Source organism: Planococcus sp. 1R117A (assembly GCF_051417975.1).
GTDB classification, from domain to species: domain Bacteria; phylum Bacillota; class Bacilli; order Bacillales_A; family Planococcaceae; genus Planococcus; species Planococcus shenhongbingii.
The window spans coordinates 223,852-339,194 of sequence record NZ_JBPRLO010000004.1 but is presented as its reverse complement, the minus strand read 5'-3'; the positions used below and the strand labels follow the sequence as shown (position 1 = coordinate 339,194).

The following is a 115,343-nucleotide window of genomic DNA, read 5'->3' as shown; positions in this document are numbered from 1 at the left end:
ATTCGTTATACTTTAAATAGACTTTCAACTGGATACGAGGTAAATACTCATGAACAATCAAAAATGGCTGTCCCTTAATTTTTTCGCCTTCTTTTTCACATGGGGGGTCTTTCTGCCGTATTGGACCGCTTGGTTGACCAATGAAAAAGAATTGAGCGTTTCATCTGCAAGCCTTATTCTCGGAGCTGGCATGGTTGCCCGTGCCTTGTCGACGTTACTGTTCTTCCCTTTATTGACACGCATCATGTCATTAAGGCAGCTGATGCAACTGCTTGCCATTTCCTCTGTTGCCATTCTTGCTTTATACATACCCGCAAATTCCTACTTTACGCTTTTCGCCATAACATTCGCCTTTAATATGGTTTATCCTAATATATTGCCGGGAATGGAAAGTGGAGCAACCGTCCTGATGCAAACGGAAGGAATCCATTATGGAAAAAGCCGGTCATACGGTTCGCTTGGATACACGATTGCTTTATTGATTGTAGGTGGTGCTACGGCGCTTTGGCAGGAAAGCGCCATATTGTGGGTCATGCTCGCAGGGCTGGCTTTTATGGCTGTGTCTTTATCAGCCACTTCCCCGCCTCCTTTGCGAATCAAACCCAAATCCAGAAATCCTGACGGCGAGGCCGCAACTGCACAATTACTGAAATCCAAATCTTTTCTGACGCTGCTTACCGTTGCCACTCTACTCCAAGGAGCGCATGCAGCTTATTATAGTTACGGATTTCTTTATTTACAAGATGTAGGCGTCAACAGTTTCTATATTGGCATTATCCTGAATATCGCGATTTTATTTGAAATTCTTTTTTTCGCGAAAGCCGATACTTTGTTCAAGAGCTGGCCTGTATCTTCGATGCTTTTGCTGGCAGGCGCTGGTTCCACTGTACGCTGGATTTTGATTTTTCTATTCCCTTCGGTTTGGGTATTCATTTTTTCACAAGCGCTTCATGCTTTGTCATTTGGAGCAGCCCATTTTGCATTTATCCAGTATATATTCCAAAAACTTGCGCCATCCCAGATTCCAGCGGCCCAAGGAATGTATGCGGCGATTGCAATGAGTTTAAGTGTTGCCTTCTTGACTGTAGCCGGTGGCTTCCTATATGAAATTTCTCCCGGTCTTTCTTTTCTAGGCATGGCCAGTTTTTCAGTGCCTGCCATCATTGCGGTTTTATTGACCCGAAAGAAATTTCATTATTAATATCCTGACCCCCAAAAGACCTACAAGATATACGAACAACTATTTACAAACTGCAACAAGGAGTTGGGTATTTTGAAGCGAATTTCGGAGAAAGACATCCTCAATCTTATGCGCCAGCTGGATGTACTGCTAGAACGCCGACAAAAAGAAAAATACGAATATAAAAAATAACCCTCTTTAGGGTAAACAGTTTCCGATAAAAAACAGCACCAGCCAAAAGGCGGATGCTGTTTTTTATTGTAGTTTTATATCAGAATCATAACCAGCACCACTACAAATAATACCGCAAAAATAGTAGCCATTCCGAGCATCCATTTTGCTTCCCGTTCCATTCCCTGCTCTTTCATTTGGCGATAACGGAAACTGTTCGTTAAAACAAACAGCAACGTCATAAACAAAACAGCCGCATCCAGATTCCCCATAATCAGAAAGACAAGCGAGGTAATGCTAAGTACGGCTATTGCCAATCCTTGTACTATTTTTTTGTTCAATTTTTTCAACTCCAAAAAAGAAAGCCGGCAAGTTTGCCGGCTAGTCTTTGTTATTTTTTCTCTTCCACAGATTCTAATGCAACTTCCGGATGATTCGAGTAGAATTTGCGTCCGATGAATGTCTGGATGATCAACAGGATACCGCCGACTGCCCAATAAACAGGCAATGCCGCCATCGAGGTAAATGATACAAACATGATCATGATCGGCGAGATGTAAATGAACATCTTCATTTGTTTTTGCTGTTGTTCCGGCATTGTCCACAACGATACGCGTGCCTGGAAGAAATAAACCGCTCCCGCAATCAGTGTCATCAAAATATCAGGAGACCCTAAATTAAACCAAAGGAATTCATGGGATTTCACATCAGGAGAATACAAAATCGCAAAATAAAGTCCCATGACAATCGGCATTTGAATAATTACCGGCAAACAGCCCATATTCAACGGATTGACATCATGCTTTTTGTAGAGTCCCATCATTTCCTGTTGAATTTTCATTTGTTCTTCTTTGTCTTTTGTCTCTTTTAAACGTTTTTGGATATCTTCCATCTCAGGACGCAAGCGATCCATTTTCACTTTCATTCCTTGCTGGCGCTTGTATGTGCGCAGCATAAACGGCATTAACACAAGGCGGATAATCACCGTAATGGCCACAATCGCCAAACCATAGCTTCCATTAAACAAAGCCCCTAAATAATCGAGGGAAAAATCAAATGGTGCAACAAAAATTGTATAGAAAAATCCTTCTTTGTTCTCGACTGCGGAACAGCCGCTCAAAATCAGTATGGATACCGCTAATAACGACAGCAATGCAATTTTCTTTTTCACTTTAGTCACCTTCACCTTTTTCAACTATAAAGAAGTATACCTATATGCCGGGAAAAATTCAATCGATGGGCCAAAAAGCAGCCACTTTCTTGTGCTCTGTGACAATATTAAGACTGTGGAAGTTAGCGCAACAGCGATTGGCGGCAAGAAAAAAGAGAAGGGATTCCCCTTGCAGCTTGTAGACAAAGGACAGATTTTCAAGCTTTCTTACAGACGCCAAAGAAAAGCATGACAAGCCTTGGGCACGCTATTGAAGATTGAAAAAACTGTCCCTGCAAGCGATGTTTGCATTCGTCGACATAAACCAGAAAAAACTTTAAGACATGACAAATCTCCAACCCAGCATAAATAATTCTTTATAAAATCTATGGATGAAGAACAACAATTATTGAAGCAAAGCTTATCTATGGACTGAATGGCCCTAGGTGGCCTTTTCAATTTTATGTATTTATTTAACTTTAAACTATCGACTAATAGTTCTATTTAAGAATTCTTCTTCGCTATCTTTAGGGGTTTTCTTAATCGCTACAGAAGGAATTGTTAAAATAATATGCCCAAATGGCAGCTTTTGAATCATTAAAATAATACCGATCGTGATAAACATTACTGCTGCAAACCAAAATGGAAATAAGGAAAGAGTCCATACATCTGCAGGCAAGTGCCGCTGCAACATATTTATAACAAATGGATGTATAAGATATATCCCCATCGACATAGCTCCAAGTCTCGATATTAAGTTATACAGTAAAGGGTTTCGTGCAATTTTTTCAGAAATCGCCATCACAAACATAACGATGACAGGCAGATTGACGATATTTGATATGCGATTAGACCCTATATAGCCGCCCCACTCATATTCAACTGCCGCAAAGTAGAAAATCAGTAATACTGCCACAAATAATGGAACTCTCATTTTATAAGTCCATAATTTTGCCGCTTCCCAATGATAGGCAAGAAATCCGCCGAATATGAAAAAGTATAGCCACTTTGGCAAGAACGAGCGCTGTTCAGCTATTAAGCCAAATAAACCTTCAAACTGCCCGGCTGCCATATATTTCATTGCATAAATATGGATCAAAGCTGATACGACTAATAACACAATCCATGCACTTCTGCTTTTGATAAACTGCAGTAACGGAAAAACCAAATAAAATTGCAAAACAATTGAAATGAAATAAAGATGGGAATAAGTTTCTCCAAATGCCACTTCCAGGATAAAATGCTTGATCCCACCATCGAAGGGGTTACTGCCAAAAACTATCCAGAGATAAAATAAATAAAATGCTGTCCAGAATAGAAAAGGAATGACAATTTTATTTATTCGTGAACTGAAAAATTTTTTAAAGAAAAACCCTCTTTTTTTAACCTGTAAAAATAATAAAAATCCGCTCACTATAGCAAAAATGGGAGTACCGAATCGACTTGATTGATTTATAAACAAGATTACATCTTCCCAGCTTCCACTTTGAATATAATATAGCGCTGAAACATGAACGAGCACCACCATTAAACAACCAATTGCCCGCAGGACATTTACATCAAAAATCCGACCTTGTTGATTCATATATTTACACCCTTAATTAATAATTAAACCCTATTCATTATAAATGTTCTTACAAGGAAATACACTAAGTTCACCAAATCGTACTATACCTATACATAAAATTCAGCTTGCAGAGTCGGAGTAAAATTCTGTTCCAAATCTACAAGCTGAAAGGGTTTTCTTTATTTTGCATTTGGCAAATTATAGCGGAAGTACGGAATATGCTGGCTGTCACGGAACTGCTTTGGTGTGACCGTCGTGTATTTCTTAAAGATTCTCGTGAAATAACTTTGGTTGCAGAAATGAAACTGCTTGGAAATATCAGAAATTCCTTTGTCCGAATGACGCAGATAATACTGCGACTCTTCAACACGCCGCACATTTAAATATTCCACTAAGGTTATACCTGCATGTTCTCTGAAAATCCGGGACAAATGGCTTGTGGAAATATTGAAATGCTTCGCAATATCTTCCACTGACAAGTCACGCTCTACTTCATCATTTATAAACATCACGACTTTGTTTACAGTTTGATGGCCGAAAGAAGGCTGTTTGCGCTCAGAGATTATCGAAGTAAAGAATTCGATCAATTCATCTGCTACGTAAAGGAACTCCGAGTCATTCATATGGTTTTCCACTAGCTCTACACAAGCCACATTAAAAGCGAACGCTTTCTTTGGCGGAACTCGCATTTCATACAATTTGCGAGCCATTACTGAAGACAGCACAATATAGTAATTGCGGACTTGGCGAATGGTATCTTTTCCAGAACGTACTGCGATTAAATCGATCAACACTCTCAATGTTTGCTTAGCGCGTTCTTTTTCTAAGTGATGAATTTCATAGATCAGTTGAGTTTCAATTTCGTAAAACTTTTCTACCCCTTCATATTGGCTTAAAGTTTCGTTTTCATTCATGAAAATCTTAGAAATAGTTTCTTGAATAGTTGGCACTGCGATAATATTCATCTTTTCCCCGTCTTTCTTTGTACAAGTTTTTGCAGCCATTATTTCCACTATATACTGAAACTGCAAAGAATAACATAGATATTACCATATTTCTTTAAAAAATATGTAATAAACAGTAATATTTTTTTACCTATATTACCTTATTAAAGGAAATATATTCCCTAAAAGTATACTATATATAACGGATAAATGCTAAATAAGTTTCACGAAATGACTATGTATTTACCATTTTTTAAAAATAAAATTTAAAACCAGCCACTCTGTGGAGAATGGCTGGCCACTTCGCTTTTACTTGCTTAGTTCTTCTTTGTCCGGCGGCACTAAAGCTCGAATATGCCGTGGAAGCACTTCAATCAAGAATGGGGTAGCGCAGCCTTCATCGCCGTCAATATTGCAGGACATCGGTTCGCGCGTATCAATCGATACTTTAGTGGTATGAATGACTTCAACAGCCGGATCTTTTTCAAGCTTGCCTATCATCATTGCGCCGGCAATTCGGACAAATGCCGGCAAAGCCGCATTTTTAACAATGTAAACATGCAGCAACCCATCATCTGTCAATGCTTCCGGGGCAAGCTTTTCAAACCCTCCAACGGAGTTAGTGAGCGCTACTAATACCAGTTTAGCTTCACCTTCCCAGAATCCATGGTCATGCTCAATTGTAAAGTACTCTTCAGCCTCTGAAGTAATGGCTTTAATCCCTTCAACAAAATAAGCAAACGCACCGAGCCTTGTTTTCTGCTCCGGTGATACTTCATAAGTCGACTCCGCAATTTGCCCTAATGCCAATATATTCATAAAATATTGGCTGCCTACCTTGGCAATATCTACCCACTTCTCCGAACCGCTCTTTAATGCTTCGATTGCTTCTGGTGGATCCAGTGATATCCCAAGGGCACGGGCAAAGTCGTTCACTGTCCCAAGAGGTATCAAGGAAAACAAGGGCTGATGGGGCTGTTCAGCAAGTCCTGACACTGCCTCGTTTATAGTGCCATCCCCTCCCATCGCCACAACAAAATCATATTTCTGCTCCGCTGCTTCCCTTGAAAACAATGTGGCATCCCCTTGCTTTTCGGTCTCTCGTGTATCTACTTGATACCCCATTGTTTCTAATGTAAAGACGACATCTTCGCGATACTCGGACGCCTTCTCTTTGCCAGAAGACGGGTTTAGTATAAACATGGCTTTTTTCATGTAGTTACCTCCGGTGCTATAATGTGAATATAACTATCTTTACCCTTACATGGGGTAAGGTTAATCCATAACGATTATATTTTTGAGAGTGAGGGACTTCAGTGCGTTTTTTTATCTTGATCATCATCTTCTTCACTTTCTTTGATCTTTTTGCTCAATTGCCCATTATTAGTCCATTCGCAGTTTCCTTAGGTGCGACGCCTTTTTTAACTGGCATTGCCGTAGGCATGTACTCTTTATCCAATATTATTGGAAACATCCTGTCGGGTGTAATTTCTGACAAAAAAGGTCCTTACGTTATTTTGGTAACCGGTTTAACATCGACTGGTATTGTGCTGTTTTCTTATGGCTTAGCAACCGATCCTTACAGCTTGCTCGCCATCCGCTTTTTTCATGGCTTGGCCGCAGGGTTGACAGTGCCAGCCGCTTTTACTTACTTAGCCAATAATACCGTCCAGCACAAACGGGGCAAAAGCGTTGCCATATCGGGAGCTTTTGTAGGGCTTGCCGCCATCATCGGCCCAGCCTTCGGCGCTGTTTATGCGAGCCGCACGAGCACTCCGGATATGATGGCTATCACCGGTATGCTGCTTTTGTCTTTAGGCTTAGCGGCTTTCTTCCTTTTAAAGAAACAAAGTACTTCACAAAAAGCAGAGCCGGCAAAGTCCGAGCACAACTCTAACATAGCTTGGAACCGAGGATTGCTGTTGGCCTTTTCAGGGGCCTTTTTCCTGATGTTTTCACAAGGGGTCCTGGCTTATATGCTGCCATTGAAAGTGGACGGCCTAAATTTCAAAACTGAAATGAGCGGCCTACTATTGAGCACTTTCGGCATTTCAGCCATCTTAGTATTCCTTCTTCCCATCAACCGGATTTTTGATCGAATTCATCCGCTTCGCACCTTGATCGTCGGTTTTCTATTAATGGGAAGTTCGCTGTTTCTTCTGAGTGCTGTTTTCAACGCCTCCTGGATGTATGCCACCATGTGCATCTACGGAATCGGATTCGCTTTTTTATTTCCTTCGATCAATTCACTGCTGATCGACTCAACTCATCCTCATTCTCGTGGAAAAGCTTACGGTTATTTTTATGCGTTTTTCTCATTGGGAGTAGTGGGTGGATCCAGTTTTACAGGGGCTCTGGAATTGAGCCCAAATGAAGGTTTTGTGGTAAGTGGCGGATTATTGCTTACAGTGGCAGCAGCAGCTACTGTATTCAGAAGAAATAATCGGCATTAAAAAGGATGGTCCGAAAACCATCCTTTTTTCATCCCGCTTTATAGATTATCTGTACTGATCCGTTGTTCTGGAGCAATTGAATCCGTATTCTCCGACTTTTCACGGCTAGTATCGTTTGAAGACAACTTGGTATTTACGTCATCTTCTTGAGCGTCTTCATTGTAATATTGGACGCTTGGCTTTGATACTTCTGTCACCTTTTCATCTTCACGTGAATCTGTGGTATTCAGTACTGCCTCTGATTTATTAAGCTTGTCCAAATTTTGAGACTCCATAAAAGAATTCACTTTCGTTTTCGCATTATTAAAAGCCACAGTTGCTTTTTCGCGATTTTCCGGCTTTTTGAAGTATCTGTACGCTCCAGCTGCCAGTCCTGCAAGCAATAACCCTCTGCCTCTTGCCATCCGCTCCACTCCTTTGTGATTTCTAGTCTTTGTTCTATATACCCTTATTCTATTAAAGTATGCATAAAAAACATAACATGAGGATTACATTTTATTTTTCGTGAATTTCATGTCTACATGCGGGATTCCATCTTCATCATATGCTTCTGAAATTGGCATAAACCCAAAAGACTCGTAAAAACTTTGCAAATATACTTGGCCTTGCAATTGAATTTCGTTCACTTGCCATTCGGTCAGAACATAATCTACCGCTTTTGTGATAAGCTCTTTTGCTAATCCGCGGCCCCTTGCTGAAGGATGGACAATTACCCGCCCGATTGAAGGCAAATCGTATTTCACTCCAGCCGGAACGAGCCGTGCATAAGCCAGTGTTTGTCCATTTTCCATATATGCCATATGAACGGATTCTTGATCCAAATCATCCAACTCCGGATAAGGGCAGTTCTGTTCCACAATAAACACATCGACACGCAACTTTAAGAATTCGTATAGTTTTCCAGCTGTCAATTCATCAAAATGATAGGTATTCCAGTTCAAAACTTATCTCCTCCCTTTCTTTCCATTATTCCACATCAGTGGCTATTCAGGTGATTTTTTGTTATGATAGCGGAAAGAATTTTAGAGGTGATCACATTGATTCGTGCAGGCACGATTGAAGATATAGCATCAGTCCAGGAAATAGCTTATATTAGCTGGAATGATACTTATGAAGGCATTATCCCCCCTACCGTCCAAAAAAGTTTTTTAGATAAATCCTACTCAACCCCAATGATGGAGATGCGTTTAAAAAAGACGATTGTCCTTTTGGCCATGCATGAAAATGAGCCCATCGGCTTTGCCAACTTTACTAAAGTTGACCAAGATGGCGACTCAGAGTTAATCGCCCTTTACCTGAAACCTGAACATCAGCGGAATGGATACGGCAGACAACTATTGAACAGCGGCCTTTCTTACTTGCTTGATGGTTCCCAGTTGTCAGTTTATGTAGAAAGCGAAAACACAAAAGGCCGAAAGTTTTACGAAGCCACCGGATTCAAACTTGTCGAGGAATTTGAAGAGTTTTTTGAAGGCCATCTGCTGCAGACGGCTAAATATGTCTACGATTTGAAAACACCCACTTTATAAAAGTGGGTGTTTTCAGGCTGGCAAGAAACTCTCGACGGCCTTTTTCATTTCGCTCCAGGGCGGACGCTTTTCGCGGGGTGCGGCCTGAGCCTCCTCGCTTGCTGGCGAAAACCGTGTGCTCCTGCATCGCTGCGCTAGCTTCGTCGCAAATGAACGGGGCAAACTGCTTTTGCCCCATTCATTCCCTGCGGGGTCTCAGGACTCGCCCTATTCCCGCAGAAGTCGCCGCCTTCCGCTGCATTCAGCTCTCTGTTGTCACTTTTAGAGACGCTCGAAAAGTGTGACGGTTCAAGAAGACCCTCTCTTGTTTGTTCCGATTCTCCAGATATGGAGCCAAACAGCGGAGGAAAACATACTGCTCCTGCGCAAGCTCGTCGCAAAGACTTAGCCTCGCAGGCTTCGGCTAATATCTTCGCAGCTGGTTGGCGGAATATCGGTTAAGGGATGCTAGCTAATACAAATTTTAACTTTCTCAACAAACTGAAAAACACCTACTTTGTAAAAGTAGGTGTTTTTCTTTATAAAGGTCGGCGCGGTGTATCATCGCTATCCTTTCGAAGACGCTCGTCCGCACGGCGCTTTAAATCTTCGCGCTGTACCATATCTTCTTCAGACAGGCGATGTTCTGTCTGGCGTACTTGCCGTTCCCGTTGAAGTTGTTCTTCTTTTTCACGAAGCTGATCCTCTTTTTCACGAAGCCTTTGTTCATCCCGATGAAGGTTTTGGTTATCGTCCCGAAGCCGCTCATTTTCACGGCGCAGCGTTTCCTCATCCTGAACTCCTCTGCCATTATCGCGCGGTTTGCGCACAAAGCACATAATCGCTGCAATATAGAAAAGAATCGATGTGAGAGACAGCAACCCAGCAAACAAACCGGCGATAATAAAGAAAATCCCGGCTAATTTAGGATTTCGGTTTCTTCCAAGTTTCGCAATCGCTAATAAGGCAAGAACAGTACTGATTGCCAAAAGCCCTACGATGATCCATCCCACTACTCCAAAGCTTGCCAATAATCCATCAATCAACACTTGAGCTTCTGCAGGATTCGTTGATAATGCCGGGTCATTCAGCATTTGATCTTCCAAATACTGACGGAACTCCGGATTGTTCTGGACATCGCCAAAGCTCAAAATTGAAAAAACGATAAGTGCAATAGCCAAGATGTTAAAAACAATGCCAATGATGCCGAGCGCTTTTTCCCCGCCTCTACTTACATCTCTTTGTCCGTTCATCCAATTCACCTCTTTCCAAAATTCTCCTTTGCCAATTGTGGCTAGTAAGATTTTTGTTATCACCTATTCCATTCCCCTAATAAAATTAATAAAACCTGTTTATATTTAGGTAATGCGGGTAAATTAATAATATCAAAGATTTGAAAGGGGTTCTATAAAATGGAAAATAAGTTAATATTTAACCAAGCGGATTTCATGTACGGCATTGGTGGAGCATCCCTCTTAACAGCCATCGTTTTCTTCATGACAGCTCTATAATGCGGAGGCCTAAGATGAACAATTACATAACACCAATATAGAAAAGCAATCCCCTATTAAGAATTAGAGGATTGCTTTTTGCATTGTTTACCCCGCTGTTAGAAGCTGTTTTTAAACTTTAACATCGTCGTATTCTTTGTAGCGTTCAAAAGCAACTGCCGCATATGAACAGACAGGCTCCATTTTATACTGGTTGTCACGCGCATAATCTGCTGCTTTATCCAACAGCTTTTTCGCAAGTCCTTGGTTCCGCATGGATTCGTCCACAAAGGTGTGTTCAATGACCATTACATCAGCCATTTGTGTCCAGGTAATTTCTGCTTTCACTGCACCGTTCTCTTCCAAGCGATAAGCAAATTCATCATGTCCTAGTTCCGTTAGTTCAAAATCCACTTTACTTCCTCCTTACGTTTGTTTATTGATCGCCAGCGGTCGCAATGACGCTTCGATTTGTGCGCGTTTTGGCTCTAGAAAAGGCGGCAAAGCCAAGTTTTCGCCCAAACTTTCCAGCGGCTCATCTGTGGCAAATCCCGGTTCGTCTGTTGACAGTTCAAATAAAATGCCATTCGGTTCGCGGAAATAAATCGCTTTAAAGTAATAGCGGTCCACTTCACCGGACGTCATAAAGCCGTTTGAACGCAAATACTCGTTCCATTTACTGTACTCTTCAAACGTCTTAACGCGAAAGGCAACATGGTGGACGCTGCCTCTGCCTGGGCGTTCTGGAGGCAAGTCTGTGCGCTCCTCTAAATGTACTTCGCCAGCAGGGCCGCCTTTTCCTGTTGAAAACACTAAAATATCCTTCATGCCTTCAACTTTTGACGGATAGGAGCCGATTTGTTCAAACCCTAAAACGTCTGTCAGCACCTTTGAAGTTTTGTCGTTTCTGCGAACCGTCAACCGCATGTGCCCCAGTCCGACAATAGCGAATTGTTCCGGCACGTCTGCTTTGGTCCAAGGAATGCCGTATTCAATTCCTGAGCCATCGTCCACTACCAGCATCAAGCGGGATCCTTCAAAGTCTTGGAAAGTCAGAGTAAGGCGGCCAAACAGTTCTTCAACCTCTCCGTGAGGAACTCCGAATTCTTTAAAGCGTTCGATCCAGTACTGTAAAGCTTCCTCGCTTTTCACCCGGAAAGCCGTGTTGCTGATGCTTGAAACCCCTGGATAAGTTCTTCCTGCCATCGGAATATCAAAGTATGTCATGTCAGTTCCAGGAGTGCCAACTGCATCAGCATAAAATAAATGGTACGACGAAGTGGAATCCTGGTTGACGCTTTTCTTTACAAGCCGCATACCTAAGATGCGTGTAAAAAAATCATGGTTTTTATCCGCATTGGCGGTAATTGCGGACACGTGGTGAATGCCTTCTAATTTCAATTTTATACCCTCCTTTTAAATTATCTTGAATTCGAGATATTAAAGTCATAATAGCATGTTCTTTTTGTTCTTGCAAGAAACTGAAATCGGCTTATCTCAGGCAAAAAGGCATCTTCTATTGAAGTTGCTCCGGATGCACTTTCCACTAGTATGTTTACCCATATAAAAACAGGTGAACCGTGTTTCCACTGGTTCACCTGTTTTGGTTATTAACTTACTAAACCACGGACTCCATCGATTAGTTTATTGAAAAAGTCTTTAACACTTTGCCAAAAGCCTTCATCATTAACGACCGTGCCAATTTTATCTTCAATTGTTTTGCTCAAGTCTTCCAGTTGAGTTGACCATTTAGAGAAATCAATATCCAATTGGCGAATGCGGTCCATTAAATCCACCAATAGTTGGCGGTCTTCAGGGCTAAGTTCGATTTGGAGTTTGGTCAATTGCTCTTCTACAATCGTTTGCACTTCTTCTTTGGTAGCCGGATCTTGTTCAGCAATTTGCTTTTTGATTTCAGTCAAAAGTTCGCTTACTTTCGCATCGTCCACGCCGCTGTCTGCGATTTCAGTTGCTACGGTCAATTCATCGTTGGCGACATCTGTGCGTTCAGGATCCAGCTGTTCGCCGTTCACTTCATACGCTTTATAGATGCCGACAAGCGCCGAATGGCCAGTTACCGGTTTCGGTGCAGCCACTTCTACCGTTGCATCCTCAATCCCAGCAGTCAGCATAGCATTGGCATACATTTCGTTGGTTACTTGTGTGATATTATCAGGAGTCACAATTTCAATGACCAGCCCTTCACCTGCGTCTTTGCGGGTGATTTTTGCAGAAGAATACATACGGGCTCTGGAATCGCCGTCTTTTATGTAAGTGATCAAGTCTTGCCCTGTCACTTCGATTTCTTCCACTTCAGTTTCTCCCGCTACATCCAAATCTTTAGCGACACTTTCTTTTTCAGTATCGGACAAGTTGCCGCCATAGACGACAATCGGCACCCCGAATTTTTCATTTATTCCTACATTTGCTGAACCGGCCTGCGGCAGCATAAATGCCAAAGCGAAAGTTAATGTAATCCCAGTAATTATTTTTTTCATAGTTATTTGCTCCCTTCATCAAATTAATACGCTTTTAACTTGAAAAGGTTGCATCAAAGAGTTAATTTTGTCCAGCCTTCTTCTTGGACAATTTTGCGGTCTTTATACAATCGGCCTAGGGCACGCTTGAATGCCGCTTTGCTCAAGCCGAATATTTCCTGGATTTCCTCTGGCGATGATTTGTCTGTAAAAGGCATTTGTCCGCCTGATTCATTCAAATAGCTCAGAATCATTTCTGCATCATCCGACAGACGTTCTTGTTTGCGCGGCAGTAAGGAACCGTTCAACGTCCGATCTTCTTTCACGCCAATTATTCGGACGCTTTTTTCTTCTCCAAGACGCGGCTCTTCTGTCCGTTCTGATTCATGCACGAAAATCCGGTACATGTCCGGAACCGACAGCATGAAAGTGCCAACCGGAAGCAAACGGTAAGCCCGTGCTTTCAAATCTTTGTTAAACACTTCTTCAGGTGCTGGAACACTCAGTTCCTGCACCTTTTCTTCTGTTGCCAAGCGGCCATACAAATCGCCGTAGCGGTCCGTCCGGAGTGTCATGAAAATATGGTCGCCTTGCTGGGGCCAAAGTTCTTCAATTTGTGGAAGATCAGCTGGAAGTACGTATACTTCTCTCGAAGTTCCGATATCCACTACCAGCCCTTCACGGTTTGATGCTTTCAGCACTTTTGCCCAGCCGTAAACACTCGGCAGAATATGCGGAATCATTGGTGTAGCAGATATTCCGCCTTGGCGGTTGCGATATAGAAATACTTCGATTTCTTCCCCGACTTCCTGTCCTTCTTCCAATTCAGACGCATTCATCAAAACCTCGTCACCTGAACTGTTTGTCAAAATCCACTGTGAGCTTGACCGGTCAATTATGCTTAATGTTGTTTTTTCTCCTGGATGCAATGCCATTGTGAAGCCTCCTTCAATTAACTCTCTTTTTGTTCGTTCTTTAACTTTTCCAGTTTCATTAGTAAATCCGGGTTTTCTTCCAGCACTTGAACCAAATCAGCGATCCGGTTAATTGAATTCCAGCTTAGATGATGCTCAATTCCTTCAACATCTTCGTAAATGCGTTCTTCATCAACCCCGATCAAGCGAAGAAATTGTTCAAGCAGATCATGCCGCTTTAACAGACGTTTCCCCAGCTTTTGCCCTCGTGGCGTCAAAACAAGCCCGCGATAGCGCTCATAAATCAAATAGCCATCTTTATCAAGCTTTTGAACCATCTTCGTGACTGAAGATGGCAAAACCGATAAAGCTTCCGCAATATCAGACACGCGCGCATATCCTTTTTGTTCGATTAATGAATAAATGATTTCGATATGGTCTTCCATACTTGGAGTAGGCAAAGTCGGTTCCTCCCTAACGTAACTCCTTTAAGTTTACTATACCCCAACAGCGGAAACAACTTGCCTCCGGATGGCTTGGAATTATTTCAACTTTCTGGATGTTTGACATGAAATTGTTAGGGGTACTTATTACTATCTGAACGGAAAGGATAGGTGAGGAACATGGGACGCATACTTTGGATTATTTTAGCAGTTATTATTGTTATTTGGTTAATTGGATTTTTAATGGACGTCGCCGGCGGTATGATTCACATTTTATTAATCATCGCGGCAATCATCTTAGTTATTAACTTAATTTCTGGAAGAAAAGGCGTTTAGCTAAGAAAAGCGGAAACAGCCGTTCAGCTCCGACAGGCGTAAGACGATTTGCCGAAGCGGCGTTTTTTGCCGCATAGGCAAAGTGGCTTACGACCCGAGGAGTTGGCTGTTGCAGCTAGACATGAAAAGCGGAAACAGCCGTTATCACTAGACACTAATAAAAAAGCCGGGGGCAAATTGCCCCCGGCCTTTTTATTGTTCTTTTATTTTCGCGTAAACACATGTATCCCGCAGTTTATGGTCCATTTTTGAAATGGTGTCCTTGCGCAGGATGCCTTCCAGTTCGAATTTCAAGCGTTCAGCAACTGCACGGCTTCTCACATTTTCCGGGTCACATCGGATTTCAACACGGTTTGCTTCAAGCTCTTCAAATGCGAAACGGGTAATGCGCTCCACCGCTTCTGAAACATAACCTTTCCCCTCAAATTGGTGATCCACCCAATAACCGATTTCAAATTTCCGTACTTCCCAATCAATGCGATGCAAACCAGAAGATCCAATAAATTCCCCGGTCTCTTTTGAGAAGAAATGCAATCTTAAATCTTTGCGCAGTTTAAAATCCGCTTCTGCCTCTATTAAATTGGATTCTATTTCCGAAAGGACCGGTTTTTTTTGAGCAAACGGCATCCAGGGACGCAGCGACTCCATCGAACGGAGGACAGCTTCGTAAATATGCACAGCATCTTCTCTTCTTGGCGCACGGATCAATAGGCGCTCCGATTCAAATTCACTGGAAAAATCGAATAGCAATGGATTGAAATGAGATTTTTTCTCTGCCAGTATTTCGTCATCCCAATGAACCGGTGTGATGATGCCCGCTTCCCAGTCTTCCCGAGTCATGCCGTAAGTCACTGCATCGTAATAACGGTTTTCCCGCGGTGAAAACCAGGCCTGGCGAATATGGGCTTCTTTAACGAATCCCGTGCGCTCAAAAGCTTTGCGCATGGCAAAGTTGTCATGGCGTGTATTGCCTTCGAGGCGAATTTTCTTTTCAGGCAGAGAAAACACGAAATCCGCAATCATTTTAAGCGCTTTTGGACCGTATCCTTTACCGCGGTATGGATCAGCAATCCGCAAGTCAAAAAGCGGAATGTCATCCTGCAAATCAAAAATCTTTACTACTCCAACCTGTTCACCTTCATCAGTTTCAATCCAAAACGTTCTTACTTGATCCGACTTATAGCCGCCTTCTACAATCGTCTTCTCGATTAATGCGCGGACCGGATGTTCCTGGCCATGAAAAGGCCAGGAGTTGTTTGTCATAAATTCAATGAGCTGTTCCTGCTCTTCCATCGACCATTCTGTCAACTTCAATACAATATCCCCCAAGCTATTTGCTTACTTCTGAATTTTTACGAGCCGCAAGGCATTCATGATGACCAACAGCGTAGCACCCATATCCGCGAATATGGCAATCCACAGAGTTAACCAGCCCGGAATGATTAGAAGCAATGCGATAATTTTTAAGCCTAATGCGAAAACAATATTTTCTTTTATTATACGCAATGTTTTCCGGCTGAGTCGAATTGTATAAGGAAGTTTTTCCAAATCATCAGCCATTAAAGCGATATCTGCTGTTTCAAGCGCGGCATCGGTACCCGCTCCTCCCATGGCAATGCCAATTGTGGAAGCGGCAAGGGCCGGCGCATCGTTGACCCCATCTCCTACCATCGCGACGCGGCCATAGGTTTGCTGAAGTTTCTTGATGGCTGACAACTTATCTTCGGGCATCAATCCGGCACGCACGTCCTTAACGCCAATTTGAGAAGCGATGGCCCGGGCCGTCACCGGATGGTCTCCCGTCAACATGATGGTTTCTTCAATACCCATCTCTTTTAATTTACGGATAATTTCCGGACTATCCTCCCGGATGGCATCGGCTACTGCGACCGCTCCGATCAGTTCCATTTCTGAAAAGACTGCCATCACGGATTTGCCGCTTTCCTGCAATTGTCGGTATTTGTCTGGAACCGTAAAGCCGAATTCCTCTGCCCAGTTAAAGCTGCCGACATAGACGAGCAAACCATTGACGACAGCATGCGCACCTTTTCCAGTTACTGATCCGAAATCGGCATACGGATAAACTTCTTCCGCTTTCAGCGTAATGGCACGAGCCAAAGGATGCTGAGACATCACTTCGACAGAAGCCGCAATTTTCAAAACTTCTTCCTTGGTATAACCAGATTCTGCAAAGACATCCGTCACTTCCGGATAGCCTTTTGTCAGCGTTCCTGTTTTATCGAACGCAATTGCATTGATGCGTCCCGTCTCTTCCAAATGGATGCCGCCTTTAATCAGCACGCCTTGCCGTGCAGCATTCCCAATGGCTGTGACTATTGCCACTGGAGTCGATACGACCAACGCACATGGGCAACCAACTACAAGAACCGCAAGCCCCTGGTAAACCCATAGTTCCCAGTTGCCTGTAATCAAACCGGGCACTATCGCTACTAAAAATGCGATAATGATGATTGCCGGTGTGTAATACTTAGCAAAACGGTCGACAAACTTTTGGGACGGTGCTTTTTCTGCTTGCGCTTCTTCTACTAAATGAATGATTTTAGCAATGGTTGTATCTTCCACCCGTTTGGTGACGGTGACTTCCAATGCGCCTTCTTCATTAAGCGTGCCCGCAAATACTTCATCGCCGGCTTGTTTGGCTGCCGGAATCGATTCTCCGGTAATGGCCGCCTGGTTCACAGAACTTATTCCTCTTAATACCGATCCGTCCATGGCGATCTTTTGGCCCGGCTTCACGATCAAGATATCACCAATGCGAATGTCTTCTGTATCCAGCTCCAGCAATTCGCCTTGTCGCTGGATAAGAGCGCGCGCCGGCGCTAAGTCCATTAATCCACGGATCGACTGGCGTGCTTTGTTCATCGAAAACGATTCCAGCGCTTCACTGACCGCGAACAAGAAGACTACAACGGCCCCTTCCCGCCACTCTCCGATGATGACTGCTCCAATGATGGCAATCGTCATCAACGTTTTCATATCAAATTGGAGCTTTGATAAGTTTCGAAGGCCAGTCCAGAACATCTGGTAGCCGCCGACCAATATTGATCCCGCGAATAAACCTATAGCAACAGGATCTGTTTCCGAGGTTTGAAAAGAAACAATAACCCCTGCTATCAATAATATAAGTGAAATTATGGTCTCAATAGATTGGCGCCGCTTGTAGAACGGAGTGTATTCCACTCTTTCTTTTTCAGGAAAAACCCGGATATGGTCAAACGCCCCCGCTTTTTCCAGATCTTCGATGGATACATTGCCATCGACCATCAGTTTAGAAGCGCCAAAATTCAAGTTGACCTCATTGATTTCCGGCAAGGCCCGGACATTTTTTTCGAATTTAGCTGCACAGCTGGTACACGATAAATTTTCAAGACGATATGTCTTTTGCATCCTCTACACCCTCTTTCGCATGTTCGTGGGCAACGGTAACCAGCTGATATACATGGCTGTCGGATAATGAATAATATACTTGTTTCCCTTTGCGAACCGATTTTGCCAGTCCGCGGTCTTTTAAATAACGCAAATGATGAGAAGCGGTAGCTGTTGAAGATCCGATCACTGCCGCAATATCGCACACACACATTTCTTCTTCAATGGTCAAAGCATAAGCGATGTTCAATCTTGTTTCGTCAGCAAGTGCTTTGAACAGATTTGCGACTTCCACTAAATCCGTCATATGATTTTGAACGTTCTCCACCACTTCAGGATGGACTTTTGTCACTTCGCACAGTTCTCTCATGCCTATTCCTACTTTCATTCAAATGTCTATTTGATTGTTACTTACAGTATAAATCTTCCGACAATTATAGTCAAACATGCGTTTGAATGTTGTCATATTTACACCTTCCCCAAAAAATGCTAAAGTTTTAGCTATTGCCAATGCCCTGGGACTTCTCTGAGAGTGGGAAGTCATTAAGAAAAGCGGAACCGCCTGTTTCAGCTCCGACAGGCATAAGACGGATCGGCGAAGCGGCATATTTTCAGCCGCACAGCCGGTCTGGCTTATGACCCCGAGGAGCTAGGCGGTGAAGCTGGACAGCAAGAAAAGTGGAGGTGCCTTGAAAGGCCCGACAAGGCCGAAGCGACCTCGGGGGTCTAGGCACCGAAGCTGGACATTAAGAAAAGCGGAACCGCCTGTTCAACTCCAACAAGCGTTGAAGCTTAGATACAAAACTATATAAAGGAAGTGAAATTTTTGAATACCTTGTCTTACAAAGAGCAATGGTTCGGCAATATCCGCGGGGACATCCTCTCCGGCATTGTGGTAGCCCTTGCTCTCATACCAGAAGCCATCGCTTTCTCCATCATTGCTGGAGTTGACCCAATGGTCGGCCTTTACGCTTCATTTTCCATCGCCGTCATTATCGCTTTTGTCGGCGGCCGACCGGCTATGATTTCAGCGGCAACTGGTGCCATGGCGCTGGCTATGGTGTCGCTCGTCCGTGATCACGGTCTGGATTATCTGCTGGCAGCAACCATCCTGACAGGCATTCTGCAAGTGATTTTCGGCTTTTTGAAAATCGCGCGTTTCATGAAATTCATCCCCAATGCCGTTATGATCGGTTTCGTCAATTCACTGGCCATTCTGATTTTCCTGGCGCAAGTGCCGTTTATTTTCGGCTTGAATACGGTGACTTATATTTTTGTTGCAGCAACGCTTGCCATCGTCTATATATTGCCGCGGTTCTTTACGGCTATTCCGGCGCCGCTTATCGCCATTTTGGTTTTATCCGGAATTGTCATGTATACCGGAATCGATATGCAGAATGTTGGAAGCCTCGGCACGATATCACAAACTTTGCCGACGTTCTTCATTCCGGATGTTCCATTCAATTTTGAAACATTGCAGATTATTTTCCCGACAGCTTTGGCGTTGTCCATCATCGGCTTGCTGGAATCGCTTTTGACGGCTTCCATTATTGATGATGCTACGGAAACGGATTCAGACAAAAACCAGGAAGCCCGCGGCCAGGGCATCGCCAACTTTGTCACTGGCTTTTTCGGCGGCATGGCCGGCTGTGCAATGATTGGCCAATCCGGCATTAACGTCCGTTCCGGCGGACGCGGGCGTTTATCGACTTTCGTTTCGGGCGTTGTACTGATGTTTTTGATCATTGTGCTTGGCGAATGGGTCGTCCAGATCCCGATGCCTGTCCTTGCGGGAATTATGGTAATGGTCTGCATCGGAACATTCGATTGGGGCTCGTTCAAGTATTTGGTAACCGCCCCTAAATCAGATGCCATTGTTATGCTGGTGACCGTAGTCGTGGTCGTATACACGCATGATTTATCAAAAGGCGTTTTCGCCGGAGTTATTTTAAGTGCGCTGCTGTTCGCAGCTAAAATTTCAAAAGTGGAAGTCCGTAAAAAAGGAATGGACACCGATGCGTCGAATATTTATACCATACATGGCCAATTGTTCTTTGCTTCCACGCAGGATTTCGTTGCAGCACTTGACCACGCAGAACCGGCTGATCACATTGTCCTGGATTTCTCGGATGCTAATGTCTGGGATGAATCAGGTGTAGGTGCCATCGACCGGGTCCTAGGGCGATTACAAGCGAAAGCGAAAACTGTTGAAATTATCGGGCTCAACGCATCAAGCCAAAAACTCGTCAACACATTGGCCACCTATGGCAATACTGGAGAGAATTCAAATCAACATTAAGGAGGGACTCGGATGTACCAGAAAATTCTTGTTGCAGCAGACGGCTCCGACCATTCAAAACGGGCCGCACAAGAAGCGGTCAAGATGGCGAAGTCAAATCCGGATGCTGTCGTGACGATTCTTTACGTAATTGATTACGAAAAAGCCCGGACTGAAATTCTTCACGGACAAAGCAGTGATGAAGTCCACTTTGAACGCCGCAAGCATTTATTGCCGCTTGAAGAAATTTTCCGTTCAGCCGGAGTCGCCTTTGAAACAAAGACCTTGCACGGTACGCCAGGGCCCACGATTGTGAAGCATGCCAATGAAGTGGGCTACGATGTTGTTTTCATCGGCAGCAGAGGCTTGAATTCTTTGCAGGAGATGGTCCTTGGAAGCGTCAGCCATAAAGTGGCGAAACGCGTACAGGCACCGGTTATCATCGTGAAGTAAGAAAAGAGCTGGAGACTAAACAGAAAAAAGAGCTGTTCCGAAAATAATTTCGGAGCAGCTCTTTTTGATATAATCAAACAAAAAGGAAATGGTGATGTCAGTGGAACATGGGAAATTGAATTCAATTGCGGATGTGGAAGGCGTAACTGTCGGCCATGTTACACTGGAAGATGATTTGTCGGAAACGGAAGCGATCCGTACGGGAGTCACGGCCATTTTGCCGCATGCCGGCAATTGGTTTGAAGAGAAAGTACCTGCCGCCAGTTTTGTGTTGAATGGATTTGGAAAGACGGTCGGCCTTGTCCAAGTGGATGAACTCGGTCTTCTGGAGTCACCGATCATGCTGACCAATACATTCAGCGTGGCGGCTGTGCTGCAAGGAACGATGAACTGGATGCTGCGTGAAAATCCGGCAATCGGAGACTCGACCAGTTCGCTCAATTTAGTCGTCGGCGAATGCAACGACAGCTATTTGAATTCGATGCGCCGGATGGCTGTCACGCCTCTCCATGCCGAACAAGCGATTAATAATGCCCAGAAACAATTTGAACAAGGTGCAGTAGGAGCAGGCAAAGGCATGATCTGCTACGGCGTCAAAGGCGGCATCGGCTCTTCTTCCCGCATTGCCCGAATTGAAGATCAAGCTTTTACAGTTGGCGTGCTGGCCTTGACGAATTTCGGCCGCAAAGAAGACCTGGCTATCACCAATTGGAAAACCGATGCTCCTCCCCCTGACAAGCCGGATGGTTCTGTCATTATTGTAGTCGCCACTGATGCACCAGTCGACAGCCGCCAGTTGAAGCGTTTGGCCAAACGGGCAGCCATCGGCCTTGGGCGCACCGGCACTTCCATCAGCAATGGCAGCGGAGATATCATCATCGCTTTTTCAAATGCCCACCGTATTTTCCATCAGACAGATGACGCCTTTTACCGTCCGGAAATTTTAAGAGATGATCACCCCTTAATGAATGAGCTATTCCAGGCGACCGTTGAAGCTACAGAAGAAGCGATTTACCAATCGCTGTTTCATGCAGAAACAACCACTGGCCGGTTAGGCCGAGTGGTTGAAAAAGGCCTATTCAATTAAAAAAGGAGTTGGCGCCAATTTTCATTGGGCCAACTCCTTTTTCAGAACAACACAAAAGCTGCGCTGAACAACACAATTCCACTGGCCAAAGTAGCTGTAAGGTATCCAAGCCCTCGCAGCCACTTGCCGTCTTCAAAGTCTTTCACCGCATCAAGCGCCATTGTCGAGAAAGTTGTAAACGCCCCTAGAAATCCCGTCAGCCAAAATGCCGATTGATTGCCTGCCCCTATTAAAGCACCTATAGCAAATGAACCGCTGCTGTTGACGAACCAAGTTGCCAATTTCGGGTGCTTGGAACGGCTTTCGGCCACCCAGTAAAAACCGTACCGGGCAATTGCCCCAAAAAACCCGCCGATCGCAATCGCAATCATTGAGCATCCTGCTTTCGGCCAATCATTAATCCAATAGCTGCTGCAGCAACTGAAAATAGTGTCATAGAAACAGCAAATACGATTCCTAAAAGAAATTCCCTATCCAGCAGACGAAACCATTCAGCTGAAAAAGCGGAGAATGTGGTAAAAGAACCAATCAATCCAGTCGACGCAAACAGCCTGAATTCAGCGGATTTATGAGAATAGCGGGCCGCGATAAAACCAATCAGCAAACTGCCGAATAAGTTCACTGTCCATAACCCTATTGTGGAAGGAATTGTTCCGTAAATGCCGGCTCGAAGCAATGAACCGATCATCCCCCCGAAGCCGACCGCTAAGAGTCCTTTCAAAAAAACCGCCCCATATCGTTTTCTTTCAGTATAACTTAATCAGCCGACAAAATTAATGTTGTCCCTTCCGCGCCTTCTTCAATTTCCGTTTCATGGTAATCGCCTTCGACCCAGTCATCCACTTGGTTATGGAAATAATCCGATTTCATATGGCCACTGAGCCCTGGGCCGACAATATGATAGGCACTCGATAAATCGCTTAAATCGGCAACGAACCGCCACGATGCTCCGTGGTCCACATTACCTTCCCCATCAAAAGCAGCGGCTTGCACGGTAATATTGGAACCGCCAATCGGAACTGGATCGGGATTCAGGAATTGGGCGAAAACCGGAGATGCGCCGGCTAAAGGATGCGGGAATGTCAATTGATGGCCGTCTCCCCATTTCCAGTCTTCCATGTCGCTGCCAAATTCCTTTTCGACTTCTTCCAGACTTGCTTCCAATGCATCGGTCAGCCATTTTCCCGTACCGCCGTATTCAGTGACCCACGCACCTTCTTTTCCGCTGAAAGCCTCCCGCATCAGCTGGTCAGTAATGTGGTTTTTCCCAGGAAGCAACTCGTAGACGTCTTCAGGAAAATCATTTGCCAGTAAAGTCTTCGGTAATTGCTTCATCCATTTATGGAAAACGAGCGGTGCTGCCTGGTCTTCACTATCCACTTGATTCCAGGCTTTCATCATTCTAAAAACTTCATCATAGTCGTCCGTTTCACTCTGAACTGCTGCTATCATATCAGCCAGAAATTCAGCGGCGTATAAATTCTTCTGATCCATCTGAAGTGCCATCATGTCTTCTGCCGTCAAATCGTCTGATGCCTCAAGCACTTCCGCAATCCGTTCATAGCGGTATGGCTGTGCCCAAAAATGAGTGATATGGTAAGGATAGGAATCTTCGACCACTCTATTGTTCGCCATAGCAATAAATCCATTTTCCGGATTCACGACGGTCGGCAGTTCATCAAACGGCACATAGCCGTCCCAGCCGTATTCTGCAGAATCTCCCGGAACCGGCAGCTGGCCATCTCCTGATTTGCGCAAAGGAATGCGGCCATTTGCTTTATAGGCAATCGTACCGTCTGTCGATGCGAATACAAAGTTCTGGGCAGGCGCCTGGAAATCTTCCAGGGCGGTTTCGAACTCCTGCCAATTGGAAGCTTTATTGAAGTCCAGTACTGCCTGCAATTCAAGCGTCGGCTCGAGAGCTGTCCATTGCATGGAGAACAAAGCACCCGGATCCTCCTCTTCGTAGAGTACATTTGAAATGATCGGACCATGGCGAGTTACCATAACTTCAAATTCTTCCGTTTCTCCATCTTTCACTTTGATTGGCTCGTCCCGCACTTCCGCTTGCTCCCATTTGCCTTCATACAAGAACTGAGTCGGATTGTCGGGATTTGGTGTTTCAATGTAAAGGTCCTGCACATCCGGTCCCACATTTGTCACGCCCCAAGCAATTTCTTCGTTATGCCCGAGAATAATCCCTGGAACTCCTGCAAAGATGACGCCGCTGACATTTTGTTCTGGAGACTCCAAATGCATCTGATACCAGATCGATGGCGTGCTGAGCCCGAGATGCGGATCATCAGCGAGCAACGGCTTTCCGCTTTCGGTTTTATCGCCTGACACTACCCAGTTATTGCTGCCATTGAATTCTGGCGGAATGACTGACGCCTCAAACTCACCAGCCACTTTCACCGGCTGCTTTAAATTCGCCTCGATGATGGACGCTGCATTTTCCGGGTACTTGATGAACAACTCACGTGCTTTATCTTCCGGAAATTCGTTTAGCGCCCAGTGACGAATGGCCAGCGTCGACCAGTTGCCACCCAGGTCATATGCCATGAATTTGCCGATGGTCAATGAATCGACCGGTGTCCATTGTTCCGGCTCATAGCCAAGCAGGGCAAACTCATAGCTTAAGATCCCTTCTGCTTCTTCCAGATAAGCATTAACTCCTTCGGCATACCACTCGAGCACTTGTTTCGCTTCATCATCGTAGCCTTCCCATGATTTTTCAGCTGCATCGCGCAAGCTGAATGTCCGGAAAAATTTGTCTGTATCGATGGCCGCTGCACCTACCACTTCCGCCAATCGCCCACTTGCCTGCCGGCGTGATAAATCCATCTGGAACATCCGGTCCTGTGCCTGCACATAGCCTTGCGCCCGGTATAAATCCGCATCGGACTGCGCGGTTATATGCGGAACGCCAATACGGTCCCGTATAACTTTGACATTATTGCTAAGAATACCGACAGACGTTTCACCTTCAATCTGCGGGTTAGACCGCTCTATGTAAACGTTTACAAAAACAATTGCTGCAATCCCCATCACCAATAAAACACCTAATATCCCCAAGACCCATTTCAGCCATTTCCTGCTCTTCATTTTTCCCCCCACATGCCGCTCCCCTTCAACTTCTGCGTTTTTCTTAAAGTATCTTTTCGACCGGCAAGCGGAAAATTCCTTTATCAGGAAAAAATAGCCCACTGCAGTGGGCTATTTGACAATATATTCTTCTCCAAGCACCATCTTCACTTTGGTAACCTGCTTTTTTTCAGTTAATACATAAAGCACGTCTCCGGCTTTCAGTTTCGTTGTTCCGGTAGGCATGACTAATTTTCCAGAACGGATAATGGCACTAATCAAAGTATGCTTCGGCAAGCCGATTGTCTGCACGAGCTGGCCGGCAAACGGCGATTTATCCGTCAGTTCCACTTCCAGCATTTCCGCATTCGCCCGGTCCATCGAGATAAGCTCCAGCGAATGAATCCGTTTTTGCGATGGTCTTCCGTTCAATGACAGCTTTCTCGCAAAAAATGGAATTGTTGAGCCCTGCAGCAAAGCGGAAGTAATCACGATGAAAAAGACGATGTTAAAGAATAAATAGCTGTTTTCAATCCCCGCCAGCATCGGAAAAGTGGCCAGCACAATCGGGACTGCCCCTCTTAACCCGGCCCATGACAAAAATATTTTTTCTTTTAAAGTGTAATCAAAGAACAAGGTCGAAACAAAAACTGCAACCGGACGTGCAATCAATAACAGCACGAACGCCAGCACTAACCCTCTCCAGATTAAATCCCATTCCGCCAATTGACTTGGGAAAACCAGTAGGCCAAGCAAAACAAACATAATGATCTGCATCAGCCAAGCCATAGCACCATGAAAACTGACGATCGAGTAACTTTGCGTCAATTGCCGTGTTCCAATCACTAAAGCCGCCAGATAAACGGCCAGTAAGCCGCTGCCGTGGAGCATGGCAGCCGAGCTGTAGATGAAAATTGCGAATCCTGCTGATAAAACCGCATACAAACCGGATGTGTTCAATTTGATGCGATTAAGCGTCCAAGACGCCAAAAATCCTAAAGCCAAGCCTATGATCGCCCCTAGCCCCATTTCCAGCACAAAAGTGCCGACCATCGAACCTACTGATACCTCAGGCGATTGGATCAAATGAATAAAAGCGATTGTAAGGAACATCGCCATCGGATCATTGGTGCCCGACTCCGCTTCTAAAGTAGAAGATATCTTTGATTTGATGTTTTGGCCTGCAAGCACTGAAAACACTGCCGCTGCGTCAGTTGACCCTACAATAGAGCCTAATAGAAAGGCTTCCAGCCATGTAATGTCCAAAATGTAATTTGCTGTGACGGCCACGATTACAGTCGTAATCATAACTCCAACAGTGGCGAGTGCAATGGAACCGCCAATAACAGGACGGATATGTTTCCAATTCGCCTGCAATCCCCCTTCAAACAAGATGAAGATGAGCGCGACGATTCCGACCAATTGAGCTATTTTTGCATTAGTAAAATCGATTAAACCTGATATATCACTGCCGAGAGCCATCCCGATGATCATGAATAATACCAGAGAAGGGACGCCTACGCGCGAGGATACTTTGGTCATAAGGACGCCGGCTAAAAGAAATATTCCGCCCATAAGAATTAAACCGTTTGTCGAAAATTCTATCATACTGTGCCCCTTCTCTTTTTTGATAATTCAGTATACCATATTTTGTTCGCATAAAAAAAAGCGTGGGCTCTGTAGTAGAGCCCACGCTTAAGATTACACCAAGTCTTCTCCGACAATTTTCACTTCCAGTTCCAGGTCAATGCCAAACTTTTCATAAACGGCTGATTTCACCATTTCAATTGTCTGAATATAGTCGTTCGCGGTAGCATTGTTTTTGTTGACGATAAAACCGGCATGCTTGGTGGAAACTTCCGCTCCCCCGAAACCTTTGCCTTGCAGCCCGCTTTCCTGAATCAGCTTGCCCGCGAAATTCCCTGGCGGACGCTTAAAGACACTGCCCGCTGAAGGAAACTCAAGCGGTTGCTTGGATTCACGCTGATATGTCAAATCACTCATTTTAGCGTCAATGGCAGCTTGCTTGCCGTGTTCCAAGTTAAACTCAGCTGATAAAACATAATACCCTTTTTTTACAATGATGCTTTTACGGTAGCCAAGTTCTAATTCTTCTTTCGACAGCACCAATTTTTCACCTTCACGCGTCAATACGGTGGCTTGGCGGATAACGTCTTTGATCTCTCCGCCATATGCTCCGGCATTCATCGCCATTGCGCCTCCGATTGAACCCGGGATGCCGCAAGCGAATTCCAGCCCTGTCAGCCGGTTGGCCGCAGCTATTTTGGATACTTCTTTAATATTGGCGCCGCCTTGTGCATAAACGGTTATCCCATCTATGCGGACCGTGCGCAAACTTTTCAAATTCAACACAATCCCGCGTACGCCTCCGTCACGGACAACCATATTTGACCCGTTGCCCAGCAATAATAATGGAATTTTATTTTCGTATGCATATTTAACTGTATAAGCAGTTTCATCTTCAGTAGTCGGTGTTACAAATATATCAGCAGGCCCACCCATTCGAGTCAATGTATGCAGGTGTAGCGGCTCATTTATTTTCACGTGATCGTCAGCCAGAAAACGGCGCAAATCACTTAACCATTGTTCTTTCGTCATCCAAAGCAAATCCCTTCTAACTTTTCGCTTCTATTAGTATCTAATTTTATTGAAGGTTTGACAAGCGAAAGCAGTATCTTCCGTTCTAAAGACCGATAAAATAATATCTCGAATTCGAGAATTATTAATTAAAGCCTATTGACATTGAGACTTATTAAAGCTATAGTTAAAATAGATAGAATATTTAGGAGGAATTATACATGAAAAAATGGACAATCGACGCAGCTCACTCAGAAATCGGCTTCTCAGTAAAACATATGATGATCTCTAAAGTAAAAGGCTCCTTCACTTCATTCGACGCAACAGTTGAAGCGAACGAAGAAGACTTGAATGGCGCTTTGATCGACTTCAAAATCGACGTAGCAAGCATTAACACAAACAACACAGACCGCGACAACCACTTGCGTTCTGCTGATTTCTTTGATGCTGAAACATACCCTGAAATCACATTCAATGCTAACGAAATCACGAAAAAAGGCGACGAATACGAATTGACTGGCGACCTTACAATCAAAGGAATCACTCGCCCTGCTACTTTTGAAGTAGAATACGGCGGCAAAGGCACTAACCCATGGGGCGTAGAAGTTGTTGCTTTCAGTGCAGAAGGCAAAGTAAACCGCAAAGATTTCGGCCTTACTTGGAACCAAGCTCTTGAAACTGGCGGCGTTATGGTCGGCGAAGACATCAAGATTTCACTTGAATTAGAAGCTAACCCGGCTTAATAGTTGAAAAGCGGAAAGAGCCGTTTAGCTTCGACAGGCGTAAGACAGACCGGCATTGTGGCGTGTCTGTGCCACAGGGCCGGGTTGGCTTATGACCCGAGAAGCTGGCTCTTGCAGCTGGACACGAAAAGCGGAAGCGCCCTTGTAGATTCGACGGGCATAAGACGAACCATCGAAACGGCGTGTTTATGCCGTGCAGATGGGTTGGCTTATGACCCGAGAAACTGGCTCTTGCAGCTGGACATGAAAAGCGAAAGCGAAAAGCAGAAAGCAGTACGGAGAAACTCTCCGTACTGCTTTTTTAATATTCCTGTTCAATTTTCTTAAGCGGCTTTACCGCTGGGCCTTCCAATACATCTCCCGTGTAAGAAAAACGGGAACCGTGGCAAGGGCAATCCCATGAACGTTCGGCATCATTCCAATGAGTTGCACAGCCCATATGGGTGCAAGTAGTGTCGACCAAATGCACTTGGCCGTATTGGTCTTTGTAGCCCCCCGCTTTCCCTTTGCCGTATTTGACCAGTCCGCCTTCGCCTTTCGCAAGCGTCTCGACGGTTTTTGACGGCATCTTCAATTTTCCTTTGACCAGTTCTTTTGCTACTCCACCATTGTCTTTAATAAAACTCAATGCATCGACCGCCTTCATCTTCGTACGGGTCGGGTTGAAAAGTTCGGCATACGGATTTGGACTTCCAAGAATTTGATCAGCTAATATCATTCCTGAAACTGCGCCGTTTGCCATGCCCCATTTATGGAATCCTGTAGCGACGAGAATATTATCGTATCCTGCAGTAATCGTTCCGACGTATGGCACTTTATCAAGTGTGGTCAAATCCTGGGCCGACCAGCGGTGTGGGATTTCCCGAATCCCAAAATACTTGTCTCCGAATTTCTCTAGGTTTTCATAATGCTCCATCGTCGGAGTTTTGCTTTTCCCAGTCGCATGCCCGTCACCACCAATCAACAGCAGCTTTTCACCATTTTCATCTGTCGCATAACGCAATGAACGTGAAGGCATATCCGCGCTGACATACATATCTTTTGGAATTTCCCCAGTTGTCCGGGCTGCGATTACATAAGAGCGGCTAATGTTAAGCCTCGTGAAGTAAAAGCCATCCGAACTATTGAACGGGTAATGCGTTGCCACAATTACTTTATTGCAGGAAAGATGGGACATGTTTTCTGTTTGGATGACCGGATCATTTTTGCTCAAAATTTTAACTGCGCGTGTTTGTTCATAAATTTTGCCGCCCAGCCGCTCAATTTCACTGACCAGCTTCGCAAGGAATTTCACTGGATGGAACTGGGCCTGGTTTCGCATAATGATGGCTTCTTCCACTTCAAACGGCAATTCTACTTGATCTTTCGCCAGTCCTCCGTCTATTCCCAATTGCCCGTATGCTTCCGCTTCTTTTTCAATCAGCTTTGCCCCAATTGCTGTATTGGCATAGACAAAGGCATTTTGATGAGCAAAATCACAGTCAATTCCAAGTTCAGAAGCTGTATCTTTGATAAAGTTCAAACCAGCCATATTGGCATCATAATACAGTCGGGCTTTTTCTTGTCCCATAATTTTAATGAGCGGGAAATAAAAGACCCCGTGCTGCGCGGTAATTTTTGCAGTTGTGTGGCCTGTAACGCCATCTACCAATTTTCCTGCGTCAATCAATGTGACTTTCCGTCCCGCTTTTGCCAGCAAATAAGCGCTGATTATGCCGACAATCCCGCCTCCGATTATTCCAATATCAGTGGACTCATTTCCTTGAAGCGCCGGAAAACTCGGAACATCTTTAAACTCTCTCCAATACGATTTAAGCTGCTCCGGAACACGACTGAAATTCTCTTCTTGAATCATGCCATCCCTCCTACAATCTTTTTATAAGATATCTACCCTGTCCCCCTTACTTTTAACCAAAAAGAAAAAGCCCAAAAGCGGAATTCCGCTTTTGGGCTTTCGGATAGTTATTAAGCTTTAATGCCTTGAAGTGAATGGGCAGCTTGTTTTACGCGCTCCAAGCCTTCTTCAATGATTGCCGGTGCTGCATTTGGATCTAGTGCATGGCCTTCAATGATTACTTCATTGATATCCTGGATACCAAAGAAGTTCATGATATTGCGGACATACGTAACGCTCATTTCAGCAGGAGCCATTTCCGGAGTGGAATAGACGCCGCCGCGTGCGTTTAGGATAATAACTTTCTTCTCTGGAACAAGTCCTACCGGGCCTTCTTCAGTGTATTTGAATGTTACACCCGCACGGTAAATATAATCAATGAACGTTTGAAGAGCTGCAGGGATTGTCATGTTCCATAATGGGAAAGCAAATACGACTACGTCTGCTTCCATGAATGCGTCCATTGCTTTAGCAGAAGCTGTTAAGATGCGTTGCTCTGTTTCAGACATCGGTTCAGCTTGAGCCGATTTCTGCATGGCATCAAAAAAGTCCTGCCCGAAATAAGGCATATCTTCTTTGAACACGTCAAATGTTTTTATGTCTAGATCAGTTCCGATTTCATTCATGAATACCTCATGCATTTTGCTTGAAACCCCTTCGGAAGCTGGTCGGTTATTGGCTTTTACGACTAATACATTCATTCTTCAAAAACTCCTTTTATGCTATTTTTATACCTCTCTAATTCGAGATGTTTTCAGTTTAACAAAAAGCAGAGTGAAAGTCTATCACTCTGCTCATCCATCACAAGAATCTCCCGTACAATAAGTGGTTTGCTTTCTTCCCTTCGGTTTAAGAGCCGGCCGGATGCCTTCTTCTTCACCAATTTGAATAAGCGAATCGACAAACGCCTCCAACGGCTGGGCACCGGAAATTGCATATTTTCGATTAATGACAAAAAAAGGAACACCTTGGACGCCAATTTGATGCGCTTCAGCAATATCTGACTGCACTTCAGCTGTAAAGCGATCAGAAGCAAGCATTTCTTGCGCTTCTTCCCGCGGCAGGCCTACTTTTTCAGCAGTGGTCAATAAAACTTCATGATTCCCGACGTTTTTTGCTTCGATAAAATATGCGTGCAGCAACTGTTCTGTCAGCTCTGCATCTTTCCCTAAACCTTCCGCCCATTTCACCAGACGATGAGCTGCAAATGTATTGGCTTCCACCATTTCATCAAAATCATATTCAAGACCTACTGTACGCGCATGCTCTGCAACGCCATTGGTCATTTCTTTTGCCTGGTCTATTGTTCGCCCCATCTTTTTTGCTAGATGCTCATGTGTTGAAACCGTCGAGTTAAGCGGTGTATTCGGATCCAACTGATAGGCTTTGAATGAAATTTCCGCTTGGCTTTCATATCCTGATTTTTTTAACGCCTGTTCCAGTGTTCGTTTGCCTATGTAACAAAATGGGCACACATAATCTGACCAAATCTCTATTTTCATTTTATCCACCTCTTGGCATTACTATAACAACGAAATAAACATGCCTCAATTTTTTTGCTTGAACAAAACAAAAACTGACTCCAAAAAGGAGTCAGCTAAGTGCTTCAGTAATGACCGGAACAATTTGTTTTTTGCGTGATACCACGCCTGGCAGAAGAACACGGTTGTCGACGACGCTTGATCGGAAAGCACCTTCAATAATATCTGCTCTTTTCCCAAGAACAATCGCCACCGAATTATTGTTCAAAATATCTGTCACAACAAATGCAAATAAGTCCAGACCTTTTTTGCCGATTACTTGCTGCATCAAAACTTCCAATTCCTTTTGGCGCGTGATCACTTCATTGACATCAATGGCGTTTACTTGTGCCACTTCAAAACGATGATCGCCGGCTTCAAATTCCTTAGAATCCAATGACATCAAGTCTTCAAGGGTTTTATTGCTTAAATCTGCTCCTGCTTTCAGCATGGCCAGTCCGTACTCCGGTGCATCAACTCCTGCGATTTCAGCAAGTTCACTTGCTGCAGCAACATCTTGCGGCGTGCAGGTCGGCGATTTGAATAATAGAGAATCTGAAATGATAGCTGACAGCATAAGGCCGGCAATATTGGCAGGAACTTCAACACCGTTTTCTTTGAACAATTTCAACAGGATCGTCGCAGTGCAGCCCACTGGCTCAGCACGGAAATAAAGCGGATCCGTTGTTTCAAAATTGGCAATCCGGTGATGGTCAATTACTTCGATGACTTGAACTTCACTAATATCTTCAGCACTTTGCTGGCGTTCGTTATGGTCGACCAGAATAACTTGCGACACTTCTTCAGATACACGTTCTACCAGTCTTGGTTGTTCAAAAGCGAATTTCTCCAAGGCGTAAATCGTTTCATTGTTCAATTCACCTAAGCGGATCGGTTCTGCAGTCATTCCGATCTGATTTTTTAAATATGCATATGAAATGGCGGAACAAATTGAATCCGTGTCGGGATTTTTATGCCCCAGTACAAAAACGTTTGACATAGTATAGCCTCCTGAATGAAGTTAGTTTCCGTGATAATTTTAACATAATTTTGTGGAAATGAGTTTTTCCAGTTTATTTAATTCCTCACTTTTCCAAAAGCATTATAATGGAAATTCAGAAAACTGAATCATTGTTCAAATATTCAATTTTCTCTTCTTCATTTAACCCGACAAGTACTAAAGTACTTACTAATTTGAATATATAGTTAGTAATTACCTGTGTTTTTCTATTATTAAAAAAAGTTTTTAGAAAATAGAAATAATTATATACATTTTAATAGGACAAATGGTATAATTCCCATAATCAATTTATTGCTTTTCAAAAAAGGAGCGAATTTAATGACCATAATTTTGGAAAAAAAATACATCCCGCTTGCCGACTATTTCGCCTCTGCTTCCTCAACTAAGATCACTTTGTCGTTCAACGAAATCGAACAAATCATGGGCCAGCAATTGCCGAATGCCGCTTACTTGAATAAAAGCTGGTGGAAAAAAACAAAACCGCCTGCCAAACATTTTCATGCCTGGATGGACGCGGGTTACCATGTCAGTGAAATTATCACTAACCGGTACGTCACTTTTGAACGGACAGATGCTTCAGGAGCCCATAATGCCAATGCAGGCAATGAAGACATTTTGCTGATCCGTGCTGCGGAACACGGCGATGCGCGTTCGCTGGTCACTTTGCAGCGCCAGGTTGAGTCGGAATCCGATTTTATGCTTTACGGAAAAGACGAACGCATCCAATCGACCCAAAGCATGAGAAAACAAATTATCGATTGGAAACAGAAAGGCCATTCCACCATTTTTATCGCCATTTTGAACGGTGAACATGTTGGATATTTGATGATTATCGGAAATGCCGCTAAACGGGCAGCACACCGGGCTGAGCTTGTATTAGGCGTCCAAAAAAGCGCTCAAAACAAAGGCATCGCTACTTCTCTTCTTCAAAGAGCAGAGGAATGGTCTGCCACAAAAGGAGTTACTCGCCTGGAACTGACCGTTGTCGAAGAAAATACAGCCGCCCGCAAGCTTTATGATAAATCCGGCTACGAAAAAGAAGGCATCCGCAAAAAATCATTGATTATTGACGACAAGCCTTACGACGAAATTTATATGGCTAAATTTTTGGATTAAAAAAGCTCGCCGCTGCGAGCTTTTTTAATTTGGATTTATTTAGTTTAAAATAATCAGCCACAAGTATAAACCGGTCAATGTGATAAACAAAGTCGGAAGTGTTAAAATAATGCCGATTTTGAAATAATAGCCCCAGCTGATGGTGACTCCTTTTGCTTTTAAGACATGAAGCCACAACAACGTAGCCAGTGAACCGATTGGCGTGATTTTCGGTCCGAGGTCCGAACCGATTACGTTGGCATAAATCAGCGCATCCCTCATGACTCCGGTCGTATTCGTTTCTGCAATAGCGAGTGCATCAATCATGACCGTTGGCATATTATTCATGACTGACGACAAAATTGCCGCAATAAAGCCCATACCGATTGTAGCGGCATAAAGGCCATGGCTTGATGTCCATTCGATAACCGATGCCAAGACAGACGTTAATCCAGCGTTCCGAAGGCCGTAAACGACCACATACATACCAATGGAGAAAAAGACAATGTTCCAAGGCGCTCCTTTTAATACCGCTTTCGTATGGACCGATTCACTGCTGCGTGAAATGGCCAGGAACAAAATTGCTACCGTACCCGCGATAAACGATACCGGAATGCCAAAGGGGCTGCTGATGAAGTAGCCTGCCAGCAATATGGCAAGAACCGCCCAGGACAGTCGGAACAGTTTCAGGTCTTTGATTGCCGAAGCCGGCGTTTTTAACGCACTGGCATCAAATTGCTTCGGTATATCTTTGCGAAAATACAGATACAGTACGAGCATGCTCGCCAGGATACTGAATAAGTTTGGGACTACCATATGCAATGCGTATTCAGTGAAACCAATGTTGAAAAAGTCGGCGGAAACGATATTGACAAGATTACTCACAACAAATGGCAGCGAAGCCGTATCTGCGATAAACCCAGACGCCATGATAAACGGCAAAATCATCGTTTCTTTGAATTTCAACGCACGGACCATGGCGAGAACAATCGGCGTCAAAATCAGTGCGGCTCCGTCATTGGCAAATAATGCCGCCACAATAGCCCCGAGCACAATGACCAGGAAAAACATGCGCAATCCGCTGCCTTTGGCAAAACGCGCCATATGTAATGCTGCCCATTCGAAAAAGCCGATTTCATCGAGAATCAATGAAATAATGATGAGCGCAACAAACGTCAAGGTGGCATTCCAGACAATTCCAGTAACATCCCAGACATCGCCTAAATCCACAACTCCCACGAGCAGTGCAATAGCTGCCCCCGCCATTGCCGACCACCCGATCGACAAATTTCGCGGCTGAACAATAACAAAAAACAACGTCACAATAAAAATAAAACCTGCTAACCAAACTTCCACCATTACCTCTCCTTATTCACAAACAACTTTTTTTCCTTCTGCAACCAAGGTTTCAACCGTGCGTTCCGGTTCAGGAAGCAGGCTTAATAAATGAATCAGTATTGGATACTGCGGATGCCGGATATTCAGTCCCCAAATAGTCCAGCGCCCCCGCTTTTCCTCGGTAACCAGTTCTGCCTGCTTTAATTTGCGCATATGCTGGCTGATTGCAGGCTGCGTCATATCGAGTAGCTCTGTGAATTCACAAATGCATAGCGGATCTTTCATCAAGTATTTCAAAATAAGCATCCGGTTATGATCACTGATCGCCTTCAAATACGCTTCCATCTGCAAATAGTCCATTGTTTCACCTTCTTTGGCTTAGTCTTGCTAATTATATAAGTGTTTGCTTATTGATTCAAGAGGATAATTTGGATTCACTTGCAGGAATCATTGATTTACTTGTGGGAAATTCGAGTTTACTTGCGATAAATGGAATATTACTTGCGGAAAGTTCGAGTTTACTTGCGGTAAATGGAATATTCTCTGAGAATATGGTGGTTTACATGCTAAAAGCTTTTCCGCACAAAAAATCCCCGGCAGCTAAAACTGCCGGAGACTTCGTTTTAATGATTAAGCTAATTGCTCCAGAACTTTCAATGCTTCACGGTTGAATGCCGGAATGTCGTCCGGCTGGCGGCTTGTTACCAATTGATTCTGGCAGACCACCACTTCTTTGTCGACCACTTTTGCACCAGCATAGTCCATATCAACTTGAATCGATTTATAGCCGGTTGCGTCGCGGCCTTCAAGCGCTTTCGCCGTAATCAGCAGCTGGGGACCATGGCAAATCGCGAAGACTGGTTTTTTCGCATCCATAAAGGCTTTCGTAAATGCCACAAAACGATCATCCGCACGCAACTGGTCAGGCGAGAATCCACCTGGCAGGAACAGTGCATCGTATTCATCTGGATTCGCGTCGTCAATTCCTTTGTCAATTGTCACGACGGCTTCACCTTGTTTGCCCGTCACTTCTTTGCCAGCTTCTTTCTCAATCGTAAAGACTTCATGGCCAGCATCATTGAACGCTTTTGATGGATCCGTATATTCTACATCTTCAAACATATCTGTGATCAGTGTTGCAATTTTTGCCACTATCTTTCACTCCTTCTGTATAAGTACTCTCTTTTAGTATTCCACACCTAAAAAAGATTAAACACGGAGCTTACCGAAACTTCGAGACGAATGGATTGTCACTTTCCCAAAAACGGTATGGATAGTGGACTGCTTCCTGTGAATTGCCAATGCCGACGCGCGGGCCAACTGCCACCGCGTGGACCGGATCGCCTTCAGCGATATAGAGCGGGCGTTCAGTAAAATGGTGACCGTAATAGTCCATTGTGATGCCCATCGCTTTTGTCAATTTCCCAGGGCCGCTCGTCCATTGCTTGATCGGCATATGTTTGCCGCGAAGCTTTGCCATCAAATCGATTCCTTCGACCGGCTCCACTGCGCGGATCAGAATCGCCCGCGGCGTATCAACCGGACCGCTGACTACATTGATCAATGTGTGGGTGTGCATTTGATACGTATAAACAAGTCCGGGTTTGCCAAACATCACTTCCGTACGTTTGGTGCGCCGATTTCCAAAGCTGTGTGCGGCGCGGTCATCCGCTCCCATATACGCTTCTGTTTCCACAATGCGTCCCGCGACGATTCCTTCCGGCAATTCGTGCACCAGAATCTGGCCGAGGAGACTTCTGGACAACTCAAGTGTCGGAGCTTCAAAAAATTTTGCCGAGACTGGCGTAAACATAGATACATCCCTCCTAATCCGTATTATACCGGATTAAGAGCGGTTACTGCCTGTATGAGCGGTTCGATTTCCCGGATTGTACCGTCCTGGAAAGCCTGTACAATGGCACTTCCGACAATAAACCCATCGACATCTTCACGCAGTGCATCAACATGCTGCGTCTTCGATATACCAAAACCGGCATAGACCGGCACCGGACTTTTCTCGCGGACTCGCCGCATGAAAGCCTGGACTTCTTCCGGCATCTCATCGCGCGCTCCTGTGATTCCTTTTACCGTAACCGCGTAAACAAATCCCTCCGCTTCACTCAAAATGGCGTCAAGCCGATTTTCTGTCGTCGTTAACGTCACGAGCTGGACGAGTGCAATCGCTTCTTTCTTGACATACGGTTCCACCAGCAGCCGGTGTTCATAAGGCAGATCCGGAATAATCAAACCGGAAACACCCGCTTTTTTGGCTTCTTTCACAAATCTCTCAACACCGAACCGCAGGACCGGATTCAAATAAGTCATAATGAGCAGCGGCACTTTCACTTCAAATGTCCAGCTGCTCATCTCATCTACTACCTTTTGCAGCGTCACGCCTGCTTTCAATGCCCGGTTGCCCGCAGCTTCGATTGTCGGCCCATCTGCAACGGGATCCGAAAATGGAATACCGATTTCAATGGCTGTAACGCCCGCTTCCTGCAAATACTGCACTTGTTCGCTCAAGCGCTCCAGTCCGCCGTCGCCTGCCATGATATATGCCACAAATGCTTTGCCGCCAGATTCTTTCAAATCTATAAATCTCTTCATGACAAGCCCTCCAATCTTTCCGCATATGTCGCCATGTCTTTATCGCCGCGTCCGGAAACACAGATAACCAGCAGTTCATCCGCTTTCATTTCTTTAGCGGTTTTCTCAGCTTGGGCGATGGCGTGTGCCGACTCAAGAGCCGGGATGATGCCTTCGAGACGGGAAAACGCGACAACCGCTTCCAGCGCTTCCGCATCCGTAATGGATACATATTCCACTCGGCCGATGTCTGCCAAATGAGCATGTTCAGGCCCTACCCCCGGATAATCCAATCCTGCTGAAATCGAATGGGCTTCCAGTACTTGCCCTGCTTCATCCTGCAGCAATTTCATAAAGGCTCCGTGCAGCACACCTTCTTTTCCTTTTGCCATCGTGGCTGCGTGTTTTTCCGTGTGCAGGCCTTCACCTGACGCTTCCACACCAATCAGGCGGACCGCTTCATCTTTTATAAACGGATAGAACATGCCAATGGCATTGCTGCCGCCGCCGATGCAGGCAAGAATAGTATCTGGCAAACGCCCTTCATGCGCCAAAATCTGCCGCTTCGTTTCTTCACCGATGACGCTTTGGAAATCACGTACCATCGTCGGGAAAGGGTGAGGACCGAGCGCCGAACCGATCAGGTAATGCGTGTCTTCGACATTGGTCACCCAGTAGCGAAGCGCTTCATTGACCGCATCTTTTAAAGTCGAACTGCCTTTTGTGACACTTTCTACCCGGGCACCGAGCAGTTTCATGCGGAACACATTCAATTGTTGGCGTTTGATGTCTTCTTCTCCCATGAAAATGACGCATTCCAAATCGAATAATGCACAGACAGTAGCCGTTGCTACGCCGTGTTGGCCCGCTCCGGTTTCTGCGACAATTTTCCGTTTGCCCATGCGCATGGCTAGCAATGCCTGCCCGATTGCATTGTTGATTTTATGGGCTCCAGTGTGGTTCAAGTCTTCACGTTTCAAATACACTTTCGGACCGCCCCACGCTTCTGTTAAGCGTTTCGCAAATGTCAGCGGCTGTTCCCGGCCGACATATTCAGACAAATAGTGCTGGTATTCTTTTATGAATTCCGGATCTTGCTTGGCTTTTGCATACGCCTCTTCCAATTCCTTGACCGCTTTCATCAAAGTTTCCGGAACAAATTGTCCGCCGTACTTGCCGAAAAACCCGATATTTTCTACTGTCTGCTGCATCAAATCACCCTTTGCCCGCTGAATAAATCGCTGTATTTTAACCGCATCTTTTCTGCCTTCTGTTTCCACACCGCTTGACACGTCCACCATATAAGGGGTGGTTTGACCAATAGCTGCCTGGACATTTTCTGGGTTCAAGCCTCCTGCCACAATGAGCCGAGACGAATCAATCTGTGCTCCTTGCAATAAGGTCCAGTCAAACACATGGCCGCTGCCGCCCCGATAATCCGTACCAGGCGCATCCACTAAAATAAAATCTGCTTTTGAACCCTTCAGCTTTTCCACATCTTCTTTGCTGCGGATTGAGAATGCCTGAATGACCGGCACTCCGATTGCCCGGACTAATTCATCCGGCTCATCGCCGTGCAATTGAACCATCGTCAGCGGCACTTTTTGGACTGTTTCCTGTATGGTTTCAAGCGGAGCGTTAACGAAAACCCCTATTTTCTCAGTGCTTGCCGGCACATGTTTTGCCAATTCTGCAGCCTGTTCAATGCTCACTTGCCGCTTGCTCGGTGCAAAAACGAATCCAATCGCGTCGGCTTGTTTTGCCGCCTCGACATGTTGTTTTTCCATGAGTCCACAGATTTTCACTTTCGTCATTTGATTGCCTCCCTAACTGTCGCTTCCTGTATCCAAACGCCCGGATCTTCAGAACGCATCAATGCTTCTCCGACCAATATTCCGGAAGCGCCGCAGCCAAAAACAAATGCTGCATCTTCTTTAGAGTGCATCCCGCTTTCGCTGATCAGCACCCGCTTGCCATCAAACGGAAAGCTTTTAGCCAGTTCCGCCGTACGTTCTAATGACACCTCGAATGTCTTTAAATCACGGTTATTGATGCCGATCAATTCTGCATCGAGCTCCAATGCACGTTCAAGCTCCTGTTCGTCGTGCACTTCCACCAGCACTTCAAGTCCGAGGCCCGCAGCATAATCAAACAACCGGCGCAATTCTTCTTTTTCAAGCGCTGCAACAATCAGCAAAATGATGGTAGCGCCGGCATTTTTAGCTCGGTCAATCTGGATTTCACTGATCATGAAATCTTTGCACAAAACAGGAATCGCTACATTTTTCGCCACTTCCTGCAAATCGGTGATTGATCCTTTAAAGTAAGTTTCATCGGTCAAAACGGAAATGGCTGCTGCTCCGGACACTTCATATTTCCGGGCTTGCGCGACAATATCCACTTCTGTCTGGATATCGCCTTTTGACGGCGAAGCCCGTTTGATTTCAGAAATGACGCCGTTTTTCTTTCGTAAGCGCTCGGCTAACTTTTCTTTTTTCGGAAAATTTTCGCCGCTCGGTTCCACTTGCGCGTAACTTTTAATTTCTATTCGTTTGGTTTCAATGATTTTATCCAGAATCGTCACACCAGCACCCCCGATGCCAAACGGTGAAGTTCAAATACTTTCGCCGTTTCTCCTGACACGATTGATTTGCGTGCCTGTTGCACGCCTTCAGCGATGGACTCTGCCCGGCCGCTGACATAAAGCACTGTTCCTGCATTAAGTGCCACTGTATCCAAATATGGGCTTTCTTTCCCAGCAAGCACTTCCAGGAAAATTTCTGCATTGCGTTTCGGTTCTCCTCCGCGAATAGCTTCAATCGGCGCCATTTCAAGCCCAGCTTCATTTGGATGAATTGTCATATTCCGTTTTCCATGTTCATCAAAGACAATCAATTCGTTCATACCAGCCAAGGATAATTCGTCCAACCCGCCAGCTCCATGGACGATGGCCCCGCGCGTTCTGCCAAGGCGCATCAACGCTTCGGCCATCGGCGCCATCATGTCGAGACGGTAAACGCCGGTCATTTGGACGGTTATTGGAAGAGGATTTGCTAAAGGGCCAACCAAATTAAAAATCGTCGGTGTACCGATGCTTTTGCGCACTTCACGCAGAGCGCCAAGCGCCGGATGAATGGCTGGCGCAAACAAAAATGCAATTCCTGTACCTTCAAGCATTTCCGGGATCCGTTCCACTTCTGCTTTGGTGGAAATGCCGAGCTCTTCCAGTACATCGGAACTTCCGGTTTTGCTTGAAACACTGCGATTACCATGTTTAGCTACCGTCATTCCACATCCCGCCAAGACAAACGCTGTTAAGGTGCTAATGTTGAAGCTGTACGAACGGTCGCCGCCAGTTCCACACACATCAACCAGCTCGCCGTTTACTTTGGGAAGAGCCACCGCTTTTTCCCGCATCGCTTTGACCATGCCTACCAACTCATCAGCTGTTTCACCTTTTTCATGAAGTTCAATCAGAAATTGCTTGATGCTCTCCTGCTCTACTGTTCCACTCAATATGTCCAATGATTTTTCCAACATGCTCTGCTCTGTTAAATTCTCTGCTTTTCTCATACTCTTCTCTCCTCAGCTCGTATTTAAATGCAAAAATCCCCGCAACCGGATTGATATCCGGTTGCGGGGACGGGGTTAAACCGCGGTACCACCACGCATTAATGCAATTTTGCACTCACTTAAAACAGGCTCTTCGCCTTTCCCTTTAACGCAGGGCCTACGTCTCCCTTACTCGCTTCCGCTTTCAGGCCAGCTCTCCTAAGTCCATTCGCGCAAGTAATCCAATCAGCTTCCACCAGCCGCTGACTCTCTAAAATGGATTTTCCTGCCTACTCGTCTCAATCCTCGATTTAAACACTCTTCTATTCTGATCTCTTCTGGGCTCTTCTCTCAAATAGACTTGTCGCTCGTTCAACAAGTTGACACTCATATTAAATTGTTTTGTATATTCTGTCAAGTCGTATTAATTAAAACAATTCGCAAAACTATTTTTATCTGCTGATATTTTGCAAAACAATTCCACTTGCATTGGGCATCTCTACTGTTTCGCCCTATATCAAGTTTCCATTTTGCCATTCAATCAAAACTTCTCTGCTGCTGGTAATGGTGATCCAGTTCTTTACGCAACGCGGCTTTCAGGAATTTTCCGACAGATGTTTTCGGCACTTCTTTCAAAAACACCACATCATCCGGCACCCACCACTTGGCAAATTGCTTTTCAAGATAAGCTAAAAGATCCGCTTTCGTTTGTTCGCTTTCTTCGTAGCCTTCTTTTAAAACCACGCAAGCGAGCGGGCGCTCCAGCCATTTTTCATGCGGAATCGCCACTACTGCGGCTTCAAATACCGCTTCATGTGTCATCAAGGCATTTTCCAAATCGACAGAAGAAATCCACTCGCCGCCGCTCTTGATCAAGTCTTTTGTGCGGTCAGTCAGTTTGATGAAGCCATCCGGTTCAATGACCGCAATGTCGCCTGTGTACAACCAGCCATCCCGGAAAGCATCTGCCGTACGCTCATCTTTGTAATATTCGTCGGCAATCCACGGGCCTTTGACATTGAGTTCGCCCATCGTTTTGCCATCCCACGGCGCCTCGCCTTGTTCATTGACGATCCGCACTTCAAGGCCCGGCATCGGAAGGCCGGCCATTGAACGGCGATCGATGCGCTCTTCCATTGACAAATCGGCCATCGCTGAAGTCGTAATTGCCAGACTGACGAGCGGCGATGTTTCGGTCATGCCGTAGCCGGTGACAAACGGCACATTGTATTTTTCTTCAAACGCCCGGATCAACCCTTTCGGCGATGCGGAACCGCCGCAGATAATCATCCGCAGCGATTCTAAATTGCGCGGATTCGCTTCCAGTTCTTTTAAGATGCCAAGCCAGATGGTCGGCACTCCAGCTGTCAGTGTGACCTTTTCCTGTTCAATCAAATCCAGCAGCATGCCCGGCGCAAATCCTGGACCTGGCAATACTTGAGTCGTTCCGAACAATACCGCCGCAAACGGCAAGCCCCATGCATTGGCGTGGAACATCGGAACAATCGACATCGCAACGTCGCGCTCAGACAGTCCCATCGAATCATTCATTCCGAGTGCAAAACTGTGAAGCACGAGTCCGCGATGCGAATAAACAACGCCTTTTGGATTGCCTGTAGTCGCCGATGTATAACACATACCTGCCGGTGTGTTCTCATCCAAATCTTGCGGGAATTCATAATTGCCGTCTTCTGCGTTGATTAGCTCTTCATACGAATGGACGTTTTCCAAGGACGTTTCCGGAAGATCCATGCCGTCTTTCATGACAATAAAATGTTTGACAGTTTTCAGCTGCGGTGCAATTTTTTCAATCAGAGGAAACAAATCATGATCCACCAGCAAAATGTCATCTTCCGCATGGTTGATGACATAAATGATGTGTTCAGGAGACAAGCGGATATTGATCATATGCAAAATCGCTCCTGCACCCGGCACGCCAAAATACAGTTCCAGATGCCGGTGGTGGTTCCAGGCAAAACTGCCGACTTTGGTTCCGCGATCCATGCCGATTTTTTCCAGTGCACTTGCCAGCTGGCGCGTCCGTTTGGCAAATTTCTTGTATGGAATGCGGTGAATCGTCTCGCCTGTACGCGAAATAATCAGTTTTTCAGGGAAATACTGCTCAGCACGCTTTACAAAAGAAGATAACAGAAGCGGGGCATTCATCATTGGACATCAAGCTCCTTTTTCTTTTCGATTTTTTGCACGATACAGCACTTCAATCAGCGGAAGCTCACTGCCTCCCGGCGAGCTGCAAAATGCGGATGTTCATGGCGTTCAAACGCTTTTAGAACCGGTGCCAAACAACAATCGACTGTCGTCGATAGGCTATACCATTCCTGCCACTCTTTCGTTTTGAAAAAAGCGGCTATTTCAGCGTGTTCGGCACTTCCCACCGCCTTAGCGCTCCAGCTTCGCCACTGCGGTTTTTCCGCTAAATCACAAAAATTGTGCCAGAACTTTTCTTCAAGCGCAGCCAGGGTGACGTAACGTCCGTCTTTGGTTTCATAGATTGCATAACTGATGCGGCTGCCTGAAATTTCCGGAATACCGCAGTCTGACACTCGCGCTTCATGATAGGCATCATGATTGCCTTGAAATTCGGCCATCGCTTCGGCCAAGGCGAGATCTAGATAAACACCTTCGCCAGTCCGGAATTTTCGCAGCAAGGCAGCGGTGATTTTTTCAGACGCCACTACCCCTCCTGCATAGTCAGCTAACGTATTGGTCGGATGCACAGGACAGCCGCTGCTGTCGGACAGCTGTTCAAGCACTCCCGACAATGCTAAATAATTCAAGTCGTGGCTGCCAAGTTTTGCGAGCGGCCCTTCTTGCCCGTATCCCGACAGCGAACAATACACCAAATCCGGTTTTAGCGCTTTCAGTCTCTCATAATTCAACCCCAATTTTTTCATGACGCCCGGCCGAAATGTCTCAATCAACGCATCGGCCGTCTTTACCAATTCCAGCATCCGGGCATGCCCTTCTTCTGATTTCAAATCCAGCTGAATGATGGTTTTTCCTTTGTTATTTGCTTTGTGTACATAACCGCCGCCCATATAACGCGCCGGGTCACCCATTGGCGGTTCGATTTTGATCACTTCTGCCCCCATTTCTGCCAGACGCATGGCGGCATAAGGACCAGGCAAATAATACGTAACATCCAATATGCGAATTCCTTCCAATGCCTTCACCATCTACAAGCCCATCCGTTTGGCAATGATGGTTTTCATGATTTCATTGGACCCGGCATAGATGGCAGCGACCGGCGTATCACGGTATCGGCGCGCAATTTTGTACTCTTCCATATAGCCGTATCCGCCGTGCAGCTGCATGCATTCACCTGAAATCTTTTTCGCCGTATCGGTCAGCCAGTATTTCGCCATTGATACCTTTGAAACAATGTCTTTTCCAGCCATATGATCTTCAATCAAAGATTCCAGAAACGAATGGCCGAGTTCAATTTCTGTTGCCATTTCTACAAGCTTAAATTGTGAATTCTGAAACGAACCGATCGGTTTGCCGAACGCTTTTCTTGACTTGACGTAATCGAGCGTCATTTCCAGCATATCTTCTGACGCGGTTTGAGCGGCAATAGCGACGACAAGGCGTTCCTGCTGCAATTTTTCCATCAAATATGTAAAGCCTTTATTCTCTTCGCCGACCAGATTGGCCACAGGCACCTCACAGTCCTCAAAATACAATTCAGAAGTATCTTGCGCATGAAGGCCGACTTTATCGAGTTTTCGGCCTTTTGTAAATCCAGGCATCCCTTCTTCAATCATCAAAAGCGAGATGCCCCGATGTTTCGGTTCTGCTTTCGGGTCTGTTTTCACGACCACCAATGCATGGGTACAGTTAATGCCATTCGTAATAAAAGTTTTTTGCCCATTTATGATATAACGGTCTCCGTCGCGTACAGCAGTTGTTGAAATATTGGCGAGGTCTGAACCCGCCCCAGGTTCTGTCATGGCAATCGCCGTGATAAAGTCTCCGCTGATGCAGCCGGGCAGCCAGCGCTGCTTCTGTTCTTCGGTTCCGTAAGCTTCGATATAAGGCACAGTAATGTCGTTATGGAGACTGACTCCTGTCAAGCTGGTGCCCACACGCTCCATTTCTTCCCCGATAATGACGGCATAACGAAAATCCAAGCCTAAGCCGCCGTATTGCTCTTCCGTTTGCGGACATAAAAACCCCATTTCCCCTAGGCGTTTCCAAAATGTTTTTGGAATGATGTGATCTTTTTCCCATTGTTCATATTGCGGCACTGCTTCTTTTTCCAGAAATTTCTTTAAAGATTTCCGGAACAATTCATGCTCTTCTTCTTCAAAGCGGTATTTCCCCATTGCCTGTCTCCCCCTTACTTTGGCTGCATGCGGATTGCACCATCAAGCCGGATAACTTCACCATTCAACATCGAATTTTCTATGATGCTTTGGACAAGCTGTGCATATTCAGCTGGCCGTCCGAGGCGGGCAGGAAACGGAACCGAAGCCGATAAAGACTGCACAGCGGCTTCTGGCAGACCATCAAACATCGGCGTTTGCATGAGCCCTGGTGCAATCGCCATCACCCGGATGCCGTCTCTTGCAAGTTCACGGGCAATCGGCAATGTCATCGACACAACGCCTCCTTTTGAGGCGCTATAGGCCGCTTGCCCAATCTGGCCTTCATAAGCAGCAACGGATGCTGTCGAAATAATGACGCCCCGCTCCCCTTCAGTGTTTGGTTCGTTTTGCTGCATGGCCGCTGCTGCCACACGGATGACGTTGAATGTGCCAATCAAATTAACTTTAATAACTTTTTCGAACTGGCTGAGTGGAATCGGCTCGCCTTTCGAGACGACTTTTCCAGGCGTCCCGATGCCCGCGCAATTGACTACGGCGGTAACGGCACCCCATTTTTCAATCACCGTTGCTAAGTTTCGTTCCACTTGCTCGGCATCTGTAACGTCCGTTTTAAAATAACAGACCAATTCATCGCCTAATTCACCGATGATGGAGTGAGCACGTTGTTCATTCAAATCGAAAATGGCGGCTTTCCCTCCATTTTCAACTATGCGGCGCACAGTCGCTTCGCCAAGCCCCGATGCCCCGCCTGTCACAATTGCTTTTAAATTCGCTAATTCCATATCCAGCCCCACTCTCCTATAATCGTTCAATAATCGTTGCGTTTGCCATGCCCATTCCTTCGCAAATCGCGAGCAGCCCGTAACGCCCATTACTGCGTTCAAGTTCATGGAGAAGCGATACCAGCAATTTGGTGCCGGTTGCCCCTAACGGATGGCCGAGGGCAATTGCTCCGCCGTTCACATTCAACTTTTCAGGATCTGCACCCATATCGTTCAACCAAGCAAGCGGCACAGGCGCAAATGCTTCGTTGACTTCGTAGCGGTCCATGTCTCCGATTTCAAGTTCTGCTTTCTCCAGCACTTTGCGGGTTGCGGCAATCGGGCCGGTCAGCATCAACGTCGGGTCCGAACCCACAACTGCACGCGCCACAATGCGCGCTTTCGGTTTCAAGCCAAGCTCATCCGCTTTTTCACGGGACATCAACAATACCGCTGAAGCACCATCGCTCATCTGGCTAGCGTTTCCAGCAGTGATTACGCCGTTTTCATCAAAGACCGTTTTCAATCCACCAAGCACTTCCGGTGTCGTTCCCGGCCGTGGGCCTTCGTCAACCGCAACGAGGCGCTTTTCTCCGTTTTCACCTTCAACTTCAACCGGCACAATTTCTTGCTCGTAATGGCCGTTGCGGATTGCCTGCTGTGCCCGTTCATGACTTTGGACCGAATAAGCATCCAGTTGCTCACGGCTAAATCCCCATTGGTCGGCGATGCGTTCAGCAGATAACCCTTGGTTGATAATTTCATATTGATTGGTCAATTTCTTGCTGGGTTTAGCGCCTTGCATATTGGAGAACATCGGTACGCGCGTCATGCTTTCCACGCCTCCTGCTATGACAATATCCATGTCTCCAGCCAAAATGGCTTGGGCCCCGAAATGGACTGCTTGCTGGCTCGATCCGCATTGGCGGTCAATTGTGACACCCGGCACATGATCCGGGAACCCGGCAATCAATGCCGCTGTTCGCGCTACATTGCCCCCTTGCTCAGCGACTTGGGAAACACATCCCAAAATGATGTCCTCTACGGCACTTTTCTCCACGCCTGCCCGGTCCACTAATTCTTCTAGCACTAAAGCTGCCAGTTCATCCGGGCGGGTATTCGCATACATCCCTTTTCTTCTTCCAACTGCTGAGCGCACACCTTCTACAATGACTACTTCTCTCATTTTTTCACCCCGTTTTTTATTTTTCCTTCTATTTATATAATGTAATCGCTTCCAATAACCAGAATTGAATGACTATTCACTCATCAAAGTTATTGTACAAGAATTCCCAACTAATTACTATAGAAAAAATCCCACAGATTTTTTCTGTGGGATTTTTTGGTCATTCTTCTATCAGCCCTTTTTCAATAAGAAAATCACGTGCTACTTCACTCGCTTCTTCTTGATCGACATCAACGCGGGCATTCATTGCAAGCATTTCTTCTTCAGAGATTTTTCCGGCAAGCCCATTTAGCACATCTTCCAGTTCCGGATATTCTTCCAGGGTCTCTAACCGCACCACAGGGGCTGCATCATATTTCGGGAAAAACGACAAATCATCTTTTGTTGTTTCCAAATCAAACAGCCCGATCCGGCTGTCAGTCGTGAATGCCGGAATCACATCAACTTCGCCACTTTTCACTGCTTCGTACATAATGGCAGGATCAAAGCTTTCGGTCGCTGAAAATTTGAATGGATAAGTGGCAATCAAGTCATCATACCCATCTCCTTTGCGCTCATAAAATGGATGGGGCGCACCAAACGACATATCTTGCGTTTGGGAAATTTCCGCTAGATCCGAATAAGTTTCAGCATCAAAGCCGCTGTCTTTTGAAAATGCCAATGTATAACCGTTTTCAAATCCCAGCGGTTCCAGCCAAGTGGCATTCAAATTTTCTTCGTATCCCTGACGGACACGTTCGAGCACTTCTTCTGATGATTGGCCCGGCTTCGACTCTTCTTTTAAAACATCTTTCAAACCGGTTCCCGTGTATTCAACGTATAAATCAATATCGCCTTTTTCAAGAGCCGGAGTTAAAATGGACACTTCACCAAGTCCGTCTTCGTATTCCACTGTATAGTCTGAATTCGCTTCAATATATTGCCCTAGAATATGCGGCAATATGTATTGTTCTGTCCACGGTTTGCCTCCGATGACAATCGGCTCCGATCCTTCACTGCTCGCTCCACAGCCGGCTAAAACAATCACCGCTCCCAATAGAATACCCATAACTGATTTTTTCATCGCTTTCTTCCCCCAATCTAAAGTTTTAAGCCTTTTGGCGTCATGCGTTTCTCAATTCTTTTCAAAATCCAGTCAAATCCGATGGCAAGCAAGGCTACCGGCAGTGCGCCTGCTAAAACGAGAGCATTATTATAGGACTGCAGACCGCGGTAGATAATGTCGCCAAGACCGCCTGCGCCGACAAATGTCGCCAATGTGGCAATTCCAACTGTCAGAACGGTTGCCGTACGGATTCCTGCCATGACAAAAGGCAAGGCCAGAGGCAGTTCAATTTGCCGCAATATTTGCCCGCGCGTCATCCCCATGCCGCGCCCCGCTTCGATAACCGACCCGTCAACTCCTGTAATGCCGGTATATGTATTGCGGAGAATAGGCAAAAGTGCATAAATAATAAGGGCAACTAGCGCTGTAGGAGAACCGATTCCGAGAATCGGCACCAAAAATCCGAACAAAGCCAAACTTGGAATTGTCTGAAAAACAGCTGTGACACCGATGATGGGTTCAGCATAGCGGCGATAACGTGCAATCAGCACACCAGTTGGCAAAGCGATGGCAATACCGATGCCCACTGCTATAAAAGACAAATAAATATGCTCCAGAAATGCAGCCTGAATCATGTCCTGCCGGCTGATAAATGTATCGATGACATTCGTCAAAGTGATGCACCCACTTCCTTATGGAGGGCTGCTTTCAATAATTCACGTTCACTGGCATAGGCGATTACATGTCCGTTTTCAGTTATTGCCAAATGGTCATGTGCGCTTTCTGCTAATTGATCCACCGCTTCGCCAATGCTTGTATCTGAGGATACTTTTTGAGCATCTCCCCGCCAATCCCGTTCAAATAATGGAATAAATTCTTTCAGTTTTTTCTCGCTGAATGTCCGCTGCCGGCTGATGCGTTCAGTACCGATAAAGTTCCGGACAAAATCATTGGCTGGTTCAGCAACCAATTGCTTTGGAGTACCAATCTGTTCAACTTGCCCGTTGCGCATCACAATGATCGTATCAGCAATTTTCAACGCTTCATCCATATCATGCGTAACAAAAACAATCGTTTTCTGGATGCTTTGCTGCAAATTCTGCAGTTCGTCCTGCAATTGCTCACGGCTAATGGGATCCAATGCGGAAAAAGGTTCGTCCATTAAGATGATATTCGGATCTCCAGCCAAAGCCCTCACAACTCCGACCCGCTGCTGCTGCCCGCCGCTTAGTTCTAGCGGATAGCGATGAAGATAGGTTTCCGGATCCAATCCAGTCAATTGCAGCAATTCACGGATTCGCATATCGATTCTTTCATTCTTCCAGCCCAAGAGTCTTGGCACGAGTGAGGCATTGTCTGCGATAGTCATATGGGGAAACAATCCTATTCGCTGAATGACATATCCAATAGAACGGCGCAGTTCAATTTCATCCAGCTCCATAATCGGTTTCCCATCTATGGAAATCATTCCTCCTGTTGGCTTTTCAAGCTTATTGATCATTTTCATGAGCGTAGTTTTTCCGCAGCCGCTCGGCCCAATAATAGCTGTCAGCTGGCGGGCAGGCAGCACAAGCGAAATTCCTTTTAATGCTTCCGTGCCATCCGGGAAACTTTTAGTGACGTTGTCAAAACGAATCACTGCATCCACTCCTTTCCATCTCTTTTCAGCCTACTTTTTAATTTACCCTTAACACAAGGCAATTACTCACTTTTATCAATTACTTTGAAGAGTGGGCAGAGACGGCTTTGATGGCAGCTGTCAATTCATTAAAACGGCGATCCAGCTCGCTATATGCTTTATCATTCGGCTGCATAAAACTAAGTTTCCCGAGGACCGCCTGTCGTTCTGTTTCCAATTGCAAAAGATCATTTTGCAAAGAATCATCAGACTTATTCGTCCACTCGGCATAACTTCCTTCATATTTAACCAATTTTCCATTATCAAAAATCAGCAATTTATCCGCCAGTTTTTTCATAAAAAAATGGTCATGGGTAGCAATCATCAACGTTCCTGTAAACGTCTCCAAAGTTTTTTCCAATTGCTCCCGGGAAGGCAGATCCAAATGGTTGGTCGGTTCATCCAGCAACAGCACATTGCAATCGGTTACCATGAATTCCATCAGCTTCAGCTTCACTCTCTCCCCCATGCTCAGATGCTTAATCGGTTCAGTCCAATGATGTTTTTCGAACCCAAGATTAATCATCAGTGTCCGCATTTGTCCCATAAGCTCATAACTTTCCGCTCTAAATAATTCAGCCGGCGTTTTTTCTTCCGGCAAATCAAAAACATTCTGGCTTAAATAACCGACTTTCATTCCGGCCGTTGTCCAAAGTTCGCCCGTATAACCAGTTTCTTTTCGGAGCATACTAAAGAAAGTTGATTTCCCGCTGCCATTTTTGCCGACCATTCCAATGCGCTCGCCATGCTGCACTGTAAAAGAAGCTCCTTCAAAAAGAAGGCGTTCCGCAAACCCTTTGCTTACACCTTTTAACTCGATGACGCGTTTTCCCTTTTTAGCAGCTCCGCTGATATCGAATTTCACATCAGTTTCTTCTTTCGGCTCCAGCACTAATTCCTTTTCGAGCTCGGCTTCAAGCCGCTTTCGCTTGCTGCGAATTTGAACATCCATGCGCTTCGCTTTGGAACGGTAAAACTCTTTAAAGCCCTCTTGTTTCGTCGAATCTGCATGTGCTTTTCCTGACCAGGACTGCAATTCCAAAAGCTGGTGTTCGACATGGGCAATTTTCGCCTGCTGTTTGTCATACTTTCTTTGCTGCGTATGCCGGCGATGTTCTTTTTCTTCTCTAAAGGCACTGTAATTCCCTTTATAAACCGCTAATTTCTGTTCTTCAATTTCCCAGACATGAGTGGCGATTTGATCGATAAAATACCGGTCATGCGATACCACAAGCAAGGTTCCTTCGTAATTCGTCAACTTTGCAATGACCGATTGGACACTTTCCGAATCCAAGTGGTTGGTCGGTTCATCGAGCAAGAGCACTTCCGCTTTTTGCGCCAGCGTTTGGGCTAAGCGCATTTTCATCGCTTCTCCTCCGCTTAAGCGGGTACGCACTTCCGGTACATGCCATATTTTCTCAAGCTTTCGGCTTTCAGTCTCTTCCAAAACGGTATCCAATACACTGACCTCTTGTTTCATATAAGCAATTGCCGGTTTTGAACCAAGCCACTGTATTCCAGGTTCCCCGCTTGCAATAGCGTCGAGCAGCGATGATTTCCCAGTGCCGTTCGAACCAAGGATGGCAATTCGCGCGCCTTTCGGAATATCTGCCTGCACTTCTTTCAAGACAATCCGATCACCGTGGCCGATTGTTAACTTGTATACTTTCCCTCTGATGGTCAAAGCCATTCCTCCTTGCCGGAGAAATAAAAAAATTCCTCCGCGTCATTATCGGAAGAATTCGCAAGCCCAAATAACCTGTTATTATACAGGCATTTCACTTCGTTAAAAATGGGCAGACGAATCCAATTTCTGTTACACCAAAATTCCCGGTTGCGTAGAAATAGGATCAGTTATCCATCGGCCACCCATCTTCCCTTCAATTTAATGTTTATATTGTATCACATTATTCAGATATTTTTTCATCAATTTTCAAATGGACCGGCGTCGCAATCTGTTCAAAGCCAATTTCTTTATAGATTTTGTTGGACGTCGGGTTCTTCAGATCGGTATACAGCATGACGAAGTCGTATTCACCGAGCAGTTCTTCTGTCACCTCGGCAACTAATGTTCGCGCATAGCCTTTGCGGCGATGTTTCATCGGAGTAAAAACGAACGATACCGTTATGCCATGTTTGGATGGACGGGATTTTTTCATGCATGAAACGACTTCATTGCCCACTTCCCAGACATACACTTCTTTTAGCTCAATAAAAGAATCGATTTTACGGGCAGCTTCGGCCGGGGTGGACATCGCAATGCCGGTTTCCTGCTCAAAAAGCAGAATCCATTCCTCGAGGAGAGGCGCGTCTCTTTTATTGGCGACTCGCCAAGTGCCGGGGCTTTTCTCCAAGCGGGTATTCACGGAATCTGCCCGGTAAAGCCCCTGGTGCATCAATATGCGGATTTCGCCGCCAACTTTGGCAATCCAGGCATCGGCAAAGCGATGAGCAGTTTCCTGATCTCCGACCACTGCGTCTACAACAATTCCCGAAGTCAATAGCCGTCGGGCAATCTCTTTTTCAATATCAGGAAGTTCCCGAAAGACAATCAGCTGCAGAGGATGGGGCGGGGTCATCAAACAGGCTGCCGCAACTTCACCGTCCTCTTCCAATGTCGCTAAAAAATAATCTTCATAGCGGCCTTCTTGTATCTGGTTCAGTATTCCCAAAAACAAACTATAGATGTCTTCATTTTGATACAGCAGCTTTTCTACCTTGCCTGCAAAAGCAGAAGAATTTGCATAAACCATCCACTCCATTTTTGCTCACTCATTTCTGTCATTGTCTCTGACTATAAGATATTTGCTAAATAAGGAAAAATATCCTGCATGAATGCTCCTTTTTAAGAAATTAATTTTTAGTTCCCAGAATTTGAGGAAGCAAAAAAAGCCTCTTCGCAATGAGCGAAGAAGCTTCTTTTTGCTTTTATTCAAGTTCCATTTGTTTTGTTTCAGTGCCTAGAAACGCCACGGCTAAGGCTCCAATAATGATCGAGACGCAGAATATCCCGAAAATCCATCCGATTCCGTAACCAGCCGTCAGCATTGACCCTACCAATAGCGGCCCTAAAATTCCTCCGATTCGGCCAAACGATGCCGCCATACCGGTTCCGGTTCCGCGGATAACCGTCGGGTATTGCTCTGGTGAATACGCATAAAGTGCTCCCCAAGCCCCTAAGTTAAAGAACGACAAGAATGCCCCCGCAGCAATCAGCATTCCGATAGTTTCAGCATTCCCGAATACCAATGCACTGGCAGCCGTCCCGATTAAATATGTAACAAGGACGAATTTTCGCCCTGCCTTTTCAATCAGCCATGCTGCTGAGAAATACCCCGGCAATTGAGCAAGCGTCATAATAAGGACATAGCCAAAACTTTGTATAAGCGTAAATCCTTTTAACACCATGACGCTTGGCAGCCATAAGAACATGCCGTAATAAGAGAATACTACCGTAAACCAAACGATCCACAACATCAATGTGGGTTTCCGGTATTTCTTAGACCATACATCTTTTATATTTGTAGAAACAGATCGCAGAACATCCTTTTTCGCCGAGAATTGCGGAGAATCCGGCAGTTTGATCCGCAAATATAATGCATATAAAGCAGGCAGCGCTGTCAGCAATAAAGCTACGCGCCAACCGAATGACGGAATAACAAAATATGAAATAATAGCGGCAAGCAGCCAGCCGCCAGCCCAAAAACTTTCAAGCAAAACGACTACGCGGCCGCGTTCATGAGCAGGTACACTTTCAGAAACGAGAGTTGAAGCGACTGGAAGTTCTCCCCCCAACCCCATGCCAACAAAGAATCGAAGCAGCATGAACGCAGCAAGTGATGTAGTGAATGCTGAAACGCCGCTTGCCAATGAAAATAACAGCAAAGTAATAATGAAAATTTTCTTGCGCCCGACTTTGTCTGCATAAATGCCAAAGACGAAAGCCCCTACCGCCATACCGATCGAATTGACACTGCCAATCCATCCCATCTGGGAGGTGGTTAAATTCCAATCCACTTGCAAAGCCGCAATGACAAAGGATAAAATCCCTACATCCATCGCGTCAAAAAGCCAGCCTAGTCCCGCAACGCCAAGCAATTTATTTCTTGAAAGCGGCACAGTAGTGTTCTCAGTTAAAGTAGCCATCCTAACTCTCCTGTCTTTACAGTTGTAATTTAATGTCTTTACACCTTACTATACGCTTTCAATTAAAAGGTGACAAGACACCTATAAAAGTTGGAGTTTTCAAACAATTCATTTACCGTTTTCTGCGTTATGGGTCAGAAACTTCCCAGCCTTTCCGTTCATTTCATCTACAAAAATGCCTCTAACTCCCATCCATACGGGAGTTAGAGGCGTAAAATGTACAGTTAGACGATGAGAACAAGGCTGACGGCCATTACGGCCATGCCGGCAACTAATCCATAAATGGATAAATGGGCTTCGTCGTACCTCTTTGCGGCCGGAAGCAACTCATCCAATGAAATGAAAACCATGATGCCAGCCACTCCAGCGAAAATAATGCCAAACATTGTGTCGCTAAGGAAAGGCATCAAAATCAGCCAAGCCGCAATTGCACCGACCGGTTCTGAAACCCCTGATAAAAAACTGTATTTAAAGGCTTTTTTCCGGCTGCCTGTAGCATAATAAATCGGAACTGACACTGCAATTCCTTCCGGTATATTGTGGATTGCCACAGCAATGGCAATGGCTACCCCTAACGCAGGATCTTGGATTGCTGACATGAAAGTAGCAATCCCTTCCGGAAAGTTGTGGATTCCGATTGCTAACGCTGTAAAGATGCCGAGTTTTCGGAGATGGGCATATTCAGCATTAGTTGGCCCATCATCCATATCTTCTACGGTACGGACTTCATGCGGATTCCCCATTTGCGGCAGAATCCTGTCTAATACAGCCATGAAAATCATCCCGCCGAAAAAACCGGCAAGCGTCAGCCAATATCCGATCGATTCGCCATGGGCATCCGTCAATGCATCTTTTGCTTTCACAAAAATTTCAATCATTGATACGTAAATCATGACACCGGCTGAAAATCCGAGGGAAATCGAAAGAAATTTAGTATTAGTGCGGGAAGCAAAAAAGGCAATCAAGCTACCGATTCCAGTTGCTAGTCCGGCAAAGAGCGTTAATCCGAGAGCAAATAATACGGTACTGTCCATAATCCCAACTTCCTTCCATTCCAGTGATTATGGTAATTGTACGGTAAAAGTTTCCTAAGAGCAACTTTTTTCAACAAAGAAAGGTTTTCCATTATTCTTTTATTTCCTGATGCGCAGCAGTTCCCCTAGCTTTCTCCAATCCTCATCCTTCAATTCACGCACCGGCGGGTTATAAAAAACACTGGCCGGATGAAAAGTGGGAAATATATGATAAATATCTTCTGTTTCTATAAAGATTTGTTTTTCTTCATCCCATCTTAAAATAGGCGTTTCCATCAGGACTCCATGAAGCTGCGTCACTTTCGCTTTCGGGCCTACAAGGCGCTGCAGGCCAATATTTCCTAAAGTGACAATCAGCGGAGGATGGATATCTTTGATCTCCGTATCAAGGATAGGAGCATGTGCAATGATTTCCTTTTTTGTCGGTGCGCGGTTGTACTTCCGTTCTGCCAGGCTTCCGTCGCGTTCTTTTTTAGTTCCCCATTTATAAGGGCGGCTGCGGACCGCACTCGTGATGTAAACATCTTCTCTTGCCAGTCCAACACTTTCAAGCGACGCCATTAATTCTTTGCCTGCTCGGCCAGTAAAAGGAATGCCGGTTTCCACTTCATTTTCTCCTGGCGCTTCCCCTACCAGCATAATTGCAGGATTTAAAGGGCCGCTGCCCCGAACAAAGCCTTCTACCGGAAAGTCTTTTATTCTTTCGATGCCTTGTTGAACCAGTTCGTCCGATATTTTATACATGCCATCACCTCATTTTCATTTTAACATAATCTTTATGTTAGGTTTTCTAACATTATTTTTAAAAATAACTTGATTTTTCAGAATATAGCGTTTAATATGTTAACAAACCTAACATTGAGGAGGAGAAAACATGAAAAAGATTGAAACTATTATTCGGCCTTCTGTTTTTGCAAACGTTCGCCAAGCCCTGGCTCTTGAAGGAATTGACGGCTTAAGTGTCACGGAAATAGCGGGAATCGGCAAACAAGAAGGCCGGGTCGGATTATTCAGGGGCAATGCCTACACGATGGAGTTTTCTCCAAAGCTAAAACTTGAAATGGTGGTAGATGATTCAAAAGTAGAAGATATCGTAGAAGCGTTGCTTGAATATGCTTCCACAGGAGAAGTCGGAGACGGCAAGATTTTTATCCTGCCAGTTGAAGAAGCCATTCGGATCAGAACGAAAGAACGCGGCGTTATCGCCATCGGATAAGGAGGAGATTTAATGGAAGCAGTTCAAAGTTCAGTTGATATGATGTGGGTCATGCTCGGAACAATATTAGTGTTTTTTATGCATGCCGGATTCGCTATGCTGGAAACGGGTTTTACCCGTTCTAAAAACACCTTGAACATTTTAATGAAAAACCTGATCACTGTCGCTCTTGGCTCTATTCTTTATTTCTTCGTTGGCTTCGCACTTATGTTTGGCACTTCGGCTTTTGGCGTTCTTGGAACAGACGGTTTTTTACTGGCAGGACGCGACGACATCGGATTCTTTGTGTTCCAGGCGGTTTTTGCGGCAACTTGCGCCACCATCATTTCAGGGGCAGTGGCTGAACGGATGAGATTGTCAGCTTATTTCATGCTTACGATCGGCATGACTGCCATTATCTATCCAGTCGTTGGCCACTGGGTATGGGGTGGCGGCTGGCTATCGCAAATCGGATTCATTGATTTTGCCGGATCCACTGTTGTGCATTTAACTGGGGCTACAGCCGCTTTTATCACCGCCTGGAAAATCGGTCCCCGCATCGGCAAATACAGCGGGAAAATCGTCAACTCAATCCCTGGGCATAACTTGCCGCTTGGCGCTTTGGGTGTGTTCATCCTTTGGGTAGGCTGGTTCGGATTTAACGGCGGCAGCACTTTGGCAGCAGATCCGGAATTAGTGCCGCCGGTCATCTTGAATACATTGCTATCGGCCTCAGCAGCTGTGCTGTCTACCGCAGTGTATACACGATTCCGCTATGGCCGGATTGACCCCTCTTTAACGATGAACGGCGCACTTGCCGGCCTTGTCGGGATTACGGCCGGAGCTGCCAATGTATCTTTTGTGGGGGCCATCATTATCGGACTTCTTGCCGGCATCATCATGACAGAAGTAGTCCATTTATTGGATGCGAAAATCCGGGTAGATGACCCAGTCGGCGCCATTGCCGTCCATGGAGTTACCGGTATTTGGGGAACATTGGCACTTGGCATTTTCGATACGACAGGCGGTCTTCTTTACGGAGGCGGCGCTGAGATTCTCGGCATTCAAACAATTGGTATTTTAGCAGTGATTGCCTGGACGACTGTGTCGGCAATTATTGTTCTTGCAATCGTCAATTCGATTGTCCCGCTCCGCGTCACAGCGGAAGACGAAGAAAGCGGGTTGGACTTCTCAGAGCACGGCTCCCAAGCATATGCCATGCAGGATGTCTTAAGCGGTGCTGCCCCGTCAACCGAATCTTTTGCACAGCGGCTGAACCAACTGGGTGAACATCCAGCTCCCCAAAAACCTTAAAAGAAAAAATCAAAAAGCATGGACTGATTTTCCAGTCCATGCTTTTTATGAGGTCCGATTTCTTTTAAATGAGCGTTCTCTTATTTCATACCAAAAGACGACAGCCGCAAACAAAGCCATTCCTACGGTCCATCCAGCCAAAACGTCCGAGAAATATTGCTCGCCTCCCGCAACCCGAGACAATCCGATAACAATCGACAGGCCGGCAGCCGCTGCCCAAACAAGCCATTTAGCAGTTCTGGAAACCAGGTGTCCTGCAATAAAATAAGCAGCTGTAAAGAGATAAAGGACCGCTCCCATTGCATGCCAGGAAGGGAATCCGTAGCTTTCTAAACCGTGCGGCAAGTCCGGCCGCTGCCTCTCGAAAAGGTTTTTTAACCCTTGATTCAACGCCCGCCCTGCACCGATTGTCAAGAAAACGAAAAGCATCCCCCGATAATCTCTCCGGTGCAGCCATAAATACAACATCATGGCCATTCCCACAATAAATACAACCGCTTCATCTGCCAGAATTGAAAGGCTTTCCAGCCATCCGATACCTCCAAACAGCTCTGCAGCTTGCCGGTCTAATTCTTCAAATGCCGTGTTTTCAAAAGTGGATCCAATTCCAATAAAACCGATCAATGCAATGATCCCAAGCAAATACAATAGACGTTTCATAGCCCTACCTTCTTTCCATGAGCTCCTCCGTCTATTATAGTCTAAATTTTCCATTCATTCAAAAATACATTGTTTCAGACAGCGAAGCAAACATCTAGCACAGTGCGTAAAGCTTAGGAAAGTATTTAATTTCGAAAGGGAAATAAATGTACGGGAAAAGAAAGTATTTCGCGCCGGACAGATAGTATTTTCGTGTGAAAACGTCCTCCATCATCAACCCATCAAAAAAACCACCAATGATGGTGGTTTTTTTAAGTGAAGAAGATTGAAACGCCCATTAGCTTTTCTCAACTTATTTCCAAGGCGAAACAGGCATAATTTGCACCCATTTTTGCAGCAGAATCGTATTTCTCAGTCTACTGGTCGTATTTTCTTTGTTACTGGGCGTATTCTCGTCTTAACTGGTCGTATTTCAGCCACTACTGGTCGTATTCCTCCAAAACTCCGACTGAGTCTGTTGTTCCAATACGCCATCGACCATTTTATAGACTTTATCACAATACTCGATCAGGCGGGTATCATGTGTCACCACAATGGTCGTGGTGTTTTTGTTTTTTGTTTCATCTTTCAATAATTGCATGACTTCATAAGCGCGGTCAGAATCGAGCGACGCTGTCGGTTCATCCGCTAAAACAATGGATGGATTGCTGTAAAGTGCCTTGGCAATTGCCACGCGCTGCCTTTCGCCTCCCGACAAATCAGAAGGATACTTATTCCGGAGGTCGCCAATTCCTAAATCCTTGTAGAGCTGTTCCATCTCGCCTTTGTTCATATTGCCTTTTTTCACTTTATCCAATAACTTCATTTGTTTTTCAACCGTCAGGAAAGGCACTAAATTCGATGCCTGCAGAATAAACCCTATTTCTTTTAAGCGGATTTTCGAACGTTCTTTTTCATTCAGCGAAGTGATGTTTTCGTTATTTATAATAATCTCACCGCTTGTTGGCGACAGCAAGCCGCCTGCAATCGTCAAAAATGTGCTTTTCCCTGAACCGGATGGTCCAATAACGGCAACCATTTCACCTTTTTCTGCATGGAAATCGGTCGGTTTTAACGCTTCCACTTTTTTATGGCCGCTGCCAAATGTTTTCTTCACTTGAGTCAATTCCAATACTGCCATCGTTTATCCTCCAATCGCTTTTAACGGATCTATTTTTACAATGGTCAACACCGAGAAGACAGCTCCCGCTATCGCAACTGCTATCAAAACTGCTCCGTAGATCAACATTGTTGGAATATCGAATGCTACCGGTACGGCACTAGGCAGGAAAACCCCTGTTGCAAGCGTCAACACAAAACCTATGGCTACGCCGATGGCTGCCAGAATAAAGGTCTGTGCTATGACGGAACGCGCCAAATATCCACTCGGCACTCCTTGCGCTTTCATGACACCGAACATACTAATTTTCTGGACGGTTAAAACGTAAAGAAAAATTGCCACAATGACGGATGAAATAACAAACAGAAAATAAATCATGAAGTTCAAAGTCAAACTTTGTTCAGTGTAACCTGGCAAGCTTTCAATAAAATTTTCCACTTCAATTGCGGCTAGCTCTTCGTCATTTGTGATAGCGGCAATATCATCCGTACGTACAACTACTCCATTAATCTGGTCTTCATTCACTCCGGCGGCTTCGCCGAATTTAACACGCTGGAAAGTCGGCAAGTCACCGTAAAGAACAGGTGCGGCATTGAACCGGGCATCTTCGGTAAACCCTACAATTTTTAAAGTTTCTTCAGTTGAAGACAATTTCAAGGTGTCCCCTAACCCAAAGCCATCTTCTTTCAAGGCATCACTTGCAATGACCTCGTTGTCACCAGCGAAAGCTTCGCCTTCCACCACTTCCGGCATAATGAATTCATCTTCTTTGATTCCGAAAATGGAGACATTGGCTTTTTGGTCTTCACTGCTAGCAATGGCATTGATCTGGCCCAGAACGGCTATTTCGTCCACTTCCATTTGCTCTGCAGCCTCAATGCTCATGGAAGACGATACAAGGCTCTTATCCGATTCCTCGGTCAGCACCACGGCAGTCGCTTCCCATTTATCTACCGCTTCGCGGTTCAAACTGGCTAATCCATTGGCGAGACCGGACAAAAAGAATACAAGATAAGCTACAAGCATTAAAACACCGATAATTAAAACAAAACGCAGTTTATTTTTTTGTATTTCGTTCCAAGCTAAAAACATCTCATCACTTCCTGTTTCTTTAATATACCCTTTGCTTTAATCTTATCAAATAACTTATACAAAACCTATACATTTTCTATATACCCATTGTGCTTTATTTTATTCCTTAAGCCAGAAAATAAAAAGGCGAACCAGTAACGGTTCGCCTTTTGTTATCTTACTGCATGGACATGGTAAGTGCTTTGGGAAGTTTCGATGATATGTTCAGGCTTTGGTTTGCCAAGGTTCGCTTTGTGGCCGGCGATATGGTCAGGATGCTTCTCCCAGTTCTTCCAGTCATTTTCCGATTCCCAGCGCACATAGACAATTACTTCTTCATCGCCGCGGCGGACATTTTTCTTCATCACCGTACGGTCAATATAACCCGGCTGCTTTTCCAGTTTCCCTTCTCCTGAAAAACGATTTAAAACCAATTCTGAGAAGCCTTCTTTTACAACAATTCTCTTCATTTGCACAAACATGTTTCCCACTCCTTCGCTTTTGTTTAATTGCTAATTAAAACTCCCGCTTTATAAAAAGCGGGAGCGGAAAATTCTTTACTTCTTATTCAAATGCAGCTTGGATGTCCGTCACCATTTGGCTTACAGATTGCAATCCGCCACCTGATAGGTACCAGTAGTCCGGATCCAAGTAAATGATTCTGTCATTTTTATAGGCGTTTGTTTTTTGCACCAATTCGTTTTCAAGAGATTCTTTAGCACTTGCGTCTCCGCCAACTGCTGCATTACGGTCAACTACGAACATCATATCCGGATTAGTTTCCAGAATGTATTCAAAAGAAATGCTTTGTCCGTGAGTTGAAGCTTCGATTCCTTCATCAGCTTGTTTTACACCGAACACGTCATGGATGAGACCGAAACGTGAAGCTGCTCCATAAGCACTTACTTTGCCTTCATTCGCTAAAGTAATCAAAGCTTTGTCATCTGATTTGCTGACTGTCGCTTTTGCATCTTCAACCTGTTTTTCAATCGCTGCTAATTCTTCTGTCATTTGATCTTCTTTACCGAAGATTTCTCCAAGAGTCGTCATATTGCTTTTGAAAGATCCCATGTAATCAGTTGGATCGACTGCCATATGGATAGTTGGAGCGATAGCTGCATACTCTTCGTACATATCAGCTTGGCGGTCAGAAATGATGATCAAATCCGGCTCCAACGCATTGATCGCTTCAAAGTCCGCTTCTTTCAATGTCCCTACGTTTTCGTATTTTTCTGTGTCGCCATATTTATCAAGGTAAGCCGGCAATGATTCTTGTGGAACACCCACCACAGAGTCAACGCCTAATTTGTCCATTGAATCAAGAACGCCAAAGTCGAATACTACTACTTTTTTAGGGTTCTTTTCAAAAGTCGTTTCGTCAAGTTTATGAGTGACAGTCATTGTTTCTTTTTCTTCTGCACTTGCTGTATCTGCTTCAGTTGCCTCTTCTTTCGAACCACATGCCGCTAGAAAAGCAACCATCATTAATGTGAATGCTACCAATAACCATTTTTTCATATTATTTGAGCTCCTCTTTATTAAGAATTAAAATAAACGCAAATTCGGCAATTGTTCATTTGCTGAATCGGAATATCCATATCGTAGATTTCTTTTAATGCATCACTTTGAATAATTTCTTCTGTCGTTCCGTCTTTGACAACACGGCCATTTTTCAGTGCCACAATGCGGTCGGAGTAAACCGATGCAAAGTTGATATCGTGAAGGACGATGACGACGGTTTTGCCAAGTTCGTCCACTAAACGGCGAAGGATTTTCATGATCTGGACCGAATGCTTCATATCCAAGTTATTCAATGGTTCATCAAGCAGGACGTAATCCGTATCCTGGGCAATAACCATGGCGATAAAAGCGCGTTGGCGCTGTCCGCCGGACAATTCGTCCAGATAAGAATCTTCAAGCTCTTTCAAATCCATGTAGCCGATCGCTTGATCGACCATTTTCTCGTCTTCGTCATTAAGGCGGCCTTTTGAATAAGGGAAGCGGCCAAACGATACCAGTTCGCGAATTGTTAAGCGTACATTCATGTAGTTGGATTGCTTCAGGATGGATACACGTTTCGAGAACTCATTGGACTTCAACTTTTTCGTATTGGTCCGGTCAATCAACACCTCGCCCGTATCCGCATCCAACAAACGGCTGACCATGGAAAGAAGTGTGGATTTACCTGCTCCGTTCGGCCCGATAAAAGATGTAATCTGGCCGCGCTGAATATCAATGGAGACATTTTCCACTACTTGCTTCTTGCCGTACAGCTTTGTCAATTCACGTACTTGGATCATTTAGATCGACTCTCCTTTAATAGTAGGTAGATGAAGTAAACTCCACCGATAAAGTTGATGATGACACTCAAGGTAGTATTGAAAGTGAAAACCCGCTCCACTACCCACTGCCCACCAACTAAAGCAATAATACTAATGACAGCAGCACCGAGAATAAGAACCGAATGTTTATATGACTTAAAGAATTGATAAGATAAGTTGGCGACGATCAAGCCGAAGAATGTAATCGGCCCGACCAGCGCTGTTGCAATCGCAATCAGGACTGCAGCGAGCACGAGCATCCCTTTGACAAGCGAATCGTAATTGACACCCAAGTTGACCGCTGTATCCCGGCCAAGCGATAAGACGTCCATCGACCCGTTATGCCGCCAGGCAAATACTATCAGAAGTGCGACAATCGCAAGTGACGTCCAGACAAGATCGGCGTTGACATTATTGAAGCTGGCAAACATCCGGTCTTGCACGACCTGAAACTCATTTGGATCAATCAGCACTTGAAGGAACGTGGAAATGCTTGAGAAAAATGTGCCGCAAATGATGCCGACAAGCAATAAGAAGTAAATTGGCTTATCTCCTTTAAAGAGCAGCCGGTAAAACAACAACGCGAAGATCACCATGACGGCAATCGACAGCATGAAATTCACTTGTTTATTCAGAATGGTGATGTGGTCTGAACCAAGGAAGAAAATCAGCAATGTCTGAAGCAGCATGTAAAGCGAGTCCAGTCCCATGATGCTCGGAGTCAAGATGCGGTTATGGGTGATGGTCTGAAAAACCACCGTCGCATACGCAATCGCCACACCGGTCAGAACCATAGCAAACACTTTCACTCCGCGCCTTGGCAATGCGTAATCGAAACTCCCGTTCAAATCCTGGAATAGATATAACCCACAAGCAGTCAAGGCTAAGGCTGCCAGTATCAGCATCTTATGTAGATCACGCATACGCTCTCCTCCTAAACAACAAGAAGAGGAAAATAAAGCTTCCGATGACACCGACCATTAAACTGATGGAAATTTCATACGGGTAAATTAAAACTCTTCCTAAGATATCGCATATCAGCAAGAAAATTGCTCCAAGCATAGCTGTGTGCGGCAATGTTTTTTGCAGATGGTCACCTTTGAAAATCGATACGATATTCGGAATGATCAATCCTAAAAACGGGATAACGCCTACTGTCAAAACAACCGTCGCTGTTATCAAAGCGACAAGCACCAAGCCGATGTTGACAACACTCCGGTACTTCAACCCTAAGTTTTTAGAGAAATCCTCACCCATGCCGGCAACCGTAAACCGGTTGGCGTAGAGGTACGCGATGACAAACACCGGAACGCTGATGTAAAGAAGTTCATAACTTCCTTTCATCACCATTGAAAAGTCGCCTTGCAGCCAAGCAGACATGTTTTGAATAACATCCGCTCGGTAAGCGAAAAAGGTGGTGATTGAAGATAGGATATTTCCGAACATCAAACCGACTAAAGGAATGAATATAGCATCCTTGAATTTGATGCGGTCAAGAATTTGCATAAAAAGAAACGTTCCGGCAAGCGCAAAAGCGAAAGCTACCGTCATTTTCTCGAGCATCGATGCATTGGCAAACAATAACATCGATACGAGAATCCCTAGCCGTGTAGCATCTAATGTACCTGCCGTCGTAGGAGACACAAATTTGTTGCGGCTCAACTGTTGCATAATGAGTCCTGCCATACTCATTCCAGCACCTGCCAGCAGAATCGCAACCAGCCTTGGCAGACGGCTGATTAAGAAAATTTGTGTTTCTTCCGATTGATAGTCAAGCAGATCGGTGATGCTGATACTGCTTACTCCGACAAACAGCGAAATAACTGACAGTATGATCAGTGCTGGTATTAAATATCTTTTTTTCATTACTGTCCCTCATTCGTGTTCAATAAAACTATTGATTAATCAAACAGTGATAATGATTATCACTTAACTCACAAGTTTTAGTATAGCAGTTTGATGAGAAGAGTCAATGAATAACTGAGAATTATTTTCAACTAGATGAAAATAAAAAGAATTGTTTATAACTTTGACATATTTGAATGGATTAAGGGATTGTCCGGGCAGTGGATTTCTGTTTTTTCGAGGAATTGATGTTAAGGCAGAAGAAGGTTTGAATTTTAATCAGTTCACTGATATTCCGCAAAACAGAAGCAAAAACAATAAAAAACACATACCGGAGTATGTGCGAGTTCTCAATCAAAATGACATTTCTTGTGCTTCTTCAAGTACTTCTTCGGGTACAGTGATGGCTTCAATTTCATTGTATTTGCTGTAAGCAGCTTCTATATCGGATTTAATGCTCATCGTGTCGCCTTCGATATTCATGTCTATGTCCATATCGACATTCATATCATTTGGCAGGAAGGTTTTTTTATCAATGAAAATCTCGTATGCTACCGCATTGATTTTCATTTCCTCTAAAGCCGTCTGGGCTTCCAATTCCATTTGACCCACTACTTGTTCCATTTGCTTATGGATCAAAGCCTGGAATTCTTCTCCTGCTGCATCCAATTTCAAGATGTATTCATCTTCTGTTTGTTCAAATGTAAAATCATCCTGGAATGCCTTAAGGTCTTCCAACTGCTGTGACGGATCTGCAGTCTGCTGCTCCATCATTGCCTGCAAGTCTGGAATGCTCTCTTCCGGCATTTTAATCCATGAACCCATCGTCGGGTCATTCATATACATGCCTTCTTCTGTCATATACATTTCCATGGTCATCGGTTCCTGGTCTCCCATTTCTTCAGAGACCATCGAAGTTTCAGATGTCTGATAAAAAGCAATTGGCTCTATTGTCATATCCATGCCGATATTCATCGCCATTTCCATTTCCATCCCCGCTGATTCTATGCTCATCACCTGGTTTGTAATCATATCCGCATGGAAACTCTTGATTTGTTCTGATGCTTCACTTGACTTAGTGAACACTTCTTCCAAGGTCAGTTCGCTGTTCGCTTCTTTTTTATCTTCGCTGCCTGCTGCCGGTTCTGCCGTCTCTCCGCAAGCAGCCAATCCCATTGCCAAAGCTCCAGCGCCAATTGTCATCATCCATTTTTTCAAACTTTTCACCCTTCCAAATTTGTCTTTCCATATAGTACGGCCTATATTGGAAGAAGTTTCAATTTATTGTAACTATTTCGAAAGATATTTCGATTCCAGAAATTTAAATTCGTTTATTTTCTCGCTTTCCATTATACTTTTCCATATGATCAAAATTCTTGAGGTGACTTTCAGTGAAATTAAAACATTTTTTCAAGTACTATAAACCGCATAAACGGCTTTTCGTTATCGATTTCTCCAGTGCCGTCATCGTCGCTATTTTGGAATTGGCCTTTCCAGTTGCTGTCCAGTGGTTCATCGATGATCTGCTGCCGAGTGGTGAATGGAATACGATTGTCACAGTCAGCGTGCTGCTGCTTGCCGTATTTTTGTTAAGCACATTCCTGCAATACATCGTCAGTTACCTGGGGCATAAACTCGGCATCAATATCGAAACCGATATGCGCGAAGAGTTATTCACCCACGTCCAGCGGCAATCGTTCCGCTTTTTTGACAATGTGAAAACCGGCCATGTCATGAGCCGCATCACCAATGATCTTTTTGATATCGGGGAACTTGCCCACCACGGGCCAGAAGACTTTTTTATTGCCATTATGACGTTCTTCGGAGCTTTTGGCATTATGTTCTGGATCAATCCGAAACTGGCGCTTGTTACGCTAGTTGTCATTCCTTTCCTAGTCTGGCTTATCACATTCTGCAATATCAAAATGAACCAGGCATGGGGCAGCATGTACGGAAAAATTGCCGATGTGAACGGCCGCGTGGAAGACAGCGTCTCTGGCGCCCGTGTTGTCCAGTCGTTCACGAACGAGGAATTTGAAATCAGCCGTTTCAAGAATGACAACGGCCGCTTCCGTCTGGCCAAACTTGTCGCGTATAAAGTCATGGCTGCGACGCATTCCAGCATTTACATGATGACTCGCTTGCTCACTCTGATTGTCCTTGTCTATGGAGCTTGGTTGAATTTCCAGGGCGAACTGTCGTACGGAGAACTTGTCAGTTTTGTCTTATTTTTAAATGTCTTGATTAAACCGATCGATAAAATTAGTGCCTTGCTCGAATTGTATCCGAAAGGGATGGCCGGATTTGGCCGTTTCCGCGAACTGATCGAGCAGGAACCGGATATTCTGGATCGCAAAGACGCTGTAGAGATCAACGGCTTGAAAGGCGATATTACGTTTAATGACGTCCACTTCGGTTACGACGACCATAAACAAGTCTTGAACGGCATTGATTTGAAATTAAAAGCCGGTGAGACCATAGCTTTTGTCGGCCCATCCGGCGCTGGTAAAACGACAATTTGCTCATTGATTCCCCGCTTTTATGATATCCAGGAAGGATCGATTACGATTGACGGCATCGATATCCGCGATATGACAAAGCATTCCCTGCGCTCGCATATCGGCATTGTGCAGCAGGATGTGTTCCTGTTTACCGGCACTATCCGTGAAAATATAGCATATGGCAAACGTGGAGCCACCAATGAAGAAATCTTGGCAGCTGCGAAAAAAGCCCATTTGGAGGACTTCATCAGCAAGCTTCCAGATGGCTATGAGACACAGATCGGGGAACGCGGATTGAAATTATCCGGCGGACAGAAACAGCGCCTGGCCATCGCCCGCATGTTCTTAAAGAATCCGCCAATTCTTATTCTGGATGAAGCAACGTCAGCACTTGATACTGAGACAGAACGCGTCATCCAGGAAGCACTGGGTGAGCTGGCTGAAAACCGGACGACGCTGATCATTGCCCATCGCCTCGCGACTATCCGTGATGCAGACCGGGTGATTGTGGTTACGGAAGACGGCATCGCTGAGCAAGGCGGCTATGCTGAACTTCTTGAACACGACGGCATTTTCGCTAATTTACACCGCATCCAATTTCAACAGTCTTAATAGTTGAAAGCCGGCCCGAACTTACTGGGCCGGCTTTCGTTTTGGGTGAGTTGGGCATATATTGCCTGCAGTTGGGCATAATCATCAGAAACTTGGGCATAAATGAATGAAAGTTGGGCATAACCTATTTGAACTTGGGCATAGCGAATAAAAACAGCGAAGTTTCCCCACTTTATTCGGGCAAAAAGGCCAGTGGCCCGTAAACCCTACGAAGTTGCTCCTGAAAGAAAAAAAGAGAGCTTGTCTCGCCGCTAAAACGACCTGACAAGCTCTCTTTTATTATCTCCCAATCACATATTGCTCAAAGCGGTCGTAATCAGCACGGCCCAGTTCCACTTTCATCAAAGTGCCGTCTTCTTCATATTCCGTTTCGAGTATGGTGGCGGAATCATTTAAATAGGCAACTACATCTCCGCGTTCGAAAGGAATGATCATTCGGCAGGTAACATAATCCGCAAAGATATGCTGCTTGATCATCTCCAGTAATTCGTCGAGCCCCATTCCATTTTTAGCGGAGATCCATAATTCTCCTCTGCTAATTTTAGGATACGGGATGCCTGCTAAATCCGCTTTATTGTAAACGAAGATGGTCGGGATGCCTTCCACACCGACATCTTGCAATGTTGAGTTCGTAACATCCATCATGTACCGGTACTCTTCATTGGAAACATCCACTACATGCAGCAGCAAATCGGCATTCCGCGCTTCTTCGAGTGTAGAGCGGAAAGCCTGCACTAAATGATGCGGAAGCTTGCTGACGAAGCCGACTGTATCTGTCAGAAGGAAGTTTTTATTGTCTTCCAAACGGATTTGGCGAACTGATGTATCCAGCGTAGCAAACAACATATCTTTTTCAAATACTTGTTTTTCTTCTTGCTGTCCGGACTTCGTCAATAGCCCGTTCATGATGGTAGATTTTCCTGCATTCGTATAACCGACAAGTGATACGACCGGTGTACCCGTTTTCGTCCGCTGCTTTCGCTGCGTCGTGTGCTGCGCTCTGATCTGCTCCAATTCTTTATGGAGTTTTGATATTTGCTCTTCAATTTTCCGGCGATCGAGTTCCAGTTTAGTTTCCCCAGCACCACGGTTTGCGTAGCCCCCGCCGCTGCTCCCGCCTTGGCGGCCAAGAGATGCACGCAGGCCAACTAGCCGCGGCAGCATATATTGAAGCTGCGCCAGCTCTACTTGGACTTGGGCTTCACGCGTTTTAGCGCGGCGTGAAAATATATCCAAAATCAGCATCGTGCGATCGATTACTTTACATTCCAAGTCTTCTTCAAGATTCCGGATTTGTGACGGCGATAGTTCATCGTTAAAAATGACCAAGTTCGCATCTGCTTCTTCATAAAACGCTTTGATTTCTTCGACTTTTCCTTTCCCTACGTAATGGGAAGGGTTGATGCGCTCCAGATTTTGATATACTTCGCCGACCACTTCAACATTGCAGGCTTCTGCCAAATTGCGCAGCTCTTCCAGTTCATACTCAAAATGAAGATCTTTCTGCAGTTGAACGCCTACTAAAATTGCTTTTTCTATCAAGATGTCCATCTATTTTCCTCCTCTATCCCGCTTTAACGGGCAGTAAAACTCAGTCGGGATGAAGCCCCCACTGAGTGAAGTTTCCCTTTACCCCGCTTTAACGGGCAGTAAGACTCCCGCTTTGACAAGCGGAAGATCTACTGACCGTAAAAGTCCGATTGGCTCAACTAACACTCAGTGGAGATGAAGCCCCCACTGAGTGAAGTTTCCCTTTACCGCAAGGGGAACATTCCCCTTCAATAAGACAAAAAAGAAGAGCATGGCACTCTCCTTTTGCAAATTTCCGCTCAGTTTAGTTGCCTTAATACTATTATACACCCATGTGCTCTGTTAAGCGATAAACTCCGCCTTCAAAAGATAGTCGTTTCTCACCTTGAGCAAAACAGACTTCTTCCAGCCGTTCCCTCTTCTGTTCTGTATGTCGGAATTCAATTCGGCAATTAGGCAGTTCCAGTGAACCGCCTAAAATTTGAAGCCATTTTCTTTTCGCTGCTTCCGGATCTTTCACCCCAAAGACAAGCCGTTCGATTGCCAATTCTTCATTAGCCGGTGCAATGGCCCCTCTTTTCCGCAGCGACTCGTACCGCTGCTCATCGCTTTCCTGCCATTCAATGAAGAAAGGGTAAGGCAGTTGATCCGTCACCTGTTCTTTGATGAACAGCATCTTCCACTGGATCAACTCACCTGTATCGGTCTTCCGTTCCGCATCCAAAACTCCTGAAGTTTCAAAACCCTCACCGTTCAGCCGGTTGTTTAATTCAGCCATTGAGTCTGTCCGCAGGCAAATGGTACCGAATCCGATTTTATCATGCAGCAACAATTCCGTAAGGGGATGGTTGGCTGATTCTGCAACTTCCGGCTTTTCTACCGCCAGCCACTCAATATAGCTGTCTTTAGTATAGAAAAGAGCGTTATGCGTGCCCCAATTCAAATGCCGGCCGCCTAAAGCCGCATGCATTCCTTGCTTTTTCCAGTAGTCTACTGCCGTCTGCGGCGACTCGCTTATAAAATGAACGATATGATCCAAAAACATATAGCACCTCTTTTTCAATTTTTAGTTTTACTTGCTTTAATAGCCACTGAAAAATAAAGTTCCGTTGACTCAAAGCCTCTCTATACCGTTCGCCATTTCTGCCTTTATCCCTTTTCAGCATAATAAAAAGGCTTCAACCTTCCATTTAAGAAGATTGAAGCCTTTTGCTTATTTTACTGTTTTTTCTCTGATCAAGCGTTCTGTTTCAGAGAATTCTTTTTCAATCTGGTCATTCTTCTTGTACGTAACTAAACTTACAATTACCGCTACAAGCAAACACAGGATAAATCCTGGAATAATTTCGTAAAGGTTGACAGCAAATTCTGCATCCAGGCTGTCCCAGATGATAACTGTAGCTGCCCCGACGATCATTCCGGACAATGCGCCCCACGTTGTAAGCTTACGCCAGAATAGAGCTAGTAAGATTAGCGGGCCGAATGCAGCACCGAATCCTGCCCAAGCATAGGCAACCAGATCCAGGATAGTGTCATTTTGCTCCCATGCAAGGAATGCCGCGATCAAGGAAATCACAAGCACTGCTAAACGGCCTAAAGTTACGTACTGCTTATCAGTTGATGCTTTTTTAAATGCAATTTTGTATAGGTCTTCTACCAACGCAGAAGAGGTTACGATTAACTGTGAAGAAATCGTGCTCATGATTGCAGCAAGAACAGCCGCTAACATAAATCCTGCGATTAATGGATGGAAGAAAATTTGTCCAAGGACGATAAAGACGCCTTCCGGGTCCCCAAGAGTCACACCAGGATTTTGCTGGAAGTACGCAATACCGACAAGAGCAGTTGCTGTAGCTCCAAGAAGGCTTAAGATCATCCAGCTGATGCCGATTCGGCGAGCTTGGCGCACTTCTTTCAATGTGCTGATTGCCATAAAGCGAACGATGATATGCGGCTGGCCGAAGTAACCAAGACCCCATGCCACAGCAGAAATAATCCCGATAAGTGAGGCTCCTGTTGTGAAGTTCAATAACGCCGGATCCACTTCACGGATGCTCGCTGCAGTTTCACTGAATCCGCCAGTAACGAATACTCCGATGGCTGGCACTAGAATAAGCGCAAGGAACATCATCAGACCCTGCACGAAATCCGTGTAACTCACTGCAAGGAATCCGCCGAATAAAGTATAGGCGACAACAACTCCTGAAACAATGACTAAGCCTAAGTGATAGTCAAGACCAAATGAGCTTTCGAAAAAGACTCCTCCGGCCACCATACCTGATGACACATAGAATGTGAAGAAGATTAAGATAATTATTCCGGAAACAATTCGCAATAAACGTGATGTGTCTTTCAAGCGGTTTTCCAAAAAGCTTGGAATCGTAATCGAATCACTGGTAACAAACGAATAGACACGCAAACGGGGCGCTACAAAGAACCAGTTTAAATAAGCTCCGATTGTTAATCCAATCGCAATCCAGACTTCTACAAGCCCACTTACGTAAATCGCTCCAGGCAATCCCATCAAAAGCCACCCGGACATGTCTGCTGCTCCAGCACTTAGTGCTCCTACTGCAGCTCCAAGACCACGTCCTCCCAGCATATAGTCTGTGAGGTTAACAGTTTTTTTGTAAGCATACCAGCCGATGAACAGCATAGCTGCCATATAAATAGTTAATGCAATAATTTGAAACGTTGAATCTGACATTCTTTCCACCTCCGTTTTTTAGTTTATCATCTTCTTGACTTTTTACCAGAAAAATTTTGTTTTGTTCCGGAAGTGAACGGGGAAAAGAAAAACAAGGAGGCGATGATCGTGCCATGGAGCAAAAAAGATTATCCGGATTCATTTAAAAACTTAAACTCCGAGGTGAGAAACAAAGCGATTGAAATTGCCAACGCACTGCTGCGTGACGGTTATGAAGAAGGACGCGCCATCCCCATCGCACTTGATCGTGCACGCAAAAGTGTAGAAGGCGACGAAGAAAAAGTGATTTTTGAAATCAAGGCGCATGACGAAGGCTGGCAGCTTAAGAAAAAAGACAGTAAAAAAGCGATTTTGATTGAAGAGACTAAAGAAGATTTGATGGGTGAAGCAAAGCGCTACGCCAACAAGAACAATGGAGAACTGCACATTTATACAAAAGACGGTTCTCTTGAAGACATCCTTTATGAACAATAGTTTGAACGTAAAAATCCGCTGTCTCAGGACAGCGGATTTCTTTTCTTATCTCGCTTCACCGGACAGTAAGTCCCCGCTTTTTAAGCGGAGTACTGCCCGTAAAAGTCCGATTGGTTCAACTAACAATCAGCGGGGATAAACATTCCCCGCTGATTGAAGTTTCACTTTACCTGAACCAGCCTTTGTCTTTGAACTTGGAAATGGCTTCAATGCGGTTGCCCACTTCCAATTTGTCTAAAATGACAGAGATATAATTGCGGACTGTCCCAGTTGTAATAAATAACTCCTTGGCGATTTCCTTGGTGCTTTTGCCATCAGCAATCAGTTCCATTACTTGGCTTTCCCGCTCGGTCAGCGGATTGGCTTCAGCATATGCCAGATCCACCAGTTCCGGCGCATAGATACGGCGGCCATCCATAATCGTCCGGATTGAAGCCGCTAAATCTTCACTCGGACTGTCTTTCAAGAGATAGCCGCTGACGCCTGCTTTTCGCGCCCGCTCAAAATAGCCAGAGCGTGCAAAGGTCGTTAAAATGATGATCTTGCACGGATGGTCTTTCAAGACTTCCGCTGCATCCAACCCGCTTTTCAAAGGCATTTCAATGTCCATGATGACGATATCCGGCTGGTGTTTCTCAACCAGCGCAATCGCTTCTTCCCCGTTTCCGGCTTTGCCGACCACTTCCATGTCTTCTTCTAAATCAAGTAAAGAGCCCAAAGCCCCGAGCATCATCCGCTGGTCTTCCGCCAATACAATCCGAATCACATTAACTCCTCCTCTTTCTCTTTGTAGAGAATCACATTTGGAACCCGGATGTTCAAAGTGGTGCCGTCCATCGTTTTAATATCAACACTGCCGTTGACAAATTCCAGCCGCTCCCGCATTCCTGCCAATCCATTTCCCTGCTGTTGGCTGCCGCCTTCGAGACCAATGCCATCGTCCTGCACCTGCACCAGAACTTCTTCAGGTTTTTGTTTGATCAAAATGCTGCAGCGTGTTGCTTTGCTATGTTTGACCACGTTTGTTACAGCCTCTTTTAAACACATGCTGAGCACATTCTCTACAAGCAGCGGAGTATTCTGCAGTTTAGCAGAACCGTATAAGACAAAATCAATTTCTGCCGCTTTTAAAATTTGCTGGATCCGGAGCAATTCATCTTCCAGTTTCGTTCCTCGCATATCCGACACAAGCTCCCGGACTTCTTTTAAAGCCGTCCGTGCAGTTTGCCGGATATCGTTAATTTCAATCAAGGCAGCAGCGGCATCGCGCTGGATCAATTTCCCAGCCAAATCACTTTTCAAGCCGATCAACGACAGTTTTTGGCCTAAAGTATCATGCAAGTCCCGGGCGATGCGCTCCCTCTCTTCGATGACAATCAGCTGGGAAATCCGTTTATTGGCATCTTCAAGCTGCCCTTCCAGCTTCTCGCGCTTATTGCGGTTGTAAGTGTTGAAAGGAAGTAAAATGACACCCAAAATGCTTAACACGATGAACGGAAGCTGCGATACATATAACGTACTATGTTCAATCATGCCAAGCACCACTGCCAATATCGTCGTGCCGATATGAATACCATAAACAATGAAAAAGCCTACTTTATTGCGTATATTGCCAATGAAAAAAGCTAAAAAGATAGCCAGGTAGACATATCCGAACAAGAAAGTCATGCCGATATTGATGGCGATTTCTATACTGATCCATACATAGGTAAAACCGGTACGGGAGTTGAAGGATAGCCGATACGCAATAAAAAACAGAAGGAGCAGAACAATCCCTGCCACGATTTCCAAAACTGAAGAAGATCTGAAAATGAAAAAGAAAGGCAAGATACAGAAGATAACCCATGCATATACACTAAGCCAAGGGTTTTTCGGAAAAATTTGATACCAGCTTTGCATAATCTCGCTCCTTGTCCATCTATTATTCTTCATCATACCAAAGAACGGCAAAAAGAAAAAACCATTCAGTCAGGAATGGTTTTTTCTTGAAATCTCCATTATGCTGCCAATTTTTTTTGGTCATTCAGCAAATGCTTAATGTCGCCAAATGTAACAAACGTTTTGTTTTTCGCATCGTATAATTTATAACGCAATGATTTAAGGCTAGATTTGATATCAATCGTTGTCGCCTGTTGAAGCGGCGGAGTAGATTCATGCGCTTTTTCCAAATTATAGTTTGGAACACGCGGGCTTAAATGGTGAACGTGATGGAAACCAATGTTTCCTGTTACCCATTGAAGCACTTTTGGAAGTTTGTAATATGAACTTCCTTCCACAGCAGCTTTTACATAATCCCATTCGCTTTCATCTTCAAAGTATGAATCTTCGAATGTATGCTGTACATAGAACAACCAAATGCCTAATGCTCCGGCGATAAACATTGTTGACCCTTGAACGATCAGGAATGCCTGCCAGCCGATTGCCCAGATAAGCAATGAATAGATAACCACTAGAGAAATGTTGATCAAGTACGTGTTGTTGCGCTCTTTTTTACGTGCATCTTTACGGTTGAAACGGCTAGAGATCAATACTAGGAATAATGGTCCAAAACCGAACATCACCAACGGATTGCGGTACATGCGGTATTTGAAACGTTCCCATTTAGAAGCTTCGACATACTCTTCAATTGTCATGACCCAGATATCGCCGACTCCGCGCTTATCAAGATTTCCACTTGAAGCGTGATGGATGGAATGTTCGCGTTTCCACTTTTCATAAGCAAACAATGTCATAATCCCTGTGATGGTTCCGACTACTGCATTTGCTTTTTTATTCTTGAAGAATGATCCGTGTGTGCAGTCATGGAAAATGATGAACGTACGAATTACAAATCCTGCAGCTACTGCTGATAAAGCGATTGTCAGCCAAATGGAGACATCCAGTGCCTGGTAGGCTAAAAACCAAAAAAGGATAAATGGTGGAATTGTATTTGCTATTTGTCGGACACTTGCTTTTACATCGGCTTTTTCGAATGGCGCTACAAATTTACGTAATTGGGCTGTCTTTTCTCTGCTCATGTTCTTCCTCCTTATGCGAGCTTTGTCCGCTCGTATAACTTATTATCCTTATCATAAAAAAAATGAAGAGATGAAAAAAGGCATAAACGTTTGGTTTAGACATGACACTTGTCATGTCTTTTAACTTTTAGAAGTGGAATTCTGGAGAATCCGTCCCGCATCTTCCTTCTCGCTCAAGTGTATAAAACCCGCCGCAGCATTGGCTTTGAAGCACAAAACAAGGCATCATTGAACAGACTTTGATGCAAACTGGACGGATCACGTTGATGGAACTATGACATGTCATAACGCTTTTAAATTTAGAAGAAATTTGTTTTTCATTGTCAGGTAATCATGTATACTAAAAGTAATCAGAATTTTCAGGAAAGAGGTGAACGCCGTGACTGGTCTGGTAGCCGTCATTATGGTATTTTCGATTCCGCTCGTTGCCATCATTACCTCTCACTTCCAAACGCAAACCAAATTAAAAAACAGGTTAATTGAAAGTGAAATCGAACTGGAAAAATTGAAACACGAGAACTTTGTTATTGAAACTCAGAAGATGCGCCTCCAATTGGAACAGATGAAATTAGAAGATGCCAAACAGGGAAATAATCTGCTATTAAAATAAAACCGGAAGACTTCCTTTAAATTCAAAGGGGGAAGTCTTCCGGTTTTTCTTTTTCCTGCTGCCAGCTCTTCATGAAAAAGATTTAACGCCGTTTGGACAGTATTTTTCATTTGCCGAAAGTATTTTAAGCTTTTCGGACAGTATTTCACGTCTTCAGGACAGTATATCCAATTAAATGAAGAAAAAAGCATGAAGAATATCCTTACTTATGCGAATATGCTTTTCTCAATCTGTTTAAGTGCAAAAAAGTGGCCTTGCTTTTCCATGATTTCTTCATATGTCCCAGCTTCTACGATTCGCCCTTGTTCCATGACGATGATCTGGTCCATTTGTTCCAGGCCGGTTAAGTCATGGCTGATAATGACGAAGGTGTCATCTTTTCCTTGTTCAAACAATTGAGAGTATATATCTTTTGCTGTAATCGAATCAACTGAAGACACCGGTTCATCCAACAGCCAAAGTGTTTCTCCTCTCAGCATGGCTCGCGCAATGGCAAGCCGCTGTTTTTCGCCTCCGGACAAGTTTTCACCTTTTTCATTTACTTTCGTGTCTGGTGAAAATGCACTGAGCTGCACCCTTGCCAATGCTGCTTCCATTTCTTCATCTGTTGCATTTTCATTGGCAATTAACAGATTGCTTCGAATGGTTCCGAAGAAGAAATGATTTTCCTGCAGCACCACATTCATCCGTCGCCATAATTTTTCTGGTTGGAGCGTTTCCAGTGGTTCTCCTCCGATTAAGATCATGCCGCTATCCGCTGGCAAGACATTCAATAAAAGCTGGAGCAATGTAGATTTGCCTGAACCGCTCGGCCCTACAATCGCTGTTTTGGATCCAGATGGAAGCTGGAAAGAAATATTGCTTAATGCCGGACGTTCTTCTTCCGGATACGTAAAGGAAACATTTTCAAAAGCAATTTCAATTGGCTCCACTGGCAAAGCTTTATCGCCTGGTTTTCGAACCGGCTCTGTCACTACCTGTTCAAGGCGGACAGCCGCTTTTCGATTTTCTTCAAAATGCGCTGGAAAAACAGCCATTGGCGCCACGTTTTCAAAAACAGCGATGGAGACCATCACGAGCATTGCTAAATACAGACCGTCCAGTTCTCCTGCTGAAACGAAATAAGCTCCAAGTCCCAGCACAAAAAAGGAGGCCAGAAGCGCTACAAAAGCATTGACTGATTGACCGAAATTTTCTTCCAGCCCCTCTTTTTGCTGCTGTTCTGCATAGCGTTCTGAAAACACCGTCAAGTCTCGTTCTTTACGCTCCAGCTGCTGGTATATCTTCAAATCCCTAAAGCCAAATAGAAATTCTGTCGCTTCTGTTGACAGTGCTGCCCGGCTGGTCCGCACAGCACTATCAATTCTGCGCTGACGCCAGGCAAAAATAGCGGGGACCACTACAATTGTTAACAGCATGCCTGCCAATATGACCATGGCGATAGCCAACGAGAAGAAAGAAGCAAAGAAAATGGTGCTAAGGAAAACGAGGCCAAGTACGACCGGAGGATAAAAGACCCGCAGCATGAAATTCTGCAGGCTCTCTACATCGCCGACGATGCGCGCCAGCAAATCCCCGCTCCGGTATTTCTGAAAAATTCCCGGCGCCAAAGGAGACAGTTTCCCAAAAAAAGACGCGCGTAAATTGCTCAGCATTGTAAACGTTGCCCGGTGTGAAAACAACCGTTCCGCATATCGGCTTAAAGCCGATACCAGCCCGAATAACTTTAAACAAGCACCCATGACAATCAAAATGGTTATTTGAGAAGTCAGAGCCGCTTTTGAAATTAAATAACCGCTCGAAGCCATCAATGCGGCGCCGGCAATCCCTGCAAGAAAACCGAAGAAGATAGCAATCGCTACATCTCTTTTTTCGTGAAGGGTCAAAATTAATATCTGTTTTAGTTCCTTCATTGCACTATACCTCCATGCTGCACTGCCAGCATTTCTTCATAAGGCGCATAAGTTTCCAGCAATTCGTTATGGCTGCCGGCTGCCGCCAGCTTCCCTTTAGACAATATCAGAATGACGTCAGATTGTTTTATGGTATGCAATCGGTGCGCAACGGTTATAATTGTCGCCCGTTTTCCAAGTTCGGCCAATGATTCCTGCAGGATTTTTTCAGTCTGAAGGTCAAGGCCGGTTGTCGGTTCATCAAACAGGATAACGGAAGGCTGTTTCAGAAATGCCCGGGCAAGCGCAATCCGCTGCTTCTCGCCGCCAGACAATCCTCTCCCTGCTTCGCCTATCGGTGTATCCAGCCCTTCTTTCAAAGACATCACCATTTCTATTATTCCAGCCTTTTTTGCAGCTTCCCAGACCTCTTCATCCGTTGTTTCTCTGCTGGCACCGATAGCAATATTTTCTTTAATAGTTCCTGCAAACAAATAAGGATTTTGTGAAATGTAACTCAACTGTTCAAACCAGGACTTTTCATTGATTTGATCACGAGGCACTCCGTTCACTAACACATTGCCGCTTTCCGGAGGCAACAGACCTGCAATAGCATGCAGAAGCGTCGTTTTTCCGGATCCGCTTTTTCCGATGATTGCCGCTTGGCTATAAGGCGGGATTTCCGCTTGAATCGGTTCTAATTTAAAACCTTCACCGTATTGAAACGAAAAACCATTCAATGTCAGATGCGGCGGCTCATTTGATAATATGCCTTGACCCCATTTGACCGCAGGTGTTTCTTTTTCAAAATGTGCTGACAGCCGGTTAGCTGCTGCCGTACTTCCTTTTCCTGTGTGGAAGGCACTGCCGAAATCTTTCAGCATATTAAAGAAATCCGGAACAAGAATCATCACAAAAAATGCCGTGAAAAATGTTAGACTATCAAACACAACTAAACGCAACCCGATTTCCAAAGCGATGATCCCCATACTCAGCATGGAAATATACTCCAGCATAAGTGAAGATAAAAACGCTGATTTCAGTACTTCCATCGTAGCGTCCCGAAAATCCAGGCTGCTTTTTTTGATGGTCTGCTGTTGCCGCTCGGCTTGGCCATATAATTTAAGCGTTGTCAGCCCTTGCAGAACATCCAGAAAAGTACCGGAAAACTGTCCCATTTTCTCCATTTGCTGATCCGCTTTTTCTTTTGTTTTTATGCCGACAAGCGCCATAAATACCGGAATAAACGGCGCCGTAATCAATATGATCAGACCTGTCACCCAGTGCTGTGAAAAAATGACGATCAGCAGCAGAATGGGAATAATGTAACTTTGAATCATTTGAGGAATATATTTACTGTAGTAGCCATCCAATTCATCCACAGCATCTAGAAGCAAACTGACTTTTTGCCCAGATTGCCCTTGAATTGACGCTTGAAGCGGATTAGCCGCAAATGACTGAATCAACTTCTCACGCAAATGTGTTTTCACTTCCGTTGCTAAATTTACACCTGAACGGCCGATTACATAACCGCATAACACACGCAGGAAAATAACACCAAGCAGCCCAAATAAATAAGGGACAATATCTTGGAAAGAAGCATTTTTGAGAAAAACACTATCTGCGATTAATACAAAAAATAAGGCTTGCCCAATCATTGCCAGTCCTTTCAGGAACGATGCCATGATTAAGAAAACCATAATATTTTTACGTTCATAAGCCAGTTGCTTTAAATCAACCATGCTATTCTCTCCTTTAATCGCTGTTGCTTTCATTATAAAGCAATAGAGGTGATTTTCCGTTCCCAGTGCCCAGTTTCAGCCCATTTAAAGCTGCGTTTGTTACAGTCCTGTTCACAATATCCGGCTGCTGTTTCTTCAGTAATAAAAACAAAAAGCCCTCCGGAAAATTCCAGTGGGCTCATTGATTGAATATATTCATTTTGGCACTTTTTTGCTGCAGGCTTTGGAGAACTGATTGGAGAAACGAAATATCTTCTTTAATTTGTGATTTCAAGGAATCGTTCGCACAGTTCTGATATTCACGGCTCAACTTATTCAGTTCGTATTCGAACACTCGCTTTTCTTCGGTTGAAATCATCTTTGACACCTCAAAGAATTTTAGTTTTTAGAACCTCGTTCTATTTCATTATAAATATCTTGTTAGCATAGCAAAAAATACGGTTTATTGCTATAAAAAAAGCATTTTTTATAACAGCAGCAGTAAAATCGAGTAGCCTATAATGCCGCTGCAAAAAGCAGGGAAACTGCTTTCGCGTTCTTCCGGCAATTCTTCTTTTAATACATTTAACACTATGCCTCCCGCAAGCAATGCAGTAAGCACCGAAACGATCAACTCATTTACTTCTGTTAATAAGCCGACTCCCCAACCGGCTAAAATAGCGAGGGCCAGCAGCCATCTTCCGTATTTGTCGTACTCTTCCTGATGGGTGGCACGGAGTGCTTTATCGTTTGTGAGAAAGTGGACACCCATGGCAATAAAGAAAAGCAGCATGCCCCAGACCGTTTCATAATCTTCACGAATAAGCAAATACCCAATCAAGGCATTATAAATTATGAAAGAACCGATATGGACCCAAAAAACCCCATCTTTTGAATGCTGCCTGTTTGATTTTTCATGCCTTCTCTTAGTGGACTTGACCATTTGTTCCAAACCGTAAAAAAACACCAGTCCGAGCATGGCAATTAGATAGATGTGATGTTCAAGAAAGCGCCATGCCGAGTCTTCTAATTCACCTTGCAGCTCATCTTGAAAAACGCCAAGTTCCGGCAATAAATGCAAAAATACATAAGCCACTGAAATACCGCCTGCAATCGAAAGAAAACGGCTGCGCGGAAGCACTTTTAAAAACTTCATGCTTTTAGAAAATAGATGAATAAGAATAAATCCAACCACAAATAAAAAACTGAGCCACGCCATGCTTCCTTTGTCCCTCCTTGTCAGAAACATACAAAGCAGGCGAGATGTTCTTGACTCTGCCTGCTTTGTCGGAATGTATTTATTGAGTTTGTCCGTTTTTAATCCACTGGGCTACTTCAATCGTGTGGTTCGCCTGGTATTTAACTGCATCTTCTACGTCTTCGACCATGCCTTCTGGACCGGCTGTAACAGTTGTGCCATATGGGTTTCCACCTGCTTTGAATAAGGCAGGGTTGTTGTAGCCTGGTGCCGCAACAATGGCTCCCCAATGAAACATTGACGTATAGACGGATAAAACTGTCGCTTCTTGGCCGCCATGCGGATTTTGGGCAGAAGACATCGCACTTACGACTTTATTTGCCAATTTACCTTCTGCCCATAATCCACCGGTTGCATCCAGAAACTGTTGAAATTGGGAAGGTACTTGACCGTAACGCGTGGGAATACTGAAGATAAAGGCATCCGCCCATTCAAGTAAGCTGGGTTCAGCCTCCGGCACATCTTGTGTAGCTTCGAAATGCGCTTTCCAAGCCGGATTGGAATCGATAGCTTCTTGCGGAGCCAGTTCCTTTATTCTCGCTACCCGTACTTCGGCACCTGTCTGCTGCGCGGCTTCTTCTGCCCATTTTGCCATTTGATAGTTGGTTCCCGTCGAGCTGTAATAAATGATCGCTAATTTTACATTTGCCATGATTTCCTCTCCTTTTCGTATCAAGTCCATGACTGTTACTGTGAATTCGAGAAATATCCTGAATTAAAGATTCTTCGTACTTTACTCGTTTCCCCTTTTTAAATCTTCATTAAACAAAAAAGACCTACTTGGAGCTTCAAATCCTGCTCTAAGTAAGTCTTCATCTGTTTAAACTGGCTATTACACTTCCGTCTTTTCGGTCCGTTCCACTGACATTTCCCGCAGTTTGAACTTCTGAATTTTCCCTGATGCAGTCATCGGATATTCCTTCGTAAATTCAATATAACGCGGAATTTTATGATGCGAAATTTTGCCTTGGCAGTAATTGCGCAGCTCTTCGGCAGACAAATGCTGGCCTTCTTTTAAAATAATCCACGCCATCAGTTCTTCTCCATATTTCGGATCCGGAACGCCGACTACCTGGACATCCTGCACCGACGGATGTTGATACAAGAACTCCTCGATTTCACGCGGGTAGATATTTTCCCCTCCACGGATAACCATGTCTTTGATCCGCCCGGTAATCGCGATATAACCGTCCTCGTCTTCGACAGCGATGTCTCCTGTATGGAGCCAGCCCTCTTCATCGATGGCGCTGCGGGTCGCTTCTTCATTTTTATAATAGCCTTTCATGACATGATAACCGCGAGTACACAATTCGCCGGGAACGCCTGTCGGTACTTGCTCATTAGTGACGGGATCCACGATTTTCACTTCGACTTCTGCGTGAGGCTTGCCAACAGTTGACACCCGCTTTTCAATATCGTCATCCGCACGTGTCTGCGTGATAACCGGCGATGACTCTGTCTGGCCATACGCAATTGTAATTTCGGATGCTCCCATATCATTGATGACTTTTTTCATCACTTCAATCGGGCAAGGTGACCCTGCCATAATCCCCGTACGCAAAGTGGAGGTATCAAAAGATGCGAATTCCGGATGGTTCAGCTCTGCGATGAACATCGTCGGCACACCATGAAGCGCCGTGCACTTCTCGTCCTGGACCATTTGCAGCACACGTTTCGGCTCAAATTGTTCTGCGATAACCATGGTCGTGGAATGCGTAACAGCAGCCATCGTACCAAGCACACAACCGAAACAGTGGAAAAACGGCACCGGAATACAGAGGCGGTCTTGTTCCGTCAGGTTCATCGTGTCGCCGATCAGCTTGCCGTTATTCACGACGTTCCGATGCGTCAGCATGACCCCTTTCGGAAAACCGGTTGTTCCGGAAGTGTACTGGATGTTGATGACATCTTCCGGATCCATCGACGTAAAACGCTCTTCCAGCTGTTCATCCGTCACTTGATCGGCAAAGGCCTCAAATTCACTCCAAGTGAAAATGCCTGGATACTGATTTTCACCCATGACAATGACCCGTTTGAAATGCGGCAGCTTTTCGCTCGCAATAGCCCCTTTTTCAGCGGTTTTCAGTTCTGGACATACGGCATTTAAAATCTCGATATAGTCGGTTCCTTTAAACTCTTCGCCTAGAATCAGTGTGGTTGAATCTGATTGCTTCAGGAGATATTCCAGTTCAGCCGACTGATAGCTCGTGTTGACTGTGACAAGCACTCCCCCCATTTTGCCAGTGGCATACTGGCTCAGCAGCCATTCACGCTTATTGGCCGACCAAATAGCGATATGTTCCCCTTTGGCAATGCCAATTCCCATAAAAGCCTTGGCCAAAAGGTCCGTTTCTTCATCAAATTCCTTGTACGTTTTGCGGATGTTCCGTTCCGGATAAACATATGCTTCTGTTTGTGGATGCAATGCTGCCCGTTCCCGCACAATCTGCCCTACCGTTTTTTCTACAATTGCCATATTCATCCCCCTCTATATGTAAACGGTTTCAATCTCATTCCATATTATCACAAAATTCAAAACATGTTGAGAGAAAACCGGCTGCAAACTGTGCAGTCGCCCTTTCTCCGCTGGCCATGATAAAATACAACTATCATGGAAGACGAAAGGATTTGCAATGGAATTACACACTATGCATGAACAACTATCCGAGCGCCTGCAAGAACATACGCTTGTCTCGGCAACCATCAGCCAACCACGTTTAAAATCGAATGAAATAAAACGGGTGAAATTGAAGCCGGTAGAAATTAAAAACGATTATTTTATTCAATTTGAATATCAGTATGAACATGTCCTCAAGCATGAGAACCTCTCAATTGAAAATGCACTTGAAAAACTGGAAAGCTTGTTTGAAGAATTCCGCCAGGCTTTGTTCCAGTTCACAGAAGAAAAAATACAAATTCAGCTCTCCAAGAAATTCAAAGTTTCCTGGAAAGCAGAGCAAACCGCAACAAAATCCGCAGAGCTGTCCCATAACCGAAAAAAACAGTATTTGCTGGAAGACGGCATCGCTTATCCATTCTTGGTCCGTCTCGGCGTCCAAAGTCCGGATGGCAAAGTGAAAAAGCAGAAATACGATAAATTCCGCCAAATCAACCGCTTTATCGAATTTATTGATGATGCGCTGGTGCATTTGCCAAAAGACCGGACTGTCCGGATTCTCGATTTCGGTTCTGGAAAATCCTATTTGACATTTGCCTTGTATCATTATCTTCGGATCGAAAAAGGGCTTGATCTTCGAGTTACGGGCTTAGATCTGAAAAAAGAAGTGATTGAAGAATGCCAGCGCATTGCGGAAGATTTGGAGTATGATCAATTGGAGTTTTTAGTTGGAGATATCAATGACTACAACGAAGAATCAGCGGTCGATATGGTCGTCACGCTTCACGCTTGTGACGTGGCAACGGATATGGCATTGTCCCGGGCTGTAAAATGGAATGCCAAAGTTATCTTAAGCGTTCCTTGCTGCCAGCACGAACTCAATAGCCAAATTGCGGCACCGGAACTTGGCATCATGCTCCAAAATGGCTTAATCAAAGAACGCTTTAGCGCGCTCGCTACTGATTCCATCCGTGCCGAACTTTTGTCACTGGTGGGCTATGAAACGCAGCTGGTGGAATTTATCGATATTGAACACACACCGAAAAATATCTTGATCCGGGCTTACCAAACCGGCAAAAAGCCGGCGCCTGGCCAGTTTGACCGTTATAAGGCATTTACTCAGTTATTGTCTGCCAAGCCTTTCCTTGAAAACGAATTGAAGGAATTGCTATGAAACGAAAAAATCTAGTTAACGGCATGATCCTTGCGTTTTCGGTGATTTTCATCCGCTACCTGGATGTACACGTCTACGACATGAATTTGATGATTACTCTTATATTGATTGTCGTATTGATTGCCGGCTTGATGAAAATTGTTGACCGCTTTCCTTTTCTTGAGGAACCGGTTGGAAAACGGGCAGCGATGGTTACCAACTTAACAGTCGTAATTGTGATTTTTTTATGTTTCTTTGGACTTAACTTGTAAGGATGGTGTCAGCAGCGCCAATCTGCAAGCCCATGCGAAAGCCCGCCGGTTTCAATTGAAACCGGCGGGCTTTTCGTTTACTTTGTCTATTGCCACTTAAGAAATCTGATCGTCTTCTAATTTAGCTGCTTCTAATTCGATTTGATAACTTTTCTTGTATTCGCGTGTTTCAGCGAACAAGATTAAACTGAAAACACCTGCCAGAAGAAACGCCGGTAGCGAATCTTGTAAAAATCCCCAAACGAGTGAAACAAGTATTGCAGCGAATACAAAACCAATGGCTTTTGCTGATTTACTGTTTTGTTCTTTGATTTCTTCTATCTTGTATCGATTCATCCAATCACTCCTCCGATATAAGCATTATACGCAATTCGTACAAAAAGAAAAGGAGAAAATGTTTTTTTCACACATTCTTAACATTTGAAACCTCAAATCCGTTAGAAAAATGTACATATTTAACCAAGTTCGGGCAATAAAAATAACGCCTCTTTAGATGAGGCGCTAGTTCTTATTTTATTTATTCAGAGTTAGGTTCGCCTGGAATTCACGGCTGGTTGGAATTGGGTTTTTCTTCAGCCTGCAGCCGGATCGATTCTTCAACGTACGCTTGGACCGGTTCCAGTGTGAATTCCAATTTGCTTGTTTTCAAATTGTTGTCTAAATAGCCCAGCTGGTGTTCTTCTACGGTATCGGACTGCAGATTCAGCGTATTATTGATATAAAGCATACCCTCGTTGGTCGCCATCGGAGAAGGCGCACCTTCTTTCTCCCTTTGTTCAACCTGTTCCATGCCGATAATCAGTCCTTCTGCCAGCAAGGCGCTCATTGCTTCATCATATCGCTCTTTTCCAATTTCCTGTGACAGCCGCTGATCCAGCGCTTTTACATCTTCAGTTGTGGCTCCGCGGTAATATTGCACATAATAAGCCAGCAGTACCTGTTCTTTGTCTTCAAATTCTTTCATGGCAATCCCTCCCGTTTCCTGTTCTTCCCCTCTTATTCCCTAATTTTCATGATAATATGCTTTTTAAGCACCTTATAAGTTGCAGGGATTTTAAACTTCACTATCATGAGGAGCTTCGACCGCTCCCCTGATTGCACTAAAGGCAAAAGCGGCACAAGCTTGGTTGCTTGTGCCGCTTTTTCATGGTTTTACTGAGGAGTTGCCCGTATCCGATCTCAAGCCGCTCGTAGTGGACAATTTCCCCACTCAATATGCGATGCCGACCCGGCTGCGAATAAATGCCTTGTCTTTAAGCTGCCGATAAGCAAATTCAGCCGTATCGCCAACCGTAATTTCCTTGCCGCCTTCCGGCAGATAGTCTTTTTCTGTCCGGTAACCGCCACGCATCTCACCGTCCGGTAAATAAGTCGGGCACACAATCGTCCAGTCCAGGTCAATGGCTTCCAATAACCGAAAAACCGTTTCATGTTCTTCGGCGGCAAATGTCAGTTTGCGGTTCGAGTCCCCGCCTTGGTAGCGGAGTTTGCCAGGTGTAAGCCGGCTGTTCAAAATTCCCGCAGTGCCAATGGTAATGAGACGCCGGATCCCTGCATTTTTCATGGCGCCGATGATCAGCGGCATAGCTTCAGACAATGTCGTGGTCCCGTCCGTGCCAATTGCGCTGAACACTGCATCTGCGCCTTCAAGCGTCCGTTCGACATCTTCCGCTTTCCGGACATTCCCAGTAATCACTTCAAGGTTTGGATGCTCATCCAGTTTTGGAGAACGCACAAGTGCTTTCACTTGGTGCCCGTCTGCCAATGCCTGCTTCAGAATTTGTCCGCCAACCCGGCCCGTAGCACCAAAAATTGCGATTTTCATTGCCATTCCCCTTTTCCGGTTCTGTTATTTGAATAAAAACCCTTTTTTCGCCAATACATCCTTAATATCCTGGCGGCGCGGTTTTCTAAGGAATGAAGCCATCTGCTCAGTCCAGTTCGCAACTTTTTGGTTAGTGCTGCGTTCTTGATAATAGCGCTGAATGGTTTCATCGTATTCCGGAAGCAAAGTTTTATATTTTTCTTCATCGTATTCGTTTTCATGCAAAATCGCTTCGACCGGCAAGCGTGGTTTTACTTCGTTGGCTTCGTTCGGAACGCCGACCGTCAAGCCATATACCGGAAAAACACCTTCCGGCAAGCCGACCATTTCACTGATTGCTTCCATATTGTTGCGCACGCCGCCGATATAGCAGATGCCATATCCCTTCGACTCTGCTGCAAGCGCCAAGTTCTGCGCCAGTAAGGCAACATCGGTGACAGCCACAATCAAATTCTCCGCATGGTCATAGACAATCGTTTCGCCTTGCAAATCACCGGCGTGCTTCAAGCGGTTATAATCAGCGCACATTAAAAAGACCGCTCCTGCGCCTTCCATTTGTTGCGGATTACGGGACAATTCCCCAAGTGCTTTGCGTTTCTCGGGATCTGTCACCCAGACAATTGAATATGCCTGAACAAAATGGGACGTCGCTGCATGCTGCGCCGCCGCTATCAATTCGCTGACTTCTTCCCGTGTCAGCTGCTTTTCTTTATAGTCACGCACAGAAGCGTGAGATTTCATTAATTCAATAACCATCATCGATATCCCCTTTCCATTCTTTCTTCTATCGTATCAAAAATTTTCCTGCGGTACTCTTTTAACGATTTTAACTTGATTAATGGCGGGTCTTCGCCTAGCTTATGGAAAATTGATCCAATTGGACTTTTGCGGCCAGTTAATCAGCCAGTTGAAAACGCAGGAGTCGTATTGGGTGCCAAAATAAGATAAAATAAATGCTGATGAGGTGAAATGATTTGAAAAAGTTCAAAACCGCTTTTTCCATTCTTTTTTTATTGGTGATCGGCGGTTTTTTCTTCATATGGATACAAAATGAAAAGGAATTTCGTGAAGAATTGCAACAGCGTCCTGCACCTTCCGGATTGCACCCGATTGTTGAGGAAAAAAGCAATGAATTGATAGCAAAAGCAGCGGATATCGGCATTGACGTAATCATTACCGATGGCTTCCGTTCCGCTGATGAACAAAACGGCTTGCATGCAAAAGGCAGAAGCACAGCCGGCAACGTGGTGACTCATGCACGCGGCGGAGAGTCTTACCACAATTATGGGCTGGCAATCGATTTTGCGCTGCGCCTCGATAATGGCAAAGTCGTCTGGGATACGGAACGCGATGACAATAATAATGGAAAAGCCGATTGGTTTGAAGTGGCCGCCATCGGAAAAGAACTCGGATTTATGTGGGGCGGCGACTGGCAGCGATTTAAAGACTACCCGCATTTGGAAATGACGTTCGGCTTGTCGATTAAAGAATTGCAGCAAGGCTATCGGCCTGAAGATGTAAAAGAATAGTATGTAAAAAGGTCCGGCTCAAGTTGAACCGGGCCTCTTTTCCGATCCTTTAACCGACGGTTTTCTGAAGAAATTCTTAAGATGAGTTATAGAAATGAAGAAAGAGGGTATTTTCACAATAAGCATTTCGGCTTAGAAAAATGCTTATGTCACTCTTTTTATTGAAGAAACTTCAAACAGCGGGATAAGCCAAAATGCTTTATCATGCAGTTCTCATCACTATTTTTAGTCAGCTGGAAACTGAAAGGAGGCCTTTCGTGAAACAATTCGCAGTTATCATTCCGGCTTATAAACCAGATACAAAATGCGGGTCTTTGATCAAGGAAATACTGGCAGCAGGATTTCAGAAAATCATTGTCATCGATGACGGCAGCGGCCCTGAATATGCCGGTTTTTTTGAAACGCTTTCTCCCATTCCTGAAGTGACGGTGCTTCGCCATGCGGTCAATCAAGGCAAAGGGCGGGCATTGAAAACCTCTTTCCATTACATACTCAACCACCAGCTTTCCTATGATGCGGTTATCACAGTAGATGCTGATGGCCAGCATTTGGTATCGGACATGGTGAAAATAGCCAGGAAACTTGCAGAACTCCCTGGCCATGTAGTGCTTGGCGCAAGGGATTTCAGCCAAAAGCATGTGCCTTTCCGAAGCCGGTTCGGCAACCGCTTTACACGTTTATTATTCCGGCTTGCCACTGGTGCGGTTATAACTGATACACAAACCGGCTTGCGCGGCATTCCAGTCCAGCATCTCACTCCTTTGCTGAGCGTAGCAGGCGAGCGCTTTGAATACGAAATGAATATGCTGGCGGCGCTGCGCGCTCAAAAGATTCCCCTTTCGGAAGTGCCCATCGAGACGGTTTACTTGGACAACAACAAATCTTCCCATTTCCATCCACTTCGGGATTCTTATCATGTCTACAAAATCTTTTTGTTATACGGTTTATCCGGAGGGGCGTCCTTCGCTTTGGATATCGGTCTGTACTGGCTGTTCATCCAGCTTTGGCGCAACGAAGAGCCGCAATTGTTCATTATTTTCGCTACAGTTGCAGCCCGGATTCTTTCTTCACTATTCAATTACTATATCAACCGCAACAAAGTTTTTGGCCAAGGTTCCAGAAAGTCCTTTATCCGCTATTACATATTGGCCGCTTTCATCATGATGATGTCTGCCGGTTCTGTTCACTTTCTTTACGCTGAATGGCTGGGACGCGGGGAAGTCATTCTCAAAGTATTTGTCGACACGATCCTTTTTATTTTCGGCTTTGTCGTTCAGCGCACCTGGGTTTTCCGAAAAGAATAAAATCTCCGCATCCTCTTTTGAGGCTGCGGAGATTTTTTAATAAAGACAGTTTTTATAATCGCGTTATCTCCCGTGCGCCCAGGAAATGCGCGGATCAATTTGCCGGGACATGCGGACCATGACAGGCTGGAACCCCAGTTTCGGCCAGAAATAGGAAGCCAAATGGTTGGGTGAATGCCAGTCGGCGAAAATATAATCAAACCCTTCTTTTTTCAGCTCCGAAAAGCAGTAGTTGGCCATGGCTTTCCCTACCCCTTTGCCACGCAGGTCCGGATTCGTTGATGCAGCAGGCAATTCCACACAATTCATCGGCGCCACCAGGCTTAAAGGATCCGCTTTCCGGAAATACACGTGAAACCCGGCCACCCGTTCCCCTTGCTGGCCTAACCATAAATAGGCATCTCCGTCTGCAGATAATTCTTCATAGCTGCTCTTAATGTCTTCCATCGTCTCTTTCGTGATAGGAAGCCAGGACGGAGCTGATGCTTGATGGATGCTGTTCCATAAGGCCATCTTTTTCAATAAAGGCCCGTCTTCGCCGCTTCCTTTTCGAAAAACCAGATTCGGCAAAGGCGTTAATGTTTGCGGTTCAAAATCTTTGAGCGGCAAGACAGCATATTTTTGTTCATAGCGGAAAGACTGATCCAGCCACTCGGCCACGATTTTCCGGTCTCCCAGCGGAACCATCATCACATGATGGAAGTAACCGTTTTTCACCCATTCCGCACCTGCATCAGCATATAAGAGCCGCAGCAGGCGGGGGTGCTCCGATTCCTTGATGGCGATGGATTCATAGTCCATCCAAACATAGCGTCCTCTTTCCACGCTTTCTTTAAATTCATACAGCAAATAGCCGATAACATCGATGCCTCTTACTGCTACAATCCCACTGATATATGGCCGCTCCAAAATCTTACGGAGCACCGTCTCTGCTTCATCAAATTCTTCGAACTCTGCAGGAAAGTAAGGAAAAAATTTCCGTTCTCGCTCATGGCGCTTAGCCAAAAGCACGGCCATTTGCCGAATATGCTGCTCTTCCACACCCATAAATTGAATCATCCAAATCACTCCTCAGATTGAAGTTTCACCTCGAGTATACGATAATGTCCAGCCTCCAGCTTTTTGCCGAATTCCACTGGAACCGGTTCAATAAAAATCGGTCCATCGATGATAATGGTATGAAATTCCCCTTCTTCCCCACAAGCATCAATTCCGAACGCTTCCAATTCTTCAATTAATTCATGGGTGAATTCACGTCCAAGAAATGCTTCATCCAGACGCGTCGTATCCACAACTGTAATAACCGCCTTAAATCCTTCTTCTATTAGTTCTTTCAACAAGTCTTTTCTCGGTTCCTGCCAAAGCGGATGATTTACTTCCATCCCGGCTTCCGCACTTACTTTTTGGATCCATAACAAATGGTCTTCTAAATCGATATCCCCGTAAACCCCCATTTCAATGCCTTGCGCTTTAAATATTTTCAAGTGCTCAATAAATTCTTTTTCGTATTCTGCCCAGCTCGCTTTTCCAACCATGAGCGGCAAACCCATCCGGACTGCTTGCGCTTCCATCACCTCTAACGACAAGCCATGTGAGCGTGATTTAGAGCCATCTTCTTCAAACATTGTAAACAGCGCAACCGGCACATGGCCGTCCATCACTGCCCGGTAATACGCAAGCGCTGAATCTTTCCCGCCGCTCCATGACATGACAAATGTTTTTTGCATAATGCACCTCTTTTAATGATTTCGTTCTTCTTGTATGTACTTCGACATTTAAGGAATAAAACCTTTTGTAAAGCCGGATTTGTGAAGAATGGTTCCAGTCGCCATTGCAGTTTATGCCCAACTTTTATTTCATTATGCCCAAGTTCGAACTAGTTATGTCCAGCTTAGGTCAATTATGCCCAACTGAAGCAAAGCAGCTAATTTCGCAGCATATTCACTACAGAATTTCGCCCAATTACACACACTAAAAAAGCAGCCGCGAATTCGCGGCTGCTTGCTTTCCATCTTATTGTTTTCCGACCATGTTCTCCGGACGTACCCACTCGTCGAACTGTTCAGCCGTTAAATGCCCGCTCTTAACCGCAGACTCTTTTAATGTCGTGCCTTCTTTATGTGCTTGCTTGGCAATCGCTGCTGCTTTTTCATAGCCGATATGAGGGTTCAATGACGTTACCAACATCAATGAATTGCTTACATGGCTTTGGATAACGTCAAGGTTCGCTTCAATTCCTACTGCACAGTTGTCATCAAAACTGATTAAGCTGTCTGTCAACAAACGCACCGATTGCAGGAAGTTATAAGCGATCACTGGTTTGAAGACGTTCAATTCGAAGTTTCCTTGGCTTGCTGCAAATCCGATTGCTGCGTCATTGCCCATGACTTGAACAGCTACCATTGTCAAAGCTTCACTTTGAGTCGGGTTGACTTTCCCTGGCATGATCGAGCTGCCCGGCTCATTCTCAGGAATGGTAATTTCACCGATGCCGCTGCGCGGACCGCTTGCCAGCCAGCGTACATCATTGGCAATTTTCATTGCGTCAGCTGCAAGCGCTTTGATGGCGCCATGCGTATAAACCATTTCGTCATGGCTTGTCAGTGCATGGAATTTGTTCTCAGCAGAAGTAAATGTGGTGCCGACCGCTTCTGAGATAAACTCGGCAACTGATGGTCCGAATGTCGGGTCAGCGTTGATGCCTGTCCCCACTGCCGTACCGCCGATTGCCAATTCGCGCATTTCTTCAACGCTCGCGCGGATCATGCGCTCGCTCTTCTCAAGCATATGTCTCCAGCCGCTGATTTCCTGTCCAAGCGTCAATGGAGTCGCATCCTGTAAATGCGTACGGCCAATTTTGATGATGTCATCGAATTTTTTCGATTTTTCATCAAGCGTCGCTTTCAATTTCTGGATAGCCGGAACCAAGTTTTCCGTTACTGCCAAAACACCCGCTACATGCATAGCTGTCGGATATGTATCATTTGAACTTTGAGACATATTGACATCATCATTCGGATGCAATTTTTCTTCAGAAGATTGCTCAGCCAGAATTTCGTTTCCACGGCGTGCCAATACTTCGTTCATATTCATATTAGACTGTGTACCGCTTCCTGTTTGCCATACAACTAAGGGGAAATGGTCATTCCATTTGCCTTCGATCACTTCATTGGCAGCTGTTTCAATCGCTTTCATTTTCGCTTCAGAAAGTTTTCCAAGTTTATGGTTGGCTTTTGCTGTAGCTTTTTTCAATTGGGCAAACGCCATAACCACTTCGTGTGGCATGCGCTCGGTTCCGATTGCAAAGTTCTGGAGGCTGCGCTGTGTCTGCGCTGCCCACATCTTATCTGCTTGTACTTGAATTTCGCCCATCGTGTCTTTTTCTGTACGATATTGCATTCCATTCACTCCAATTCGCTTTTCTTATGTAGTCTTCTCTTCTATTAAACACAAGCCGAAGGAAAAAAGCGACTTTTCCATACGAAAAAGCTGTTAATTTTGCTGCAGGAAAAAACCGGCGATGATGTCTTCATCCGAATGCGGGACAAACTCTCCCCGAATATTCTGGGCGCCGTTGATGCAGCCGCTTGATAACAAAACTATATCATTAGGACCGCTTTCCTGCAGGGCCGCCACTACCGCTTCATGCCGGGTAGGCGCTGTCAATACTTGCTGTTTATATGGAACGGTAAACCCTTTTAATACTTCATTGACCACATCATTTGGATCATTGAAACCCGGATGGTCAACAGTCACGACGAGAACATCCGCTTTTCCTTCAGCTGCTTTGGCCATTTTCGGCATCTTGGAAAAATCCCGGATGCCGATTCCGGCAATCAAAGCGATTAAACGGTTATGGGGCAGCTTCTTCACTTCTCTCATCACCAAATCCAAAGCCACCGGCGTATGAGCATAATCTAGAATGATTTTTCGGTCTTCCGGGCCTTCAATCAGCTGGAAACGTCCTTCGACTTGCGGCATTCGCGGCAGCACCGAAATGATTTGTTCCATTGTGCTGCCAGACAGCAGCGCTGCACCTATTGCAGCTGTCAGATTTCCGGCGTTATATTCTCCGAACAAAGGCACTTCCACTTTAAAAGTCTGCCCCAGGTACTGCAAATCAAACTGCATGCCGCTTTCTCTGACCTGGACATCCGTCCAGATCAACCCTGCACCTGAATCCGGCTTTTGGCTATAAGTGAGCGCGGGATAATCAACTGCCGCTAAAATCTCTTTTGCCATGCCTTGGTCATCTAAATTGATAACGGCATTTTTTGCCTGTTTGAATAAACGCAATTTGCATTCTAAATAATGTTCAAAAGTTTGATGATATTCCAAATGTTCCTCGGAAATATTGGTATGGATGGCTACATCGAACAAAATGCCTTCCACCCGCTTTTGGTCAAGTGCAATTGAAGACACTTCCATAGCAGCCGCCTGGTCGCCAAAAGAAACCAATTGAGAAAAGATTTGATGGATATCAGATGAAAGAGGTGTAGTTGGCGTACTTTTTTTATAGGGCAATTTTCCAGCCGAATTATAAATTCCCGTAGTCCCTAGAAAGCCACAGGGAATTCCGAGTAAATTGAATAAATTATAAACGTAAGTTGCCGTCGTCGTTTTTCCGTTCGTCCCTGTGACCCCTACTTTTACCAGCCGGTCCTGGGCTCTTCCAGAAAAATGAGCGGAAACTTGCGCTAAAGCCTGGCGTGAATCTTCCACTGCCACAAATGTTTTTGTTGGATATTGGTCTGCATAGTTCTTTAATTTCGGCAGATCGGATCCAATGATGGCGACAGCACCTTTATTGATTGCTTCAGCAATAAACAGGTGGCCATCCGTGTTTTCTCCGATTATACAAAAGAACGCTGAACCGCCTATCACATCAGCAGAGTTATAGGCGATGGAACTGATTTCCTGAGTCTCAGGCCCAAAGAGGCCTTCTTCCGATAAATACAGGCTGCGGCCGAATTGTATATTCATTGAACACCCCTTAATCTTTGAATAATTAATCCTTATGAATTTTTCCCCATAAGCTCGTATTAATATTCTATCATTTTAACTAAAGTCCGCAAACCCGTTTTCACTCTTCTATTGTTAATTTATTATATTTTCGGCCTATGCGTTCTTCTATTCGGCTTTACTTCAAATAAAAATGGCATAAAAGCGATTAAGCTTTTATACCATCCAGCCGGTTGTTAAACTTGCTGTTGTTTAATTTCCTTTTCTTTTTCGGCTAATTCGTAGCGCAATTGTTCAATCGTTTGCGGATAATCTGTTTTGCCCGTTAGGTTTTCCAGCATTTCACGGACATCAATCCCTGACGATTCTTTCAAAGTTTCCTGCAGGGATGACATCAGATTCGTAGCGTAAGCAGTGACTTTGTTGGCTCCGCCGCCTTCTCCGCCTCCCGTGTCCACCACGGTGATTTTGTCAATGTTGGCAAGCGGGCTGGCAATTTCTTTTGCATACTCCGGCAGCATCTTCACAATCATGTCAAGAGTTGCAGCTTTTCCGTACATCTCAAATGCTTCCGCAATCTTGCGTTTTGCTTCCGCCTCAGCCAAACCTTTCATACGGATAATATCCGCTTCTGATTCACCCTGAGCGCGAAGAGAATCGGCTTTCGCCAAACCATCCAGGCGCACTTTTTCGGCTTCCGCTTTTGCCATTGCTTCGACGCTGTATTTCTGTGCGTCCGCTACCGTTAATTGTTTCGATTTTTCCGCTTGCGCCGCTTGTTCAACCGCATAACGGTCGGCGTCCGCTTTTTTCTTCACTTCAGAATCGTATTGGCGCTCGCGGCGCTGAATTTCTTTTTCTTCCAGCTCAATCTGCTTCTGGCGTTCAATGATGCGGATTTGCATTTCCTGTTCGACGACTTCCTGTTTCGAGCGTGCGGTTTCAAGCTCATACGCCTGGTCAGCCCGAGCTTTCGCGCTGTCCTGCTCCCGCTTATATTCCGCCACTTTCAGCAAATTCTCTTTTTCCGCTTCAGCGATTTCAGTAGCACGTTCGATTTCAGCGCGCTGGGCATCTTTTCCCGCTTCAGCCCGTTTGATGCGTGTCTGCATTTCCGATTCTGCTGTTGCGATGTCTGCATCCCGTTTTACTTGGGCAATCCGCGCTTTACCGAGTGAATCCAAATAACCGTTTTTATCCCGCACATCTTTAATCGTAAATGATACGATGATCAATCCCATTTTCGCCAAGTCATGTGAAGCGACACGCTGTACTTCTTGGGAGAACTTATCACGGTTCTTATAAATTTCTTCCACTGTCATGGATCCCAGAATCGAACGCAAATGGCCTTCGAGCACTTCTTTCGCTTCATTTTCCCGGTCTTCTTTTGATTTACCCAAAAACTGCTCTGCAGCAGTGGCAATTTCTGAAATGGAGCCGCCAATCTTGATGATGGCCGTTCCGTCAGCCATAACCGGGACGCCTTGTTCCGTATAGACTTCCGGAGTTGTCACTTCCAACTTGCTCGACAACAAACTCAGCGGCGCCGCTTGCTGGAATATCGGCAGCAAGAAAGTCCCTCCGCCGCGAATGATTTTTATCCGGTTTCCTGAATCATCCGTGTGAACATTTTTGGTGCCCAAATAACTTCCTGTCACAATCAATGCCTCATCCGGCCCCACTGTCTTATACTTAGTAATGTAGACCCCGATTATTGCTAATACAACAAATGCAGCAATCCCTAATGCGATCCAAGTCATTTCCATCCTAACTCCTCCTCATCGTCATTTACTTTTGCTAAACAGCGGTTCATAATCCCTGACATACAACGTGCCGTCTTTTACTTCAATGATCAATACTTGCCGATCTTGGCCAATTGCTTCATTGTCGAACCCTGTTGCCCGTTTTGAAATGATTCCTCCGTAAGTTTCAATAATGACTTCCCCATAGCCGTCGACAGGAATTGGAATAATCACTTTCGCCACTTGGCCCAGCAGCGATTCGTCCGTATAGGCAATCGAAGATTCGGCGGATGACAATGGCAATAAAATAAAGAAATATAACAAAATATCAAACAACAGTGCCACAACCGCCGCGATTCCCAATATCGCCAAACTATCCAATTTCGTCGTCACTTCGAGTAAATAACCGGCCGCAGCCAGCAAAGTGATGAATGCCAGAATGATTGTCGGGTTAAAAAAAGGAAGCCCGTCCCCTGCATCCGCAATATCGCCGAAAAAGACGTAAAGTACGGTCAATGCACCAGCGAAAAGAAGAGTGTACATATACAGCTGCTCCATGGATAAACCAAACAACTCCATTCCAAAACCTCCCATCCCATCCATTCTTTATCATTCTAATTAATATACGGTATAAATCCGCAAAAGTTTCAGAATTCTTTAGGGAATATAAAAAAACCTGTTCTTTTTAAAGAACAGGTTTTGCAGGCTATCGAGAAACTCTTATTCTCTTTGTTCATTTCGCTCCAGGGCGGACGCTTTCCGTGGGGTGTGGCTCTAAGCCTCCTCGCTCGCTGTCGAAGATCTTGTGCTCCTGCATCGCTGCGCAAGCTCGTCGCAAAGACTTAGCCTCGCAAGCTTCGGCTAATGTCTTGCCTGCGGGGCAGCGCAGCGACGAGACAGCCGAGACCCTGCAACTCCCTTTCATGTTGCGAAGCTAGTGCAGCGATGCAGAAACAGGAGCGCAGCGACGAAGCGGCTTGGCGCTCGCCCGCGGCTGAAAACCTATGCTCCTGCAGCGCTATGCGCTTCGTCGCAAAGACTTGGCCTCACAATCCTCGGCCAATGTCTTCGCAGCTGGTTGGCGGAATATCGGTTAAGGGGTAATCACCAATACAAGTTTTATCTTTCTCAACACGCTGAAAAACCTGTTCTTTTTAAAGAACAGGTTTTGCAAATTCAATTTCATGGAAGCCTTTGACTAACTGAAAGCCAATGCCGACATAGCCATGGTCCAGAAGTTGGCGCTGCTTTTCTAAATCATCCAGTTTTACGGTTATATGATTTTCATACCGGATAGTTGGATGCTCTAAGTCTTTCACCAAAATATAGCGGTCCATGCCATTGTATTTTTCTTTTAACGCTCCAATATGCATTTGCTGAAGAAACTTGTCTTTTAAACTGGGAATGTTCATAGGTGCTACGGTGCAGCATACATACCGGAACTGCTGTTCCAGATTCGGCAGTTCTTTCATAATCACTTCAGCCAGTTTCTGCTGCAGCCGATTGCCTCTGTATTCCGGCAGCACGACAGAAATTTCCTGATAAATGACATTCGGCAGTTCTTCTTCCGGAAGGCCAAGGTCTAACCCCAAATGTTCATCGTCAATTTCCGGAATAAGAAGAGCCCGGAATCCGATCAGCTGATCCTCCACGAATGCACCAATAAGAAGTCCACGCTCATTCAAAATGAATAGAAATTCTTCAGTTGATAATGGTTGAAGCGCCGCTTTCTCCGGAAGCGATTCAATGACTTCTTTTTGCACTTGTTCAATAATAGGCAAGTCCTCTAAGAACAGCCGTTTCATATACATAGACTCCGTTTTCCGAAGCGCTTGGTTTGTGACGGTTCCTTCGTACAAGAACTTCATCGTTTATTCTCCTAGTCGTATAATTTTTATAGCTTTAGAATACCACTTCAGTTCCTGAAGATGTTGCAGTTTTTAAAATTATTCATCGTTTTCTATTAATGGGCAATACTTTTCAAAAATCCGTCAATCTGTTTTTTATTCCCCAAAAAGATTATTCGATTTTCCGGTCGTACTTCCTGAAATTTCCTCATTCGCTCCCGCATTTTCACTTTGCGCGCTGCATATGTAGTAATGATAAACTTCAGAAATTCCAAATCCATTTTTTCAGGACAGCCTTCCGCCATATCCGGCCGTGTATTGCCGATATTTGTCAGCCAGCGTTTTAATACCCGGTACAAACAAACCCTTAAAGGCAGCTCCAAGTAAATAAATGTATCCGCTTTTGCAAAACGGATATCAAAGCTGTCGCTGTAATTCCCTTCAATAATCCAGCTTTCCCCTGCCGTAATTTTTTCTTGTGCCGCTCTGAATTCGGCCGGTTCCGCTTCTGTCCATCCCGGTTTCCAGTAAAGCGAATCAAGATGATGCACTGGCAGGCCCAGCTTTTCCCCAAGCTTAGCAGCAAAAGTCGACTTCCCTGCCCCGGCAGATACCCCTGTCACCATAATTTTTTCCAAAGCCCTCACACTCCCATTCCCATGCGATTCTTATAGTATATATATAAACGGTTTCTGAAGATAGATTAGTTAATTTTAAGATTGGGCTTGCAATTTCTGTAACCTCATGTTATTCTAAGGAAGAATTATTTTTGTTCGGATAACTTTGTATAAAGTGTCAGATGTTCATCTGCAAGATTTGAGCAAGGATAGTAATACAATGTATGCAATTGCATACGAGGAGGAAACACACATGGAACAAGGTAAAGTAAAATGGTTTAACTCAGAAAAAGGATTCGGCTTCATCGAGCGCGAAGGCGGAGACGACGTATTCGTACACTTCTCAGCTATCCAAAGCGAAGGATTCAAATCTTTAGACGAAGGTCAAGAAGTTACTTTTGACATCGAGCAAGGCCAACGCGGTCTTCAAGCTACTAACGTTCAAAAAGCTTAATCTAACCTAACTATCTTAATGGGCTCTCCTCACGGGGAGCTCATTTTTTGTGCTTTTTTATCCTTGCCTCGACTATACTAACCTACGTTACGGATTTTATTGCCTGCGATCTGCTTTCATTAAGCATGCATAGGCTTCTAATTCAATTGAATCATGCTTTTAATTAAAAGAAAACAGGCTGCAGATTTTCCGCGGCCTGTTTTCTTTCATTTATTGAGTCGGGTTCATGTCGAAGTACAGCTGAAAGCCGAAAAAAATCAACGCGCATACTACAAGGGTGCCGACCAATATTACGATTGCCAAATTTCGCCCACTCATGCCCTCACCCCTTCTTAAAAGTTCCTTCGATTAACTTTAATGCTTCAAAAGCCCCTTCGCTTTTATTGGACAGAACCGTCAGGATTGTTCCATCTTGCGGATAAAAACCGGAATGAAAACTGGTACCTGGGTCGTATCCCGTGACATGATATTTCCAGACAGAATTCGCCTTCTGCATAATCCAGACGCCGTAGCCATAATCGTTTTGTCCCGCCGAGACATGGGGCACCAGCATTTTTTTGGTCATTTCTTCAGAAAGCAATGTATAATCCATCAGCCGTTCCCAAAAAGCGGTCATATCACTGGCCGTCACAAATGCCCCGCCATCTGCACCGCCTTGGATCGGGATGGCATATTGGTTGGTGCGCCATGAATCTCCTTCATCAATATAGCCGTAAGCCACTCCCTTAGGCAAGTGGTCAAGGCTGAAAAACCCTGATTTCTCCATCCCGGCCCGTGCAAAGACTCTCTCTTCTGCCATATTGATAAATGCCTGGCCCGCTACTTTCTCTGCAATGAGCCCAAGAGCAATAAACCCGGCATTGTTGTATTGGAATTTTTCTCCGGGCGCAAATTTCATCGGTTCATCTTTAAACAACGGAACAAAATCCGCTCCGGACTTCATTAAATACATTGGCTGCTTTACCCAAAGCTCTTCAAAGTTCTCCATCGTTTCTTCGTCAAAATAATCCGGTATTCCAGAAGTATGCGTCAGCAATTGATGGACAGTAACATCAAAATTCGGGAAGAAATCCGGCAATAGCTGCGATAAACGGTCTTCAAACGCCAGTTTCCCTTCTTCAACTAATTGACAGATGACCACTGCTGTGAAAATTTTGCAGCCAGATGCAATCCCGAAGCGGGTGTCCAGTGCATTCGGCCGCTCATTTGAACGGTCTGCCCATCCCTTGGCAGTTGACCAAATATCTTCTTTTTTCAGCAAGGCAACTCCTGAAAAGTCCATATTTTCCATGCCTTCAGAAATCGGATTAGTCGGCTTGACTTCCTGAAAATCCCCTTCTTCTGTGATGTCAATCTGCCGTCCATCCATCAGCTTAATCGATAAAGGATGGACTTCGCTCTTTTGCTTCGAGAAGTACCACGTCCGTTTCGGAGCTACCAGTAAGATAAATGCATCTCCTTGGCCCAGAAAATTCAATGCATGCGGTTCGATTCCTTTATTGCCCCGCACTGGAATGTCCATGGCTTCGATTTGTTCTCCTACTTCTTTCACATGTTTCGTTGTAATGCTCACTTCACTGATATTGAGCAGGGAATCAACAGTAAAATTGCCCATACGGTCGATATGGCGCCGGGCGATAAACTCGACCACGTTGCCAGCAGGATCCTGGAAATAAAAAGCATCCGCATTGAAATTTGCATAATAGACTTCGTCCATGCCTTCCTGGCGGTTCAGTGTGACACGCGAACTTGCCCAGCCTTTCGCCAGTGTATACTGGTTGCCTGGAATATTAAATGCAAAATGGTAAATCGCTGGCCGTTCTGATGCTTGAAAGACCAATTGAGAATCACCGACAGCCAGCGTAAAGCTGGTATCGTCTTCTTCTACAATCCGAAAACCCATTTGATACTCATAAAACCCTTTCATTTCCTTTAGCCGATTTGTATATAAGGTCACTTTTTTAAACATGTGATCACCTCTTGCTTTTAGCATACCGAAATCTTTCCTTTTTTTCCTCTTTTAAATTTAGTCCGGATTGAATTTTGTTAATTTCCAGTTGCTAATGAACGTATAAAACCAATAAAAAAAGGAGCACAAGGCTCCTTACAATGTTCCAATAAATTGCAGTTCTTTCAATTCCCTAGCGTCTGTCTGGCCATTTAGAATGGCTTCCACATCGTTCAAAGTTTCTGCCAGAGAAACGGCTGCGCCTGCTTGGCCGGTAAGCTCCTTAGCTACAAACAGAGGTTGGGTAAAATATGCTTCCAGCCGTTCTCCACGGCGATACGTTTCGATTTCCACTTGCGGCACGCGCTCCATTCCATGAGCATTTACAATGGACCGAAGCTCCCGGTAGCGGCGAAGCGTTTTTTGCGCACGTTGGCGAAGCAGAAAATGGCGTTCATCCAAACTTGCTTCTTCCAACAAAGAAGACGTGGAATGAAGCGGACTCAAAGCCGGATACTGATGGCGCGCAGCTAAGTCTGCATCCAGTTGCCAAACGGTTTCAAGCGGGCCAAACGGAAAATCGTCATCCACTACTTCGCCGGACAAATCCACCAGCAGCGTCGTGACTTGTTTGCCGCCAAGCGCTTCCTGCAGTTCGAACAGCTCCCCTGAATCTACTCGTCCTTTGTCCGTAACCAGCACCGCTTTGTCACCATATTCCCTTAACCATTCCAAAGTTTCTGCAACAGAGCGGGTGATGTGGCCTGCAAGTTCAACTATTCCCTCCAGTTCCGGGTGATCGTTTTCCGGCGTCAGATAGACTGTTTTTACCCCTTGTTCTTTAAAACGGTGAAGCAATTCAGCTATAATCACCAACTGCCCCATACCTGGACGTGCAACAATGCCTGTCGTACCGTTCTTTACTAATGGTGCGAAAAAATCCAATGCTTTAATCTGCGTTTCGATCATTGCCATCTTCTCCCCCCGAATTATCAGTTCATCCACTGTACACTTTGCCAGTTTAGCCAGTCCTACCAAAGTTTTCACTTCCGCTTTCCCCAAATCGATTTTGCCGGTGCATAAATTGGAAACTGTTGCCGGCCGAATGCCTGCTTCTTTGGCAGCGGTCGTTAAATTCGGTACCCGCTTTCTCAGTAATGCGACGTTCAATCTTATATCCTCCATTTCACCCCTCCTTTGTAATTACTTTTAATCGTAATTAATTTTACCTTTAAAAGCAATAGTTTTTTCTTTTTAGAGTAATTTAATTTACTCCAAAAAGAAAAACCCTTCAAAATTGAAGGGTTTCATCTTATTTTGTATTCAAGGCGCACCATGTCTTGGCACAAGATGCCGTTTTCGACAATCGGTTCAAGATAATGGCGAGTAAAAAAGCCCCGATCAATCGAGGTCATTCGGAAACCGCATTTTTGATAAAGTGCCAACTGATCAAAACTCGAATTTCCCGTGCCGATTTCGACCACTTCAAAACCAAGCCGCTCTGCTTCTTTTAAAGCATGCAGCACCAGTTTTTTGCCGCAACCTTTGCCTCTTTCGGACACTGCAACGGCAATATTCTTTATTTCCACTTTGGTATTAGAGATCGGCAATAACACATAGATGCCAATCAGACGAAAATCTTTCTCTGCGATAAAAGATATTCCTTTTGACACATATTCACGCACCAACTTTTCAGAAGGATCCGCTTCAAGCAATAGCTCTATCGGCAAATCTTCGTCTTTTTCCAGTTGCCGAATATTCATCACTTCGGTTCTTTAAAGCCTTGGTCAATCAGATAATCTTCTGCGTCACTAAATGTGCCGAAGCTTTCTTCCAGGTTTTTGCCCGTATAGATGTTCCAGAAAGGCTCTTCATAGACAAGGTCCAGTTTTTCGTTATCGCGGTTCGTCCACGTCTTGTCATACGGAGGTTCAGGCTCTAAGGACAAGTAATCTAAGGCATCTGCGACAATGCTGCGAAGTTCCTTGTCGGAGAAATCACGGATATTGACGAAGCCCTTGGCATCCGCTTCATATTGCGGCAAGTTGCCTACGTACACAAATCCATTGCCGTTCGGGTGAAGGTGATAGACAACGATTTTTTTGTCATACAGGCTTTCTTCGTAATGGAAGTTCACGCGTTTCATTGACACATCTTTGCGTGTCAGTTCCGGAAACGATTCAATTATTTCTAGTTTTTGTTCAAATGTAAGCACGTTAGTTACCCCGTTTCATTATTGTTGATTCTTAGCCTAGTATAACATGGCATCAAGCAATCCTACATTAAACAGAAAAAAGCTGCACCGAGGCAGCTTTTCCGTCACTTATGAATGTTTTTTATTGCCGAATGGCCACCAGACTCCGCGGTCAAATGAAACTGAGATGGCCGGAATCAATAGAGGCAAGACGATCAAGCCATAAAGCAAGAGGCCAGTAATAACAATCGTCGCAATCTGCACCAAGCTGAGGACGCCAGAGGGCATCATTGCACCAAATGTACCTGCCAGGATAATGGCTGCCGTAATGATGACCGTACCCATTTTCGCCATGGACGTTCTCATCGCATCGCGGACAGTGCCGCCATTTGCCGATTCTTCGCGGAATCGGTCGAGAAGGAAAATCGAGTAATCGACGCCGAGCGCTACCAGCATGACAAAGCCGAAGAATGGCACAGCCCAGCTGATGCCGTCATAGCCAAGGCCATTGACGAAAATCAATTCCGCAATCGAAATCGATGTGTAATAAGTTAACAGCAAAGATCCGATCATATATAGCGGCATGATCAATGAGCGGAAAAGTATTGATAGAATCACGAACAAACTGATCAGCATAATGGTAACAGTTTTCGTGAAATCACTTGAAGAAACTTCCTGTAAATCGCTGTTGATGCTTGCAATGCCACCGAATGCGATTTCCGTTTCTTCAAGCGGTGTATCTGCTATTGTGCGTTCGACTGCTGCTTTGATTTTTGCAGTTGTAACAATTGCGTTTGGAGAATAAGGGTCGTCCGACAAGATGATTTCCATTTTCATGCCGGTGCCTTCCGCAAAAGCATAGCGGTCCATTACTTGCGCAAATTCTTCACTTGCAAGCGTGCCTTCCGGAATAAACAGTCCGGTATCGCGAACGGTTTTGCTGTCGCTCATTTTCTGCATCATGCCTGCTGCTTCGGCTAGGCCGTTCTGGATTTCCACAAGTCCTGCGTTTGAAGCGCCAACGCCATCAGACAGCTGCATTAACCCTGCACCCAGTTCCCCGCTTTGTCCCGCTGCTCCAGCCAATCCTTGCTGAATTTCAGTCAGTCCACCGCTGATTTGCGGCAAAGCGCCTACCGTCTGCTGCACATTTCCCGTTTGCTGCAGCCCTTGCGTCACAAGGCCCAACTGGCCATTTAATTGCTCAAGTCCCGCAGCAGCTTCACCAATGCCGTTTGCACCACTGGTTTGTTCACTGATCCCCGTCAGATTGGTCTGGATGTCATTCAGTCCCGCCTGCACTTCGCCCAGGCCGGCACCTGCTTCAGTCAATCCATCTGACAACAGACCCAATTGTCTGTCTGCATAAAGGTCTTCAATTACATCACCAGTAGGGCGGGTAATAGACCGAACTCCTTCTACTCCATCAATTTTCTCGATTTCTTGGCTAATTTCTTCAAAATAAGGCACAACAGATTCTGCAGTTAAAGTTTCATCTGACTTAACGATGACTTCTACGGGCAGTGAATCTCCTTTGCCAAAACCATCTTCAATTGCACGCAAGCCTTTTACCGACTCAAATTCCGAGCCAATTTCATCAACGGTATTGAATGACAGTGAATTATTGTAGGTAAACAATAAAGGTACCGTAATAACCGCAACAACCAGCATCGACAAAAGTGGACGGTTGATTGATAGTTTGCTCATCGCAATCCATAACTTACTGTCTTTGTGGCTAGCTGATTTTTTTGCCGGCCAGAACAATTTTTCTTTCAGCAATGCCATAAAGAATGGCACAACAGTATACAACACAAGCAGCAACACAAAAATCCCTACTGCTACGGCAACTGCAGACTTAAAGATTGGAAATTCCGCAAAACCGATTGCAAAAAATCCGATAAATACAGCGATTCCACTGATTAGAAGCGTGCGTCCAGCAGTTTTGTACGTATTAACGATCGCTTCCTCCACTCCATGTCCCGCTGATAATTCCTCTTTATAGCGGCTCAGCAACAGGATGCAGTAGTCTGTTCCGATCCCGAAAAGAATCGCCACTAAAAAAATCTGGGTATAGTTCGATACCGGGAAGCCAAACCAGTCAATCAAATAAGCAACAATGGACTGGCTCAATAAGTACGAAATCCCAACAGCGACAAGCGGGATGAACGGTGTGACGATTGAACGGAACACCGCAAGCAGCAAACCAAAAATCAAAACGACCGTAATGATTTCTGTTCGTTTCAAGCCTTCTTGAGCGCTGATATTGACGTCATTATTGACGATTGCTTCTCCGGTTACATAAGCCGTCAAGTCGCCCGGGATAATCGATTCGCGGATGTCTGCCGCTACAGCATTCACTTCTTCATCGGTGCCATCAACTGTAACTGGCATCAAAACCGTTTTCTGATCTTCTGAAACTAATTGTTTTTCAAGCTCTGCACTTTCTACCGGATTCAAAACGCTCGTTACCGGTTCTCCAAGCGCTTCAATTTCGGAAGCCATTTCTGTCAGTGTTTCCCGCATCGTTCCTTCCAATTCACTTTTGAGGGGGATGACTAAAGAAATCGTTTGTTCTGCAGCATCCGCATTTGCTAAAATCGTTGCTGCCTTTTGGGACGAAGCTTCTTGTGAAAGCTGGAACGAACCCGCTTGCTCTGCTTGCTCCGTTAAATTTGGCGCCAGCAGGAATAAGGCAACTGTTAGGACCAGCACGCCAATCGTAATCGGCCATTTCAGTTTTAAGACAGTTTTCATTTATGACACTCCATCCGCTTTAATAATGTCTTTCAACTTACGGAAAATCGTCAAGAACTGATCGATTTCCTCATCGTTTACGTGCTGGGCCAATAAATTTTCGATGTAATCCGTTAATACTTTATCCGACTGCACCAGGACTTCTTTTCCACGATCCGTCAGTTCAACCAATTTTTCGCGTCGGTCCTGCTGTTCCGTCTGAACAAAGCGGATAACATCTTTTTGCAGCAATTTTTTGATGCGGCTGGAAATTGCACTTTTATGTACTGCCTGCAACGCGGCTAGCCTGCTGGAAGTGATGCGCTTTTCTTTGCTGACGAGTTTCAGCATCTGAATCTGTTCCGGCGAAAACTCTTTCCATAGCGGATCATCGATGGATTTGATGACGCGTTCTGTTCCGTAGAACATCACTTCTTGAAAGAGTTCGACCGCTTCTTTTATTCGAATATCCAAAATAGTATACCCCCTCAACTAATAATAATTAGTTTAGGGGGTATACTATTAATCGTCAAGCAATATTTATTTACGAAAAAACACCCTGCAAAATTAATTGCAAGGTGTACAGCACTATACTTCTTTTGTTGCGGTATCGCGTATTTCTTCACGGCGTGCATAGACGTTTTTGGCAATCGTCTTGATGACCGCATAGACAGGGATAGCGAGGATAATCCCCCATAAACCGGCTATATTCCCAGCGGCTAAGATCAAGGTGATGACGGTCAACGGATGTACGTCAAGCGCGTTCCCCATAACGTTTGGCGTAATGAGATTGCTTTCAATCTGCTGGGCAACAAGCATAATGATTCCCACGTAAACCGCCATAATCGGATCTTGTACGAGCGCAATGATAATGGCCGGAATTACCGCGATATACGGACCGAGGAACGGAATCACATTGGTCGCCATTCCAATGATTGAAAGCAGTAATGCATATTCCAGTCCGATAATCAGATACCCGATCAGCAGCATGATGCCGACTAAAAAGCTGACGAATAACTGCCCTTGAATGTAGGACTTCAGCGTATGGTCGACGTCACTTAACGTCTTCCGAATCCACGTTTTTCGCTCTCCTTTAAAGAAGCCGGCAACAAATGGTGCGAACTTCTGATGGTCTAAAAGAAGGTAAATCAAGAAGAACGGCACAAGCACAAGCGTAACTACACCTGAAATAAAGCTTGCCAGGAATGAAAGAATCCATCCTCCGATATTGCTGGCCCAATCCCCTATGCTTCCGGACATGCTATTGATCTGTTCTTCAATCGCTGAAGGCAAACGATTACGCTGATCGAATAGGTATTGAGTGTAATCTTCTACGTCTTGGATAATTGCCGGTGCATTTTCGACGAGTGCATTGACCTGTTTTGTTACCATAGGGCCAATCATGGCATAAAGCAAGTAAAACACAAGGACAATCAGCAGCAGAATTGTCAGGACCCCTGCCCATCTTGGAAATTTGCGCTTTTCTAAAATATGCAGCAGCGGCCGGCTGAGGTAAAAAAGAACCCCTCCGAGCAGCAAAGGCACAAATATCGTTTGCGCAATAATGAAGAACGGGTCAAAGATGGCCTGGACTTCTATAAATAAACGAATAATGACTAAAGCCAATATAATGCCTACACCCGCTTGAAACCAAAGCTTGTTTGTCACACAGCTCACTTCCTTTCTTTTTTCTGTATACCCAGTTTACCATGAATATGCGACACTTTATTTATTAGCAAGCCCAAACTTTTTATCCCGCTATACCGGATACTCTAACAAATGAAAAAACATCCATAAGAATTTTACGGATGCCTTTGTGTTATCTATTAAAAAAGTTAGCTGTGAAATATGGCTGATGATCAGAATTAAAGGCTGCCCCAACTCCTAAATAACCAAAGTCCGGTTTGACAATATTTTTACGGTGTCCCATCGAATTCATCAATCCTTCATGAGCGAAAATACTGCTGTACTGCCCATAAGCCAAGTTTTCACCGGCTACAAAGAATGTAATGCCGTCGTCGCTCATGCGGTCAAACGGTGATTTCCCTGCCTGGTTTGTATGGCTGAAGTATCGGTTCTTCGCCATATCATCGCTATGTTTGCGGGCCGTCGTCCGAGTGGCTTCATCCCACTTCAATAACGGCAGTTCTCTTTGAATCCGTGCTGAATTGGTCAACTCGAACAACAAAAATTCAAACCCTTCTTTCAGCTCTTTGCTTGGTTCTGCATAAATCTTCGGCCGCTGCTCTTCCATTTCTCCGTCAATCACTTGAATAGCCGTAACCGTATCTTCTTCATGGATATCGTAAAATACAGTCACATAAATAGAGTCGATTTTGAAAACGTCATATTCTTCCCGGGTATCCAATATGTACTGGACATTCCCTTTTTGAAGGCTTTTCAAAGGAACGCCAAGTGCTGAACGAACCTGAGTTTTATTAGATTGCATAGTAATATCTTTTGTAGACGATATAAGGTCCTGATTGGTAAACATGCCGTTGACTTTCCCTTTTTGATCATATGACAGCAACACATAATTTTGATAGTTTTGATGATAGCTATGCCAATCAAAGCCATATTCATTCTCCATCAAACGGAGAGGCAAACCGACTTTCGCTTGCGCTTCTTCTTTGGTCATTCCAAGTGTCACATTGTGGACAGCGAATAGCGATTCCGTTTGAGCCAGTTCCGGTTTTTCTACAACAGCAGGCATTTCCGCAGAACTTTTACTGACAAAAGACTGCAATTGGCCGCCCACTTGAACAGTAAACTGTTTGGCCTGATCTAACGCATCAGTCACTGTGGGACCATTTGCGACTTGATCGATCTTCTGGTCAACTGCATCCAAAAAGCTCAAATCCACATATTCACTTGCTTTATCTTCCCAAAGCGGCCGTGCGAAATATACAAGCACAAGCAATATAATAATCCAAAATATTTTTCGCACGTGCCTCACCTCTTCCCTACAGTTTAATCTTAAAAACAAGTTCTATAAAGTATTAAGTTTCTCTATTAAAAGAAAAAATCCTTCTGCTCGATAAGCGAAAGGATTTTCCTGTTTTTCATTCCAGTCCTTCAATCGTCATTTCTTTTACCGGCAAGAACAAGTCCGCTGTTTTTAAATACGTCACTTGCACTTGATCCGCTTCTTTTAAGTAAATGGCTAATGGAAAATTCTCGGAAGAAACAATAAAGTTCGTTCCATCTTCCAATAAAAATGATACAACCGTAAAGTCTCCAGCTTTTTCTTTAAACACTCGCTCGACGGCGCCTGATGCCGTTGCTTCTTCAGCGTCGGAACTGCCATCGACGGTGCTGCCGCCTCTTTGAAGCGCAGTTTTGTACAATTGCAATGCTTCATTTGGAGTAGCAGCAAAAACGGAGATTTCTGGATTGGCGGCAGAAACAATAAAGTAATTCTGCAAAAAGCCGTTCGAGTCAAGAACCGGTGTCAGCCAACTTGCTTCCCCGTAGAAATTGTATAGCACCGGCATCTCGCCTGCCCACTCTTTTTCGATAAATTGCTTTTCAATAATCTGCAGATTTCCTTGTGAATCCATATAGGAATCTTCCATATACCCTGTAAAGTAAGTGGAATCCCCTGTGCGGGCATTGGTCAATGAATACCCAAGCATCGAATCGACGCCTTCCTTCGGACTGGTAAAATCGGTGAAGTAGTACATGTCGCCTTCCGCATCAAAGATTGGGCTGACATTTGCTTCTGTCCCTTCGTTTGATGGCAGTTTCACATCTTTTTTGCCGAATTTGCTGTTCCAAAAGCCATGGACATAGTTTCCGTAATAATTGTTTTCCAGGCTGACTGATTCCGGTGAAACTGCCCCGTCGATAAACGCTGGAACTTCTTCAAGCGGATAACTTTCCGTTTGGCCTGTAGCCGGGTCTACGGCCATTATTCCTTTTACAGCAAAACCGTTTCGGGCAGAGATGAATTCACCATAGGAACGGATATAAAACGGCTTTCCGCTGTCATCAATCTCCAGCTGTGAATCCCCATAAAAAATCGCCTCAGGTTTTTCCAGGCGCATATGGCGCTCGATGTTTTTATTAAAATAAGAAGATGGCGTATAAATCATTTCCGCCTTAACAAATTTAGGATTTGCTGATGCATCGGTTGCACTCATTGTGAAATAGCCTGGAGTCGAATCTCCGTTCCACCATTTGAAAAACCCTGAAAATTCCACAGGTGCGATATAGACATATTCTCCTTCAACCTTTTGCACTTGCAAGCTCCCAAGTTCATAATAACTCGTATCCGGCACTTGCCCGAATGCTTTTTTCATTTTGTTGCGTGCAAATTTTGGTGGCACACTGGCAGGCGTCTGCATTTCATCGAACGCCTCAATTTCCACTTGCTCATCCATCGCCACTGCTTCGTATTTTTCAGAAGCATTAAACAAAGGGGCGGTCAATATATAACCTGCGAAAGCCACTGCCCCTACAAACAATAATGATTTCACTTTTTGCTCGCTGCCGCGTGAAAGCAACGCACCAATAGCTGAAGTGATTAATAATACCGGCCACAATGACATTACATTTCTATCGAGATTTGCAAAATAATAATAACCGGCCACAATTAGCGTTCCAATGATGAAAACAAAAATGATTCCCGGCACGATAAATGATCGGACAGGTTTGTCATTTCCTTTTTTCCCACCGCCTATTCCTGTCAGAGGCACAATAATAAAAGCAGCCACGAGCGATACTGCAGCTGCAAACAATAATATACTTCCCATAATGAATTCCCCTTTAACTTCCGGCTATTTTTCTTATAGTAAGTATACGGACCTTCAACTTAAAAGTTTCATTTCATGGCAACCATAGGCATCCACCTATTCTGCATATTGGTTCTGAACAATAAAAATCCGATTTCCTCTGGGAGAAATCGGATTAAAACAGACACTAAGGATATTTAGAAATGAACCATTAGCGGAGAATTTGCCGGGCCTGCCCGATGATGGATTCTATTATTTCCGCTGCGCTTTGCTCTTCTGTCAACGAACGGGTTGACTGGCCTGCCCATAACGACATAAATTCCGGGTCATTGTTTCGAGCGGCAGCAGCACGAATATCTTTAGTAATGGTATTTTGGGAAGGGAACGGCAACGGATCAATCTTTGTCTTTTCGAAATCTTCGATAAAGCGATTTTTAATTCCACGGGCCGGTCTTCCTGAAAAACTTTTGGTGATCACTGTACTTTCCTCATCGCTGTCCAAAATTGCTTGCTTGTAGACCCGATGCGCGCCCGACTCTTTAGAACTTAAAAAGCGGGTTCCGACTTGGACCGCCTGCGCTCCTAAGACAAGTGAAGAAATGAGTCCCCGCCCGTCTGTAATCCCTCCTGCCGCAATTACAGGAATCCGGACAGCATCTACGACTTGAGGGACCAATGACATCGTTCCAATCAATGCTCCATAAGGATGCTGGTCCATTGAGAATGTACTGCGATGCCCTCCCGCTTCACTTCCCTGTGCAACAACCGCATCAGCGCCTGCTTGCTCGGCCTGAAGCGCTTCTTTTACTGTAGTGACCATTGTGATCACTTTTATTCCCCGTTCTTTGGCTATTTTCATTTGATCAGGAGACAAACAGCCAAAAGCTGTGCTGATGATTGGCACTCCTTCTTCGATACAAATACGAAACTGCTCTTTGCTCCAGTCAGGAGAGGAATAAGATGATGAAACTTCTTCAATTTTCAATTCGGAACGGAAAGGACTTAATGCTTTTTGCACTTCTTCCAATCGGCTAAAATCGTCTTTTTCATTTGAAGCAAAAATATTCACCGCAAAAGGCTTTAGCGTTTTCGCCTTGATATCAGCAATCGCTTTTTTCAGCGCATCCGGTGCCATATAAGCCGCTCCTACTGTGCCAAGGCCGCCCGCTTCACTTACAGCTGTTACCAATTCCACAGTAGTTGGGCCGCCAGCCATACCCGCTTGAATAATCGGATGTTGGATGCCAAAGAGCTGGCAAATTTCCGTCTCCAATGCAATCATTCTCATTCCTCCTTTTTTGATCCATTCTACAAATACTTTTCTTCCTTCTAGTATCGCTATAACAGGCATCTTCAGCAAGAGGGAACTTTCTGTTTTCAGATTCGTTCTAAATCATAAGCAAATAGAGCAAATATAAAAAGGCGGGATTTATCATGAAGGGATTCCTTTCACTTTTGGGCATCACTTTAATCGTCGGCGCATTTGGATTAATCCTTTTATCTTATTCCGGCAATCCACTCGAAGAGTTGAAAAGCCAGGAAAGAATGTATGCATATATGGAAACACGGCAAAATCACTCTACAGAAGAAACAGAAGTTTTTAACACAACAGCTAGCCCTGTTAATACAGCGACAGCAAAAAATGAAAACCCCTATCGCAATTTCGATGAGAGTTGCGAAAAACCTTTTCCGCCAACAAAAAAAGCCGACTCTGATTGATAGAGTCGGCTTTTTTATTAGACCATCAAACGGATCAAGTTTCCGGATGGATCTTTTGTTTCGAGGTAATCTGCATGTTCAATAATTTCTACTCCCATTGTTTGAAGATGCTTAGCTAAGTGGCTGCGTTTTTCTTCATTTTCGAGAACCAATGTATAGTAATGCAGGCCAGCTTCTTTTTCCGGAAGCGCTGGTATGCCGACGCCGTTCCAGATATTCAAGCCAATATGGTGGTGGTATTTCTGATCCGCGATAAACAGTGCCTGTCCGCCCATTGATGTAACGATTTCAAACCCGAGACCATCCACATAGAATTTTTGAGCTTCCTGCAAGTTCGAAACATGAAGATGGATATGTCCCATAACAGTGCCTGCAGGCATTCCCTGCCAAGCTTCTCCCGCTTCCTGTGCTGTCTGCAAAAGACCTTCTGCATCAATTGGGTCAACCGCCATATCCACTTGACCGCCGTTCCAATTCCATTCCTCAGGTTCCCGGTCCCGGTATATTTCAATGCCGTTGCCTTCCGGATCACTCAAGTACAATGCTTCACTGACCAAATGATCGGAAGATCCAAGACGAATTCCCTGGTTATGAAGGTGAATCAGCGATTTCGCCAATTCTTTCCGGTTGGGCAGTAAAATCGCTAAATGATAAAGTCCAGCATAACGGCCTCTTTTTGGAATTAACCCTTCAATTGCTTCAAGTTTTAATAACGCTTTTCCACCCGCTCCTAAAACTGCTGTGTTTTCTGCTTCATCTATTACTTCAAGCCCTATTATATCTTTATAAAAATTAGTCATTTCCTTTAAATTTAATACTTTTAATCCTACTTCTCCAACATACGTTACCGGTTTCTCGTGAAAGTTCATTATTAATATCCCCATTTCATTGGTTACTTTATGTAACTAATTATATTAAAAGAAGTTAAATATGTCAAGTAACCTTATTCTTTTATTCTACAAGCTATTTGTGCTATTATATAAAAAAGGAGTGATGTGAATGGATACCACCGTCATTTGTCCCCGATTCGAAAGTGCAATTTCGCTTCTAAGCCAACGATGGACCGGTTTGATCATTTATCAGCTGTTATCCGGACCTCAGCGTTTTAGCCATTTGACTGAAGTGATCGGTATTAGTGGCCGTCTCTTGTCGGAAAGATTAAAGAATCTAGAAGCTCAAGGACTTGTCACTCGTACCGTTTATCCTGAAACTCCAGTCCGTATTGAATATGAGTTGACCGAAAAGGGATTTTCTTTAAAACCTGTAATGGATGAAATCCAAAACTGGTCACAAACTTGGGTCGAACCGGTCGAAACATCAGAAATAAAATAAAACAGCTTATCCTCTTTTGGATAAGCTGTTTTATTTTGGTTTAAAGCCTATCTGAGCTGGATACACGTTTCCGCTTTTCGTTTTCATTCTGTTTTTGCAGTTCGATGATGTGTTTCAGCCCTGCATAGGCCGAACTGAATGTACGGGTAGTGCTTTCAAGCGATACAATAGACATCGCCAATTTCGGGCTGATTCCTACTAAAATGCAATTTGTCCCTATCAGTTTCAGGCTGTCTGTCATCATTTGAATTTGATAACGGATCTGTGTTTCAAATTCCGTAATGCCGCTTAAATCAACCAGCACATGCTCTATATTTTTGTCAGCGCATTCCATTAATACAACAGCTATCAACTCGTCAGATCGGTACCTATCAAATTCCCCGATTAGCGGCAATGCGATGGTTTTTTCCCAAATGTGAAGTATTGGAATAGACAATTCTTTAATCAGCTTCTCACTGCGCTTCTGCTCTTCCGCTTGCGTGGTAACATCCATTAACATGACGATATATCCGGAAATCATTTCACCATTATCTTTAATCGGTGTAATCACAATGTCAGTGACAAATTCATTGCGTATATTAATCCGCGCCCGGTGCGTTTCTGTCAAGTTGCTCATCATATCTCTTTGACGTGCCGGATAAGCATGAAAAGCATCCATATTCATCCCGAGGAATTCTTTGCAATCTTTTATGCCGTACAACGGGGCAATGTCTGTCAGCAATCTGCATGCTTCTGAATTCATCCATCTTATTGTATAAGTGTTGTCCGCGATTAATATCGTTTCGCCAATATGATCTAAAGCATTCAGCATGGATATATTATCCGGTATTGTTCCTATAGCAGCCATTAGCTTCCACCTTATTAGTAAGTCATTGATCTTTAATTATACCCCTTCCCTTGCAACTTTAAGCTTTCTGTCTGAATATATGAAAATACTTTTTATCCCGCTTTAACGGCCAGTATGACTTCCGCTTTTTCAAGCGGAAGATCCACTGTCCGTAAAAGTCCGATTAGATTGTAGTTTCTCTTTATCCCGTGCTGACGGGCTGCTTTTTTTCTTTCGCAAA

General features: G+C 44.8%; 115 protein-coding genes and 1 other annotated feature (1 of these 116 running past the window's edge). Of the genes, 22 read left to right on the top strand and 93 right to left on the bottom strand.

Annotation, left to right across the window (positions count from 1 at the left end):
* Positions 1 to 49 precede the first annotated feature (49 nt).
* Positions 50 to 1,201 (top strand): 3-phenylpropionate MFS transporter, encoded by a 1,152-nt coding sequence (locus tag ACSFXN_RS14470; protein WP_437150788.1) that lies wholly within the window; start codon positions 50 to 52, stop codon positions 1,199 to 1,201.
* Positions 1,202 to 1,446: 245 nt separating this feature from the next.
* Here ACSFXN_RS14470 and ACSFXN_RS14465 read toward each other — a convergent pair whose 3' ends face one another.
* The 5 genes from ACSFXN_RS14465 to ACSFXN_RS14445 all read right to left on the bottom strand — a co-directional run bounded on the left by ACSFXN_RS14465 (position 1,447) and on the right by ACSFXN_RS14445 (position 6,227).
* Complete coding sequence (locus ACSFXN_RS14465) at positions 1,447 to 1,692, bottom strand: hypothetical protein (protein WP_437150787.1); 246 nt, start codon at positions 1,690 to 1,692, stop codon at positions 1,447 to 1,449.
* Positions 1,693 to 1,742: 50 nt separating this feature from the next.
* A complete protein-coding gene (yidC, locus tag ACSFXN_RS14460) occupies positions 1,743 to 2,522 on the bottom strand; it encodes a membrane protein insertase YidC (protein ID WP_437150786.1) in 780 nt (259 codons plus the stop codon).
* A gap of 463 nt (positions 2,523 to 2,985) precedes the next feature.
* On the bottom strand, positions 2,986 to 4,086 hold the full coding sequence (locus tag ACSFXN_RS14455; protein ID WP_437150785.1) for an acyltransferase: 1,101 nt from the start codon (positions 4,084 to 4,086) through the stop codon (positions 2,986 to 2,988).
* A gap of 161 nt (positions 4,087 to 4,247) precedes the next feature.
* A complete protein-coding gene (locus ACSFXN_RS14450; RefSeq protein WP_301857081.1) occupies positions 4,248 to 5,033 on the bottom strand; it encodes an AraC family transcriptional regulator in 786 nt (261 codons plus the stop codon).
* 288 nt (positions 5,034 to 5,321) lie between these two features.
* Positions 5,322 to 6,227, bottom strand: coding sequence for a diacylglycerol/lipid kinase family protein (locus ACSFXN_RS14445; RefSeq protein ID WP_437150784.1), 906 nt, complete (start codon positions 6,225 to 6,227; stop codon positions 5,322 to 5,324).
* 101 nt (positions 6,228 to 6,328) lie between these two features.
* On the opposite strand from ACSFXN_RS14445, the gene ACSFXN_RS14440 reads away from it, so the two are divergent.
* The gene (locus tag ACSFXN_RS14440) at positions 6,329 to 7,465 is read left to right on the top strand and encodes an MFS transporter (RefSeq protein ID WP_437150783.1); all 1,137 of its coding nucleotides are present in this window, start codon (positions 6,329 to 6,331) and stop codon (positions 7,463 to 7,465) included.
* A 38-nt stretch (positions 7,466 to 7,503) separates the two neighbouring features.
* On the opposite strand, the gene ACSFXN_RS14435 is transcribed toward ACSFXN_RS14440, so the two are convergent.
* Positions 7,504 to 7,869 carry a hypothetical protein gene (locus tag ACSFXN_RS14435; RefSeq protein WP_437150782.1) on the bottom strand — a complete coding sequence of 122 codons (366 nt, stop codon included), beginning with the start codon at positions 7,867 to 7,869 and terminating at the stop codon, positions 7,504 to 7,506.
* Positions 7,870 to 7,953: 84 nt separating this feature from the next.
* Complete coding sequence (locus tag ACSFXN_RS14430; protein WP_437150781.1) at positions 7,954 to 8,406, bottom strand: GNAT family N-acetyltransferase; 453 nt, start codon at positions 8,404 to 8,406, stop codon at positions 7,954 to 7,956.
* A gap of 63 nt (positions 8,407 to 8,469) precedes the next feature.
* Here ACSFXN_RS14430 and ACSFXN_RS14425 point away from each other — a divergent pair, with 63 nt between their 5' ends.
* A complete protein-coding gene (locus ACSFXN_RS14425) occupies positions 8,470 to 8,994 on the top strand; it encodes an N-acetyltransferase family protein (protein WP_437150780.1) in 525 nt (174 codons plus the stop codon).
* A gap of 518 nt (positions 8,995 to 9,512) precedes the next feature.
* Here ACSFXN_RS14425 and ACSFXN_RS14420 read toward each other — a convergent pair.
* From ACSFXN_RS14420 to mntR, 6 genes are all read right to left on the bottom strand, one after another.
* Positions 9,513 to 10,226: a DUF4064 domain-containing protein gene (locus tag ACSFXN_RS14420; RefSeq protein ID WP_437150779.1), complete on the bottom strand. Its 714-nt coding sequence runs from the start codon at positions 10,224 to 10,226 to the stop codon at positions 9,513 to 9,515.
* A 369-nt stretch (positions 10,227 to 10,595) separates the two neighbouring features.
* Positions 10,596 to 10,877, bottom strand: a complete 282-nt coding sequence (locus ACSFXN_RS14415) for a GNAT family N-acetyltransferase (RefSeq protein ID WP_437150778.1) — start codon at positions 10,875 to 10,877, stop codon at positions 10,596 to 10,598.
* A gap of 12 nt (positions 10,878 to 10,889) precedes the next feature.
* A complete protein-coding gene (locus ACSFXN_RS14410) occupies positions 10,890 to 11,864 on the bottom strand; it encodes a ring-cleaving dioxygenase (protein WP_437150777.1) in 975 nt (324 codons plus the stop codon).
* 209 nt (positions 11,865 to 12,073) lie between these two features.
* Positions 12,074 to 12,961: a DUF1002 domain-containing protein gene (locus ACSFXN_RS14405; RefSeq protein WP_437150776.1), complete on the bottom strand. Its 888-nt coding sequence runs from the start codon at positions 12,959 to 12,961 to the stop codon at positions 12,074 to 12,076.
* Positions 12,962 to 13,014: 53 nt separating this feature from the next.
* Positions 13,015 to 13,875 carry a CvfB family protein gene (locus ACSFXN_RS14400; RefSeq protein ID WP_437150775.1) on the bottom strand — a complete coding sequence of 287 codons (861 nt, stop codon included), beginning with the start codon at positions 13,873 to 13,875 and terminating at the stop codon, positions 13,015 to 13,017.
* 17 nt (positions 13,876 to 13,892) lie between these two features.
* Positions 13,893 to 14,315: a transcriptional regulator MntR gene (gene mntR, locus ACSFXN_RS14395; protein WP_300991293.1), complete on the bottom strand. Its 423-nt coding sequence runs from the start codon at positions 14,313 to 14,315 to the stop codon at positions 13,893 to 13,895.
* A gap of 162 nt (positions 14,316 to 14,477) precedes the next feature.
* Between mntR and ACSFXN_RS14390 the strand changes: the two genes are divergently transcribed.
* Positions 14,478 to 14,633 carry a lmo0937 family membrane protein gene (locus ACSFXN_RS14390; protein ID WP_300991292.1) on the top strand — a complete coding sequence of 52 codons (156 nt, stop codon included), beginning with the start codon at positions 14,478 to 14,480 and terminating at the stop codon, positions 14,631 to 14,633.
* Positions 14,634 to 14,825: 192 nt separating this feature from the next.
* On the opposite strand, the gene ACSFXN_RS14385 is transcribed toward ACSFXN_RS14390, so the two are convergent.
* Genes ACSFXN_RS14385 through ACSFXN_RS14375 form a run of 3 tightly spaced genes read right to left on the bottom strand, consistent with a single transcriptional unit; the run spans position 14,826 to position 18,390 of the window.
* A complete protein-coding gene (locus ACSFXN_RS14385; RefSeq protein ID WP_437150774.1) occupies positions 14,826 to 15,947 on the bottom strand; it encodes a GNAT family N-acetyltransferase in 1,122 nt (373 codons plus the stop codon).
* Positions 15,948 to 15,971: 24 nt separating this feature from the next.
* The gene (locus ACSFXN_RS14380) at positions 15,972 to 18,041 is read right to left on the bottom strand and encodes a heavy metal translocating P-type ATPase (RefSeq protein ID WP_437150773.1); all 2,070 of its coding nucleotides are present in this window, start codon (positions 18,039 to 18,041) and stop codon (positions 15,972 to 15,974) included.
* A complete protein-coding gene (locus ACSFXN_RS14375; protein WP_301857085.1) occupies positions 18,019 to 18,390 on the bottom strand; it encodes an ArsR/SmtB family transcription factor in 372 nt (123 codons plus the stop codon). The genes ACSFXN_RS14380 and ACSFXN_RS14375 overlap by 23 nt, the downstream gene beginning before the upstream one ends.
* Positions 18,391 to 18,846: 456 nt before the next feature.
* Here ACSFXN_RS14375 and ACSFXN_RS14370 point away from each other — a divergent pair, with 456 nt between their 5' ends.
* The 3 genes from ACSFXN_RS14370 (at position 18,847) to ACSFXN_RS14360 (ending at position 21,838) form a co-directional block, all read left to right on the top strand.
* Positions 18,847 to 20,319, top strand: a complete 1,473-nt coding sequence (locus ACSFXN_RS14370) for a SulP family inorganic anion transporter (RefSeq protein WP_437150772.1) — start codon at positions 18,847 to 18,849, stop codon at positions 20,317 to 20,319.
* A gap of 12 nt (positions 20,320 to 20,331) precedes the next feature.
* On the top strand, positions 20,332 to 20,751 hold the full coding sequence (locus tag ACSFXN_RS14365) for a universal stress protein (RefSeq protein WP_300991287.1): 420 nt from the start codon (positions 20,332 to 20,334) through the stop codon (positions 20,749 to 20,751).
* A gap of 94 nt (positions 20,752 to 20,845) precedes the next feature.
* On the top strand, positions 20,846 to 21,838 hold the full coding sequence (locus ACSFXN_RS14360) for a P1 family peptidase (RefSeq protein ID WP_437150771.1): 993 nt from the start codon (positions 20,846 to 20,848) through the stop codon (positions 21,836 to 21,838).
* A gap of 41 nt (positions 21,839 to 21,879) precedes the next feature.
* On the opposite strand, the gene ACSFXN_RS14355 is transcribed toward ACSFXN_RS14360, so the two are convergent.
* From ACSFXN_RS14355 to murB, 5 genes are all read right to left on the bottom strand, one after another.
* The gene (locus ACSFXN_RS14355; RefSeq protein ID WP_437150770.1) at positions 21,880 to 22,209 is read right to left on the bottom strand and encodes a fluoride efflux transporter FluC; all 330 of its coding nucleotides are present in this window, start codon (positions 22,207 to 22,209) and stop codon (positions 21,880 to 21,882) included.
* Positions 22,206 to 22,559, bottom strand: coding sequence for a fluoride efflux transporter FluC (locus ACSFXN_RS14350; protein WP_437150769.1), 354 nt, complete (start codon positions 22,557 to 22,559; stop codon positions 22,206 to 22,208). The genes ACSFXN_RS14355 and ACSFXN_RS14350 overlap by 4 nt, the downstream gene beginning before the upstream one ends.
* A 35-nt stretch (positions 22,560 to 22,594) precedes the next feature.
* Positions 22,595 to 24,943, bottom strand: a complete 2,349-nt coding sequence (locus ACSFXN_RS14345) for a penicillin acylase family protein (RefSeq protein ID WP_437150768.1) — start codon at positions 24,941 to 24,943, stop codon at positions 22,595 to 22,597.
* Positions 24,944 to 25,054: 111 nt separating this feature from the next.
* Positions 25,055 to 26,530 carry a potassium/proton antiporter gene (locus ACSFXN_RS14340; protein WP_300991284.1) on the bottom strand — a complete coding sequence of 492 codons (1,476 nt, stop codon included), beginning with the start codon at positions 26,528 to 26,530 and terminating at the stop codon, positions 25,055 to 25,057.
* A 93-nt stretch (positions 26,531 to 26,623) separates the two neighbouring features.
* Positions 26,624 to 27,541: a UDP-N-acetylmuramate dehydrogenase gene (murB, locus tag ACSFXN_RS14335; RefSeq protein ID WP_300991283.1), complete on the bottom strand. Its 918-nt coding sequence runs from the start codon at positions 27,539 to 27,541 to the stop codon at positions 26,624 to 26,626.
* Between the two features lie 200 nt (positions 27,542 to 27,741).
* On the opposite strand from murB, the gene ACSFXN_RS14330 reads away from it, so the two are divergent.
* The gene (locus ACSFXN_RS14330; RefSeq protein ID WP_300991282.1) at positions 27,742 to 28,263 is read left to right on the top strand and encodes a YceI family protein; all 522 of its coding nucleotides are present in this window, start codon (positions 27,742 to 27,744) and stop codon (positions 28,261 to 28,263) included.
* 301 nt (positions 28,264 to 28,564) lie between these two features.
* On the opposite strand, the gene ACSFXN_RS14325 is transcribed toward ACSFXN_RS14330, so the two are convergent.
* The 4 genes from ACSFXN_RS14325 to ACSFXN_RS14310 all read right to left on the bottom strand — a co-directional run bounded on the left by ACSFXN_RS14325 (position 28,565) and on the right by ACSFXN_RS14310 (position 32,677).
* Positions 28,565 to 30,118 carry an FAD-dependent oxidoreductase gene (locus tag ACSFXN_RS14325; RefSeq protein WP_437150767.1) on the bottom strand — a complete coding sequence of 518 codons (1,554 nt, stop codon included), beginning with the start codon at positions 30,116 to 30,118 and terminating at the stop codon, positions 28,565 to 28,567.
* Positions 30,119 to 30,228: 110 nt separating this feature from the next.
* Positions 30,229 to 30,858 carry an FMN-dependent NADH-azoreductase gene (locus ACSFXN_RS14320; protein ID WP_437150766.1) on the bottom strand — a complete coding sequence of 210 codons (630 nt, stop codon included), beginning with the start codon at positions 30,856 to 30,858 and terminating at the stop codon, positions 30,229 to 30,231.
* A 93-nt stretch (positions 30,859 to 30,951) separates the two neighbouring features.
* A complete protein-coding gene (locus ACSFXN_RS14315; protein WP_437150765.1) occupies positions 30,952 to 31,659 on the bottom strand; it encodes a DsbA family oxidoreductase in 708 nt (235 codons plus the stop codon).
* A 91-nt stretch (positions 31,660 to 31,750) separates the two neighbouring features.
* Positions 31,751 to 32,677, bottom strand: coding sequence for a manganese-dependent inorganic pyrophosphatase (locus tag ACSFXN_RS14310; protein ID WP_437150764.1), 927 nt, complete (start codon positions 32,675 to 32,677; stop codon positions 31,751 to 31,753).
* A 339-nt stretch (positions 32,678 to 33,016) separates the two neighbouring features.
* Between ACSFXN_RS14310 and ACSFXN_RS14305 the strand changes: the two genes are divergently transcribed.
* Entirely contained in the window at positions 33,017 to 33,814 is a 798-nt protein-coding gene (locus ACSFXN_RS14305; protein ID WP_437150763.1) for an N-acetyltransferase family protein, read from the top strand.
* A 39-nt stretch (positions 33,815 to 33,853) separates the two neighbouring features.
* Here ACSFXN_RS14305 and ACSFXN_RS14300 read toward each other — a convergent pair whose 3' ends face one another.
* Complete coding sequence (locus ACSFXN_RS14300) at positions 33,854 to 35,152, bottom strand: arsenic transporter (protein ID WP_437150762.1); 1,299 nt, start codon at positions 35,150 to 35,152, stop codon at positions 33,854 to 33,856.
* A 9-nt stretch (positions 35,153 to 35,161) separates the two neighbouring features.
* Positions 35,162 to 35,491 carry an ArsR/SmtB family transcription factor gene (locus ACSFXN_RS14295; RefSeq protein ID WP_437150761.1) on the bottom strand — a complete coding sequence of 110 codons (330 nt, stop codon included), beginning with the start codon at positions 35,489 to 35,491 and terminating at the stop codon, positions 35,162 to 35,164.
* 68 nt (positions 35,492 to 35,559) lie between these two features.
* Here ACSFXN_RS14295 and ACSFXN_RS14290 point away from each other — a divergent pair, with 68 nt between their 5' ends.
* Positions 35,560 to 35,802 carry a hypothetical protein gene (locus ACSFXN_RS14290; protein WP_437150760.1) on the top strand — a complete coding sequence of 81 codons (243 nt, stop codon included), beginning with the start codon at positions 35,560 to 35,562 and terminating at the stop codon, positions 35,800 to 35,802.
* Here ACSFXN_RS14290 and ACSFXN_RS14285 read toward each other — a convergent pair.
* From ACSFXN_RS14285 to ACSFXN_RS14195, 19 genes are all read right to left on the bottom strand, one after another.
* Positions 35,762 to 36,283: a type 1 glutamine amidotransferase domain-containing protein gene (locus tag ACSFXN_RS14285; protein WP_437150759.1), complete on the bottom strand. Its 522-nt coding sequence runs from the start codon at positions 36,281 to 36,283 to the stop codon at positions 35,762 to 35,764. The genes ACSFXN_RS14290 and ACSFXN_RS14285 overlap by 41 nt on opposite strands.
* A 70-nt stretch (positions 36,284 to 36,353) precedes the next feature.
* Positions 36,354 to 36,944, bottom strand: coding sequence for a DNA-3-methyladenine glycosylase (locus tag ACSFXN_RS14280; protein WP_300991273.1), 591 nt, complete (start codon positions 36,942 to 36,944; stop codon positions 36,354 to 36,356).
* A gap of 23 nt (positions 36,945 to 36,967) precedes the next feature.
* Positions 36,968 to 37,738, bottom strand: a complete 771-nt coding sequence (gene trpA / locus ACSFXN_RS14275) for a tryptophan synthase subunit alpha (protein ID WP_437150758.1) — start codon at positions 37,736 to 37,738, stop codon at positions 36,968 to 36,970.
* The gene (gene trpB / locus ACSFXN_RS14270; RefSeq protein ID WP_437150757.1) at positions 37,735 to 39,531 is read right to left on the bottom strand and encodes a tryptophan synthase subunit beta; all 1,797 of its coding nucleotides are present in this window, start codon (positions 39,529 to 39,531) and stop codon (positions 37,735 to 37,737) included. Before trpB ends, trpA begins: the two co-directional genes overlap by 4 nt.
* The gene (gene trpC / locus ACSFXN_RS14265; RefSeq protein ID WP_437150756.1) at positions 39,528 to 40,301 is read right to left on the bottom strand and encodes an indole-3-glycerol phosphate synthase TrpC; all 774 of its coding nucleotides are present in this window, start codon (positions 40,299 to 40,301) and stop codon (positions 39,528 to 39,530) included. The genes trpB and trpC overlap by 4 nt, the downstream gene beginning before the upstream one ends.
* A complete protein-coding gene (gene trpD, locus ACSFXN_RS14260; RefSeq protein WP_437150755.1) occupies positions 40,298 to 41,290 on the bottom strand; it encodes an anthranilate phosphoribosyltransferase in 993 nt (330 codons plus the stop codon). The genes trpC and trpD overlap by 4 nt, the downstream gene beginning before the upstream one ends.
* A gap of 62 nt (positions 41,291 to 41,352) precedes the next feature.
* Positions 41,353 to 41,585, bottom strand: a binding site (T-box leader).
* Between the two features lie 221 nt (positions 41,586 to 41,806).
* Positions 41,807 to 43,438 (bottom strand): long-chain fatty acid--CoA ligase, encoded by a 1,632-nt coding sequence (locus ACSFXN_RS14255; RefSeq protein ID WP_437150754.1) that lies wholly within the window; start codon positions 43,436 to 43,438, stop codon positions 41,807 to 41,809.
* 53 nt (positions 43,439 to 43,491) lie between these two features.
* Positions 43,492 to 44,466: a CaiB/BaiF CoA transferase family protein gene (locus tag ACSFXN_RS14250; protein ID WP_437150753.1), complete on the bottom strand. Its 975-nt coding sequence runs from the start codon at positions 44,464 to 44,466 to the stop codon at positions 43,492 to 43,494.
* Positions 44,467 to 45,615, bottom strand: coding sequence for an acyl-CoA dehydrogenase family protein (locus tag ACSFXN_RS14245; RefSeq protein ID WP_437150752.1), 1,149 nt, complete (start codon positions 45,613 to 45,615; stop codon positions 44,467 to 44,469).
* Between the two features lie 14 nt (positions 45,616 to 45,629).
* Positions 45,630 to 46,400, bottom strand: coding sequence for a 3-hydroxyacyl-CoA dehydrogenase (locus ACSFXN_RS14240; protein WP_437150751.1), 771 nt, complete (start codon positions 46,398 to 46,400; stop codon positions 45,630 to 45,632).
* 16 nt (positions 46,401 to 46,416) lie between these two features.
* The gene (locus tag ACSFXN_RS14235; protein WP_437150750.1) at positions 46,417 to 47,565 is read right to left on the bottom strand and encodes a thiolase family protein; all 1,149 of its coding nucleotides are present in this window, start codon (positions 47,563 to 47,565) and stop codon (positions 46,417 to 46,419) included.
* 160 nt (positions 47,566 to 47,725) lie between these two features.
* A complete protein-coding gene (locus ACSFXN_RS14230) occupies positions 47,726 to 48,628 on the bottom strand; it encodes a glycine betaine ABC transporter substrate-binding protein (protein ID WP_437150749.1) in 903 nt (300 codons plus the stop codon).
* Positions 48,629 to 48,645: 17 nt separating this feature from the next.
* Entirely contained in the window at positions 48,646 to 49,245 is a 600-nt protein-coding gene (locus tag ACSFXN_RS14225) for an ABC transporter permease (RefSeq protein WP_437150827.1), read from the bottom strand.
* A gap of 35 nt (positions 49,246 to 49,280) precedes the next feature.
* Complete coding sequence (locus ACSFXN_RS14220; protein WP_437150748.1) at positions 49,281 to 50,249, bottom strand: ABC transporter ATP-binding protein; 969 nt, start codon at positions 50,247 to 50,249, stop codon at positions 49,281 to 49,283.
* Positions 50,250 to 50,328: 79 nt separating this feature from the next.
* Entirely contained in the window at positions 50,329 to 51,972 is a 1,644-nt protein-coding gene (gene abc-f / locus ACSFXN_RS14215; protein ID WP_437150747.1) for a ribosomal protection-like ABC-F family protein, read from the bottom strand.
* Positions 51,973 to 52,195: 223 nt separating this feature from the next.
* Entirely contained in the window at positions 52,196 to 53,050 is an 855-nt protein-coding gene (locus ACSFXN_RS14210) for a GNAT family N-acetyltransferase (RefSeq protein ID WP_437150746.1), read from the bottom strand.
* 166 nt (positions 53,051 to 53,216) lie between these two features.
* On the bottom strand, positions 53,217 to 54,434 hold the full coding sequence (locus ACSFXN_RS14205) for an MFS transporter (protein WP_437150745.1): 1,218 nt from the start codon (positions 54,432 to 54,434) through the stop codon (positions 53,217 to 53,219).
* 224 nt (positions 54,435 to 54,658) lie between these two features.
* Positions 54,659 to 55,468, bottom strand: a complete 810-nt coding sequence (zupT, locus tag ACSFXN_RS14200; protein ID WP_437150744.1) for a zinc transporter ZupT — start codon at positions 55,466 to 55,468, stop codon at positions 54,659 to 54,661.
* Between the two features lie 99 nt (positions 55,469 to 55,567).
* Entirely contained in the window at positions 55,568 to 56,212 is a 645-nt protein-coding gene (locus ACSFXN_RS14195; RefSeq protein ID WP_437150743.1) for a uracil-DNA glycosylase, read from the bottom strand.
* Positions 56,213 to 56,342: 130 nt separating this feature from the next.
* On the opposite strand from ACSFXN_RS14195, the gene ACSFXN_RS14190 reads away from it, so the two are divergent.
* Together ACSFXN_RS14190 and ACSFXN_RS14185 are read left to right on the top strand one after the other, a co-directional pair.
* Positions 56,343 to 56,684, top strand: coding sequence for a P-II family nitrogen regulator (locus ACSFXN_RS14190; RefSeq protein ID WP_300991254.1), 342 nt, complete (start codon positions 56,343 to 56,345; stop codon positions 56,682 to 56,684).
* A 12-nt stretch (positions 56,685 to 56,696) separates the two neighbouring features.
* Positions 56,697 to 57,977 (top strand): ammonium transporter, encoded by a 1,281-nt coding sequence (locus ACSFXN_RS14185; RefSeq protein WP_437150742.1) that lies wholly within the window; start codon positions 56,697 to 56,699, stop codon positions 57,975 to 57,977.
* Between the two features lie 45 nt (positions 57,978 to 58,022).
* Here ACSFXN_RS14185 and ACSFXN_RS14180 read toward each other — a convergent pair whose 3' ends face one another.
* From ACSFXN_RS14180 to ACSFXN_RS14140, 9 genes are all read right to left on the bottom strand, one after another.
* Complete coding sequence (locus tag ACSFXN_RS14180) at positions 58,023 to 58,637, bottom strand: phosphatase PAP2 family protein (protein WP_437150741.1); 615 nt, start codon at positions 58,635 to 58,637, stop codon at positions 58,023 to 58,025.
* Between the two features lie 412 nt (positions 58,638 to 59,049).
* Complete coding sequence (locus tag ACSFXN_RS14175; RefSeq protein ID WP_437150740.1) at positions 59,050 to 59,757, bottom strand: ABC transporter ATP-binding protein; 708 nt, start codon at positions 59,755 to 59,757, stop codon at positions 59,050 to 59,052.
* Positions 59,758 to 59,760: 3 nt separating this feature from the next.
* A complete protein-coding gene (locus ACSFXN_RS14170; protein WP_437150739.1) occupies positions 59,761 to 60,828 on the bottom strand; it encodes an ABC transporter permease in 1,068 nt (355 codons plus the stop codon).
* Between the two features lie 152 nt (positions 60,829 to 60,980).
* Positions 60,981 to 61,289, bottom strand: coding sequence for an antibiotic biosynthesis monooxygenase family protein (locus ACSFXN_RS14165; RefSeq protein ID WP_437150738.1), 309 nt, complete (start codon positions 61,287 to 61,289; stop codon positions 60,981 to 60,983).
* A gap of 82 nt (positions 61,290 to 61,371) precedes the next feature.
* Complete coding sequence (locus ACSFXN_RS14160) at positions 61,372 to 62,325, bottom strand: siderophore ABC transporter substrate-binding protein (protein ID WP_437150737.1); 954 nt, start codon at positions 62,323 to 62,325, stop codon at positions 61,372 to 61,374.
* 20 nt (positions 62,326 to 62,345) lie between these two features.
* Complete coding sequence (locus ACSFXN_RS14155) at positions 62,346 to 63,107, bottom strand: iron ABC transporter ATP-binding protein (RefSeq protein WP_437150736.1); 762 nt, start codon at positions 63,105 to 63,107, stop codon at positions 62,346 to 62,348.
* Complete coding sequence (locus tag ACSFXN_RS14150; RefSeq protein ID WP_437150735.1) at positions 63,104 to 64,051, bottom strand: iron chelate uptake ABC transporter family permease subunit; 948 nt, start codon at positions 64,049 to 64,051, stop codon at positions 63,104 to 63,106. Before ACSFXN_RS14150 ends, ACSFXN_RS14155 begins: the two co-directional genes overlap by 4 nt.
* Positions 64,044 to 64,994 carry an ABC transporter permease gene (locus ACSFXN_RS14145; RefSeq protein ID WP_437150734.1) on the bottom strand — a complete coding sequence of 317 codons (951 nt, stop codon included), beginning with the start codon at positions 64,992 to 64,994 and terminating at the stop codon, positions 64,044 to 64,046. The genes ACSFXN_RS14150 and ACSFXN_RS14145 overlap by 8 nt, the downstream gene beginning before the upstream one ends.
* Positions 64,995 to 65,327: 333 nt before the next feature.
* The gene (locus ACSFXN_RS14140) at positions 65,328 to 66,191 is read right to left on the bottom strand and encodes a DUF6612 family protein (RefSeq protein WP_437150733.1); all 864 of its coding nucleotides are present in this window, start codon (positions 66,189 to 66,191) and stop codon (positions 65,328 to 65,330) included.
* A 173-nt stretch (positions 66,192 to 66,364) separates the two neighbouring features.
* On the opposite strand from ACSFXN_RS14140, the gene ACSFXN_RS14135 reads away from it, so the two are divergent.
* Positions 66,365 to 68,086, top strand: coding sequence for an ABC transporter ATP-binding protein (locus ACSFXN_RS14135; RefSeq protein WP_437150732.1), 1,722 nt, complete (start codon positions 66,365 to 66,367; stop codon positions 68,084 to 68,086).
* 279 nt (positions 68,087 to 68,365) lie between these two features.
* Here the strand turns inward: ACSFXN_RS14135 and hflX are convergent, their stop codons facing one another.
* The 3 genes from hflX to putP form a co-directional block, all read right to left on the bottom strand.
* Complete coding sequence (gene hflX / locus ACSFXN_RS14130; RefSeq protein ID WP_437150731.1) at positions 68,366 to 69,637, bottom strand: GTPase HflX; 1,272 nt, start codon at positions 69,635 to 69,637, stop codon at positions 68,366 to 68,368.
* Between the two features lie 301 nt (positions 69,638 to 69,938).
* The gene (locus ACSFXN_RS14125) at positions 69,939 to 70,661 is read right to left on the bottom strand and encodes a VOC family protein (RefSeq protein ID WP_437150730.1); all 723 of its coding nucleotides are present in this window, start codon (positions 70,659 to 70,661) and stop codon (positions 69,939 to 69,941) included.
* A gap of 168 nt (positions 70,662 to 70,829) precedes the next feature.
* The gene (putP, locus tag ACSFXN_RS14120) at positions 70,830 to 72,323 is read right to left on the bottom strand and encodes a sodium/proline symporter PutP (RefSeq protein ID WP_437150729.1); all 1,494 of its coding nucleotides are present in this window, start codon (positions 72,321 to 72,323) and stop codon (positions 70,830 to 70,832) included.
* Between the two features lie 108 nt (positions 72,324 to 72,431).
* On the opposite strand from putP, the gene ACSFXN_RS14115 reads away from it, so the two are divergent.
* Positions 72,432 to 72,797, top strand: a complete 366-nt coding sequence (locus ACSFXN_RS14115) for a DUF2188 domain-containing protein (protein ID WP_437150728.1) — start codon at positions 72,432 to 72,434, stop codon at positions 72,795 to 72,797.
* Positions 72,798 to 72,963: 166 nt separating this feature from the next.
* Here ACSFXN_RS14115 and ACSFXN_RS14110 read toward each other — a convergent pair whose 3' ends face one another.
* From ACSFXN_RS14110 to ACSFXN_RS14100, 3 genes are all read right to left on the bottom strand, one after another.
* Complete coding sequence (locus ACSFXN_RS14110) at positions 72,964 to 73,563, bottom strand: response regulator transcription factor (RefSeq protein WP_300991239.1); 600 nt, start codon at positions 73,561 to 73,563, stop codon at positions 72,964 to 72,966.
* Positions 73,560 to 74,696, bottom strand: a complete 1,137-nt coding sequence (locus ACSFXN_RS14105) for a sensor histidine kinase (protein ID WP_300991238.1) — start codon at positions 74,694 to 74,696, stop codon at positions 73,560 to 73,562. The genes ACSFXN_RS14110 and ACSFXN_RS14105 overlap by 4 nt, the downstream gene beginning before the upstream one ends.
* Positions 74,697 to 74,794: 98 nt before the next feature.
* Positions 74,795 to 75,814, bottom strand: coding sequence for a fatty acid desaturase (locus ACSFXN_RS14100; RefSeq protein ID WP_300991237.1), 1,020 nt, complete (start codon positions 75,812 to 75,814; stop codon positions 74,795 to 74,797).
* A 379-nt stretch (positions 75,815 to 76,193) separates the two neighbouring features.
* Here ACSFXN_RS14100 and ACSFXN_RS14095 point away from each other — a divergent pair, with 379 nt between their 5' ends.
* On the top strand, positions 76,194 to 76,424 hold the full coding sequence (locus tag ACSFXN_RS14095; RefSeq protein WP_300991236.1) for a hypothetical protein: 231 nt from the start codon (positions 76,194 to 76,196) through the stop codon (positions 76,422 to 76,424).
* A gap of 206 nt (positions 76,425 to 76,630) precedes the next feature.
* Here the strand turns inward: ACSFXN_RS14095 and cydC are convergent, their stop codons facing one another.
* The 7 genes from cydC to ACSFXN_RS14060 form a co-directional block, all read right to left on the bottom strand.
* The gene (gene cydC / locus ACSFXN_RS14090) at positions 76,631 to 78,337 is read right to left on the bottom strand and encodes a thiol reductant ABC exporter subunit CydC (RefSeq protein ID WP_437150727.1); all 1,707 of its coding nucleotides are present in this window, start codon (positions 78,335 to 78,337) and stop codon (positions 76,631 to 76,633) included.
* Positions 78,334 to 80,058 carry a thiol reductant ABC exporter subunit CydD gene (gene cydD / locus ACSFXN_RS14085; protein WP_437150726.1) on the bottom strand — a complete coding sequence of 575 codons (1,725 nt, stop codon included), beginning with the start codon at positions 80,056 to 80,058 and terminating at the stop codon, positions 78,334 to 78,336. Before cydD ends, cydC begins: the two co-directional genes overlap by 4 nt.
* Positions 80,059 to 80,071: 13 nt before the next feature.
* Positions 80,072 to 80,209, bottom strand: a complete 138-nt coding sequence (locus ACSFXN_RS14080; protein WP_437150725.1) for a hypothetical protein — start codon at positions 80,207 to 80,209, stop codon at positions 80,072 to 80,074.
* 27 nt (positions 80,210 to 80,236) lie between these two features.
* A complete protein-coding gene (locus ACSFXN_RS14075; RefSeq protein ID WP_437150724.1) occupies positions 80,237 to 80,416 on the bottom strand; it encodes a hypothetical protein in 180 nt (59 codons plus the stop codon).
* Positions 80,417 to 80,524: 108 nt separating this feature from the next.
* On the bottom strand, positions 80,525 to 81,256 hold the full coding sequence (locus ACSFXN_RS14070; protein ID WP_437150723.1) for a hypothetical protein: 732 nt from the start codon (positions 81,254 to 81,256) through the stop codon (positions 80,525 to 80,527).
* 79 nt (positions 81,257 to 81,335) lie between these two features.
* Positions 81,336 to 81,947, bottom strand: coding sequence for an NAD(P)H:quinone oxidoreductase (wrbA, locus tag ACSFXN_RS14065; RefSeq protein WP_300991231.1), 612 nt, complete (start codon positions 81,945 to 81,947; stop codon positions 81,336 to 81,338).
* Positions 81,948 to 82,127: 180 nt separating this feature from the next.
* A complete protein-coding gene (locus ACSFXN_RS14060; RefSeq protein ID WP_437150722.1) occupies positions 82,128 to 83,771 on the bottom strand; it encodes an AMP-binding protein in 1,644 nt (547 codons plus the stop codon).
* A 157-nt stretch (positions 83,772 to 83,928) separates the two neighbouring features.
* Between ACSFXN_RS14060 and ACSFXN_RS14055 the strand changes: the two genes are divergently transcribed.
* Both ACSFXN_RS14055 and ACSFXN_RS14050 read left to right on the top strand, forming a co-directional pair.
* Positions 83,929 to 85,086: a class I SAM-dependent methyltransferase gene (locus ACSFXN_RS14055; protein WP_437150721.1), complete on the top strand. Its 1,158-nt coding sequence runs from the start codon at positions 83,929 to 83,931 to the stop codon at positions 85,084 to 85,086.
* Complete coding sequence (locus tag ACSFXN_RS14050) at positions 85,083 to 85,337, top strand: hypothetical protein (RefSeq protein ID WP_437150720.1); 255 nt, start codon at positions 85,083 to 85,085, stop codon at positions 85,335 to 85,337. The genes ACSFXN_RS14055 and ACSFXN_RS14050 overlap by 4 nt, the downstream gene beginning before the upstream one ends.
* 96 nt (positions 85,338 to 85,433) lie before the next feature.
* Here ACSFXN_RS14050 and ACSFXN_RS14045 read toward each other — a convergent pair whose 3' ends face one another.
* The 4 genes from ACSFXN_RS14045 to ACSFXN_RS14030 form a co-directional block, all read right to left on the bottom strand.
* On the bottom strand, positions 85,434 to 85,673 hold the full coding sequence (locus ACSFXN_RS14045) for a hypothetical protein (RefSeq protein ID WP_300991227.1): 240 nt from the start codon (positions 85,671 to 85,673) through the stop codon (positions 85,434 to 85,436).
* Positions 85,674 to 85,881: 208 nt separating this feature from the next.
* Positions 85,882 to 86,301 (bottom strand): hypothetical protein, encoded by a 420-nt coding sequence (locus ACSFXN_RS14040; protein WP_437150719.1) that lies wholly within the window; start codon positions 86,299 to 86,301, stop codon positions 85,882 to 85,884.
* A gap of 246 nt (positions 86,302 to 86,547) precedes the next feature.
* A complete protein-coding gene (locus ACSFXN_RS14035) occupies positions 86,548 to 87,162 on the bottom strand; it encodes an NAD(P)-dependent oxidoreductase (RefSeq protein WP_437150718.1) in 615 nt (204 codons plus the stop codon).
* A gap of 24 nt (positions 87,163 to 87,186) precedes the next feature.
* Positions 87,187 to 87,918 carry an NADPH-dependent oxidoreductase gene (locus ACSFXN_RS14030; protein ID WP_437150717.1) on the bottom strand — a complete coding sequence of 244 codons (732 nt, stop codon included), beginning with the start codon at positions 87,916 to 87,918 and terminating at the stop codon, positions 87,187 to 87,189.
* A 218-nt stretch (positions 87,919 to 88,136) separates the two neighbouring features.
* On the opposite strand from ACSFXN_RS14030, the gene ACSFXN_RS14025 reads away from it, so the two are divergent.
* Positions 88,137 to 88,691, top strand: a complete 555-nt coding sequence (locus tag ACSFXN_RS14025; protein WP_437150716.1) for a M15 family metallopeptidase — start codon at positions 88,137 to 88,139, stop codon at positions 88,689 to 88,691.
* A 257-nt stretch (positions 88,692 to 88,948) separates the two neighbouring features.
* The gene (locus tag ACSFXN_RS14020) at positions 88,949 to 89,995 is read left to right on the top strand and encodes a GtrA family protein (protein WP_437150715.1); all 1,047 of its coding nucleotides are present in this window, start codon (positions 88,949 to 88,951) and stop codon (positions 89,993 to 89,995) included.
* Between the two features lie 63 nt (positions 89,996 to 90,058).
* On the opposite strand, the gene ACSFXN_RS14015 is transcribed toward ACSFXN_RS14020, so the two are convergent.
* The 8 genes from ACSFXN_RS14015 to ACSFXN_RS13980 all read right to left on the bottom strand — a co-directional run bounded on the left by ACSFXN_RS14015 (position 90,059) and on the right by ACSFXN_RS13980 (position 99,184).
* Entirely contained in the window at positions 90,059 to 91,054 is a 996-nt protein-coding gene (locus ACSFXN_RS14015; protein WP_301857116.1) for a GNAT family N-acetyltransferase, read from the bottom strand.
* A 5-nt stretch (positions 91,055 to 91,059) separates the two neighbouring features.
* On the bottom strand, positions 91,060 to 91,722 hold the full coding sequence (locus ACSFXN_RS14010) for a diphthine--ammonia ligase (protein ID WP_437150714.1): 663 nt from the start codon (positions 91,720 to 91,722) through the stop codon (positions 91,060 to 91,062).
* A gap of 286 nt (positions 91,723 to 92,008) precedes the next feature.
* Positions 92,009 to 93,394 (bottom strand): class II fumarate hydratase, encoded by a 1,386-nt coding sequence (fumC, locus tag ACSFXN_RS14005; protein ID WP_437150713.1) that lies wholly within the window; start codon positions 93,392 to 93,394, stop codon positions 92,009 to 92,011.
* A 93-nt stretch (positions 93,395 to 93,487) separates the two neighbouring features.
* The gene (locus ACSFXN_RS14000; RefSeq protein ID WP_437150712.1) at positions 93,488 to 94,978 is read right to left on the bottom strand and encodes a UDP-N-acetylmuramoyl-L-alanyl-D-glutamate--2,6-diaminopimelate ligase; all 1,491 of its coding nucleotides are present in this window, start codon (positions 94,976 to 94,978) and stop codon (positions 93,488 to 93,490) included.
* Positions 94,979 to 95,193: 215 nt separating this feature from the next.
* Positions 95,194 to 96,717, bottom strand: coding sequence for an SPFH domain-containing protein (locus ACSFXN_RS13995; RefSeq protein WP_436837175.1), 1,524 nt, complete (start codon positions 96,715 to 96,717; stop codon positions 95,194 to 95,196).
* Positions 96,718 to 96,741: 24 nt separating this feature from the next.
* Entirely contained in the window at positions 96,742 to 97,278 is a 537-nt protein-coding gene (locus ACSFXN_RS13990) for a hypothetical protein (protein WP_437150711.1), read from the bottom strand.
* Positions 97,279 to 97,853: 575 nt separating this feature from the next.
* Positions 97,854 to 98,567, bottom strand: a complete 714-nt coding sequence (locus tag ACSFXN_RS13985) for a hypothetical protein (RefSeq protein WP_437150710.1) — start codon at positions 98,565 to 98,567, stop codon at positions 97,854 to 97,856.
* A 95-nt stretch (positions 98,568 to 98,662) separates the two neighbouring features.
* Complete coding sequence (locus tag ACSFXN_RS13980) at positions 98,663 to 99,184, bottom strand: topology modulation protein (protein WP_437150709.1); 522 nt, start codon at positions 99,182 to 99,184, stop codon at positions 98,663 to 98,665.
* A gap of 232 nt (positions 99,185 to 99,416) precedes the next feature.
* Here ACSFXN_RS13980 and ACSFXN_RS13975 point away from each other — a divergent pair, with 232 nt between their 5' ends.
* Positions 99,417 to 99,617, top strand: a complete 201-nt coding sequence (locus tag ACSFXN_RS13975) for a cold-shock protein (RefSeq protein WP_006830093.1) — start codon at positions 99,417 to 99,419, stop codon at positions 99,615 to 99,617.
* Between the two features lie 322 nt (positions 99,618 to 99,939).
* Here ACSFXN_RS13975 and ACSFXN_RS13970 read toward each other — a convergent pair whose 3' ends face one another.
* The 10 genes from ACSFXN_RS13970 to ACSFXN_RS13925 form a co-directional block, all read right to left on the bottom strand.
* Complete coding sequence (locus ACSFXN_RS13970; protein WP_437150708.1) at positions 99,940 to 101,586, bottom strand: serine hydrolase; 1,647 nt, start codon at positions 101,584 to 101,586, stop codon at positions 99,940 to 99,942.
* 135 nt (positions 101,587 to 101,721) lie between these two features.
* Complete coding sequence (locus ACSFXN_RS13965) at positions 101,722 to 102,750, bottom strand: hypothetical protein (protein WP_437150707.1); 1,029 nt, start codon at positions 102,748 to 102,750, stop codon at positions 101,722 to 101,724.
* A gap of 122 nt (positions 102,751 to 102,872) precedes the next feature.
* On the bottom strand, positions 102,873 to 103,328 hold the full coding sequence (locus tag ACSFXN_RS13960) for a GNAT family N-acetyltransferase (protein ID WP_437150706.1): 456 nt from the start codon (positions 103,326 to 103,328) through the stop codon (positions 102,873 to 102,875).
* Positions 103,328 to 103,780, bottom strand: coding sequence for a hypothetical protein (locus ACSFXN_RS13955; RefSeq protein ID WP_437150705.1), 453 nt, complete (start codon positions 103,778 to 103,780; stop codon positions 103,328 to 103,330). Before ACSFXN_RS13955 ends, ACSFXN_RS13960 begins: the two co-directional genes overlap by 1 nt.
* A gap of 108 nt (positions 103,781 to 103,888) precedes the next feature.
* Positions 103,889 to 106,513 carry an MMPL family transporter gene (locus ACSFXN_RS13950; protein ID WP_437150704.1) on the bottom strand — a complete coding sequence of 875 codons (2,625 nt, stop codon included), beginning with the start codon at positions 106,511 to 106,513 and terminating at the stop codon, positions 103,889 to 103,891.
* On the bottom strand, positions 106,514 to 106,966 hold the full coding sequence (locus ACSFXN_RS13945; protein WP_437150703.1) for a MarR family winged helix-turn-helix transcriptional regulator: 453 nt from the start codon (positions 106,964 to 106,966) through the stop codon (positions 106,514 to 106,516). It lies immediately after the preceding gene.
* 114 nt (positions 106,967 to 107,080) lie between these two features.
* Entirely contained in the window at positions 107,081 to 108,160 is a 1,080-nt protein-coding gene (locus tag ACSFXN_RS13940; protein WP_437150702.1) for an AI-2E family transporter, read from the bottom strand.
* 151 nt (positions 108,161 to 108,311) lie between these two features.
* Positions 108,312 to 109,439 (bottom strand): CAP domain-containing protein, encoded by a 1,128-nt coding sequence (locus tag ACSFXN_RS13935; RefSeq protein WP_437150701.1) that lies wholly within the window; start codon positions 109,437 to 109,439, stop codon positions 108,312 to 108,314.
* A gap of 115 nt (positions 109,440 to 109,554) precedes the next feature.
* Complete coding sequence (locus ACSFXN_RS13930) at positions 109,555 to 111,246, bottom strand: sulfite exporter TauE/SafE family protein (RefSeq protein ID WP_437150700.1); 1,692 nt, start codon at positions 111,244 to 111,246, stop codon at positions 109,555 to 109,557.
* Positions 111,247 to 111,436: 190 nt separating this feature from the next.
* Entirely contained in the window at positions 111,437 to 112,507 is a 1,071-nt protein-coding gene (locus tag ACSFXN_RS13925) for an NAD(P)H-dependent flavin oxidoreductase (RefSeq protein WP_437150699.1), read from the bottom strand.
* 152 nt (positions 112,508 to 112,659) lie between these two features.
* Between ACSFXN_RS13925 and ACSFXN_RS13920 the strand changes: the two genes are divergently transcribed.
* Entirely contained in the window at positions 112,660 to 112,944 is a 285-nt protein-coding gene (locus tag ACSFXN_RS13920) for a hypothetical protein (RefSeq protein WP_437150698.1), read from the top strand.
* A gap of 17 nt (positions 112,945 to 112,961) precedes the next feature.
* Here ACSFXN_RS13920 and ACSFXN_RS13915 read toward each other — a convergent pair whose 3' ends face one another.
* Entirely contained in the window at positions 112,962 to 113,813 is an 852-nt protein-coding gene (locus ACSFXN_RS13915) for a VOC family protein (protein ID WP_437150697.1), read from the bottom strand.
* Between the two features lie 130 nt (positions 113,814 to 113,943).
* Between ACSFXN_RS13915 and ACSFXN_RS13910 the strand changes: the two genes are divergently transcribed.
* Positions 113,944 to 114,276: a winged helix-turn-helix transcriptional regulator gene (locus ACSFXN_RS13910; protein WP_437150696.1), complete on the top strand. Its 333-nt coding sequence runs from the start codon at positions 113,944 to 113,946 to the stop codon at positions 114,274 to 114,276.
* A gap of 40 nt (positions 114,277 to 114,316) precedes the next feature.
* On the opposite strand, the gene ACSFXN_RS13905 is transcribed toward ACSFXN_RS13910, so the two are convergent.
* The gene (locus ACSFXN_RS13905; RefSeq protein ID WP_437150695.1) at positions 114,317 to 115,123 is read right to left on the bottom strand and encodes an STAS domain-containing protein; all 807 of its coding nucleotides are present in this window, start codon (positions 115,121 to 115,123) and stop codon (positions 114,317 to 114,319) included.
* Between the two features lie 181 nt (positions 115,124 to 115,304).
* Positions 115,305 to 115,343 carry the 3' portion of a ribosomal protection-like ABC-F family protein gene (gene abc-f, locus ACSFXN_RS13900; protein WP_437150694.1) on the bottom strand. It continues 1,596 nt past the right edge of the window, so 39 of the gene's 1,635 nt are visible here — the last part of the coding sequence; the start codon falls outside the window, past its right edge — the gene reads right to left on this strand; its stop codon occupies positions 115,305 to 115,307.

Excerpts from the sequence above, each read along its gene's own strand:
- ACSFXN_RS14470 (WP_437150788.1), top strand. The coding sequence starts at position 50 with ATGAACAATCAAAAATGGCTGTCCCTTAATTTTTTCGCCTTCTTTTTC.
- ACSFXN_RS14455 (WP_437150785.1), bottom strand. The coding sequence starts at position 4,086 with ATGAATCAACAAGGTCGGATTTTTGATGTAAATGTCCTGCGGGCAATT.
- ACSFXN_RS14450 (WP_301857081.1), bottom strand. The coding sequence starts at position 5,033 with ATGAATATTATCGCAGTGCCAACTATTCAAGAAACTATTTCTAAGATT.
- ACSFXN_RS14445 (WP_437150784.1), bottom strand. The coding sequence starts at position 6,227 with ATGAAAAAAGCCATGTTTATACTAAACCCGTCTTCTGGCAAAGAGAAG.
- ACSFXN_RS14435 (WP_437150782.1), bottom strand. The coding sequence starts at position 7,869 with ATGGCAAGAGGCAGAGGGTTATTGCTTGCAGGACTGGCAGCTGGAGCG.
- ACSFXN_RS14425 (WP_437150780.1), top strand. The coding sequence starts at position 8,470 with ATGATAGCGGAAAGAATTTTAGAGGTGATCACATTGATTCGTGCAGGC.
- ACSFXN_RS14420 (WP_437150779.1), bottom strand. The coding sequence starts at position 10,226 with ATGAACGGACAAAGAGATGTAAGTAGAGGCGGGGAAAAAGCGCTCGGC.
- ACSFXN_RS14405 (WP_437150776.1), bottom strand. The coding sequence starts at position 12,961 with ATGAAAAAAATAATTACTGGGATTACATTAACTTTCGCTTTGGCATTT.
- ACSFXN_RS14400 (WP_437150775.1), bottom strand. The coding sequence starts at position 13,875 with ATGGCATTGCATCCAGGAGAAAAAACAACATTAAGCATAATTGACCGG.
- ACSFXN_RS14390 (WP_300991292.1), top strand. The coding sequence starts at position 14,478 with ATGGGACGCATACTTTGGATTATTTTAGCAGTTATTATTGTTATTTGG.
- ACSFXN_RS14380 (WP_437150773.1), bottom strand. The coding sequence starts at position 18,041 with ATGCAAAAGACATATCGTCTTGAAAATTTATCGTGTACCAGCTGTGCA.
- ACSFXN_RS14375 (WP_301857085.1), bottom strand. The coding sequence starts at position 18,390 with ATGAGAGAACTGTGCGAAGTGACAAAAGTCCATCCTGAAGTGGTGGAG.
- ACSFXN_RS14365 (WP_300991287.1), top strand. The coding sequence starts at position 20,332 with ATGTACCAGAAAATTCTTGTTGCAGCAGACGGCTCCGACCATTCAAAA.
- ACSFXN_RS14360 (WP_437150771.1), top strand. The coding sequence starts at position 20,846 with ATGTCAGTGGAACATGGGAAATTGAATTCAATTGCGGATGTGGAAGGC.
- ACSFXN_RS14355 (WP_437150770.1), bottom strand. The coding sequence starts at position 22,209 with ATGATTGCGATTGCGATCGGCGGGTTTTTTGGGGCAATTGCCCGGTAC.
- ACSFXN_RS14345 (WP_437150768.1), bottom strand. The coding sequence starts at position 24,943 with ATGAAGAGCAGGAAATGGCTGAAATGGGTCTTGGGGATATTAGGTGTT.
- ACSFXN_RS14340 (WP_300991284.1), bottom strand. The coding sequence starts at position 26,530 with ATGATAGAATTTTCGACAAACGGTTTAATTCTTATGGGCGGAATATTT.
- murB (WP_300991283.1), bottom strand. The coding sequence starts at position 27,541 with ATGACGAAAGAACAATGGTTAAGTGATTTGCGCCGTTTTCTGGCTGAC.
- ACSFXN_RS14330 (WP_300991282.1), top strand. The coding sequence starts at position 27,742 with ATGAAAAAATGGACAATCGACGCAGCTCACTCAGAAATCGGCTTCTCA.
- ACSFXN_RS14325 (WP_437150767.1), bottom strand. The coding sequence starts at position 30,118 with ATGATTCAAGAAGAGAATTTCAGTCGTGTTCCGGAGCAGCTTAAATCG.
- ACSFXN_RS14320 (WP_437150766.1), bottom strand. The coding sequence starts at position 30,858 with ATGAATGTATTAGTCGTAAAAGCCAATAACCGACCAGCTTCCGAAGGG.
- ACSFXN_RS14315 (WP_437150765.1), bottom strand. The coding sequence starts at position 31,659 with ATGAAAATAGAGATTTGGTCAGATTATGTGTGCCCATTTTGTTACATA.
- ACSFXN_RS14310 (WP_437150764.1), bottom strand. The coding sequence starts at position 32,677 with ATGTCAAACGTTTTTGTACTGGGGCATAAAAATCCCGACACGGATTCA.
- ACSFXN_RS14305 (WP_437150763.1), top strand. The coding sequence starts at position 33,017 with ATGACCATAATTTTGGAAAAAAAATACATCCCGCTTGCCGACTATTTC.
- ACSFXN_RS14300 (WP_437150762.1), bottom strand. The coding sequence starts at position 35,152 with ATGGTGGAAGTTTGGTTAGCAGGTTTTATTTTTATTGTGACGTTGTTT.
- ACSFXN_RS14295 (WP_437150761.1), bottom strand. The coding sequence starts at position 35,491 with ATGGACTATTTGCAGATGGAAGCGTATTTGAAGGCGATCAGTGATCAT.
- ACSFXN_RS14280 (WP_300991273.1), bottom strand. The coding sequence starts at position 36,944 with ATGTTTACGCCAGTCTCGGCAAAATTTTTTGAAGCTCCGACACTTGAG.
- trpA (WP_437150758.1), bottom strand. The coding sequence starts at position 37,738 with ATGAAGAGATTTATAGATTTGAAAGAATCTGGCGGCAAAGCATTTGTG.
- trpB (WP_437150757.1), bottom strand. The coding sequence starts at position 39,531 with ATGACGAAAGTGAAAATCTGTGGACTCATGGAAAAACAACATGTCGAG.
- trpD (WP_437150755.1), bottom strand. The coding sequence starts at position 41,290 with ATGAGAAAAGCAGAGAATTTAACAGAGCAGAGCATGTTGGAAAAATCA.
- ACSFXN_RS14255 (WP_437150754.1), bottom strand. The coding sequence starts at position 43,438 with ATGATGAATGCCCCGCTTCTGTTATCTTCTTTTGTAAAGCGTGCTGAG.
- ACSFXN_RS14250 (WP_437150753.1), bottom strand. The coding sequence starts at position 44,466 with ATGGTGAAGGCATTGGAAGGAATTCGCATATTGGATGTTACGTATTAT.
- ACSFXN_RS14245 (WP_437150752.1), bottom strand. The coding sequence starts at position 45,615 with ATGGGGAAATACCGCTTTGAAGAAGAAGAGCATGAATTGTTCCGGAAA.
- ACSFXN_RS14240 (WP_437150751.1), bottom strand. The coding sequence starts at position 46,400 with ATGGAATTAGCGAATTTAAAAGCAATTGTGACAGGCGGGGCATCGGGG.
- ACSFXN_RS14235 (WP_437150750.1), bottom strand. The coding sequence starts at position 47,565 with ATGAGAGAAGTAGTCATTGTAGAAGGTGTGCGCTCAGCAGTTGGAAGA.
- ACSFXN_RS14230 (WP_437150749.1), bottom strand. The coding sequence starts at position 48,628 with ATGAAAAAATCAGTTATGGGTATTCTATTGGGAGCGGTGATTGTTTTA.
- ACSFXN_RS14225 (WP_437150827.1), bottom strand. The coding sequence starts at position 49,245 with ATGATTCAGGCTGCATTTCTGGAGCATATTTATTTGTCTTTTATAGCA.
- ACSFXN_RS14210 (WP_437150746.1), bottom strand. The coding sequence starts at position 53,050 with ATGGAGTGGATGGTTTATGCAAATTCTTCTGCTTTTGCAGGCAAGGTA.
- ACSFXN_RS14205 (WP_437150745.1), bottom strand. The coding sequence starts at position 54,434 with ATGGCTACTTTAACTGAGAACACTACTGTGCCGCTTTCAAGAAATAAA.
- zupT (WP_437150744.1), bottom strand. The coding sequence starts at position 55,468 with ATGGACAGTACCGTATTATTTGCTCTCGGATTAACGCTCTTTGCCGGA.
- ACSFXN_RS14195 (WP_437150743.1), bottom strand. The coding sequence starts at position 56,212 with ATGTATAAAATATCGGACGAACTGGTTCAACAAGGCATCGAAAGAATA.
- ACSFXN_RS14190 (WP_300991254.1), top strand. The coding sequence starts at position 56,343 with ATGAAAAAGATTGAAACTATTATTCGGCCTTCTGTTTTTGCAAACGTT.
- ACSFXN_RS14185 (WP_437150742.1), top strand. The coding sequence starts at position 56,697 with ATGGAAGCAGTTCAAAGTTCAGTTGATATGATGTGGGTCATGCTCGGA.
- ACSFXN_RS14180 (WP_437150741.1), bottom strand. The coding sequence starts at position 58,637 with ATGAAACGTCTATTGTATTTGCTTGGGATCATTGCATTGATCGGTTTT.
- ACSFXN_RS14175 (WP_437150740.1), bottom strand. The coding sequence starts at position 59,757 with ATGGCAGTATTGGAATTGACTCAAGTGAAGAAAACATTTGGCAGCGGC.
- ACSFXN_RS14170 (WP_437150739.1), bottom strand. The coding sequence starts at position 60,828 with ATGTTTTTAGCTTGGAACGAAATACAAAAAAATAAACTGCGTTTTGTT.
- ACSFXN_RS14165 (WP_437150738.1), bottom strand. The coding sequence starts at position 61,289 with ATGTTTGTGCAAATGAAGAGAATTGTTGTAAAAGAAGGCTTCTCAGAA.
- ACSFXN_RS14160 (WP_437150737.1), bottom strand. The coding sequence starts at position 62,325 with ATGAAAAAATGGTTATTGGTAGCATTCACATTAATGATGGTTGCTTTT.
- ACSFXN_RS14155 (WP_437150736.1), bottom strand. The coding sequence starts at position 63,107 with ATGATCCAAGTACGTGAATTGACAAAGCTGTACGGCAAGAAGCAAGTA.
- ACSFXN_RS14150 (WP_437150735.1), bottom strand. The coding sequence starts at position 64,051 with ATGCGTGATCTACATAAGATGCTGATACTGGCAGCCTTAGCCTTGACT.
- ACSFXN_RS14145 (WP_437150734.1), bottom strand. The coding sequence starts at position 64,994 with ATGAAAAAAAGATATTTAATACCAGCACTGATCATACTGTCAGTTATT.
- hflX (WP_437150731.1), bottom strand. The coding sequence starts at position 69,637 with ATGGACATCTTGATAGAAAAAGCAATTTTAGTAGGCGTTCAACTGCAG.
- ACSFXN_RS14125 (WP_437150730.1), bottom strand. The coding sequence starts at position 70,661 with ATGTTTTTGGATCATATCGTTCATTTTATAAGCGAGTCGCCGCAGACG.
- putP (WP_437150729.1), bottom strand. The coding sequence starts at position 72,323 with ATGTCAGATTCAACGTTTCAAATTATTGCATTAACTATTTATATGGCA.
- ACSFXN_RS14105 (WP_300991238.1), bottom strand. The coding sequence starts at position 74,696 with ATGCAAAGCTGGTATCAAATTTTTCCGAAAAACCCTTGGCTTAGTGTA.
- ACSFXN_RS14100 (WP_300991237.1), bottom strand. The coding sequence starts at position 75,814 with ATGAGCAGAGAAAAGACAGCCCAATTACGTAAATTTGTAGCGCCATTC.
- cydC (WP_437150727.1), bottom strand. The coding sequence starts at position 78,337 with ATGAAGGAACTAAAACAGATATTAATTTTGACCCTTCACGAAAAAAGA.
- cydD (WP_437150726.1), bottom strand. The coding sequence starts at position 80,058 with ATGGTTGATTTAAAGCAACTGGCTTATGAACGTAAAAATATTATGGTT.
- ACSFXN_RS14075 (WP_437150724.1), bottom strand. The coding sequence starts at position 80,416 with ATGATTTCAACCGAAGAAAAGCGAGTGTTCGAATACGAACTGAATAAG.
- ACSFXN_RS14070 (WP_437150723.1), bottom strand. The coding sequence starts at position 81,256 with ATGGCGTGGCTCAGTTTTTTATTTGTGGTTGGATTTATTCTTATTCAT.
- wrbA (WP_300991231.1), bottom strand. The coding sequence starts at position 81,947 with ATGGCAAATGTAAAATTAGCGATCATTTATTACAGCTCGACGGGAACC.
- ACSFXN_RS14060 (WP_437150722.1), bottom strand. The coding sequence starts at position 83,771 with ATGGCAATTGTAGAAAAAACGGTAGGGCAGATTGTGCGGGAACGGGCA.
- ACSFXN_RS14055 (WP_437150721.1), top strand. The coding sequence starts at position 83,929 with ATGGAATTACACACTATGCATGAACAACTATCCGAGCGCCTGCAAGAA.
- ACSFXN_RS14050 (WP_437150720.1), top strand. The coding sequence starts at position 85,083 with ATGAAACGAAAAAATCTAGTTAACGGCATGATCCTTGCGTTTTCGGTG.
- ACSFXN_RS14045 (WP_300991227.1), bottom strand. The coding sequence starts at position 85,673 with ATGAATCGATACAAGATAGAAGAAATCAAAGAACAAAACAGTAAATCA.
- ACSFXN_RS14040 (WP_437150719.1), bottom strand. The coding sequence starts at position 86,301 with ATGAAAGAATTTGAAGACAAAGAACAGGTACTGCTGGCTTATTATGTG.
- ACSFXN_RS14035 (WP_437150718.1), bottom strand. The coding sequence starts at position 87,162 with ATGAAAATCGCAATTTTTGGTGCTACGGGCCGGGTTGGCGGACAAATT.
- ACSFXN_RS14030 (WP_437150717.1), bottom strand. The coding sequence starts at position 87,918 with ATGGTTATTGAATTAATGAAATCTCACGCTTCTGTGCGTGACTATAAA.
- ACSFXN_RS14015 (WP_301857116.1), bottom strand. The coding sequence starts at position 91,054 with ATGATTCAATTTATGGGTGTGGAAGAGCAGCATATTCGGCAAATGGCC.
- ACSFXN_RS14010 (WP_437150714.1), bottom strand. The coding sequence starts at position 91,722 with ATGCAAAAAACATTTGTCATGTCATGGAGCGGCGGGAAAGATTCAGCG.
- fumC (WP_437150713.1), bottom strand. The coding sequence starts at position 93,394 with ATGCAATATCGTACAGAAAAAGACACGATGGGCGAAATTCAAGTACAA.
- ACSFXN_RS14000 (WP_437150712.1), bottom strand. The coding sequence starts at position 94,978 with ATGAATATACAATTCGGCCGCAGCCTGTATTTATCGGAAGAAGGCCTC.
- ACSFXN_RS13995 (WP_436837175.1), bottom strand. The coding sequence starts at position 96,717 with ATGACTTGGATCGCATTAGGGATTGCTGCATTTGTTGTATTAGCAATA.
- ACSFXN_RS13990 (WP_437150711.1), bottom strand. The coding sequence starts at position 97,278 with ATGGAGTTGTTTGGTTTATCCATGGAGCAGCTGTATATGTACACTCTT.
- ACSFXN_RS13985 (WP_437150710.1), bottom strand. The coding sequence starts at position 98,567 with ATGAAGTTCTTGTACGAAGGAACCGTCACAAACCAAGCGCTTCGGAAA.
- ACSFXN_RS13975 (WP_006830093.1), top strand. The coding sequence starts at position 99,417 with ATGGAACAAGGTAAAGTAAAATGGTTTAACTCAGAAAAAGGATTCGGC.
- ACSFXN_RS13970 (WP_437150708.1), bottom strand. The coding sequence starts at position 101,586 with ATGTTTAAAAAAGTGACCTTATATACAAATCGGCTAAAGGAAATGAAA.
- ACSFXN_RS13965 (WP_437150707.1), bottom strand. The coding sequence starts at position 102,750 with ATGGAGGATATAAGATTGAACGTCGCATTACTGAGAAAGCGGGTACCG.
- ACSFXN_RS13960 (WP_437150706.1), bottom strand. The coding sequence starts at position 103,328 with ATGAATATTCGGCAACTGGAAAAAGACGAAGATTTGCCGATAGAGCTA.
- ACSFXN_RS13950 (WP_437150704.1), bottom strand. The coding sequence starts at position 106,513 with ATGAAAACTGTCTTAAAACTGAAATGGCCGATTACGATTGGCGTGCTG.
- ACSFXN_RS13930 (WP_437150700.1), bottom strand. The coding sequence starts at position 111,246 with ATGGGAAGTATATTATTGTTTGCAGCTGCAGTATCGCTCGTGGCTGCT.
- ACSFXN_RS13925 (WP_437150699.1), bottom strand. The coding sequence starts at position 112,507 with ATGATTGCATTGGAGACGGAAATTTGCCAGCTCTTTGGCATCCAACAT.
- ACSFXN_RS13920 (WP_437150698.1), top strand. The coding sequence starts at position 112,660 with ATGAAGGGATTCCTTTCACTTTTGGGCATCACTTTAATCGTCGGCGCA.
- ACSFXN_RS13915 (WP_437150697.1), bottom strand. The coding sequence starts at position 113,813 with ATGAACTTTCACGAGAAACCGGTAACGTATGTTGGAGAAGTAGGATTA.
- ACSFXN_RS13910 (WP_437150696.1), top strand. The coding sequence starts at position 113,944 with ATGGATACCACCGTCATTTGTCCCCGATTCGAAAGTGCAATTTCGCTT.
- ACSFXN_RS13905 (WP_437150695.1), bottom strand. The coding sequence starts at position 115,123 with ATGGCTGCTATAGGAACAATACCGGATAATATATCCATGCTGAATGCT.